Source organism: Roseateles sp. FW301-B2 (genome assembly GCF_058788955.1).
Window position 1 is genome coordinate 1 of sequence record NZ_JBYTBE010000025.1, and the last position, 83,482, is coordinate 83,482.

General features: G+C 68.8%; 80 protein-coding genes, 1 pseudogene and 1 riboswitch. Of the genes and pseudogenes, 24 read left to right on the forward strand and 57 right to left on the reverse strand.

Annotated features, from left to right (window positions below; genetic code table 11):
• Nucleotides 1-317: 317 nt before the first annotated feature.
• A complete protein-coding gene (gene glmS, locus AC3WQY_RS16800; protein ID WP_492709713.1) occupies nt 318-2,189 on the reverse strand; it encodes a glutamine--fructose-6-phosphate transaminase (isomerizing) in 1,872 nt (623 codons plus the stop codon).
• 155 nt (nt 2,190-2,344) lie between these two features.
• On the opposite strand from glmS, the gene AC3WQY_RS16805 reads away from it, so the two are divergent.
• Nucleotides 2,345-2,833, forward strand: a complete 489-nt coding sequence (locus AC3WQY_RS16805) for an Lrp/AsnC family transcriptional regulator (protein WP_492709714.1) — start codon at nt 2,345-2,347, stop codon at nt 2,831-2,833.
• Between the two features lie 5 nt (nt 2,834-2,838).
• On the opposite strand, the gene AC3WQY_RS16810 is transcribed toward AC3WQY_RS16805, so the two are convergent.
• The 7 genes from AC3WQY_RS16810 to AC3WQY_RS16840 form a co-directional block, all read right to left on the reverse strand.
• Nucleotides 2,839-4,020: a class I SAM-dependent rRNA methyltransferase gene (locus tag AC3WQY_RS16810; protein ID WP_492709715.1), complete on the reverse strand. Its 1,182-nt coding sequence runs from the start codon at nt 4,018-4,020 to the stop codon at nt 2,839-2,841.
• Nucleotides 4,017-5,426, reverse strand: a complete 1,410-nt coding sequence (locus AC3WQY_RS16815; RefSeq protein ID WP_492709716.1) for a hypothetical protein — start codon at nt 5,424-5,426, stop codon at nt 4,017-4,019. Before AC3WQY_RS16815 ends, AC3WQY_RS16810 begins: the two co-directional genes overlap by 4 nt.
• Nucleotides 5,427-5,580: 154 nt before the next feature.
• Nucleotides 5,581-6,519: a tyrosine recombinase XerC gene (locus AC3WQY_RS16820; RefSeq protein WP_492709717.1), complete on the reverse strand. Its 939-nt coding sequence runs from the start codon at nt 6,517-6,519 to the stop codon at nt 5,581-5,583.
• Nucleotides 6,488-7,204, reverse strand: coding sequence for a DUF484 family protein (locus tag AC3WQY_RS16825; RefSeq protein WP_492709718.1), 717 nt, complete (start codon nt 7,202-7,204; stop codon nt 6,488-6,490). Before AC3WQY_RS16825 ends, AC3WQY_RS16820 begins: the two co-directional genes overlap by 32 nt.
• On the reverse strand, nt 7,201-8,067 hold the full coding sequence (gene dapF, locus AC3WQY_RS16830; RefSeq protein ID WP_492709719.1) for a diaminopimelate epimerase: 867 nt from the start codon (nt 8,065-8,067) through the stop codon (nt 7,201-7,203). The genes AC3WQY_RS16825 and dapF overlap by 4 nt, the downstream gene beginning before the upstream one ends.
• A gap of 22 nt (nt 8,068-8,089) precedes the next feature.
• Nucleotides 8,090-8,980, reverse strand: coding sequence for an LpxL/LpxP family acyltransferase (locus tag AC3WQY_RS16835; protein WP_492709720.1), 891 nt, complete (start codon nt 8,978-8,980; stop codon nt 8,090-8,092).
• Nucleotides 8,977-9,846 (reverse strand): lysophospholipid acyltransferase family protein, encoded by an 870-nt coding sequence (locus AC3WQY_RS16840; RefSeq protein WP_492709721.1) that lies wholly within the window; start codon nt 9,844-9,846, stop codon nt 8,977-8,979. The genes AC3WQY_RS16835 and AC3WQY_RS16840 overlap by 4 nt, the downstream gene beginning before the upstream one ends.
• Nucleotides 9,847-10,019: 173 nt before the next feature.
• On the opposite strand from AC3WQY_RS16840, the gene metK reads away from it, so the two are divergent.
• On the forward strand, nt 10,020-11,204 hold the full coding sequence (metK, locus tag AC3WQY_RS16845) for a methionine adenosyltransferase (RefSeq protein ID WP_285235219.1): 1,185 nt from the start codon (nt 10,020-10,022) through the stop codon (nt 11,202-11,204).
• Between the two features lie 30 nt (nt 11,205-11,234).
• Here the strand turns inward: metK and AC3WQY_RS16850 are convergent, their stop codons facing one another.
• Both AC3WQY_RS16850 and AC3WQY_RS16855 read right to left on the reverse strand, forming a co-directional pair.
• On the reverse strand, nt 11,235-11,606 hold the full coding sequence (locus AC3WQY_RS16850) for a response regulator (RefSeq protein WP_285235218.1): 372 nt from the start codon (nt 11,604-11,606) through the stop codon (nt 11,235-11,237).
• A gap of 13 nt (nt 11,607-11,619) precedes the next feature.
• Nucleotides 11,620-12,582 carry a chemotaxis protein CheX gene (locus AC3WQY_RS16855; protein WP_285235217.1) on the reverse strand — a complete coding sequence of 321 codons (963 nt, stop codon included), beginning with the start codon at nt 12,580-12,582 and terminating at the stop codon, nt 11,620-11,622.
• Nucleotides 12,583-12,685: 103 nt separating this feature from the next.
• On the opposite strand from AC3WQY_RS16855, the gene AC3WQY_RS16860 reads away from it, so the two are divergent.
• Together AC3WQY_RS16860 and AC3WQY_RS16865 are read left to right on the forward strand one after the other, a co-directional pair.
• Nucleotides 12,686-13,702 carry a GGDEF domain-containing response regulator gene (locus AC3WQY_RS16860; protein WP_492709722.1) on the forward strand — a complete coding sequence of 339 codons (1,017 nt, stop codon included), beginning with the start codon at nt 12,686-12,688 and terminating at the stop codon, nt 13,700-13,702.
• 26 nt (nt 13,703-13,728) lie between these two features.
• On the forward strand, nt 13,729-14,853 hold the full coding sequence (locus AC3WQY_RS16865; RefSeq protein WP_492709723.1) for a DNA glycosylase AlkZ-like family protein: 1,125 nt from the start codon (nt 13,729-13,731) through the stop codon (nt 14,851-14,853).
• Between the two features lies 1 nt (nt 14,854).
• On the opposite strand, the gene AC3WQY_RS16870 is transcribed toward AC3WQY_RS16865, so the two are convergent.
• Nucleotides 14,855-15,862, reverse strand: coding sequence for an aldo/keto reductase (locus tag AC3WQY_RS16870; RefSeq protein WP_285235214.1), 1,008 nt, complete (start codon nt 15,860-15,862; stop codon nt 14,855-14,857).
• Nucleotides 15,863-16,013: 151 nt separating this feature from the next.
• Between AC3WQY_RS16870 and AC3WQY_RS16875 the strand changes: the two genes are divergently transcribed.
• Entirely contained in the window at nt 16,014-16,955 is a 942-nt protein-coding gene (locus AC3WQY_RS16875) for an AraC family transcriptional regulator (RefSeq protein ID WP_492709724.1), read from the forward strand.
• On the opposite strand, the gene AC3WQY_RS16880 is transcribed toward AC3WQY_RS16875, so the two are convergent.
• Nucleotides 16,952-17,746: an HAD-IIB family hydrolase gene (locus tag AC3WQY_RS16880; protein WP_492709725.1), complete on the reverse strand. Its 795-nt coding sequence runs from the start codon at nt 17,744-17,746 to the stop codon at nt 16,952-16,954. The genes AC3WQY_RS16875 and AC3WQY_RS16880 overlap by 4 nt on opposite strands.
• A gap of 70 nt (nt 17,747-17,816) precedes the next feature.
• A riboswitch (S-adenosyl-L-homocysteine riboswitch) is annotated at nt 17,817-17,891 on the forward strand.
• A gap of 88 nt (nt 17,892-17,979) precedes the next feature.
• Here AC3WQY_RS16880 and ahcY point away from each other — a divergent pair.
• The 5 genes from ahcY to AC3WQY_RS16905 all read left to right on the forward strand — a co-directional run bounded on the left by ahcY (nt 17,980) and on the right by AC3WQY_RS16905 (nt 22,574).
• The gene (ahcY, locus tag AC3WQY_RS16885) at nt 17,980-19,404 is read left to right on the forward strand and encodes an adenosylhomocysteinase (protein WP_285235211.1); all 1,425 of its coding nucleotides are present in this window, start codon (nt 17,980-17,982) and stop codon (nt 19,402-19,404) included.
• A gap of 10 nt (nt 19,405-19,414) precedes the next feature.
• Complete coding sequence (locus AC3WQY_RS16890; RefSeq protein WP_492709726.1) at nt 19,415-20,209, forward strand: TlyA family RNA methyltransferase; 795 nt, start codon at nt 19,415-19,417, stop codon at nt 20,207-20,209.
• Nucleotides 20,206-21,033 carry a methylenetetrahydrofolate reductase [NAD(P)H] gene (gene metF / locus AC3WQY_RS16895; RefSeq protein WP_285235209.1) on the forward strand — a complete coding sequence of 276 codons (828 nt, stop codon included), beginning with the start codon at nt 20,206-20,208 and terminating at the stop codon, nt 21,031-21,033. The genes AC3WQY_RS16890 and metF overlap by 4 nt, the downstream gene beginning before the upstream one ends.
• A gap of 139 nt (nt 21,034-21,172) precedes the next feature.
• Nucleotides 21,173-21,787, forward strand: a complete 615-nt coding sequence (locus AC3WQY_RS16900; protein WP_285235208.1) for an OmpW/AlkL family protein — start codon at nt 21,173-21,175, stop codon at nt 21,785-21,787.
• Between the two features lie 202 nt (nt 21,788-21,989).
• Nucleotides 21,990-22,574 carry a peroxidase-related enzyme gene (locus AC3WQY_RS16905; RefSeq protein ID WP_492709727.1) on the forward strand — a complete coding sequence of 195 codons (585 nt, stop codon included), beginning with the start codon at nt 21,990-21,992 and terminating at the stop codon, nt 22,572-22,574.
• Nucleotides 22,575-22,577: 3 nt separating this feature from the next.
• Here the strand turns inward: AC3WQY_RS16905 and pepQ are convergent, their stop codons facing one another.
• Nucleotides 22,578-23,912 carry a Xaa-Pro dipeptidase gene (pepQ, locus tag AC3WQY_RS16910; RefSeq protein ID WP_492709728.1) on the reverse strand — a complete coding sequence of 445 codons (1,335 nt, stop codon included), beginning with the start codon at nt 23,910-23,912 and terminating at the stop codon, nt 22,578-22,580.
• A gap of 34 nt (nt 23,913-23,946) precedes the next feature.
• The gene (locus AC3WQY_RS16915) at nt 23,947-24,519 is read right to left on the reverse strand and encodes a 5-formyltetrahydrofolate cyclo-ligase (RefSeq protein WP_492709729.1); all 573 of its coding nucleotides are present in this window, start codon (nt 24,517-24,519) and stop codon (nt 23,947-23,949) included.
• Nucleotides 24,520-24,613: 94 nt separating this feature from the next.
• Here AC3WQY_RS16915 and AC3WQY_RS16920 point away from each other — a divergent pair, with 94 nt between their 5' ends.
• A complete protein-coding gene (locus AC3WQY_RS16920) occupies nt 24,614-24,979 on the forward strand; it encodes a TfoX/Sxy family protein (RefSeq protein WP_285235204.1) in 366 nt (121 codons plus the stop codon).
• Here AC3WQY_RS16920 and AC3WQY_RS16925 read toward each other — a convergent pair.
• Nucleotides 24,976-25,443 carry a cupin domain-containing protein gene (locus AC3WQY_RS16925; protein WP_492709730.1) on the reverse strand — a complete coding sequence of 156 codons (468 nt, stop codon included), beginning with the start codon at nt 25,441-25,443 and terminating at the stop codon, nt 24,976-24,978. The genes AC3WQY_RS16920 and AC3WQY_RS16925 overlap by 4 nt on opposite strands.
• A 3-nt stretch (nt 25,444-25,446) precedes the next feature.
• Nucleotides 25,447-25,809 (reverse strand): DUF2917 domain-containing protein, encoded by a 363-nt coding sequence (locus AC3WQY_RS16930; protein ID WP_285235202.1) that lies wholly within the window; start codon nt 25,807-25,809, stop codon nt 25,447-25,449.
• Between the two features lie 108 nt (nt 25,810-25,917).
• Here AC3WQY_RS16930 and AC3WQY_RS16935 point away from each other — a divergent pair, with 108 nt between their 5' ends.
• Complete coding sequence (locus AC3WQY_RS16935; RefSeq protein WP_285235201.1) at nt 25,918-26,913, forward strand: LysR family transcriptional regulator; 996 nt, start codon at nt 25,918-25,920, stop codon at nt 26,911-26,913.
• On the opposite strand, the gene AC3WQY_RS16940 is transcribed toward AC3WQY_RS16935, so the two are convergent.
• Entirely contained in the window at nt 26,910-27,485 is a 576-nt protein-coding gene (locus tag AC3WQY_RS16940) for a 5-formyltetrahydrofolate cyclo-ligase (RefSeq protein ID WP_492709731.1), read from the reverse strand. The genes AC3WQY_RS16935 and AC3WQY_RS16940 overlap by 4 nt on opposite strands.
• 42 nt (nt 27,486-27,527) lie before the next feature.
• Here AC3WQY_RS16940 and AC3WQY_RS16945 point away from each other — a divergent pair, with 42 nt between their 5' ends.
• The 5 genes from AC3WQY_RS16945 (at nt 27,528) to AC3WQY_RS16965 (ending at nt 33,480) form a co-directional block, all read left to right on the forward strand.
• A complete protein-coding gene (locus AC3WQY_RS16945) occupies nt 27,528-29,570 on the forward strand; it encodes a lytic transglycosylase domain-containing protein (protein WP_492709732.1) in 2,043 nt (680 codons plus the stop codon).
• On the forward strand, nt 29,567-30,523 hold the full coding sequence (locus AC3WQY_RS16950) for a complex I NDUFA9 subunit family protein (protein ID WP_492709733.1): 957 nt from the start codon (nt 29,567-29,569) through the stop codon (nt 30,521-30,523). Before AC3WQY_RS16945 ends, AC3WQY_RS16950 begins: the two co-directional genes overlap by 4 nt.
• A 29-nt stretch (nt 30,524-30,552) precedes the next feature.
• Nucleotides 30,553-31,254 carry a glutathione S-transferase family protein gene (locus AC3WQY_RS16955; protein ID WP_492709734.1) on the forward strand — a complete coding sequence of 234 codons (702 nt, stop codon included), beginning with the start codon at nt 30,553-30,555 and terminating at the stop codon, nt 31,252-31,254.
• 17 nt (nt 31,255-31,271) lie between these two features.
• Nucleotides 31,272-32,498 carry a multifunctional CCA addition/repair protein gene (locus tag AC3WQY_RS16960; RefSeq protein ID WP_492709771.1) on the forward strand — a complete coding sequence of 409 codons (1,227 nt, stop codon included), beginning with the start codon at nt 31,272-31,274 and terminating at the stop codon, nt 32,496-32,498.
• 157 nt (nt 32,499-32,655) lie between these two features.
• A complete protein-coding gene (locus tag AC3WQY_RS16965; protein WP_492709735.1) occupies nt 32,656-33,480 on the forward strand; it encodes a PEP-CTERM sorting domain-containing protein in 825 nt (274 codons plus the stop codon).
• Here the strand turns inward: AC3WQY_RS16965 and AC3WQY_RS16970 are convergent.
• Genes AC3WQY_RS16970 through tsaB form a run of 5 tightly spaced genes read right to left on the reverse strand, consistent with a single transcriptional unit; the run spans nt 33,477 to nt 38,964 of the window.
• Nucleotides 33,477-34,568 carry a class I SAM-dependent methyltransferase gene (locus AC3WQY_RS16970; RefSeq protein ID WP_492709736.1) on the reverse strand — a complete coding sequence of 364 codons (1,092 nt, stop codon included), beginning with the start codon at nt 34,566-34,568 and terminating at the stop codon, nt 33,477-33,479. The two genes, AC3WQY_RS16965 and AC3WQY_RS16970, sit on opposite strands and share 4 nt — an antisense overlap.
• On the reverse strand, nt 34,565-36,916 hold the full coding sequence (locus tag AC3WQY_RS16975) for a putative bifunctional diguanylate cyclase/phosphodiesterase (RefSeq protein WP_492709737.1): 2,352 nt from the start codon (nt 36,914-36,916) through the stop codon (nt 34,565-34,567). The genes AC3WQY_RS16970 and AC3WQY_RS16975 overlap by 4 nt, the downstream gene beginning before the upstream one ends.
• 25 nt (nt 36,917-36,941) lie before the next feature.
• Nucleotides 36,942-37,739, reverse strand: a complete 798-nt coding sequence (locus AC3WQY_RS16980; RefSeq protein WP_492709738.1) for a uracil-DNA glycosylase — start codon at nt 37,737-37,739, stop codon at nt 36,942-36,944.
• A complete protein-coding gene (rimI, locus tag AC3WQY_RS16985; protein WP_492709739.1) occupies nt 37,736-38,239 on the reverse strand; it encodes a ribosomal protein S18-alanine N-acetyltransferase in 504 nt (167 codons plus the stop codon). Before rimI ends, AC3WQY_RS16980 begins: the two co-directional genes overlap by 4 nt.
• Complete coding sequence (tsaB, locus tag AC3WQY_RS16990) at nt 38,236-38,964, reverse strand: tRNA (adenosine(37)-N6)-threonylcarbamoyltransferase complex dimerization subunit type 1 TsaB (RefSeq protein ID WP_492709740.1); 729 nt, start codon at nt 38,962-38,964, stop codon at nt 38,236-38,238. Before tsaB ends, rimI begins: the two co-directional genes overlap by 4 nt.
• Before the next feature lie 33 nt (nt 38,965-38,997).
• Between tsaB and dacB the strand changes: the two genes are divergently transcribed.
• On the forward strand, nt 38,998-40,479 hold the full coding sequence (dacB, locus tag AC3WQY_RS16995) for a D-alanyl-D-alanine carboxypeptidase/D-alanyl-D-alanine endopeptidase (protein ID WP_492709741.1): 1,482 nt from the start codon (nt 38,998-39,000) through the stop codon (nt 40,477-40,479).
• A 7-nt stretch (nt 40,480-40,486) separates the two neighbouring features.
• Here the strand turns inward: dacB and AC3WQY_RS17000 are convergent, their stop codons facing one another.
• The 6 genes from AC3WQY_RS17000 to purE all read right to left on the reverse strand — a co-directional run bounded on the left by AC3WQY_RS17000 (nt 40,487) and on the right by purE (nt 46,369).
• The gene (locus AC3WQY_RS17000; RefSeq protein WP_492709742.1) at nt 40,487-41,161 is read right to left on the reverse strand and encodes an OmpW/AlkL family protein; all 675 of its coding nucleotides are present in this window, start codon (nt 41,159-41,161) and stop codon (nt 40,487-40,489) included.
• Nucleotides 41,162-41,186: 25 nt separating this feature from the next.
• Nucleotides 41,187-42,554: an alpha/beta hydrolase family protein gene (locus tag AC3WQY_RS17005; protein WP_492709743.1), complete on the reverse strand. Its 1,368-nt coding sequence runs from the start codon at nt 42,552-42,554 to the stop codon at nt 41,187-41,189.
• A gap of 158 nt (nt 42,555-42,712) precedes the next feature.
• A complete protein-coding gene (locus tag AC3WQY_RS17010; protein WP_492709744.1) occupies nt 42,713-43,663 on the reverse strand; it encodes an SGNH/GDSL hydrolase family protein in 951 nt (316 codons plus the stop codon).
• A 32-nt stretch (nt 43,664-43,695) separates the two neighbouring features.
• A complete protein-coding gene (locus AC3WQY_RS17015) occupies nt 43,696-44,697 on the reverse strand; it encodes an L-threonylcarbamoyladenylate synthase (protein WP_492709745.1) in 1,002 nt (333 codons plus the stop codon).
• 2 nt (nt 44,698-44,699) lie between these two features.
• Complete coding sequence (locus AC3WQY_RS17020) at nt 44,700-45,872, reverse strand: 5-(carboxyamino)imidazole ribonucleotide synthase (RefSeq protein WP_492709746.1); 1,173 nt, start codon at nt 45,870-45,872, stop codon at nt 44,700-44,702.
• Complete coding sequence (purE, locus tag AC3WQY_RS17025; protein WP_492709772.1) at nt 45,872-46,369, reverse strand: 5-(carboxyamino)imidazole ribonucleotide mutase; 498 nt, start codon at nt 46,367-46,369, stop codon at nt 45,872-45,874. Before purE ends, AC3WQY_RS17020 begins: the two co-directional genes overlap by 1 nt.
• A 93-nt stretch (nt 46,370-46,462) precedes the next feature.
• Here purE and AC3WQY_RS17030 point away from each other — a divergent pair, with 93 nt between their 5' ends.
• Nucleotides 46,463-47,422 carry a tetratricopeptide repeat protein gene (locus AC3WQY_RS17030; protein WP_492709747.1) on the forward strand — a complete coding sequence of 320 codons (960 nt, stop codon included), beginning with the start codon at nt 46,463-46,465 and terminating at the stop codon, nt 47,420-47,422.
• On the opposite strand, the gene AC3WQY_RS17035 is transcribed toward AC3WQY_RS17030, so the two are convergent.
• The 3 genes from AC3WQY_RS17035 to fba all read right to left on the reverse strand — a co-directional run bounded on the left by AC3WQY_RS17035 (nt 47,419) and on the right by fba (nt 50,643).
• Nucleotides 47,419-48,522, reverse strand: coding sequence for a hypothetical protein (locus AC3WQY_RS17035; protein ID WP_492709748.1), 1,104 nt, complete (start codon nt 48,520-48,522; stop codon nt 47,419-47,421). The genes AC3WQY_RS17030 and AC3WQY_RS17035 overlap by 4 nt on opposite strands.
• Before the next feature lie 20 nt (nt 48,523-48,542).
• Nucleotides 48,543-49,439: a phosphoribosylaminoimidazolesuccinocarboxamide synthase gene (locus AC3WQY_RS17040; RefSeq protein WP_492709749.1), complete on the reverse strand. Its 897-nt coding sequence runs from the start codon at nt 49,437-49,439 to the stop codon at nt 48,543-48,545.
• Between the two features lie 139 nt (nt 49,440-49,578).
• Entirely contained in the window at nt 49,579-50,643 is a 1,065-nt protein-coding gene (gene fba / locus AC3WQY_RS17045) for a class II fructose-bisphosphate aldolase (protein ID WP_285235180.1), read from the reverse strand.
• Between the two features lie 234 nt (nt 50,644-50,877).
• Here fba and AC3WQY_RS17050 point away from each other — a divergent pair, with 234 nt between their 5' ends.
• Both AC3WQY_RS17050 and AC3WQY_RS17055 read left to right on the forward strand, forming a co-directional pair.
• A complete protein-coding gene (locus AC3WQY_RS17050; protein WP_492709750.1) occupies nt 50,878-51,897 on the forward strand; it encodes an ATP-binding protein in 1,020 nt (339 codons plus the stop codon).
• A gap of 199 nt (nt 51,898-52,096) precedes the next feature.
• Nucleotides 52,097-52,750 (forward strand): PEP-CTERM sorting domain-containing protein, encoded by a 654-nt coding sequence (locus AC3WQY_RS17055; RefSeq protein WP_492709751.1) that lies wholly within the window; start codon nt 52,097-52,099, stop codon nt 52,748-52,750.
• Nucleotides 52,751-52,787: 37 nt separating this feature from the next.
• Here the strand turns inward: AC3WQY_RS17055 and AC3WQY_RS17060 are convergent, their stop codons facing one another.
• The 25 genes from AC3WQY_RS17060 to def form a co-directional block, all read right to left on the reverse strand.
• Nucleotides 52,788-53,510: a substrate-binding periplasmic protein gene (locus AC3WQY_RS17060; protein ID WP_492709752.1), complete on the reverse strand. Its 723-nt coding sequence runs from the start codon at nt 53,508-53,510 to the stop codon at nt 52,788-52,790.
• 10 nt (nt 53,511-53,520) lie between these two features.
• Nucleotides 53,521-54,951 carry a pyruvate kinase gene (pyk, locus tag AC3WQY_RS17065; protein ID WP_285235177.1) on the reverse strand — a complete coding sequence of 477 codons (1,431 nt, stop codon included), beginning with the start codon at nt 54,949-54,951 and terminating at the stop codon, nt 53,521-53,523.
• 85 nt (nt 54,952-55,036) lie between these two features.
• The gene (locus tag AC3WQY_RS17070) at nt 55,037-57,349 is read right to left on the reverse strand and encodes an NADP-dependent malic enzyme (protein WP_492709753.1); all 2,313 of its coding nucleotides are present in this window, start codon (nt 57,347-57,349) and stop codon (nt 55,037-55,039) included.
• 110 nt (nt 57,350-57,459) lie between these two features.
• Nucleotides 57,460-58,635 (reverse strand): tetratricopeptide repeat protein, encoded by a 1,176-nt coding sequence (locus tag AC3WQY_RS17075; protein ID WP_492709754.1) that lies wholly within the window; start codon nt 58,633-58,635, stop codon nt 57,460-57,462.
• Nucleotides 58,632-59,093, reverse strand: coding sequence for a cytochrome c-type biogenesis protein (locus AC3WQY_RS17080; protein WP_342399179.1), 462 nt, complete (start codon nt 59,091-59,093; stop codon nt 58,632-58,634). The genes AC3WQY_RS17075 and AC3WQY_RS17080 overlap by 4 nt, the downstream gene beginning before the upstream one ends.
• A complete protein-coding gene (locus AC3WQY_RS17085) occupies nt 59,080-59,610 on the reverse strand; it encodes a DsbE family thiol:disulfide interchange protein (protein ID WP_285235174.1) in 531 nt (176 codons plus the stop codon). Before AC3WQY_RS17085 ends, AC3WQY_RS17080 begins: the two co-directional genes overlap by 14 nt.
• Nucleotides 59,607-61,595, reverse strand: a complete 1,989-nt coding sequence (locus AC3WQY_RS17090; RefSeq protein ID WP_492709755.1) for a heme lyase CcmF/NrfE family subunit — start codon at nt 61,593-61,595, stop codon at nt 59,607-59,609. The genes AC3WQY_RS17085 and AC3WQY_RS17090 overlap by 4 nt, the downstream gene beginning before the upstream one ends.
• Entirely contained in the window at nt 61,592-62,080 is a 489-nt protein-coding gene (gene ccmE / locus AC3WQY_RS17095) for a cytochrome c maturation protein CcmE (protein WP_492709756.1), read from the reverse strand. The genes AC3WQY_RS17090 and ccmE overlap by 4 nt, the downstream gene beginning before the upstream one ends.
• Nucleotides 62,077-62,259 (reverse strand): heme exporter protein CcmD, encoded by a 183-nt coding sequence (ccmD, locus tag AC3WQY_RS17100; RefSeq protein ID WP_285235171.1) that lies wholly within the window; start codon nt 62,257-62,259, stop codon nt 62,077-62,079. Before ccmD ends, ccmE begins: the two co-directional genes overlap by 4 nt.
• Nucleotides 62,256-63,002 carry a heme ABC transporter permease CcmC gene (gene ccmC / locus AC3WQY_RS17105; protein WP_285235170.1) on the reverse strand — a complete coding sequence of 249 codons (747 nt, stop codon included), beginning with the start codon at nt 63,000-63,002 and terminating at the stop codon, nt 62,256-62,258. The genes ccmD and ccmC overlap by 4 nt, the downstream gene beginning before the upstream one ends.
• 22 nt (nt 63,003-63,024) lie before the next feature.
• Nucleotides 63,025-63,693 (reverse strand): heme exporter protein CcmB, encoded by a 669-nt coding sequence (gene ccmB / locus AC3WQY_RS17110; RefSeq protein ID WP_285235169.1) that lies wholly within the window; start codon nt 63,691-63,693, stop codon nt 63,025-63,027.
• Nucleotides 63,690-64,331 carry a heme ABC exporter ATP-binding protein CcmA gene (gene ccmA, locus AC3WQY_RS17115; protein ID WP_492709757.1) on the reverse strand — a complete coding sequence of 214 codons (642 nt, stop codon included), beginning with the start codon at nt 64,329-64,331 and terminating at the stop codon, nt 63,690-63,692. Before ccmA ends, ccmB begins: the two co-directional genes overlap by 4 nt.
• A gap of 82 nt (nt 64,332-64,413) precedes the next feature.
• Complete coding sequence (locus AC3WQY_RS17120) at nt 64,414-66,585, reverse strand: MtrB/PioB family decaheme-associated outer membrane protein (protein WP_492709758.1); 2,172 nt, start codon at nt 66,583-66,585, stop codon at nt 64,414-64,416.
• A 19-nt stretch (nt 66,586-66,604) separates the two neighbouring features.
• Nucleotides 66,605-67,573, reverse strand: a complete 969-nt coding sequence (locus tag AC3WQY_RS17125; RefSeq protein WP_492709759.1) for a DmsE family decaheme c-type cytochrome — start codon at nt 67,571-67,573, stop codon at nt 66,605-66,607.
• A gap of 71 nt (nt 67,574-67,644) precedes the next feature.
• Complete coding sequence (locus AC3WQY_RS17130) at nt 67,645-70,122, reverse strand: OmcA/MtrC family decaheme c-type cytochrome (protein ID WP_492709760.1); 2,478 nt, start codon at nt 70,120-70,122, stop codon at nt 67,645-67,647.
• A gap of 118 nt (nt 70,123-70,240) precedes the next feature.
• Entirely contained in the window at nt 70,241-72,175 is a 1,935-nt protein-coding gene (locus tag AC3WQY_RS17135; protein ID WP_492709761.1) for a cytochrome C, read from the reverse strand.
• 131 nt (nt 72,176-72,306) lie between these two features.
• Nucleotides 72,307-72,657, reverse strand: a complete 351-nt coding sequence (locus tag AC3WQY_RS17140; RefSeq protein WP_492709762.1) for a c-type cytochrome — start codon at nt 72,655-72,657, stop codon at nt 72,307-72,309.
• Nucleotides 72,658-72,829: 172 nt separating this feature from the next.
• The gene (locus tag AC3WQY_RS17145; RefSeq protein ID WP_492709763.1) at nt 72,830-74,023 is read right to left on the reverse strand and encodes a phosphoglycerate kinase; all 1,194 of its coding nucleotides are present in this window, start codon (nt 74,021-74,023) and stop codon (nt 72,830-72,832) included.
• Nucleotides 74,024-74,082: 59 nt separating this feature from the next.
• Nucleotides 74,083-74,412, reverse strand: coding sequence for an AzlD domain-containing protein (locus tag AC3WQY_RS17150; RefSeq protein WP_492709764.1), 330 nt, complete (start codon nt 74,410-74,412; stop codon nt 74,083-74,085).
• The gene (locus tag AC3WQY_RS17155; RefSeq protein WP_492709765.1) at nt 74,409-75,143 is read right to left on the reverse strand and encodes an AzlC family ABC transporter permease; all 735 of its coding nucleotides are present in this window, start codon (nt 75,141-75,143) and stop codon (nt 74,409-74,411) included. Before AC3WQY_RS17155 ends, AC3WQY_RS17150 begins: the two co-directional genes overlap by 4 nt.
• Nucleotides 75,144-75,208: 65 nt before the next feature.
• Nucleotides 75,209-75,973 (reverse strand): head GIN domain-containing protein, encoded by a 765-nt coding sequence (locus AC3WQY_RS17160; protein ID WP_492709766.1) that lies wholly within the window; start codon nt 75,971-75,973, stop codon nt 75,209-75,211.
• A gap of 146 nt (nt 75,974-76,119) precedes the next feature.
• Nucleotides 76,120-76,521 (reverse strand): hypothetical protein, encoded by a 402-nt coding sequence (locus AC3WQY_RS17165; RefSeq protein WP_492709767.1) that lies wholly within the window; start codon nt 76,519-76,521, stop codon nt 76,120-76,122.
• 43 nt (nt 76,522-76,564) lie between these two features.
• Nucleotides 76,565-77,410 (reverse strand): zinc metalloprotease HtpX, encoded by an 846-nt coding sequence (gene htpX / locus AC3WQY_RS17170; protein ID WP_492709768.1) that lies wholly within the window; start codon nt 77,408-77,410, stop codon nt 76,565-76,567.
• A 43-nt stretch (nt 77,411-77,453) separates the two neighbouring features.
• Entirely contained in the window at nt 77,454-78,410 is a 957-nt protein-coding gene (gene fmt, locus AC3WQY_RS17175; RefSeq protein WP_492709769.1) for a methionyl-tRNA formyltransferase, read from the reverse strand.
• Nucleotides 78,411-78,415: 5 nt separating this feature from the next.
• Nucleotides 78,416-78,934, reverse strand: a complete 519-nt coding sequence (gene def / locus AC3WQY_RS17180; protein ID WP_285235150.1) for a peptide deformylase — start codon at nt 78,932-78,934, stop codon at nt 78,416-78,418.
• 185 nt (nt 78,935-79,119) lie between these two features.
• Here def and AC3WQY_RS17185 point away from each other — a divergent pair, with 185 nt between their 5' ends.
• From AC3WQY_RS17185 to AC3WQY_RS17195, 3 genes are all read left to right on the forward strand, one after another.
• Nucleotides 79,120-80,304, forward strand: a complete 1,185-nt coding sequence (locus AC3WQY_RS17185; protein WP_492709770.1) for a LysM peptidoglycan-binding domain-containing protein — start codon at nt 79,120-79,122, stop codon at nt 80,302-80,304.
• 28 nt (nt 80,305-80,332) lie between these two features.
• Nucleotides 80,333-81,439, forward strand: a complete 1,107-nt coding sequence (dprA, locus tag AC3WQY_RS17190) for a DNA-processing protein DprA (protein WP_492709773.1) — start codon at nt 80,333-80,335, stop codon at nt 81,437-81,439.
• 109 nt (nt 81,440-81,548) lie between these two features.
• Complete coding sequence (locus AC3WQY_RS17195) at nt 81,549-82,001, forward strand: Smg family protein (RefSeq protein ID WP_285235147.1); 453 nt, start codon at nt 81,549-81,551, stop codon at nt 81,999-82,001.
• Between the two features lie 12 nt (nt 82,002-82,013).
• Here AC3WQY_RS17195 and AC3WQY_RS17200 read toward each other — a convergent pair.
• Nucleotides 82,014-83,482: pseudogene (locus AC3WQY_RS17200) on the reverse strand (DUF1631 family protein); the annotation flags it as partial.

Below are 83,482 nucleotides of genomic sequence, written 5' to 3' on the forward strand. Positions count from 1 at the left end.
GCGGTCGCTGCCTCATGTCCAACACTCCTTCGGCCTGATCGGCCCCTAGTGTGTTGCGTCGACCGATTGAATCCGCCGCCTGAAGCGGTTGCTCGCCTGGCAACCCAGCCAATCGCTGCGGCCCTATGCCCCCGCAGGCCCACCTGATCGAGACATCGTCAGCAAAGCCGCACCAATGCTCAGTCGTTGTTTACGACATTGCGACCTGACCGACGGCGCTGCGCCAAGCCGCGCCATTTCTCACTCGTCGTTTACGACTTTATTTACCTGTTTACGACTTTAATTGTCGAGAACAATGAAGGCACCAACCTAACCCGTTATTCAACCGTCACACTTTTCGCCAAGTTTCTCGGCTTGTCCACATCCGTTCCGCGCGCGCAGGCGGTGTGGTAGGCCAGCAGCTGCAGCGGGATCACGTGCAGGATCGGGCTGAGCGCGCCGTAATGCTCGGGCATGCGAATCACGTGCAGACCGGGCTCGCTCTCGATCTGGGTGTCGCCGTCGGCGAACACATAGAGCTGGCCGCCGCGGGCGCGCACTTCCTGCATATTGCTCTTGAGCTTCTCGAGCAGGGCGTCGTTGGGCGCCACCGTCACCACGGGCATCTCGGCGGTGACCAGCGCGAGCGGGCCATGCTTGAGTTCGCCGGCCGGGTAGGCCTCGGCGTGGATGTAGCTGATCTCTTTCAGCTTGAGCGCGCCTTCCAGCGCGATCGGGTAGTGCAGCCCGCGGCCCAGGAAGAGCGCGTTTTCCTTGCGCGCGAACTCCTCGCTCCAGGCGATCACCTGCGGCTCCAGGGCCAGCACGGCCTGCACCGCCACCGGCAGGTGGCGCAGCGCCTTGAGGTGCTCGGCTTCCTGCTCGTCGCTGAGGTGGCCGCGCGTCTGCGCCAGTGCCAGCGTCAGCATGAACAGGCCCACCAGCTGGGTGGTGAAGGCCTTGGTGGAGGCCACGCCGATCTCGGCGCCGGCGCGCGTGATGTAGGCCAGCTCGCATTCGCGCACCATCGCGCTGGTGGCCACGTTGCAAACCGTCAGCGTGTGCTTCATGCCCAGTGCGCGGGCATGCTTGAGGGCGGCCAGGGTGTCGGCGGTCTCGCCGCTCTGGCTGATGGTCACCACCAGGGTGCGCGGATTCGGCACGCTGTCGCGGTAGCGGTATTCGCTGGCGATCTCGACGCTGGTGGGGATCTTGGCGATGCTCTCCAGCCAGTACTTGGCGGTGGAGCCCGAGTAGTAGCTGGTGCCGCAGGCCAGGATCAGCACCGAGTCGATCTCCTTGAAGATGCGGTAGGCGCCGTCGCCGAACAGCTCGGGCGTGATGCCGGCCACGGCGTCCAGGGTGTTGGCAATCGCCACCGGCTGCTCGAAGATTTCCTTCTGCATGTAGTGGCGGTAAGGGCCCAGCTCGGCCGCGCCGCTGTGCGCATGCACGGTGCGCACCTCGCGCGTCACCGACTCGAAGCGGCCGGTCTCGGCGTTGCGATGGCTGAGCCAGTAACGGCCCAGCTGCAGGTCCACCACATCGCCCTCTTCCAGGTAGACGATCTGGTCGGTCACGCCGGCCAGCGCCATCGCATCCGAGGCGACGAAGTTCTCGCCCTGCCCTGCCTCGGTACCAACCCCCAGCACCAGGGGCGAGCCCTCGCGGGCGGCGATCACGCGGTGCGGCTCGTCGCGGCAGAACACGGCGATGGCATAGGCGCCCTTGAGGCGCGGCAGGGCGGCCTGCACGGCCTCCAGCAGGTCGCCATGGTAGAGATGGTCCACCAGGTGGGCGATTACCTCGGTATCGGTCTGGCTGCTGAACTGGTAGCCCTTGGCCTTCAGCTCATGGCGCAGCTCGTCGTGGTTCTCGATGATGCCGTTGTGCACCAGGGCAATGCGGCCGACGCTGTCGGCGGCGGCATTCGGGCCATGCGAGAAATGCGGGTGGGCGTTGTGCACCGCCGGCACGCCATGGGTGGCCCAGCGCGTGTGGGCGATGCCGGTGCCGGAGGCGATGCCGTCTTCGGCGGTCTGGCTGTGCAGCTCGGCCACGCGCGAGGTACTGCGCGCACGCTTGAGCTCGCCGCCCTGGTGCACGGCCACGCCGCAGGAGTCGTAGCCGCGGTACTCCAGGCGCTTCAGGCCCTCGATCAGGATGGGAACGATGTTGCGCTGACTGACCGCGCCGACGATGCCGCACATAAGCTGTTGTCTCCGTGAAGGAAGGATGAGGCTGGAGGGAATGCTGCGCATCGTAGGCAGATGGCGAAGATGGTTGCTTTCAAAATTCGTCGTCATTTGCAACAATCATCCACATTCATAAATCGGCGCCTCAATATTTCACGAAAGCGGATGAAATGACGGAATCAGCCACAACCCTGGGGCTAGACAGCACCGACTACCGCTTGCTGGATCTGCTGCAGCAGGACGCGGCGGTGTCCAACCAGGAGCTGGCGCAGCGCGCCCATGTCTCGCCGGCCACCTGCCTGCGGCGCGTCAAGCGCCTGGTGGAACTGGGCGTGATCGAAAAGCGCGTGGCCCTGCTCTCGCCCGAGAAGCTGGGCGCAGGCCTGTCGGCCATCGTCGAGATCACGCTGGATCGCCAGGGCGCCGAGCATCTGGCGGCCTTTGAGCAGCGCGCCGTGGCCGCGCCCGAGGTGCAGCAATGCTGGCGCGTCTCACCCGGGCCGGACTTCGTGCTGGTGCTGCAGGTGGCCGATATGGCGGCCTATCACGCGCTGGTGCAGCGCCTCTTCACCCAGGACGCCAATGTGCGCAATGTGAAGAGCTTCTTCAGCGTGCACCGCGCCAAGTTCGCACCGCAGCTGGTCCTGCCGCGCGGCTAGGCGGTTCAGCGCTTCAGGATCAGCAGGCCCTTGAGGTACTCGCCCTCGGGGAAGTAGATGGTCTGCGGATGGTCGGGCGCCGCGCCCACGCGCTCGAGGATGTAGCCATCGCATTGCGCGTCCAGGCCCGCCCCCGCCACGATCTTGTGGAACAGATCGGGCGGGATGCCGCCCGAGCAGGAGAAGGTGAACAGGATGCCACCCGGCTTGAGCAGCTTGAGCCCGAGGCGGTTGATGTCCTTGTAGGCGCGCGCGGCGCGCTCGGCATGGGCCGCCGTGGGCGCGAACTTGGGCGGGTCCAGCACGATGGCATCGAACTGCCGCCCCTCGGCCAGATAGGCGCGCAGTGTGTGGTTCACATCCGCATCCAGGGCCTGGTGGCGTGCGGCATCGAAGCCGTTCAACGCCACATGCTGGTTGGCGCGCGCCAGCGCCGGACCCGAGGAGTCCACGCTGATCACGCTCGAAGCGCCGCCGGCCAGCGCCGCCACCGAGAAGCCACCGGTATAGCTGAAGCAGTTCAGCACCTCGCGGCAACCGTACTGGCGCACCGTATCGGCAAAGCGCTTGCGGTTGTCGCGCTGGTCCAGGTAGTAGCCGGTCTTGTGGCCCTCGGCCACGTCCAGGCTCAGCTGCCACGCGTGTTCGCGGATCACCAGCTCGGTGTCGCCCGCGCCGCGCAGCCAGCCGGTCTGGGCCTCCAGGCCCTCGAGCTGGCGCACGCTGGCGTCGGAGCGCTCGTACAAGCGCGTGAGGCCGGTGGCGGCGAGCAGCTGATCGGCAAGCTGCTGTTTCCAGCGCTCGGTGCCGGCGGTGCCGAACTGCGCCACCAGGGTGTCGCCATAGCGGTCCACCACCAGGCCCGGCAGGCCGTCGGCCTCGCCGTGCAGCAGGCGCACCGCGTCGGAGGCGATGGGCAGGCGCTGGCGCACCGCGATGGCGGCGGCAATGCGGCGCTGGAAGAAGGCGGCGTCGATGCGCTCGGCCTCGTCGAAGCTCCAGGCGCGCAAGCGGATCTGCGAGTCGGGGCTGTAGGCGGCCCAGCAGAGGAACTGGCCCTCGGCGGATTCGACGCGCACGGTTTCGCCGGCGTCGGCGCGGCCGCGCTCCACCGAGCCCTGGAACACCCAGGGATGGCGGCGCTGCAGCGAGCGTTCCTTGCCGGCACGTATGCGTATCGATTTCATGGCGCCATGGTACCGAAGGCATAGCCCACGGCCAGGCTGAAGACCGGCGAGGACTGCGTGCCCGCCTTCATGGTGCGCCACTGGCCCAAGCCGGCGCGCAGGCGCAGGCGATCCCAGTCGCCCCTTCCTTCCCACTGGCCCCAGGCCTCGGCCTGCATCACCGCGCCGCCACCCACGGCGACGCCACCACCACCGGCGGCGCCCACCAGCAGTTCGGCGCCGGCGCGCCATTGCTGCGCCCACAGCGGCGTCTGCAGGCCCAGGCCGAACAGACCATAGGAATAGGCGCCCGCCTTGCCGAAGGCCGCACTGCCCGCCTGGGCGGCGCCATACAGCCAGGGATTGAGCTCGCGCGTCATCAAGAGGCCGATCTGGCCGATCGAGGCGCTGCTGCCGTTCTTGTAGCTCATGCTGGGCAGCTGCTGCACGGCGGCATAGAAGCTCTGGGTGCGCACCACGCCATCCTCCAGCTGCCAGAAGGAATCGGCGCGCGAGCGCCGCTCCAGCGGCAGCGCCAGCGAGAGCCGGCCATAGGGCGCACTGAAGCCGCCCGAGGCACTGCGCAGCCAGCCGCCCTCCAGCCTGACGCTGCCACCCCAGGGCGTCAGCCAGCGCAGGCTGGGGCCGGCGCGCAGCAGCCAGCCATTGCCGGTGGCCACATTGCCGCCACCGCCCAGGCCGGCCGCCACATGCAGGCCGGCACGCAGATTGGGCGTACCGAGCGCCCAATCCTGCCCGGCGGTGCCGAGGATTTCCATATAGCCGTCGGCGCCGCCCTTGGCCGCGCCCGAGGCCTCCAGGCCCCACCAGGATCCAGGGGCCAGGTATTGCCTCAGATCGGCGCCGGCGGTGTACATGCGCCTGGCGCTCGGCTGGTCCGAGCGCGTCTTGGCGCCCTTGCGCGGCAGGTAGACGCCGGCACTCAGCGCAATCTCGTCAAAGCCCATGCCGCTGCGCCCCGACGAGCGGCCCAGGCGGCCGGCGTCGCTGGGGGCGAAGCTGGCGAAGCTGTCGGAGCGGCCCAGCACCAGGGCGATCGAGCTGCTCTTCACATTGCCGCTGGGAAAGCGCACATGGCTCAGCGCCAGGCCGCTGTACCAATTGCCCACCTGGGTGCGCAGCGACAGTTCGGGGCGCAACATCAGGCCGCCGCCATAGCGGATCTGCTCGGAACTCAAGCCGCCGCCCGCGCCCGCATACAGGCCCAGCGCCAGATGGCTGTCGCCGCTCAGGCGCCAACGGCGCTGCGCCGTCAAACCGGCGGCAAACACGCCGCCGTAATTGCCGCGCGCGGCGCCATAGACGCTGGGGCCGAAGCCCCAATCCTCGTTCACCGCCACCAGATAGCTGCCGCCGAACAGCGCACTGCGGTCGCCATTGGGCAGGCGCAGCGGGGTCCAGCTCATTTCAAAGGCAGCGGGGCGGGTTTCGGCCGAGGTCACGAAAGAAGCCGGCGCATCCGCCGCATATGCGGCGGAGACGGCCAGCAAGAGCGGCAACAAGCGGGCGGGACGGTGGTGAGAAGGCATGGGCGCGCACGATACCAGCATCGGCATGGGCTCAGCGCTTCTTGGCACGCGGATGGGCCGCGTCGTAGACCTTGGCCAAATGCTGGAAGTCGAGCTTCGTATACACCTGGGTGGTGCTGATGTTGGCATGCCCCAGCAGCTCCTGCACGCCGCGCAGATCGCCGCTGGACTGCAGCAGGTGCGAGGCAAAGGAATGGCGCAGCATATGGGGATGCACATGGGTGGGCAGGCCGGCCTGCAGGGCGCGCGCCTTCAGCAGCACGCGCACCTGGGCGGCGCCGAGGCGGGCCCCGCGCTGGCCGACGAACAGCGCCTGCTCCTGCGGCCTGGCCAGCTCGCCGCGCAGGTCCAGCCAGGTGAGCAGGGCCCGCAAGGCCGCCGCACCCAGCGGCACCGAACGGCGCTTGCTGCCCTTGCCCAGCACCTGGGCCTCGGCGCTGGCCAGGTCCACCCAGGCCTGGGCATCGCGATGGGCTTGCAGATCCAGCCCCACCAGTTCGGCCACGCGCAGGCCGCAGCCATAGAGCAGCTCGACGATGCAGGCATCGCGCGCCTCCAGCCGCCGATCGGCATGCCCACCCTGAAAGTCCGCCAGTTGCACCGCGTCATCCACGGCCAAGGCCTTGGGCAGGGGCTTGGCGGCCTTGGGCGGGCGCAGGCCGTCGATCGGGTTGAGGCTCACCAGTTGCTCGCGCCCCAGCCAGCGGTAATAGCCGCGCCAGGCCGAGAGCAGCAGGGCCAGGCTGCGCGGGGCCAGGTCTTGCTGGCCGTGCAACTGCGCCAGCCAGCGGCGCGCCTGGTGGGGCTGGAGCTTCAGCAGCTCGACGCCATCGCGCTGCGCCAGCGCGGCCAGCCGGCCCAGCGCATCGCGGTAGAGCGCCAGCGTGCGCGGCGCCAGGCGCCGCTGCACCCGCAGATGCTCCAGATAGGCCTGGGCCTCAGGCGCCAGGATGGTCGCTGCGTCGGGCATCGGGCAGCAGGCGCACCAGCGCGGCGCTGGCGATCTCGCCGATGCGCGCCAGGAATTCGGTGCCCATCTCGGCCGTGTAGCGCGTCGGGTCGGGCGATGCCAGCACCAGCATGCCGAAGGCCTTGGCCGGGCTGCCGTAGCTGAGCGGGATCAGCGCCAGCGAGCTCACCGCGGCATCCTCGCCCAGCCAGCGCGCCGCCTCGAAACCCGAATTCACGCCGCAATAGGGCTGGGTCAGGCTGCCGGCGAAGCTCTTCACATCCGGGCCCACGGCAGCGGCGAAGTCGGCCTGCGCATGGGCCTCGTCCACCACCCACAGGCGCAAGCCGGCGAGCGGGATCAGGAAGTGATGGCGCAGCTCGCGCAGCAGCACCTCGGGGATGGCGCCGGCCTCGGCGGTAAGCATCAGCGCGGTGGTCCAGCGGTGCAAGCGGTCGGCGATGGCGACGTTCTCCTGGCCATTGCGGATCATCTCGACGATCTTGTGCTCCAGGCCCTTGATCTTCTCGCGCAGCATCTCGGCCTGGCGCTCCTGCAGCGAAACCGCGCGCTGGCCATGCGGATGGCTCAGCTGCACCGCCGCCAGCAACTCGGCGTGGCGCTCGAAGAAGCTCGGGTTGTTGGCCAGGTAGTTGGCAATGTCCTGCTCGGTGATGCCTGTCACACCTTGTTCGCTTGTCGTCACAGCTCGATCTCTCCTTCAAACACGGTTTGCGCCGGGCCCGTCATGCGCACCGGTGCGTCCAGGCCCGCCGAACGGCCGGCCCATTCAATCTTCAAATCGCCGCCGCGCGCATGCACCTCGACGGCCTCGTCCAGCAGCCCCAGGCGTATGCCCGCCACCACCGCGGCGCAGGCGCCGGTGCCGCAGGCCAGGGTCTCGCCGGCGCTGCGCTCGTAGACGCGCAGCTTGATCTCGCTGCGGCTGATGACCTGCACGAAACCGGCATTCACACGGCGCGGGAAATGCGCATCGTGCTCGACCTCGGGCCCGACGCGCAGCACCGGGGCCGCATCGACATCGGCCACGAACTGCACCGCATGCGGGTTGCCCATCGACAGCACCGCCACCTCGCAGGGGCCGGAGGGCAGCGCCAGCGGCCAGAGCTCGAAGCCCTGCTGCAGGCGCGGCTGCAAACCCGCGGCCACGAAGGGCAGGTCAGCCAGCGTGAAGATGGGCGCGCCCATGTCCACGGTGACGCGGCCGTCGTCCTGCAGATGCAGCTCGAGCAGCTTGTTGACGGTCTGCACGCGGATGCTGCGCTTGGCTGTGAGGCCCTTGTCGACCACATAGCGCACGAAGCAGCGCGCGCCATTGCCGCAATGCTCCACCTCTTCGCCGCTGCTGCCGTTGAAGATGCGGTAGCGGAAGTCGACGCCCGCGACCGGGCTGGCCTCGATCACCAGGATCTGGTCACAGCCGACGCCGAAGCGGCGATCGCCCAGGCGTTGCAGCTGGGCGGTGTTGAGGGCCAGCGGGGCGCGGGTGGCATCGATGACGGCGAAGTCGTTGCCGGCACCCTGCATCTTGGTGAAATGCACATTCATGCCGCGATTATCCGCGCGCGCTTCAGGCATAGAGGGAGGGCGCGCCCGCCGGCCGGGTCTTGAAGCGCTTGTGCACCCACAGGTACTGCGCCGGCTGCTCGCGGATGCGCGCCTCCAGCCAGGCATGCAGGGTACGGGCGTCGGCCTCGGGGTCGTCGCTCGGATAGCCGGGCAGCGGCTCGCAGGCCTCGACCTCGTAGCCCTCGCTGCCGGGCAGCATGCGCACCACGATGGGCTGCACCGCCATGCCCATGCTGCGCGCAATGCGCGAGGGCGCCAGCAGGGTGCAGGCGGGCACGCCGAAGAAGGGGATGAAGGCCGAGTCCTTGGCGCCGAAGTCCATGTCGGGGGCATTCAGGAAGGCATAGCCCTGCTTGATCAGGCGCAGCACCGGGCGTATGCCCTCGTGCCGGTCCACGAAGGCGGTAGTGCCGAAGCGCGCGCGCCCGGCCAGCATGCGGGCGTCGAACACCGCATTGCTCTGGCGCTGGTAGACGTCCACGCCCGGGCAGCGCTGCTTGAGCATGAGCGCCGGCGCGCTCCATTCCAGGCCGACGAAATGCGGCAGCAGCCACATCACCGGGCGCTCGCCGCGCTCGGCCAGCTGAATGTCGCCCTTCACGCGCATCAGGCTCAGCAGCCGCTCGGGCGGGGCAAACCAGAGCAGGCCGCGCTCCAGGATGCTGCGGCCGATCAGCGCGAAATGCTCGCGCACCAGGGCGCGGCGCTCGGCCTCGCTCAGCGCGGGAAAGCACAGCTCGACATTGCGCAGGGCAATGCGCCGCCGCGAGCGCGCCAGCCCATGCAGCAGGCCGCCGAGGCCGCGCCCCAGCGCCGCCAGCAGCCCGAAGGGCAGCCAGTGCAGCAACCACACCAGGCCAATCAGCAGATGGGCACCCACCCGTCCGATCACGAGCCATCCCCCAGGGCGGCCACGTCCACGCGGCGCGGCGCCTTGTAGCGGTTGTAGCTCCAGAGGTATTGCCCGGGCAGCTGGCGGATGATGGATTCCATGGACTGATTGACGGCGGTGGCCGCGCATTCTGGCGTGTCTTCGCGCGCGATCACCGGGCCGGGTCGCACCCGCACCACAAAGCCACGCCCCCAGGGCAGGCGCTCACCCCAGATCAGCACCGGCACGGCACCGGTCTGCTGGGCCAGGCGGCCGGCCAGGGTCATGGTGTAGGCCGGCTTGCCGAAGAACGGCGCCCACACGCCCAGGCCGTCGGGTGGCACCTGGTCGGGCAGCAGCCCCACCGCCTGCCCCTGGCGCAGCGCGCGCAGCATCTGGCGCACACCCGCCAGGCTGGCGGGCGCCGGCAGCAGGCCCGGGCGCTCGCGCGAGGCATCCACCAGCTCGCGCATCCAGGCCTTGCGCGCCGGGCGGAACAGCACCGTCAGCGGCCCGTACTTGGCACTGAAATGTTCCACATAGGCCTGCGCCGTGACCTCGAAGCAGCCCAGGTGCGGCGTCAGCAGGATCAGCCCGCGGCCCTGGTCCAGCGCCGCCGTGATCAGCTCAGCGCCATCCCATTGCACGCGCGCGCCCAGCGGCTCACCGAAGGGGCGCAACCACATCCAGGGCAACTCGCCCATCATGCGGCCGATGTGGCCGATGGCCGCACCGGCCTCGGCCATGCCCAGGCCGGCCTGCGCCACATTGGCCTTGAAACGCTGGCGATAGACCGGCGCCAGCCACCAGGTCAGGCGGCCCAGCAGGGCACCTAATCCTTGCTGAAACCACAGGGGGGAGCGTGAAAGCAGACGCAGAAACCACATATTTCTATAATGAGTGCATCGCCGAGTTACTGAACAACTTGCGGGGCGATGCAGGGTTTGATCCGCGGATTGAAACACTGCCGGGCTGCGATGCTCAACAAATGCCGCTAAAGCGTTCGCCGCGACTCCCGCAGCACGGCAACGCCGATGGACTGACAACAAGGAGTGTAAAAGTGGCGAACGACTTTCTGTTTACTTCCGAATCCGTTTCCGAGGGCCACCCCGACAAGGTAGCCGATCAGATCTCGGACGCGATTCTGGATGCAATCTTCACCCAGGACCCGCGTTCGCGCGTGGCCGCGGAAACCCTCACCAACACCGGCCTGGTGGTGCTGGCGGGCGAGATCACGACCAACGCCCATGTGGACTACATCCAGGTGGCGCGCGACACCATCAAGCGCATCGGCTACGACAACACCGAGTACGGCATCGACTACAAGGGCTGTGCGGTGCTGGTGGCCTATGACAAGCAGAGCAACGACATCGCCCAGGGCGTGGACCACGCCAGCGACGACCACCTCAACACCGGCGCCGGCGACCAGGGCCTGATGTTCGGCTATGCCTGCGACGAGACGCCCGAGCTGATGCCCGCGCCGATCTACTACGCCCACCGTCTGGTGGAGCGCCAGGCCCAGCTGCGCAAGGACGGCCGCCTGCCCTTCCTACGCCCCGATGCGAAGAGCCAGGTGACGATGCGCTATGTGGACGGCAAGCCACACTCGATCGACACCGTGGTGCTGTCCAGCCAGCACGCACCCGAGATGAGCCTGGGCGACAAGATGAAGCCCGAGTTCTACGAGGCCGTGATCGAGGAGATCATCAAGCCGGTGCTGCCCAAGGAATGGCTCAAGGAGACCAAGTACCTGGTCAACCCGACCGGCCGCTTCGTCATCGGCGGGCCGCAGGGCGACTGCGGCCTCACCGGCCGCAAGATCATCGTCGACACCTATGGCGGCGCCTGCCCGCACGGCGGCGGCGCGTTCTCGGGCAAGGATCCGACCAAGGTGGACCGCTCGGCCGCCTATGCCGCCCGCTATGTGGCCAAGAACATCGTGGCCGCCGGCCTGGCGCGCCAGTGCCAGATCCAGGTGGCCTACGCGATCGGCGTGGCCAAGCCCATGAACGTGACCGTCTACACCGAGGGCACGGGCGTGATCTCGGACGACAAGATCGCCGCCATCGTCAACGAGGTGTTCGACCTGCGTCCCAAGGGCATCATCCAGATGCTGGACCTGCTGCGCCCGATCTACGGCAAGACCGCGGCCTACGGCCACTTCGGCCGCGAGGAGCCCGAGTTCAGCTGGGAAGCGCGCGACAAGGTGAACGTGCTGCGCGACCTGGCCGGCCTGAAGGGCTGAGCGAGCGCACTGCGCTTGGGGTGACGAGCGTCACTCCAGCCCGCACATCTTCCTGAACGGCCCCAGCACCGCCTCGCCGCGGAAGGGCTTGACGATCCAGCCGGTGACGCCGATCGCCTTGCCACGCTCGCGCACCTGCAGATTGTCTTCGGTGGTCAGCATCACGATGTGCACCGCGCGGTTGCCCAGCTCCACGCGGATCTTCTCGGCCATGGTGAGGCCGTCCATATTGGGCATGTTGATGTCGCTGAGTACCAGCTTGATGCCGGGGTCCCGGCGCAGCTGCAGCAGGCCGTCGACCCCGTCCACCGCCACCACCACCTCGAAGCCGTTGTTGCTCAGGAAAGTCGTCACGATGCCGCGCATGGTGCTGGAATCGTCGACCACCAGAATCTGAGCCATGCAGGGGTTCCCTTCAGAATAGATCGAGCTCGCCGGTCGCGGCGGGGGGCGGGGCCGCCGCGAATTCCGCAAAGCCTTCGGGCGACCAGTAGAGATTGAAGATGAAACGCTGCACGATCATCAAGGGTGGCAACCCTGGGCGGCGCGGATCGGAGAGCTGGTAGCGTATGCACAGCTGCGGGTCCTGCGAGCCGAAGGACATGTATTTGTGCTCGTGGTTGATCACCAGCGGCACCTGGATCTGCTGGGTGGTGAAGGCCTGCGGCGGGATGTAGCGGTTCTTGAACGCGCCCCAGATCAGGTTGGTGGTTTCGCCCAGCAGGTTGTTGAGCTCGCGGAAATTGAAATCGCCGCCCAGGCCCTCGTAGCTGAAGCCCTGGATCAGGCCCTGGCGCAGCGCGCCCTCCTCGGTCTGCAGCATCATGTAGCCGCGGCACCAGGTGCTCTCGATCGGGATCAGGGTCGAGACCTCGCCGAAGATGATGCGGTCGTGCACCACATAGGGCGACTCGGCCTGCACCTTGGCGTAGGGAAACATCGAGCTCAGCGAGGCGCAGGTCAGCTCGACGATGCCGTCCACCAGCTTCCTGGGGTAGCGCAGGCTGAAGATGGCGCGCTGCACGGCGGCGCGCAGGTCCTCGATGCCGCCCAGCTGCCAGGCATGGCGCAGCGCCGCCTGCTCCTCGGGCAGCAGCTCGCGCGTGCTGCTGCGGCGCAGAAAGGTGGGCAGCTCGGGCCGCAGCTTGTGGATGGCCTGCGCCAGGCTCAGGGCATCGGGCTCCACGCCGGGCAGATCCTCCGCCAGCAGCACGCCCGCCAGATCCTTGTGCTGGGCCAGCGTGCTGAGCGCATCGCGCGCGCTGCGCGGCAAGGCCAGCAGGCCCACCTCGGCGCAGAAATCCGCCAGCAGCTGGTATTGCGCCGGGTCGTGCTCGAGCAGCAAGACCTTGGCCTCGAGATGGGTGGTGTCTGTCATGGCCCGGTTTTCCCAACAGGCGAACGGCAAGCCGCCTTATCCCATCACATATCGTCAGCTTCGCGGCCATACTTGAGGCCTCCGCAGTAGCACCCGGCGCCCCATGCTCCCCAGCAGCCCCTCCCCGCTCACCATCCTGGTGATCGACGATCAGAGCGCCTCGCGCGTGGCGGTGGTGGCCGAGCTGGACCGCGCCGGGCATCGCGCCCTCGAGGCCGACAGCGCCGACTGGGGGCTGGAGCTGTTCAAGCGCTACCGACCCGACCTGGTGCTGCTGGACGTGGAGATGCCCGCACACGACGGCTACTGGACGGCGCAGCAGATCCGCGCCGCCGAGCCGGGCGGCTGGACCCCCATCATCTTTCTCTCGCAACGCGACCAGGACCAGGACGTCTGGCGCGGCATCGAGGCCGGCGGCGACGATTACCTCGTGAAGCCGGTCTCGCCGATGATTCTGCACGCCAAGCTGCGCGCCATGCAGCGCCTGCTGGGCATGCGCCAGCGCCTGGTGCAGCTCTCCGACGAATTGCGCAGCGCCAACGCGCAGCTGCACGAGCTCTCCAACGCCGATGCCCTCACCGGCCTGATGAACCGGCGCGCCCTCGACGAGCGCCTGCACCAATGCATCGCCCAGGCGCGCCGCGATGGCCTGCCGCTCACCCTGGTGCTGTGCGATGTCGACTATTTCAAGCGCTACAACGACAGCCTGGGCCATGTGGAGGGCGATGCCTGCCTGAAGCGCGTGGCCGCGCTCTTGCGCGAGGCCTGCCGCCGCCCCAGCGACTGCGTGGGCCGCTACGGCGGCGAGGAGTTCGCGCTGATCCTGCCCAACACGCCGCGTTCCGGCGCGATGACCTATGCGCGCGCCCTGATACGCACCATGGCGCTGGCCGGCATCCCGCACCCGGACTCCGACATCGCCCCGCACATTACCGTCTCGGGCGGCATCACCACCTGCGTGGCCGATGCCAGCACCACCGCCGAGGGCCTGCTGCTGCGCGCCGACGATGCGCTCTACAACGCCAAGGCGCATGGCCGCAACCGCTTCTTCAGCTACGAGATGCAGATGGACACGCTGGAGCAGCGCCAACCGGCGTCCGCCAGACCGCTGGACAAATAAACAGTTGTTTGCGATGCTCGCGGCCGATGAGTACGCCCGCAGCCCCCCCCGCCCCCAGCCTTGAGGAACTGCGCCGCTACGCGATCGCGCGCAGCCTCTTCAAGCCGACCACCTTGCCCACCGCAATCCGCAAGCTCGGCTTCGTGCAGGCCGACCCGATGCGCGCACCGGCGCGCGCCCAGGACCTGATCCTGCGCCATCGCGTCAAGGACTACCGCGCCGGCGATCTGGAGCGCCGCTACACCCGGCTGGCAGTCGAGGAAGACTGCTTCGTCAACTACGGCTTCCTGCCCAGGCAACACCTGGCCCTGCTGCATCCGCGCGAGCCCAGGCGCAGCTGGGACGCCAAGACCCGCGCCCAGGCCGAGCAGCTGCTGGCGGTGGTGCGCGAGCGCGGCCCCACCCATCCCAAGCAGCTGCTGGAGGAATTCAGCCACCATGGCCGCATGCCCGGCTACTGGGGCGGCGAGCTGAACGTCAGCACCCAGCTGCTCGACGGCCTGCATTACCGCAGCCAGCTGCGCGTCAAGCGGCGCGACGCCGGCACGCGCGTCTACGAGGCGGTGCAGCACCCCGAAGCCGAACAGAGCCCGGCCGCGCGCCAGGCCCGCGCCGAGGCGCTGCTGGACATGGTGGTGGCGCTGTATGCGCCGCTGCCCGCGCCCAGCCTTGGCTACCTGACCTCGCTGCTGGGCTATGGCGCGCCGCAGCTGCGCGCCGAGACCCGCCAGGCCTGCCAGCGCGCCAAGGCGCGCTATGCCCATGCGCAGATCGACGGCCGCACCTGGTTCTGGCCCGCTGACGAGAACCCGCGCTCCAAGCGCCACCGGCTCGACACCCAGCTGCGCATGCTGGCGCCCTTCGACCCGGTGGTGTGGGATCGCCGCCGCTTCCAGCTGCTGTGGGGCTGGGAATACAAGTTCGAGGCCTACACGCCCGCGCCCAAGCGCAAGATGGGCCATTACGCCCTGCCCCTGCTATGGGGCGACGCGATGCTGGGCTGGGCCAATCTGCGGCTTGAAAAAGACGGCCGGCTCCAGCATGAGCTGGGCTTCGTGCATGGCCGGCCCAAGGGCGCGGCCTTCAAGCTGGCGTTGGAGGAGGAGCTGCAGCGCGTCAGCGAATTCCTGGGCCTGGACTCACCAGCCTAACTCAGGCATTCAGCGCCGCCATCGCCGCCTCCGGATAGCGGCTGCCGGCCACCGGATGCGCGGCCAGCAGGCCCGCCAGCTGCTCGCGCAGCGCGGCGCCGATGTGCACCTGGGCCGCGGCGGCGTTCTCGGCCAGGCGGCTGACGCTGCGCGTGCCGGGGATGGGTACGATGTCGGGCCCCTGGTCCAGCAGCCAGGCCAGCGCCAGCTGCGCCGGGCTCAGCCCCTCGCCCTGCGCCAGCGCACCGAGGGCATCCGCCAGCGCCAGATTGGCGGCCAGCTGCTCGGCCTGGAAGCGCGGATTGGCACGCCGCCAGTCGCCCGCCGGCAACTGCTCGGCGCTGCGGATCGCGCCGGTGAGGAAGCCGCGCCCCAGCGGGCTGTAGGGCACCAGGGCAATGCCCAGCTCGCGGCAGGTGGGCAGGATCTCGGCCTCGACGTCGCGCGTCCAGAGCGAGTACTCGGTCTGCAGCGCGGCGATCGGGTGTACCGCATGGGCGCGCCTGAGCGTGGCCGCCGAGGCCTCGGACAGGCCCAGATGCCGCACCTTGCCGGCGCGCACCAGCTCGGCCATCGCGCCCACCGTCTCCTCGATCGGCACGCTGCGATCCACCCGATGCTGGTAGTAGAGATCGATCTGCTCCACGCCCAGGCGCTGCAGGCTGGCGTCGCAGGCCTCGTGCACATAGGCCGGGCTGCCGTCGATGCGCAGCAGCCGGCCATCGGCGGCGCGCACATTGCCGAACTTGGTGGCCAGCACCACCTCCTCGCGGCGCTCGGCCAGCAGGCGCGCCAGCAGGCGCTCGTTGGCGCCCACGCCATACATATCGGCGGTGTCGAGGAAGTTCAGCCCGATGTCCAGCGCCCGATGCAACACCGCGAGCGACTGCTGCTCGTCCGCCGGGCCGTAGAAGTCCGACATGCCCATGCAGCCCAGCCCCAGGGCCGAAACCTCGGGGCCCTGGGCGCCCAGCCGGCGGCGTGGCATCGTCAATTCTTGCTTGCTCATGCTGTTCTCTTTCCTTGGTTTGTTGACCCCTCGCAGCATAGGAACGAGGGCACGCCGAGCCCAGCGCAAAGCTCGCCCATGCTTGCCCAAAACTCCGAATCCGCCGCGCCGGCCGCCTCACCCCTGGCAGCAGGCTTGCACAATCCGCCCCATGGCCGAAGCCCCACACCCCCAAGACACCGCCGAGCTGGAGCGCCTGCGCCAACGCGCGCTGGCCCTGGCCCTGCGCCACGCCCCCGCCGATGGCCTGCACGACACCGCCCTGCCCGGCCTAGCCCTGATACGCGCCAGTGCCACCGCCCAGGCCCTGCCGGCCGTCTATGCGCCCGGCCTGGTGCTGGTGCTGCAGGGCCGCAAGCAGGCCCAGCTGGGCGCGCAGACATTGCGTTATGACCCGCTGCACTGCCTGCTGGTCTCGATGACCATGCTGCCGCTCGGCCAGATCACCGAGGCCAGCCCCGCCCAGCCCTATCTGTGCCTGCGCCTGAGCAGCAGCACGCAGATGCTGGCCGATCTGCTGCTGCAGTGCGGCCCGGCCGCCCCAGCCCCCTCGCCCGCGCGCGCCGCCGCGCCGGTGGGGCTGAACCTGAGCCCCGTCACCACGCCGCTGCTGGACGCCGCGCTACGCCTGCTGCAGCTGCTGGACACGCCGCAGGACCAGGCCATGCTGGGGCCGATGCTGCAGCGCGAGATCTTCTACCGCGTGCTCACCGGCCCGCTGGGCGCTCAGCTGCGCGCGCTGGCCAGCGGCGACAGCAGCACCCAGCGCGTCGCGCGCGCCGTCGACGCGCTCACGCAGCGCTATGCCGAGCCGCTGCGCATCGAGGAGCTGGCCACGCTGGCGCATATGAGCCCTTCCAGCCTGCACCAGCATTTCAAGCAGCTCACCAGCCTCTCGCCCCTGCAATACCAGAAGCAGCTGCGCCTGCAGCAGGCGCGCCGCCTGATGCTGGCCGAGGGTCTGGACGCCGCCGCGGCCGCGCACCAGGTGGGCTATGAAAGCCCCTCGCAGTTCAGCCGTGAATACCGGCGCCTGTTCGGCACGCCGCCGCGCAGCGATATGGCGCAGTGGCGCGGAGCGGCTGCCGCCTAAGCCCCTGCGGCGCGCGCCGCCAGCAGCGCCGCCGCCGCCTCGGCGAAGCCCGTGCCGCGCTCGGCGGCCGTCACATAGGCCGGCAGGCTGCGCAGCTGCGGCACAAAGCGCGCGATGTTCGCCACCCCCACGCTGAGCGGGATGGACGCAAACATCTGCTCATCATTGCTGGAGTCGCCCACATACAACCAGTCGGCCGGCACGAAGGCCTCGCCCAGCAGGCCCTGCACCGCCCAGTCGGCCGCCGTGCGCTTGCTGTGCGCACCGATCCAGCCATTGATGTGGATGGAGCTGACGGTGGCCTGCAGGCCATGCGCGCGCATCACCGCGCAGACGGCATCGATCTGCGCCGCGTCCAGCTGCGCGAACTCGCTGTGGTCCACCGCGATGTCGGTGAGGCGGCCGGCGCTGTCCTCGGCCAGCGTGGCGCCCGGCACGCGCGCCAGCACGTCGGCGGCGCAGCGCTGCAGGCGCGCGAAGTTTTCACGGCGGGTCGCCTCGTCCTGGCAATAAAAACTGCGGCGCAACCGGCCGCCCTGGTTCTGCAGCATCACCGCACCGTTCTCGGCCACGATGGCGCGCACCGGCCAGGCCAGCGCGAAGGGCTCGCTCCAGCCGGCCGGGCGCCCGGTGATCGCGATCACCGGCAGCCCGGCGGCGGCCAGATCGTGCAAGGCTTGCAAGGCGGCCGGCGCGATGGCGCCCTCGGCGGTGAGGGTGTCGTCGATATCGGTGAGCACACCGCGCAGGCGGCCGAGAGCCGCGGGCGGGCAGGAGGCAAGAGGCAGCATGGGCGCCGATTGTGCCCATTCCCCATGCCTGTTCGAGCGAACGAGCTGCGCGATGCGTTTAGAATCCGTGGCTTCCGAGGAGCGTTGCAACCTCTTGCTTAGAGGCCAGGCTCGGAGACTTTCTTTGCAACCGCGCTCACCCGCTGACGTCCTGCGTGGGTGATCGTTGTCTTTTCAGACCCTCCCTCATGGCGCCAGCGGCTTCGACGTTTTGTCATTGAAGGAGCCCGCTGATGAATGCCGCTGCCACCACCACCGAATACAAGATTGCCGACCTGTCGCTGGCCGACTGGGGTCGCAAGGAACTGAACATCGCCGAGAGCGAGATGCCCGCGCTGATGGCGATCCGCCGCGAGTACGCCACCAGCCAGCCCCTCAAGGGCGCGCGCATCACCGGCTCGCTGCACATGACGATCCAGACCGGCGTGCTGGTCGAGACCCTGCAGGCCCTGGGTGCCGAAGTGCGCTGGGCCTCGTGCAATATCTTCTCCACGCAAGACCATGCCGCCGCCGCCCTGGTGGCCCGCGGCACGCCGGTGTTCGCCTACAAGGGCGAGACCCTGGAAGACTACTGGGACTACACGCACCGCATCTTTGAATTCGGTGCGGCCGGCACGCCGGGCGAGGGCCCCAACATGATCCTGGACGACGGCGGCGATGCCACGCTGCTGATGCACCTGGGCCAGAAGGCCGAGAAGGATCTCTCCGTGCTGGCCAACCCGGGCAGCGAGGAAGAACGCATCCTGTTCGCCGCCATCAAGGCCAAGATCGCCCAGGACCCGAGCTGGTACACCCGCAAGAGCGCCGAGATCATCGGCGTGACCGAGGAGACCACCACCGGCGTGCACCGCCTGAAGGAAATGTCGGCCAAGGGCTCGCTGCTGTTCCGCGCCATCAACGTCAACGACTCGGTCACCAAGAGCAAGTTCGACAATCTCTACGGCTGCCGCGAATCGCTGGTGGACGGCATCAAGCGCGCCACCGACGTGATGATCGCCGGCAAGATCGCCGTGATCGCCGGCTATGGCGATGTGGGCAAGGGCTCGGCCCAGGCGATGCGCGCGCTGTCGGCGCAGGTCTGGGTCACCGAGATCGACCCGATCTGCGCGCTGCAGGCGGCGATGGAAGGCTTCCGCGTCGTGACGATGGAATACGCCGCCGACAAGGCCGACATCTTCGTCACCACCACCGGCAACAAGGGCGTGATCCGCCATGAGCACATGGCCGCGATGAAGCACAACGCCATCGTCTGCAATATCGGCCACTTCGACAACGAGATCGACATCGCCTCGATCGAGAAGTACGAGTGGGAAGAGATCAAGCCGCAGGTCGATCATGTGATCTTCCCGGACGGCAAGCGCATCATCCTCTTGGCCAAGGGCCGCCTGGTGAACCTGGGCTGCGGCACCGGCCACCCGAGCTATGTGATGTCGTCCTCGTTCGCCAACCAGACGATCGCGCAGATCGAGCTGTTCGCGCACAAGGACGCCTACGACATCGGCAAGGTCTATGTGCTGCCCAAGCACCTGGACGAGAAGGTGGCGCGCCTGCAGCTGACCACGCTGAACGCCCAGCTGAGCGAGCTCAGCGATGAGCAGGCGGCCTATATCGGCGTTCCCAAGCAGGGCCCGTACAAGCCCGACACCTACCGCTACTGAGCGGCGAGCGATGCGCGCAGACCAGTTGTTGGTCGCCAAGGGCCTGGCGCCCACGCGTTCGGCCGCGCAGCGGCTGATCAGCGCGGCCGCGGCCGAGTGGCGCTCGGCCAAGGGCTGGTCGGCCATTCGCAAGGCGGGCGAGGAGCTGCCGGAGTTCGCCGAGCTCCGCATCAGCGATGACGCGGAGCTGCGCTATGTCTCGCGCGGCGGGCTCAAGCTCGAGGGCGCGCTGGCGCACACAGGCCTGACGGTCGCCGGGCTGACGGTGCTGGACATGGGCCAGAGCACCGGCGGCTTCAGCGATTGCCTGCTGAAGGCGGGTGCCGCGCGTGTGGTGGGCGTGGACGTGGGCCATGGCCAGCTGCATGCCGCGCTGGCGGCCAACCCGCGTATCTGCGCGCTGGAAGGCCTGCATGTGCGCGAGCTGGCGGGCTCGGCGCTGCGCGAGCAGGCCCCGCCCGAGGGCTTTGCGCTCATCGTCGGCGACCTGAGCTTCATCTCCATGCTCGGCGCCCTGCCCCAGCTGGCGCCCTGGCTGGCGCCCGGGGGTCAGGTCTTGCTGCTGATCAAGCCGCAGTTCGAGCTGGGCCCCAAGGCCCTGGCGCGCGGCGGCCTGGTGAAGGACGCCAAGCAGTACCCGCTGCTGGAGGCGCGCGCCCGCGAGGCCGCCGCCGCCCTGGACTGGCAGGTACGCGACTACTTTGAAAGCCCCATCACCGGTGGTGATGGCAACAAGGAATTCTTCCTGTGGGCCGAAGGTCCGCAGGCAGCGAAGACGAACGCAGCAAAGGAACACACACCATGACAGCGGTGAGTTTCGAATTCTTCCCGCCCAACACCCCCGTGGGGGCGGAGAAGCTCAAGACCGTGGTGCAGGAGCTGAGCGTGCTGAAGCCGCAGTACTTCAGCGTCACCTACGGCGCCGGCGGCTCCACGCGCGAGAAGACCCTGGCCACCGTGAGCGAGATCGCGGCGATGGGCTATGAGGCCGCGCCGCATCTCTCCTGCGTGGGTTCCACGCGCGAGAACATCGCCGAGATTTTGGCCACCTACCGCGCGCAGAACATCCGCCGCGTGGTGGCGCTGCGCGGCGACCTGCCCAGCGGCACCGCCACCGCGGGCGAGTTCCGCTATGCGGCCGAGCTGGTGCGCTTCATCCGCGAAACGCAGGGGGCGGACTGGAAGATCGAGGTGGCTGCCTATCCCGAGTACCACCCGCAGCAGCGCTATGCCGCCCGCGACCTGCAGCACTTCGCCGACAAGATGCGTGCCGGCGCCGACGAGGCCATCACCCAGTTCTTCTTCAACCCCGACGCCTACTTCAACTTCGTGGACGAGGTGCGCAAGCTGGGCGTGGATGCCCCCATCGTGCCGGGCATCATGCCCTTCCACAACTACGCGCGCATCGCCCAGTTCGCGGCGCGCGACGGCATCGAGATCCCGCGCTGGGTGGCGCTGAAGATGGAGGGCTATATGGACGACGCCGCCTCCATCCGCGCCTTTGGGCTGGACGTGATGACGCGCGTGTGTGAACGCCTGATCGCCGATGGCGTGCCGGGCATCCACTTCTATACGCTCAACCAGTCGGCGCTGACGCTGGAGTTGTGCAAACGCCTCGGTCTCGGCTGAGTTTCTTGAGGCAACGCAAAACCACCAAGCCCTCATGACGAGGGCTTTTTTGCACTTGCGTCAGATCAAGGGTTAACCCGATCGATCTGCGTCCAATGGCTTCATCGGGATTGGTCCCGGCAAACAAGGAGTTATTGGAATGATGGGAAAGATTGCAAGCACCTTCGCCGCTGTTGCCCTCGCCGCCGCCAGCTTTGCTGCTCAGGCGCAGGCTGAAGGCCCCTGGCTGGTGCGCGCCCGCGTCGTCAACATCGACTCGGCCAACAAGGACACGACCGGCCTGGGTCTGACGATCAACAACAAGGCCATCCCCGAGGTGGACATCAGCTACTTCTTCTCGCCCAATATCGCGGCCGAGCTGATCCTGACCTATCCGCAAAAGCACACCCTGAAGGCCGGCGGCGCCGAAATCGGTTCGCTCAAGCACCTGCCGCCCACGCTGAGCCTGCAGTACCACTTCGCCCCCGCTGCCAGCTTCCGTCCCTATGTGGGCGTGGGCCTGAACTACACCAACTTCTCGTCGGTGAAATTCGCCCCCGCGGTCGAGACCGCCCTGCATCCCAGCATCAAGCACAACAGCTTCGGCCTCTCGGCCCAGATCGGTGCCGACATCGAGCTGTCCAAGAACCTGTACCTGAACGTGGACGTGAAGAAGGTGCAGATCGGCACCAAGGTCTACTCCAGCGGCACCGAAGTCGGCAAGTTCAAGGTCGACCCGCTGCTGGTGGGCGTGGGCCTGGGCATGCGCTTCTGATCAAGCGCGTCGCCTGACGACAAGGCCGCCGGCCCGCAAGGGCCTGGCGGCTTTTTTCATGTCGGCTCCAGGCCGGGTGGGGGCTGGCGATGCTGCGTGGCGTCGCCTTGGTGTAGCGTCACGGTACTTCGTACATCGCCATGCCTTGCTTGTCACAACGCAGCCGGTGAGTTCCTCTCCCCGCCCTCGCCCAGGAGCCTCCATGTCCACCGCTACGCCATTCAAGATCAGCCGTTTCCCAGTCCCTGAGATCAAGGATCTGCCCGAAGACATTCGCACGCGCATCCTCGCCGTCCAGGAGAAGTCCGGCTTCGTGCCGAACGTTTTCCTCGTTCTCGCGCACCGGCCGGATGAGTTCCGCGCGTTCTTTGCCTATCACGACGCCTTGATGGAGAAGAAGGGCAACTTGACCAAGGCCGAGCGCGAAATGATCGTGGTGGCCACGAGCAACGCGAACCAGTGCCAATACTGCGTGGTCGCACACGGTGCCATCCTGCGCATCCGGGCCAAGAATCCGCTGGTCGCTGACCAAGTCGCCATCAACTACCGCAAGGCCGACATCACGCCGCGCCAGAAGGTCATGCTGGACTTCGCGATGAAGGTGTCTGCCGAAGCGTACGCCGTGGGCGACGACGACTTCGAGACACTGCAGCGCCATGGTTTCGACATGGCTGACGCGTGGGACATCGCCGGCATTGCCGCCTTTTTCGGCATGTCCAACCGCATGGCCAACGTCACGAGCATGCGCCCCAATGACGAGTTCTATTCCCTGGGGCGCGGCGCTTGATGCTCAGCCCAGCGCCGCGAACGCATCCCTTGTCAGGTTCTCCGGCGGCGCACCCGCGGCGCGGCACACCACATCGTCCTCGATGCGCACGCCGCCATACCGGCTCAGGTGCTCCACCAGGCCCCAGTTCACCGCGCCCGCGTGCGGGCCGGCGCGCAGGGCCTTGAGCAGGGTGGGTATGAAGTAGAGCCCGGGCTCGATCGTCACCGCCATGCCGGGCTGCAGCGTGCGCGTCAGGCGCAGATAGGGGTGGCCCTCGGGTTTGGGCGCCAGCGCGCCGGTGGCGTCGGCCATGAAGCCGCCCACATCGTGCACCTGCAGGCCCAGCAGATGGCCGATGCCATGCGGCATGAAGGTGGAGGTGATGCGCTCGGCCAGCATGGCCTCCTCGCTCATCGCCTTCACGATGCCCAGGGTCTTCAGGATGCTGGCGATGCGCGCATGAGTGCTGAGGTGGATGTCGCGATAGTCCACGCCAGCGCGCACCTCGCCCACCAGGGCCAGCTGGGCGGACTCCATCGCCGCCAGCAAGGCATCGAAATCTGCATCACCGGCACTCCAGCTGCGCGTGATGTCGGCCGCGTAGCCGGCCACCTGGGCGCCGGCGTCGATCAGCAGCGAGCGCGACTGCGTCGGCGGGGTCAGGTCTTGATACTGATAGTGCAGCACCGCGCCATGCTCGTTGAGCGCGACGATATTGCCGTAGGGCAGGTCGCGATCGGTATGGCCGCAGGCCGCCAGGTAGGAGGCATGGATCTGCGCTTCGGAAGCGCCGGCCAGAAAGGCCTGGCGCGCCGCCACATGGGCGCGCACCGCCCGCGTCGAGGCCGCCCGCATCTGCGTCAGTTCGTACTCGGTCTTGCAGCCGCGCGCGTAGTGCAGCAGGTTCAGCAGGGCGGCCGGGTTGTTGGGCACCAGGCCCTCCAGCGCGGCATCCGCCTCGCCGATGATGGCCAGGCGGCCGGCGGCCGCCAGCTGCAGGGGCAGGTGCTGGCGCGCCTCGTCCGGCGTGCTGATGATGCGGATCTCGAAATGCTCGACCCAGAAGCCGCTGGGCGCCGACGGCGGTACATGCCAGTAGTCGTCGGGCTGGTAGTAGACCAGCAAGGGCTTCTGCTGCCCCGGGCGTATCAGCAGCCAGCTGTTGGGGTGCTGGGTCAGCGGCAGCCAATGCTTGAAATGCGGATTGGGCGCAAACAGATAGGGCCGGTCGTCCAGGAAGGCGTATTTCTCAATGCCGGAGGCGATCAGCAGGGCATCGAAACCGCAGCGCGCCAGCGCGTCTTCGGCGCGCTGCTGCAGGCTGGCGAGGTGGTGGGCGTAGGCGGCACTGTTCATCACCGCATTCTCTCAGCCCGGCCGCCCGCCGGCCTCAACCGTCCTTGTCCCACACCACCCCCTCCTCGGTGAGCATGGCGTCCAGCGGCATGTCGTGCGGCTCGGCCTTCAGCAGGGGCAGAAAACCATGCGCATAGCCCACGCCGGCGGTGGCGGGGCGCGGCTGCAGGCTGGCGAGGGTGCGGTCCATGAAGCCACCGCCATAGCCCAGGCGCAGGCCGCAGGGCCCGTAGCCCACGCAGGGCACCACCAGCAGCTGCGGCTCGAACACCTCGGTGTCCTTGGGCTTGGGAATGCCGTAGGCGTCTTCCTCCATCGGGCAGCCCGGGTACCAGACATGGAAGCGCAGCGTGCCATGCTCCTTGTCCACCACCGGCAGGCCGATGCGCCGCACCGGGTTGGCCTCGGCCCAGCGGTACAACGCCGGCAACGGGTCGAACTCGCCCTTGATGGGCCAGTAAGCGCCGATGGTCAGCTCGCGCCGCCGCACCAGCCAGACGCGCAGCACGCGCTGCAGCTCCTCGGCCAGCTCCAGCCGCCCCGGCAGGGCCAAGCGGTCGGCAATCAGTTTGTGGCGCAGGGCGGCACGGTCATTGGCTACATCCACGCGAGAGTCTCCCAAGGCTGGCTGCCATGATTGTGCGCGAGGGTCAGGTCTTGTGACTTGCGGGTTTGCCTAAGCCACCACCTATAGTTGCGCCATGTCCAAGGAACTGCTGGCCCACAGCCTGGAATTGCTGGCGCCCCTGGGTGCGCTGCGCAGCCGCCGCATGTTCGGCGGCTATGGCATTTATGCGGACGAGATCTTCATCGCCATCATTGCCTTCGAGCAGCTCTGGCTGAAGGCCGATGCCGAGACCATCCCGGCCTTCCAGCAGGCCGGCTGCGCGCCCTTCCGCTACGACAAGCAGGGCCAGGTCATGACGATGGCCTATTACGCGGCGCCGGAAGAGGCGATGGAATCGCCCGCGCTGATGCAGCCCTGGGCACGCCTGGCCTTGGCGGCGGCGCTGCGCGCCCGCGCGGCGAAGGGCAGCAAACCGGCGCCGCGCCGCGGCAAGGCTTAGGGCCGCTCGACGCGCAGCTGATCGAAGTCCACCAGCGCCTCTTCGGCGCCATTCATGTAGAGCCGCTTGCGCTGGCGCGGGTAGTCGCAGACATCCTGCTCCAGGTTCGTTCTGGCGGCGATGAACACCAGCGGCTCCGCCCCCGTGTTCACCAGGGTATGAGCCGCGCCGTTCTTCGCGAAGCCGAGAAAGTCCCCCGCCTCGACGGCATGGGCCTGCTCGTCGATGATGGCCGTGCCCCGCCCCGACAGGATGTAGAAGCACTGCTCCTCATAGAGATGGCGGTGGTACTCGGCAGCCTCGCGGCCGGGCGCCAGCGTCATCACATGAAAACCCAGCGCCGTCATGCCGGTGGCGCCGCCCAGCGACTTGGCGACGCGCACCGCGTTGGCGTTCAGCAGATGGGTCTTGGCTTGACCCGCCATGGCGGCAATGTCCGCCGCCTTCAACAGCGGGCCGGCCATGGTTCAGGCCGCCGCCAGGGCCGAGCTGGCCGGGCGCGCCGCGCGCTTGGCCTTCAGCTGGCTCCAGGCTTCCGGGCAGGCCAGCGGCGGCACCAGCAGCTGGAAGCGCGCGCTGGGCCAGGATTCCAGCACCACCTGCTCGCCGGAGCCGAGGATGATGGCCTCGCCGGCGGCCAGCCAGACGTCCTGGGCCGGCCGGTCGGCACGGCCGCTGCGGGTCAGCCAGACGCGACCCTCCAGCACGCGCAACTCGCGTGCGCCCGGCCCGATCGGCAGGCTCAGGGCCTGGCCCTGGCCCAGCTCCCAGGCGGTGCCGGCATAGGCGGGGTGGAATGCATCGATTGATGAGCGTTGAGCCAAAGACATGGTGTCCTCCTGATCCGCCCGCCGCACTCGGCGGGCATGGGGCAATACTAGGGACTACCCGGAATCCGGTCCAATGAGTTGCACGCCCCGGATTGATACCATTCGCGCATGAATAACGCGCCGCGCCATCGCCCCCTCGCCATCGGCCCCCTGCGCGCCTTCGAGGCGGTGGCCAGGCTGCTCAGCTTCCGCGCGGCGGCAGAGGAGCTGCATCTCACGCAATCGGCCATCAGCCGCCAGATCCGCAGCCTGGAGGACGAGATCGGCTGCACCCTGTTCCTGCGCGGCACCCGCCATGTCGAGCTGAGCACCGACGGCGCGCTGCTGCGCACCCAGGTGGTGAGCATGATCGAGCGCCTGGACGCCACGGTGCGGCAGATCCGCCAGTCGCGCGGGCGCCGCGTCGTCAACGTCACCACCTTCGCCTCCTTCGCCTCGCTGTGGCTGCTGCCGCGCCTGGAGGCCTTCCAGCGCGCGCATGCCGACATCGACATCCGCGTCTCGGCACTGGACCAGATCGTCGACATCGACGACAGCGAGATCGACCTCGCGCTGCGCTATTGCGCGCCCGGCCAGGTGCCGCCCGGTGCGGTGCGGCTGTTTGGCGAAACCCTGGTGCCGGTGGCCAGCCCCTGGCTGGTGGAGCAGGCGGCCCGCGGCCTGGCGCCGCCGCTGCGCCAGCCCAGCGACCTGGCCCAGCACAGCCTGGCCGAGGAAGACGACCAGCGCCCCACCGCCCAATACCTGAGCTGGCGGCGCTGGCTGGCCGAGCATGGCGCGCCAGAGTTGCAGCCGCGGCGCTGGATGTACCTGAACTTCACCTACCAGCAGATCCAGGCCGCGCTCTCGGGCCAGGCGGTGGCACTGGCGCGGCTGGCCCTGGTGTACGAGTCGCTGCAGCGCGGCGAGCTGGTCGAGCCCTTCGGCCCGGCCGGGCGCATGAGCAGCCCCTCGGCCTACTGGTTGCTGCTGTCACGCCAGGGCCGCAGCCGGCCCGAGGTGGTGCAGTTCGCGCATTGGGTCGAGGCCCAGGCCGCGCAATCGCGCCGCGACATCGGCGAAACGCAGCACGGCGACGAGGGCGGGCTGGGCGAGCACGACTAGGGCGTCACGAGCTCGCGCTCGGTCAGGATCACGGTCAGGGGCTGGTCATGCGCCTCGATCGCGAAGGCAATTTCGCCGCCGCTCCAGCCCAGGCCGATGGTGGTGACGCCCGGATGCCTGGCCAGCCAGCGGTCGAAATAGCCGCCGCCATAGCCCAGCCGGTAGCCCTCGCGGGTGAAGCCCACGCAGGGCACCAGCAGCACGTCGGGCACCACCACCGCGCCATCGCTGCTGGGAATGCCGCACTCATCCTTCAGCGCGGGCGCCTCGCCCTGCCAGCGCCGGAAGTCCATCTGTCGGCCCTCCTTGCGGGCGAATGGCAGGGCCAGACCGCATTGCTTGACCAGGCCTTGCGACTGCACAAACTCGGCTGCGTTAAATTCCCCTTCGAAGGGCCAGTAGAGACCCAGGCATTGGGGCTCTAATTGAGCCAGCAGTTCACGCAGCGCAGCGGCCTGCGCGGCCTGCGCCTTTTGCGCCTCCGCGCTCGCCCACCATTGCGCGCGTGCGGCCAGCAAATGACGGCGCAGCGCGGCGCGCTCGTGCGGCAGGGTGGCGTGGTCTGACGGCATCAGCGGTTTATCCAGCAAAGAGAAAGCAGAGAGAGAACAATCTTGTCGGCAGTATATGGAGCACGGAATCTGACGCGCATCGCGGCGCTCGCGCTGGCCTGCGGGCTGAGTTTTCTTTCATGCTGCGCCCGCGCGCAAGACATTGCGCCGCCCAAGCCCGAGCTGATCGGCGAGGCGCGCGAGGCCCTGCGCCTGAAGGACAAGAAGCGCCTGGCGGCGGTGAACGCCGTCGCGCAGGCGCAGCAGTACCCGCTCGCGTCCTGGATCGACTACTGGGACCTGGGCCTGCGCCTCACCGAGCTGAGCCAGGGCGATCTGGAGGGTTTCTATGCGCGCTGGCCCGGCAGCTATGTGGAAGACCGCTTGCGTAACGACTGGCTGCTGGAGCTGGGCCGGCGCCGCGACTGGGGCAATTTCGCACGCGAGCTGCCGCGCTTCAAGATGGCCGACGACCGCGAGGTGGCCTGCTACGGCCTGCTCACCGAGCACCTGGCCGGCCGCGATGTGCGCGCCGCGGCACGCGCGGCCTGGCTGGCCCAGAAGGATGGCGACGACGGCTGCCAGTTGCTCGCCAGCACCCTGCTGGAGGCCGGGCGGCTCAAGCCCGAGGATGTCTGGCTCAAGCTGCGCCTGAGCTTCGAGCTGAACCGCCCGCGCGCCATCAAGCAGGCCAGTGCCCTCTTGCCCAAGGGCCTGGCCCTGCATGTCACCGAGCTGCAGGACAGCGCGGCGCGCTACCTGGCGCGCAAGGCCTCGACCCAGGGCCGCACCCATGCCGAGATCACCACCCTGGCGCTGCTGCGCATCAGCGCCAGCGACACCGCCCAGGCCGCCGAGCTGGTGGACCGCTGGGAGGCAAGGCTGCCGCAGGACCTGGCCGCCTGGGCCTGGGCCCAGCTGGCGCGCCAGGCGGCGCTCAAGCTGCAGCCGGAAGGCGCCGACTACTACGCGCGCGCCTTCCGGCTGCTCGACAAACATAACAGCGCCGCGGAGTGGAGCGACGACACGCTGGGCTGGGCGGTGCGCGCCGCGCTGCGGGCCGACAACGGCGCCGGCCGCCCGGCGCTGGCACTGCAGGCCCTGGGCCTGATGAGCACGAAGGAGCAGCAGGAGCCGGCCTGGCAGTACTGGCGTGCGCGCGCCCTGCAGGCCAGCGCGGCCGAGGGCGCCGGCAGCGCCAAGAGCGAGGCCCAGCGCGCCCAGGCGCACCAGCTGCTGCAGGGCCTGGCCTCGCCGCTGAGCTTCTACGGCAAGCTGGCGGCCGACGAGCTGGAGCAGCGCCTGCCCCTGCCGGCCGCACCGGCGCCGCTGAGCCCGCAGGAGAAGGGCCAGGCCTATCAGCACCCCGGCCTGAACCGCAGCCTGCTGCTGATCGCCGCCGGCCTGCGCAACGAGGGCGTGCGCGAGTGGAATTTCTCGCTGCGCGGCATGAGCGACCGCGAGCTGCTGGCCGCCGCCGGCCTGGCCTGCGAGCGCGAGGTCTGGGACCGCTGCATCAACACCAGCGAACGCACCAGGGCCGAGGTCGACCTGAACCAGCGCTATCCCCTGCCCTTCCGCAACGAGGTGCTGGCCAAGGCGCGCGAGATCGGCCTCGACCCCGCCTATGTCTACGGCCTGATCCGCCAGGAGTCGCGCTTCATCATGGACGCGCGCTCGCATGTCGGCGCCTCCGGCCTGATGCAGGTGATGCCCGCCACCGCGCGCTGGACCGCCAAGAAGGCCGGCCTCGACTACAAGCCCGAATACCTCACCGACCGCGACTTCAATCTGCGCATCGGCACCAACTACCTGAAGCTGGTGCTGGACGATTTCGGCGGCTCGATGGCGATGGCCGCGGCGGCCTACAACGCCGGCCCCGGCCGGCCGCGCCGCTGGCGCGAGGGGCCGGTGATCGACGCCGCCCTGTGGGCCGAAAGCATCCCCTTCAACGAGACGCGCGACTATGTGAAGAAGGTGCTGTCCAACGCCACCGTCTACGCACGCCTGCTCGGTTCCGAGCCCAGCGCCTTGCGCGAGCGCCTGGGCAAGCTCATCGGCCCACGCGAGGCCAGCGCGCCCTCCTCCAACCAGGACCTACCGTGACCCCCAACAAGATCTTGATCCTAGGCGGCAGCGGCTTTGTCGGCCGTGCCTTGTGCGAGCAATTGGTGCGTCAGCATGGCGGCGCCGCGGCCATCACGGTGCCGAGCCGGCGCCCGGCCGCGCACCGCGGCCTGCAGGTGCTGCCCGGCCTCGACATGATCGAGGCCGATGTGCACGACGCGGCGCAGCTCACGCAGCTGCTGCGAGGTCAGGATCTGGTGGTCAATCTGGTGGCCATCCTGCAGGGCGACGAGGCCGCCTTCGAGCGCGCCCATGTGCAGCTGCCGCGCACCCTGGCGGCGGCCTGCCGCGAAGCCGGCGTGCGCCGCCTCATCCATGTCAGCGCGCTGGGCGTCGGGCCGGCCGCGCCCTCGCGCTATCTGCGCTCCAAGACGCGCGGCGAGGCGGTGCTGCAGGAAGCAGCGGCCGAGCTCGATCTCACGCTGCTGCGGCCCTCGGTGATCTTTGGCGCCGACGACCAGTTCCTCAATCTGTTCGCGGCACTGCAGGCCTGGTTCCCGCTGATGCCGCTGGCGGGCGCGGACGCGCAGTTCCAGCCGGTCTGGGTGGAGGACGTGGCGGCCGCCATCCTGCGCTGCATGCAGGACGGCAGCACCATCGGCAAGACCTACGAACTGGCCGGCCCGCAGGTGCTGCGCCTGGGCGAGCTGGTGAAGCTGGCCGGCCGCCTGAGCGGCCACGAACGCCGCGTGCTGCCCCTGCCCGCCGTGCTGGCCAAGGCGCAGGCCCTGCTGATGGAAAGCCTGCCGGGCGAGCCCATGATGTCGCGCGACAACCTGGCCTCGATGGAGGTGCCCAATATCGCCAGCGGCACCCTGCCCGGCCTGGCCGAGCTGGGCATCCAGGCCCATGCCGTGGAGCCCATCGCCGCGGCCTATCTGCGCCACGGCGTCAGCAAGATGGACGTGCTGCGCCGCGGCGCGCATCGCTGAACCACTCACAACAAGGAGCGACATCCCCCATGCAACTCGTGATCGGCAACAAGAACTACTCGTCCTGGTCGATGCGCCCCTGGGTGCTGCTGAAGGCCTTCGACATCCCCTTCAGCGAGCGCAAGCTGCGCTTCGATTTCACGCCCGGCTCCAGCTTCTACCAGGCTATGGCCGAGGTCACGCCGGCCGCCAAGGTGCCGGTGCTGCTGGACGACGACGGCTTCGCCGTCTGGGACACCCTGGCCATCACCGAGACGATTGCCGATCGCCACCCTGAGCTGGCGATCTGGCCGCGCGATGCCCGCCAGCGCGCGCGCGCACGCAGCCTGTGCGCCGAGATGCATGCCGGCTTCGGCAGCCTGCGCGGCCTCTGCCCGATGAATATCGAGGCCGACCTGAGCGCGGTGGGCCAGCGCCTGCTCGCCAGCGAGCCCAAGCTGCGGGCCGACCTGGCGCGCATGCAGGCCGCCTGGGAAGAGGCGCTGGCGGCCAGCGGCGGGCCCTTCCTGTTCGGCGCGTTCAGTGCCGCCGACGCCTATTTCGCGCCGGTGGTGATGCGCATCACGCGCTATGGCCTGCCCATATCCGAGCCCTGCCAGCGCTACCTGGCCGCCATGCAGGCCCATCCCGCCGTGGCCGCCTGGGTGGCCGACGCTCTGGCCGAGCATGACTTCATCGCCGACGACGAGCCCTACCGCGTCTCCGGCGGGCCGCAGGGGCAGTTGCGCTGAGCCCGGCGCCGACCATGATGCAGATCTACAAGGTCGGCGGCGCGGTGCGCGACGCCCTGCTGGGCCGCCCGGTGGCCGACATCGACTGGGTCATCGTCGGCGCCCGGCCCGAGCAACTGCTGGCCCTGGGCTACCAGCCGGTGGGCAAGGACTTCCCGGTGTTTCTGCACCCGGAATCCAAGCAGGAATACGCGCTCGCCCGCACCGAGCGCAAGACCGCGCCGGGCTACCATGGCTTTGCCTTCCACGCCGCCCCCGAGGTCACGCTGGAGCAGGACCTGGCGCGCCGCGACTTAACTATCAACGCGATGGCCGAGGACGCGGCCGGCCAACTCATCGACCCCTATGGCGGCCAGCGGGACCTCAAGGACAAGGTCTTGCGCCATGTCTCGCCGGCCTTTGCCGAGGACCCGGTGCGCATCCTGCGGCTGGCGCGCTTTGCGGCGCGCTACCGGGACTTCACGGTGGCGCCCGAGACGCTTGCGCTGATGCGCGAGATGGTGGCCGCCGGCGAGGTCGATGCGCTGGTGGCCGAACGCATCTGGCAGGAGTTCGCGCGCGGCCTGATGGAAGCTGAGCCCTCGCGCATGCTGGAGGTGCTGCGCGCCTGCGGCGCGCTGGCACGCCTGCTGCCCGAGCTGGACCGCCTCTTCGGCGTGCCGCAGCCCGCGCAGCACCACCCCGAGATCGACACCGGAACGCACATGCTGATGGTGCTGGACCGCTGCGCCGCGCTGGCCGCGCCGCTGACGGTGCGCTATGCCTGCCTGTGCCACGATCTCGGCAAGGGCCTCACGCCCGACGAGGCGCTGCCACGTCATATCGCCCACGAGAGCCGTGGCCTGCCGCTAACGCGGCGCGTCAGCGAACGCTGGCGCGTGCCGAGCGACTGCCGCGAACTGGCCGAGCTGATGACGCGCGAGCACACCCATGTGCACCAGAGCCTGTCCTTCACGCCGCAGGCGCGGCTGAACCTGCTGGAGCGCTGCGATGCGCTGCGCCGCCCCGAGCGCTTTGCCGAGCTGCTCCTGGCCTGCGAATGCGATGCGCGCGGCCGCCTGGGGCTGCAAGACCGGCCCTATCCGCAGCGCCCCAAGCTGCTCGCCGACCTGCGCTGCCTGCAGGGCCTCAACCAGGCCGAACTCAGCGCGGCGGCGCTGGCGCAGGGCCTCAAGGGGCCGCAGATCGGCGCGGCAATTGCCAGGGCGCGGCTGGCGGCGCTGGCCGCCATGGCCCAGACATGAGCGCAAGGTCGGCGTCGGGAATATTTACAGCGTCACGCCGCTTGTTGCATCGCCCCTGACAACTCGTCATCAAATCAAACACTTGTCATGCTGGCGCGCTTTATGCGTGCCCCTGCACAGGCATGGTCGCTTATCTCAACAGCGTCTGGAGTTCGTCATGATGAATGCTGCATACCGTCGTCTCAGCGCCCTGGCCGGCGTCGCGCTTGGTTTGGGCCTCAGCTCGGCGGCCATCGCCGGACCCTGCCTCACCAACCCCGCTGACGCCGTGGGTGCGCCGGTGTTCGGCGCCACCGTGAGCACCTTCATCAGCCTGGGCATCAACCCCAACGTCACTTGCATCGAGAACGGCGGCTGGAGCGACCCCAGCGGCTTCAACCTCGGCAGCTATGTCAAGGGCGCGGACGGTTTTGGCACCGGCACCGACCCCACCACGCTGGGGGCCTACAACGGTGCGGGTTCGGCGGCGGCGAATGCCAACGCGCGCGACTTCGCCTGGGTACAAGACGCTGGCAACGGCGGCAATGTGGGCGGGGCATCGGGCGGACGGCCCTCGCAGGGCCTGATCTGGGATCTGGGCGGGCAGGCCAATCAACTGGCCGTGTTCGTCTTTGTGGACCATGGCCCCGTGCCCGGCGAGGTGCTGGAGAACACCGCCTGGTTGTCGAATGACCCCGATGCCCTCGATGCAGACTGGGTGCAGGCCCAGCTCGTGCACGTCTACGGTGATGGCTGGTCGCCGGGTGCGAATGTGGCCGACGGTTTCGTGGCGGTCTACCAATTGCCGACTGCCGCCACCTTCCGATATGCGTCAGTCACCTGGGGTGGGCCGGGCGCCGTGGTGCGCGATGGCGACAATGAGATCGACGCCGTGGGCGGGCTGACCTTTGGCGGTGGCGGACTGCAGGTACCCGAGCCCGCCTCGCTGGCCCTGGCCGGGATGGCCTTGCTGGCGGCCGGTCTGGCGCGACGCAGGCGTTAGAGCGTGTGGCTGCGATCGCCCTGCGCAAAGCCCAGGGCATCGAAGGGCTCGCCCGCGGCGAAGCCGATCACCTTGAAGAGCTCGCCCATCTCATGCTCGGCGATCAGCTTGTGCGCCATCACGCGCTGCGGCAGCTCGGCCGCGGCCATCAGCTCGACCAGGCCGCAGTTGATGAGGAAATGCGCCTGACTGGTGTAGCCCAGCACGCTGAGCCCGGCCTCCTGGCCGGCCAACGCCACGCCCGTGAAGTTGACATGGGCGGTGATGTCCTTGAGCCCCACCAGGGCCAGCGGGTCGCCATCGGCGCGGTGCTCGTGGTGGCACATCAGGGTGCCGCCCAGGCGTTGCGGGTGGTAGTACTCGCGCTCGGGGAAGCCGTAGTCGATCAGGAAGATCGCGCCGCGGTCGAGCCGCTCGGCCAGGGTGCGCACAAAGGCCTCGGCCTGCGGGTGGATCTCGGTGACGGTGCCGGGCAGCATGTGCTCGTGCAGCGGCGGGCGCAGCGCGCTGGGCCGGTCGGCAAAGGCAAGACCTGACCCTTCGGCCACGACACCGCGCTCGCACCAGGTGTGGCCATCCCAGCTCAGCAGCTGCACCGGCATCGCGTCCAGCACCTCGTTGCCGAGCACCACGCCCTGCATGCGCGCCGGCAGCTGGTCCAGCCACTCGAGCTTGTGCGCCCAGGGCTGCAGGCGCTCGGCCTGGCGCGCGCGCAGCGTGCCGGACAGGTCGACGATGCGGTAGCGCCGCACGCGCTCGCCCAGCGCCTCCAGCAATTGCGCCGCCAGCGCGCCGGTGCCGGCGCCGAACTCCCAGACCTCGTCGCTGCCGCTCGCCTCCAGCGCCTGCGCCACCTGCGCGGCCAGGGCGCGCCCGAACAGCGGCGAGAGCTCGGGGGCGGTGACGAAGTCAGAACCGCTGTCGGGCATCAGGCCGAACTTCTGGCGCTGGTTGGCGTAATAACCGAGGCCCGGCGCGTAGAGCGCCAGGGCCATGAAGCGATCGAAGGGCAGATAACCCCCGGCTTGTTCGATCTCGCGCTGGATCAGGGCGGCTAGCTCGGGCGAGGTCTGGACTTCTTTGCTCATGCCCCGATTGTAGAAACGCGGCCGCGCAGCCAGGCCTCGAAGGCCGCCGCCGACATCGGCGCGCCGATCGCCTCGCCCTGCACCTCGTCGCAACCCCACAGCGCCAGCGCTTCCCATTGCGCGCTGCTGCGCACGCCCTCGGCGCTGACGCGCAGGCCCAGGCCCTTGGCCATCTGCAGCATCGCGCGGGTGATGGCCACCGAGCCCTCGTCGTCGGGCAGGCCGGCGACGAAGCTCTGGTCGATCTTGAGCTTGTCCAGCGGCAGCAGGGTCAGGTGCGAGAGCGAGGTGTAGCCGGTGCCGAAATCGTCCACCGAGATGTGCAGGCCCAGGGCGCGCAGGCTGGCGAGCGTCTCGGGCACGCCGCTCAAGTCTTCGGTGAGCATGCGCTCGGTGAGCTCCAGCTCCAGCCAGGTGCCCGGCACGCCGGCCTGCTCCAGCACCGTGGCCACCGAGCGCGCAAAGCTGGCGAGGCGGAACTGCATGCTGGAGAGGTTCACCGCGATCGGCACCTCGGCCACGCCCGTCTCGTGCCAGATGCGCGCCTGGCGCGCCGCCTCGCGCATCACCCATTCGCCCAGCGGCAGCATCAGGCGATGCCGCTCGGCCACCATGATGAAGGCCTCAGGGCTCAAGAGGCCGCGCTGCGGATGCTGCCAGCGCAGCAGGGCCTCGGCGCCGGTGAGCGCGCCGGTGCGCGCATCCACCTGGGGTTGGTAGTAGAGCGCGAACTCGTCGCGCGCAATCGCATGCGCGAGCTCGCTCTCCAGCACCAGGTCGGCATAGGCGTTGGCCGCCATCGAGGGCTCGAAGAATTCATAGGTGGCGCGGCCGCTGGACTTGGCCAGGTACATGGCGGTGTCGGCGTGCTGCAGCAATTCCTCGGGGCTGTCGCCATGCTCGGGGAACATCGCCACGCCGATCGAGGGCGTGACCGAGAGGTCGCGGCCATCGGCGCGCACCGGCACCTCCACCACGCTCAGCAGCGCGATCAGCACCACATGCACGTCCTCGCGGCCCGACACCTCGTCGAGCAGCACCACGAACTCGTCGCCGCCGAAGCGCCCCACCGTGTCGGTGGCGCGCAGGCAGGCGCCGATGCGGTCGGCCACGGTGCGCAGCACCTGGTCGCCCTCCAGATGGCCCAGCGAATCGTTGACGCGCTTGAAGTTGTCGAGGTCGATGAACAGCAGGGCGAGCTTCTGCGCGTCGCGGCGCGCCGTCAGCAGGCGCTCGCGCAGCCGGTCGAGGAAGGCGCCGCGATTCAGCAGGCCGGTGAGCGCATCGTGATGCGCCAGGTGGTGCATGCGCTGCTGCGCCGCCAGCCGCTCGCGGATGTCGCGCACGATGGTCATGCGCAGCTTCTCGCCGCCGCGCCAGAGCGTGCGCACGATGAATTCCACGTCGATGCGGCTGCCATCCTTGTGCTGCACCGCCGTCTCGTAGCGCGTCTCCTCGCTCTTGCCCATCACCTGGCTGACCTTGTGCAGCTGGTCGGGCGCCACCAGGGCCAGCGCCGAGCGGCCCAGCAGCTCGGCCAGGGTGTAGCCCACCAGCTGGCACAGCGGCGCGTTGGCATCGGTGATGACGCCGTCGCGGTGGAACACGATGCCCTCCACCGAGGCGTGCATGAACTTGGCCATGCGCTCCTCGGACTCGCGCACCGCGATCTCGGCGACGCGGTGCCGCGTGATGTCGGCGATCAGCACGAAGCTGGCGCGCGACTCGCCCTTGCCGTCCAGATGCGGGATCAGGTTCACCTCGATCCAGCGCGGCGCGGCGTTCGGGCTCTCGATCTTGCGCTCGTACACCACCGCCACCTGCTCCTGCAGCACGCGGTCCACATGGGGCTGGATCTCCTTGGCAGCGGCCTCGCCGATCACCTCGGCAAACGTGCGGCCGAGGATGCTCTGCTCGTCCAGGCCGAACATGCGCGCATAGCCGCGGTTGGCGAACAGGCATTGGTCGGTCTTGGCGTCGTAGAGCGCGATCAGCACCGGCACGTTGTCGGCCATCAGGCGCAGCTGCGCGGCCTGGTCCTGCGCACGCAGCTGGGCGCGCTTGCTGGCCGAGATATCGGTCCAGAGGCAGACATGGCTGGCGCCCTCGCCATCCCAGCGCGAGCGGCAGCTCAGCCAGGTCGGCGCGCTGGCGCAGGTCTGCAGTTCGAGCTCGAAGTCCTGCGGCTGCGGCCATTGCGCGCGCAGCTGCGCCTCGGCCTCGGGGCGCAGCCAGCTCCAGCCGGTCTGCCCCTGGCTGAGCTGGAGGAACTGCGCATTGCGTTCGAGGATGGCGCCGCTCGCATCCACGCGGGTCGCGGCACTTGGCAGCAGTTCCCAGCCCTTCATGTGCCCTCGCCTCCTCAGCTCGGTGTCAGGTCTTGCCTTGCTGCAGGGTGTCCATGGCCAGGCACAAGTCCTCCCAGGCACGCGCCTTGTCCACCAGATTGCGCAGCAGATAGGCCGGATGGTAGGTCACGATCAGGGGCACGCCCTGGTATTCATGCACCCGCCCGCGCAATTTGCCGATCGGCTCATTGCTGCGCAGCAGCGACTGCACCGCAAAACGCCCCATCGCCAGGATGATGCGCGGCTGCACCAGGGCGATCTGGCGGTTCAGATAGGGCTCGCACTGGGCCAGCTCGGCGGGCTCGGGATTGCGGTTGCGCGGCGGCCGGCATTTCAGGGTATTGGCGATGAAGACCTGTCGCTCCGGCGGGCCCTCGGCGCGGCTCAGGCCCAACGCGCGCAGCATGCTGTCGAGCAGCTTGCCGGCCTGGCCGACAAAGGGCTCGCCCTGCAGATCTTCCTGCTCGCCGGGCGCCTCGCCCACCACCATCCAGTGCGCATGCTCATGGCCCACGCCGAACACGGTCTGCTTGCGCGCCTCGCTCAGGCCGCAGGCCCGGCAGCCGGCCACGCTCTCGCGCAGCGCCGGCCAGTCCATCGCGGCAATCGCCTGCTCGCGCGCACCGGCAGGTATGGGCGGCGTAACTGGCGCTACCGGCATGGGCGGCAACACGGCAGCGACCGGCACCGGCGCCTCGGCAACGGGTGACGGAGGGGCCGCGCTTGCGGCAGCGGGTGCGGTAGGTGCGGCAGCGGGAGGGGCCGTCCAGACCTTGATGCCCATGGCCTCGAGCATGGCCTGCTGGCGTTCCGAATAGCTCATTGGGGCACCGCCAGGTTCATCACGATGGCGTCTTCGCGCTGCCCGCCTGCGGCCGGGTAATAGGCACGCCGCAGGCCCACTTCGGCAAAACCGTAGCGGGCATAGACCTGGCGCGCGCGCGCATTGCTCTGGCGCACCTCCAGCCAGATCTGCGGCGCCCCCTGGGCGCGTGCCCAATGGCTGAGCCCGTCCAGCATCAGGCGCGCCAGGCCACGCCCCTGGTACTCGGGGCGCACGGTGATGTTGAGCAGGTGCAGCTCGTCCACGCCCTTCATGGCGAGAAAATAGCCCTGCAGCTGGCCCAGGCTGTCGTGCCAGACGAAGGCGCCATAGCCGGCCGCCAGCGAATCGATGAAGTTGCCGCGCGACCAGGGAAAGGGATAGGCGCGCAGCTCGATCGCCAGCACGGCGTCGAGGTCCTGCACCGTCATGGCGCGCAGCCCGAACTGGGCCAGCGGGCCCGGCACGGGCGTCCAGGCGGCGGCGAGCTGAGCGCTCATGATGCGGCGCGTGCGGCCAGGCGCTCGGCGGTGGTGAAGGCCACCTTGTCGCGCACATAGACGGGCATGGCCTCGGCAGCATCGCGCAGCGTGCCGGCGTCCCAGGCCTGCTGGCTCAGCTCGGCCAGCGCTGCGGCGCGCGAGCGCGACTCGGGCCAGCGACTGGCGGCCCCCGTCTGCAGCGCGGCGCCGAACACCGCCAGCGCCGAGCCGGCCACCGCGGTGGGCGGCAGCGAACTCGCGTCGGCCCAGCGGGCGTTCAGGCTCTCGGCGCTGTAGAGCGCGGGCGCTGCCAGCGCCTGCCAGCGCCCGTCCTGCCAGCCATAGGCGGCGGCGTAGATCTCGTTCATGCGCGCGTCCATCGCCACCCAGACCCGCTCGCCCAGCGCGGTGCCGGCGGCCGCGGCCTGCTGGCGCGCATCCTCGGCCACCTGCATCAGGCTGTCGATCGCCAGCACCGGTTTGCCGGCACCCAGGGCCAGGCCCTGGGCCACCGCGCAGGCGGTGCGCAGGCCGGTGAAGGCGCCGGGGCCCTGGCCGTAGGCGATCGCGTCCACGTCGGCGAGGCCGAGCCCGGCGCGCGCCAGCAGGGCCAGCGCGGCCGGCACCATCTGGGCCGAGGCCTTGGCGCCGCCCTCGCCCTCATGCAGCAGGCGCTCGGCCGGGGTGATCAGGGCCAGCGCCATGCTTTCGGTGGAACTATCGAGGGCCAGCAGCACGGTCATGGAGGCAAGTGTAGCCGTGCGATCATCGTCGCCATGCCCTTGACAAGCTTGCTTCATCCCCTCCGAACAGGTCTCGCGGCATGGCTGCTGGCCGGCGCCGCTGCCAGCGCCCCCGCGGCCACCGCCGCGCCCTGGCCGGCCGAGCTGGAGCCGGTGCAGCAGGCCCTCGCGCAGGCGAAACTGCCGCCCGAAAGCCTGGGCATCTGGATCCATGCGATCCGGCCGACGGGCGCGCAGTTCGAGTGGCAGGCCAGGCAGGCCATGAACCCGGCCTCGCTGGCCAAGCTGGCCACCACCTGGGCCGCGCTCGAACAGCTGGGGCCGGCCTGGACCTGGCGCACGCCGGTCTGGCTGAACGGCAGACTGCAGCCCGACAGCGGCGTGCTGGAGGGCGATCTGGTGATCAAGGGTACGGGCGATCCCAAGCTGGTGCTGGAGCGCCTCTGGTTGCTGCTGCGCCAGGTGCAGGCCCTGGGTGTGCGCGAGATCCGCGGCCATATCGTGCTGGACCGCAGCGCCTTCGCGCCTTATGCGGGCAGCCCGGCGGACTTTGACGGCGAGCCCTGGCGCCCCGGTAATGTGCAGCCCGACGCCCTGCTGCTCAACTACAAGGCCCTGACCTACAGCTTCCGGCCCGACCCGGAGCGGCGCGTCGCCTGGGTCAGCACCGATGTGCCGCCGCTGGACGGCGGCGCGGCGCTGAGCCAGCTGCCGCTCAGCGGCGGCGCCTGCGATGACTGGCGCGGCGCCCTGAAGGCGCAGTGGAGCGACAGCAAGCGGCCACGCTTTGCCGGCAGCTACCCGGCCGCCTGCGGCGAGCTGCGCTGGCCGGTGGCCGACCCCGATCCACGCACCTTCAACGCCCGCCTGCTGGCGGCGATGTGGCGCGAGCTCGGCGGCAAGCTGGGCGGCGAGGTGCTGGAGGGCAAGGCACCGGCCACGCCCCCGAGCTTCGAGTTCGCCTCGCCGCCGCTGGCCGAGGTGGTGCGCGACATCAACAAGTTCAGCGCCAATCTGATGGCCGAGCAATTGCTGCTGAGCCTGGCCAGGCCGATGGACGGCGCGCCGGTGACGCTGGAGCTGGCACGCCAGCAATTGCGCGACTGGGTGGCCCAGCGCCTGGGCGACGGCGATTTCCTGCTCAGCAATGGCTCGGGCCTGTCGCGCGATTCGCGCCTCAGCGCCGCACAGCTGGGCGGCCTGCTGCTGCAGATCTGGGCCAGCCCCAGCATGCCGGAGATGCTGGCCTCGCTGCCGCTGGCGGGCCAGGACGGCACGCTGGCGCGCGGCGATGCCAAGCGCTTTGGCGCCGCCCAGGGCCGCGCGCACCTGAAGACCGGCTCGCTGCGCGACGTGACCGCGCTGGCCGGCTATGTGCTCTCGGTCTCGGGCCAGCGCTACGCCTTCGTGGCCATCGTCAACCATGGCCGGGCGCTGGCGGCACGGCCGGCCCTGGACGCCCTGCTGCGCTGGACCGCGCAGGACATGCCGGGGGCGGCGCGCACAGCGCCGTGAGGAACCCTTAGAAGCTGTAGCCCAGCGACAGGGTGGTAACGATGGGACGGAAGTCCACGGTGGTGTTGCGCGTCACCACACCCTCGCGCGTCTGGCTCACCGCCGTCACCTCGCTCTTCACCTTGGCCATCGCCACCGTGCTGACCAGCGACCAGTTCTTGTCGAACTGCACCGTCAGGCCGACGTGGCCGGCCGCGCCCCAGGAGTCCGCCAGCTTGATGTTGGTGGCGCCGCCCGAGGCCAGATCGCCCGCGACGGTGCTGCGCGTCTTGGGGAAGCGCGTGTAGTTGATGCCCAGGCCCACGAAGGGATGCAGCTTGGGCAACAGCTCGCCGAAGTGGTAGTTCAGGAACACCGTGGGGGGCAACTGCTGCACCGCCGAGATCTGGCCGAAGGGCTTCAGCGAGCCCTCGCCATAGACCTTGTGGGTGGGCGGCAGGCCCAGCGCCAGCTCGGCGCTCCAGCTGGGCGCAAAGCGGTAGGTGTAGCCGAAGCCCAGCGTGTCCTGGTCGCCCACGCTCAGGCGCGCATCCGGCAGGGAGGCATGGGTCAGCGGCGTCGAGACGGCGCGCACATCGATATGGGCACCGCCCAGATAGACGGTGTGGGTCTGGGCCGCACAGGTGCCGGCCAGGCCCATCAGGAGGGCGCCCAGCAGGCCGGAAGAAGTCTTGTGGTTCATGTCTGTATCTCCGTGCTGCTGCGACTCACAGGCCGCTGGCCAGCACTTGTTGGAAGAAGCCGCGCGCCAGGGCGGTGCAGAACGGCGGCACCAGGCCACCGTGGTACTGGCCCTGGGCGGAGGCACCGGCCGCGGCCTTGGCCTGCTGGAAGCCGAAGTAGACCGTCTGGCCGGCCACGCCCGCGGGCAGGCTGGAGAGGTTCTCGAGGTCGTACGCGCCCATCAGCGGCGCACCGCGCGACTTCAGGTCGGCGGCGGAGACGCTGGTGTTGATGTCGAAGAACACCGTCGGATCCTGCTTGCCGCCGCACAGGGCGATCGGGCGCTTGGGCGTCCAGCCCAGCAGGGTGTTGGTCTGCAGCGCCTTGCGGAAGCCGCCCGTCGCGTAGCCGGCGCGGAAGCTGTCCTTCAACAGGCCGCCGGTGCCGAACAGCTTGGTGAAGGTCGGGTCCGCCGGCAGCTTGCCGGCGGCGATCAGCTCGCTGACCGACTTGTCGCTCGGAAACAGGCTCTCGGCGCTGGCGTCGAACGGCGCCTGGTAGGCCTCCGAGGGCGTGCTGTAGATGTTGCCGTAGGACTTTTGATAACTCGTCAGCTGCATGGGCGCGAAGATGGTCGCGCCGGCATTCGGCTGCACATTCACCACCACATCGCCGAAGCCGACGATGTTGTAGGGGCCGGACATCGGCGCCGAGGCCGTCACGGTGAACTCGGCGGCGTAGTCGCGCTCGATGATCTTGTGCACCGCCATCGCCACATGGCCGCCCTGCGAATAGCCGCTCACCAGCAGCTTGGCGGAGGGCTTGACGGCGCTTTCGGCGGCCAGGTGGGCCTTGGCGGCGCGCAGGCCATCCACCATGTCGACGCCCGAGGACTCGGCATTCAGGTAGGGGTGCCAGTTCAGGCTGGACTTGTCGTAGCCCAGGTAGTTGGGCGCCACCACGATGAAGCCCTGGGCCGCGAACATGGCCATGGCCAGCGCGGCCTCGCTGTTGTTCTTCACGTCGGCCATATTGGTGGCGTGGGCGGTGCTGGTGCCATGCGCATACAGCAGCACCGGGCGCTCGCCGCTGCAGGCCGGGTCGCTGCCGCTGGGCACCAGCACGCCCTCGGTGGCGGTGGCGGCCTGGCCGAGCGGGTCGCGCGTGAAGTAGACGATGTAGCGGATGTCGACATCGCACTTGGCCTTGCCGGACAGGGGCTGCAGGCCCTTGGCCGCGGTGCCGGCGTCGATGTCGGCGATGGTGGCCTTGCCGGCCAGCACGGCGGTGGCGATATTGCCGCGCGCCGGCGGCGGGTCGTCGCGGTTGTCGGCGGCGCCGGTGCCACCACCGCAGGCGCTCAGGGCGGCGGCGGCCAGCGCCGCCAGGCTCAATGTCTTGATGCTGCTCATTCCTACCTCGTTGCGAGTTTTATCTTTGGCCTAAAAAAGAACGGTCGTTCTTTTTTGGAGCGATGACTATATTTCTCCGCAAATAGGTCGCCACCAAGTAAAAACCCCGACACCGCGGAGCGGTGTCGGGGTTGCGCAGCGGTCCTGCGAGGCGGGTATCAGAAGGGGTTGTTGCGTGCCCGCGTCTGGGCCAGCAGGCCCAGGCGGTTCTGGCCGCCATTGCCCAGCCAGTAATCGTCGGCCCACAGCCAGGTGTCGGCGGAGGCGGTGTCCAGCAGCGTCTTGGTGGTGCAGTCGGGCAGCGCCACCTTGCAGGCACCCACGGTGATGTTGGCGTAGCCAAAGCCCTCGGGGTACTTGGCAATCGCCTGCGACATCTCGTCGCCCAGCACCAGGCCGATCATGCGGCCGTCGTTGATGACGTTGAGGCGCATCTGCGAATTGAAGGCCTGGGTCAGCGCGCTCAGCAGGGCCGCGCGGTCGGTGTCGGTCTTGGTGGCCTTTTCCTTGGCGGCATAGGGCGTCAGGCCCAGGTCCGGCAGGGTCACGACCAGCACGCGCCCGCCGGCGTTGGCGACGCGGTTGACCTGGTCGGCCAGCGCGCGGCCGCGCTCGCCGGCGCTGGCCAGCAGGGTGTCGCGGTTCTGCGCCGGGAACTGGCGGTACAGATCGATCAGATCGTTGCTGCCCACCAGGATCGCCACCAGATCCTTGCTGGTGAAGCCACCGGCCGAGAACTGCTGGTCGATCTGCGCCTTCACGCCATCGACCTTGGCGCCCGGACGCGCATACATGATGCCCTTGGGCGTGGCCACGTTGTCGGGGTTGCACTGCGGGAACACCAGGCCGAACTGGGTGGCCAGGGCCTGCACCCAGATCGGGTTGTTCTGGCACTTCAGCGCCAGGGTGGTGTCGTCCACGGCGTTCACCGCGTACTTCTTGCCTTCGGTGGTCAGGTAGCTGGCCTCGTCACCCATGGCCATGATGCGCGTGGGCGCAAAGGGCTCGATCTGGCTGCTGCCGCCACCGCAGCCCGCCAACATGGCCGCCGCAGCCGCCAGCAGCACCAGACCGGCCTGCCCCCACCCTTGCTTGAAACTCTTCTTCATGAACGCTCCGAGAGAAAACTTGACCGCCTGCCTCAGGAGGCTGAATCAGAAAAAGCGGCTGCGGCGCGGGACAAGCGGTCCCTCACGCCATCCCAGGCCGCATCGGCCGGGGGGGTTTCGATCCAAATTTCGCGTGCGCCCTGCGCGTCCAACGCGCGCAAGACTGCAAACAACTCCTGGGCCGCCGCCCTCGCATGCCTGGGCATGACGCGCTGCAGCAGGCCTTGCGGCACGGCGACCGTGCGCGAATATACCGCCAGGGCATGAGGGGTTTCTTTAGACAGGGCCGCCTGCAACTCGGCGGGCGCCAGCAGCCGCACCACCGCGCTGGGTGCGTAATGGGCCGCCAGCGTGCCGGAGGCGCGCGGTGCCGCGGCATCGCGCGGCGCCAGCGGCTCGCCCGCCACCGCGGCGATTTCGGCCTCGGTCAGCACGCCGGGGCGCAGCAGCACCGGATGGCCACGGCTGCAGTCGACGATGCTGGACTCGATGCCCACCTCGCAATCGCCACCGTCCAGCACCAGCAGGCCGGGCTCGAATTCGCTCAGCACATGCTGGGCCGAGGTGGGGCTGACGCGGCCGAAGCGGTTCGCGCTGGGCGCGGCCACGCCCAGCACGCCCAGCTTGCGCGCCTCGGCCAGCAGGGCGCGCGCCACCGGGTGGGCCGGGCAACGCAGGCCGATGCTGCCCTGCCCGCCCGCGGCGGCGGCGGCCATGCCGGCGGCGCGCGGCACGATCACCGTCAGCGGGCCGGGCCAGAAGGCCTGCATCAGGCGCCGCGCCACCGGGGGCAGGTCTTGCGCAAAGCGTTCGGCATCGGCGACGTCCAGCACGTGCACGATCAGCGGATGGTCGGCCGGCCGGCCCTTGGCCGCGAAGATCTGCGCCACCGCGGCATCGCTGTCGGCGCGCGCGCCCAGGCCGTAGACGGTCTCGGTGGGCAGTGCCACCAAGGCACCATCGGCCAGCGCCTGGGCGGCGCGGGCAATGGCGGCGGGGTCCTGGCCGTTCAGCAGCATGGCGTTTTCACCCATTCTTACCAGTCGGCCGGCAGGCCCAGCAGGGCCGCCGCCTGGCGCGCCACCGCCTCGGCCTCGGCGGCCGTGGCCGCGGTGATGTTGAGATGGCCCATCTTGCGGCCACGCCGCGCGCTGGTCTTGCCGTAGAGGTGCAGATGCGTGCCCGGCAGGGCCAGCACGGCGGCCCAGTCGGGGCTGCGCTCGGCAGCGCTGCCGGGCTCGAACCAGAGGTCGCCCAGCAGGTTCAGCATCACGGTGGGCGAATGCAGGCGTGGCGTCGGCAGCGGCAGGCCGGCGAGTGCGCGCACCTGCATCTCGAACTGCGAGACGTCGCAGGCATTCATCGTGTAATGGCCCGAGTTGTGCGGGCGCGGCGCCATCTCGTTGACCACCAGGGCGCCATCCTGCAGCACGAAGAACTCGATGCACAGCACGCCCACATAGTGCAGGCTGGCGGCAATGCGGGCCGCAGATTCGCGCGCCTGCTGTTGCAGGGCGGCGCTGGCGGCCGGCGCCGGCACCTGGGTCACCGCCAGGATGCCGTCGCGGTGCAGGTTCTGCTGCACCGGGAAGCTCACCACCTGGCCGGCGGCATTGCGCACCACCAGCACGCTGAGCTCGAGCGCCAGCGGCAGCATCTGCTCCAGCACGCAGGGCACGCGCTTCAGTTCGTCCCAGGCCTGGGCCAGCTCGGCCGCGCTGCGCACGCGCAGCTGGCCCTTGCCGTCATAGCCCATGCGGGCGGTCTTGAGGATGCCGGGCAGCAGGCTGGCCGGCACGGCCGCCAGGTCGGCGTCGCTGCGCAGCAGCGCATAGGGCGCGCAGGCCACGCCGCTGGCCTGGAAATGCGCCTTCTCGTCGGCGCGGTCCTGGCACACCGCCACGGCGGCACCGGCGGGCGCCACGAAGCGCTGCTGCGCCAGGCGCTCCAGCGCCGCGGCCGGCACGTTCTCGAATTCGGTGGTGATGGCGTCGCAATGCGCGGCCAGCCGCGCCAGGCCCGCCTCGTCGAGGTAATCGGCCTGGATATGCTCGTGCGCGACGGCGCCGGCGGGGCTCACCGCGTCCGGGTCCAGCACCACGGTGCGGTAGCCCAGGCTTTGCGCCGCCTGCACAAACATGCGACCCAGCTGGCCGCCACCCATCACGCCCAGGGTGGCCGTGCCCGGCAGCAAAGGCTTGCCGCTCATCAGATCAGGTCCTTGCTCATGGCACGCGCCACCTCGGTCTGGCGCACGCGGTAGGCGGCCAGCTTGTCGCGCAGCTGGGCATCGTCCTGGGCCAGCATGGCCAGCGCGAACAGCGCCGCATTGCCGGCGCCGGCGGTGCCGATGGCAAAGGTGGCGACCGGGATGCCCTTGGGCATCTGCACGATGGAATGCAGCGAGTCCACGCCCTGCAGATGGCGGCTGGCCACCGGCACGCCCAGCACCGGCACCAGCGTCTTGGCGGCCAGCATGCCCGGCAGATGGGCGGCGCCACCGGCGCCCGCAATGATGGCGCGCAGGCCACGGCCCTCGGCGGCTTCCGCGTAGGTAAACATGTCGTCGGGCATGCGATGCGCCGAGACCACCCGCGCCTCGAAAGCGACACCGAACTCGGAGAGAATGTCGGCGGCGTGCTTCATGGTCTCCCAGTCACTGCTGGAACCCATCACCACGCCAACCAGGGGAGAGGCGTTCTGCATAGTCTGCACGGCGCTGTCCATAGGCTGGAAAACCTTGAATTGTAGGCGGCAGCCTCCAACTGCCTCCGATTCCCTCGCAGGCCCCGAGACGACATGATCGACATCACCCTCCAGAACTTCGAACAAGACCTCTTGCAAGCCTCTGTGCAGCAGCCCGTGCTGCTGGACATCTGGGCGCCCTGGTGCGGCCCCTGCAAGAGCCTGGGCCCGGTGCTGGAAAAGCTCGAGACGGCCTATGCCGGCCGCTTCCAGTTGGCCAAGCTCAACAGCGACGAGCAGCCCGAGATCGCCAGCCAGCTGAGCCAGGCCTTCGGCGTGCGCAGCATCCCCTTCTGCGTGATGTTCGTGGGCGGCCAGCCGGTGGACGGTTTCGTGGGCGCGATCCCCGAGGCGCAGATCCGCGAGTTCCTCGACAAGCATGTGCCCAGCCCCGACGAGCTGGCGGCCGAGGAGGACGTGGCCGAGGCCGAGGCCCTGCTGGCCGAGGGCGATACCGCCTCGGCACTCGACAAGCTGGCGGCGGCGGTGGCGGCCGATCCGGCCAACGAGCAGGCCCGCTTCGATCTGGTGAAGGCCCTGCTGGAGGCCGGCCAGGTGGCGGCCGCGCGCAGCGCCTTCGAGCCGGTGGCCGCGCGCGCCGCCGACACCATCACCCCGCATGCCCGCTTCGCTGCACTGGCGATCTGGCTGACCGCCGCCGAGCGCGCGCCCGGCCTCGACGCCGGCGCGCTGCAGGCCGCGATCGCCGCCAACAAGCGCGACTTCGAGTCCCGCTACGCCCTCGCCCAGCTGCAGCTGGCGGCGCTGCGCCATACCGAGGCGATGGACGAGCTGCTCGAGATCATCATGCGCGACAAGAGCTGGAACCAGGAGGCGGCGCGCAAGGCCTATGTGGCGATCCTGGAACTGCTGACCAAGCCTGCCCCCAAGGCAGCGGCGACGGCCGGCGAACCCAAGGGCGGCGCCCTGCAGCTGGCCGGTCAGACCACCGTGGCGCCCAGCGACCCGCTGATCGACCAGTACCGCCGCAAGCTCAGCATGGCGCTGTTCTAAGACGGCGTCAGCGCGGCGGCGGCCAGCTGCTCGCGCCAGCTCTGCTGCTGGCGCGTGAAATCGGCCCACTCGCGCTCGGCGGCCGCGGCGTGGCGCTGGGCGTTGGCCTGATCGTCCAGCGCCGCATAGACCTGGGCCAGGCGGCTGTGGGTGGCGGCCCGGTCGTCCACATCGCAGCGCGGATCGAGTTCGATCTCCGCCTCGCGGGCCTGATGCAGCGCATGTTCGCGCTGGCCGCAGTTGACGCGGCACCAGGCCAGATCGGCCAGCAAGCTGCTGCCCAGGCGCTCCAGCCCGCGCGACATCGCCAGCGGCAGATGCTCCTCATAGAGCTGGCGCGCCTGCTCGTAGTCACCCTGGATGGCCAGTATCTGGGCGCGCAACACCGGCGTCAGGCCAGCCATCGCCGCCGCGCCCACGGCGGCATCGTAGTGGCGCACCGAGTCGACCCCCAGCAGCAGCTCCGGCCGCGCCTGCGCCGGGGCCGCCAACGCCAGGCGCCGCGCCTCGGCGGTGCGCATCTCGGCCATGTTGTACATCAGCGCCGACAGGGTGGCATCGTCGCCCTCGGCGGCGGCATGCGCGCGCGCCTTGGCATACCAGGGCTGGGCCAGCTCCTGCGCGCCGGCATAGTGCCAGGCCAGGCCCATGCACATGCAGGCACGGCTGCGCGCCACGCGATGCTCGGGCGCGGCCGTCTGCAGGCAGGTGCGCACATGCGCCAGCATCGCCGGCAGGTCGTGGCGCACATAGGCCAGTTGGGCCAGCCAGGCGCAGGCCAGCGCCTCGATCTCGCCGATGCCCACCGACTTGGCGATCGCATAGGCGCGCTGCACCTTGTCTTGGGTGCTGGCGCTGAAATCGGTGTAATAGCTCATCAGGCCCTCGGCCATGTGCAGCCAGGCGCCGATCTCGGGATGGGGGTGCTGGAAGGCGAGCTGATGCAGGCCGGTGAGTTCCTCGCGCGCCTCCACCAGCGCACCATGGCGCGCCAGCAGCATCGCGCGCTTGGCCTTGAAGCAGGCCGCCTGCACCGGCGAGGGCGCGGCGGCGATCTGCTGATCCAGCTGCTTGAGCAGGCGTGACTTGATCTCTTGCATGGCCTGCTCCCTGCTGGGCCTCAGCGCGTCAGGCGTTCCAGCGCTTCGCGGTACTTGGCCGCCGTCTGTTCGATCACCGCGGCGGGCAGGGCCGGCGCCGGCGCCACCTTGCCCCAGGGCTTGCCGTCCACCTGGGCCTGCTCCAGCCAGTCGCGCAGGAACTGCTTGTCGTAGCTGGGCGGGTTGCTGCCCACCGCATAGCTCTCGGCCGGCCAGTAGCGCGAGGAATCGGGCGTCAGCACCTCGTCCATCAGGGTCAGCGTGCCGTCGGCATCGAGGCCGAACTCGAACTTGGTGTCGGCAATGATGATGCCCTTGCCGAGCGCATAGTCGGCGGCGCGCTGGTAGAGCTGGATCGAGATGTCGCGCACGCGCTCGGCCAGGTCCTGGCCGATGATCTCGACGCAGCGCGCGAAATTGATGTTCTCGTCGTGGTCGCCCATCTCGGCCTTGGTGGCCGGCGTGAAGATGGGCGCGGGCAGCTTGCTGGCGTTCTGCAGGCCGGCCGGCAGCTTGACGCCGCAGACCTCACCGCTTTGCTTGTACTCGGCCCAGCCGCTGCCGGCCAGATAGCCGCGCACCACCGCCTCGATGGGCAGGGGCTTGAGGCGCTTGACCAGCATGGAGCGCTCGCGCACCTGCGCCTTGTCGGCCTCGCTCACCACCGAGAGCGGGTCCTCGCCGGTGAGGTGGTTGGGCACGATGCCCTCGAGCTGCTTGAACCAGAACAACGCCATCTGCGTCAGCAGCGCGCCCTTGCCCGGGATGGGCTCGCCCATGATGACGTCGTAGGCCGAGATGCGGTCGCTCGCCACCATCAGGATGCGGTCGCTGCCCACCGCATAGTTTTCGCGCACCTTGCCACGGGCGATGAGGGGAAGCGAGGTCAGCGAGGAGTTCAGCAAAGCAGCGGTCATGGCGGGGGTTCCAACGAAGAGGCCTGGATTTTAGGCGCGCGGCCGGCCGAGTGCCCGCCATCGAGCGGTCAAAAAAAGGGCCCGGGGGCTCGCACCCTCGGGCCACAAACGCGAATCGTCCTTCTTCTTGTGGAGTCTGTTACTGCACGACTTGAGCCAACTCGCCGCGCGCATAGGCCGCCGCGACGTCGACCAGGCTGCGTGCCTTGATCTTGCCCGCCTGGCCCTCGCAATTGAACTCCATATAGCGCTGCTTGCATACGGCCTTGGCGGCCTCGCGCGCCGGCTTGAGCCACTCGCGTGCGTCAAACTTCTCGGGATTCTCGGCCAGGAACTTGCGCACCGCGCCGGTCATCGCCAGGCGGATGTCGGTGTCGATATTGATCTTGCGCACGCCGAACTTGATCGCTTCCTGGATTTCCTCGACGGGCACGCCGTAGGTTTCCTTCATCTTGCCGCCGTACTGGTTGATGATGGCCAGCAGCTCCTGCGGCACGCTGGAGCTGCCATGCATGACCAGATGGGTGTTGGGAATGCGGGCGTGGATTTCCTTCACGCGGCTGATCGCCAGGATGTCGCCGGTGGGCTTGCGGCTGAACTTGTAGGCGCCATGGCTGGTGCCGATGGCGATGGCCAGCGCATCCAGGCCGGTTTCCTTGACGAAGAGAGCAGCCTCCTCGGGATCGGTGAGCAGGGCCGAGTGGTCCAGCACGCCCTCGGCGCCGATGCCGTCTTCCTCGCCGGCCTGGCCGGTTTCCAGCGAGCCCAGGCAGCCCAGCTCGCCCTCCACCGTGACGCCCACCTTGTGCGCCAGCGCCACCACCTGGCGGGTCACGTCGACGTTGTAGGCAAAGTCGGCCGGGGTCTTGCCGTCGGCGCGCAACGAGCCGTCCATCATCACCGAGCTGAAGCCCAGGTCGATGGCGCCCTGGCAGATCGCCGGGGTCTGGCCATGGTCCTGGTGCATCACCACCGGGATATGCGGATAGGACTCGACGGCGGCGATCACCAGATGCTTGATGAAGCTCTCGCCCGCGTACTTGCGCGCGCCGGCCGAGGCCTGCAGGATCACCGGGGCGCCCGCCTCATCGGCGGCGGCCATCACGGCCTGCACCTGCTCCAGGTTGTTGACGTTGAAGGCCGGGATGCCGTAGCCGTGTTCGGCGGCATGGTCCAGCAGCTGGCGCATGGAAACGAGAGCCATGGAAGTTCTCCGAGGAAGTGATAAATCCTGCTGGCGCAGACATGGGGCAGCGTGGCCTCGCCATGTAACCGCACCGTAACTGCTGGCGATTCTAGCGGTGCGGCCCTGCGCGGGCATGCCTGTTGCGCGGCGTCGCCCCAGTGTCCCCTCAGCCGCGGGGGCGTGCAAGCTCGCTTGCGGCGCCCACTGCCTGCCATTAGGCTGCAACTTGGCCTGTTGCCGACGCCCTTGCCTATGACCCGACTTGCCCTTGATCACCTGACGCTCTGGATCACGGCGGCCGCGCGCGAGCATGCGCTGGACCTGGCCGCCCATGTGGAAGAGCGCACCGGCGCCAGCCACCGCGCCAGCCTGGCCGCGCTGCGTCGCCTGGTCGATGCGCAATGGCTGACGCGCAGCGGCAGCAGCCGGCGCCCCGTCTACGGCCCCGGCCTGCTGCGCCAGGTGGTGCGCAGCTACACCCTGCATGGCCTGCAGGAGGATCTGCCCTGGCAGCGCGACTTTGCGCCCAACTTCGAGCTCCCCCGGCATGTGGCCCGCATGGTCCAGCATGGCTTCACCGAGCTGGTGAACAACGCCGCCGACCACAGCGGCGGCACCAGCGTCACCGTCTCGCTGCGCCAGACCCCCAGCCACGCGCAGCTGCTGGTGTCGGACGACGGTTGCGGCGTGTTCAGCAAGATCTGCGAGGCCTTCGACATCGCCGACGCCCAGCATGCCATGCTGGAGCTGAGCAAGGGCCGCCTCACCAGCCAGCCCGCCCAGCACACCGGCCGCGGCCTGTTCTTCAGCTCGCAGCTGGCCGATGTGTTCGACATCCATGCCAATGGCACGGCCTTCCAGCGCCGCGCCTGGGAGAGCACTGGCTGGCAGCCGGGCCGGCCGCTGCCGCGCCAGGGCAGCTCGATCTATATGTCGGTGGCGCTGGACACCACGCGCACGCTGGACCAGGTGATGGAGGCCTGGAGCATGGACGGCACCGGCATCGCGTTCGACCGCACCACCATCAATCTGCGCCTACTGGCCGGCCCCGGCCAGGCGCTGGACAGCCGCGCCCAGGCGCGGCGCGTGGCGGCGCGGCTGCCGCAGTTCCGCCGCGCCGAGATCAGCTTCGCCGGGGTGGAGGACGTGGGCCACGGCTTCACCGACGAGCTGTTCCGCGTCTTCGCGCGCGCCCACCAGGAGGTGGAGCTGCTGCCCACCCACATGACGCCGCGCATCGCGGCGCTGGTGAAGAGCGCGCAGAACAGCTGATTCAAAACTCGTGCGTGCCCGCGCGAGCCAACGGGCCGGCGGCAGCCTGCAGGGGAATGCCCGGCCGCGCATTCAGGGGGGAATGCCGCGGGAGCTGCGCGCAGCTTGATTCAAAATCCGCACGCGCTCGCACCACCGCTCGCGCCACAAGCAATAGCGACAAGACGGCCTCGCCGCCGCACGCCTCAGGAGGGTTCCCTTGTCAAACACACGTCGTATCGCCCGCGCCGCAGCGGCGCTCGCCCTCGCCTGCTCGCTCGGCACGGCGCATGCGGTCCTCATCGTGGACACCGGTGAACCCTATATGCCGGGAATCGGCAACGCCTTGTCAGGCTCCGGAGATGGTCGCTTCCACCAGTTTGTCGCCGGCATGTTCACGCTCAGCGATAGCTACGCCATCAGCTCGGTGGCGACCCATCTGCAGTACTACGCACCCACTTGGGCGTCCGCCGGCACGTTCAACTTCAAGCTCTACGACAACAGCTCGGGCCTGCCGGGCAACCTTCTCTATGCAAGCAGCATGCTGACGCTTGCCGCCGATGCAGCCGGGGCCTGGCATACCGCAGAGGGGCTGAACTGGGTGGTCGGCCCGGGCACCTACTGGCTTTCAATCGAAGCCGCGCAGAGCTCCATCGGAGTCATCGCCTCCGCCGCCGGCAAATCGCTGGGGAAGTTCGCCTTTGATGCCGGTTTCGATGCGCCGGGCAGCTGGGAATCGATTCCCGGCGCGACCCCATCGATACGCATCGATGCCATCGCGGCAGTGCCCGAACCGGCTACCTTCGGCATGCTGGCACTGGGTCTCGCTGCCCTGGGGCTGCGGCGTTCGCAGCATCGCCGGCAGAAGGCCTGACGCGACCGCGGGTGCCGCGCCGCCCGAGCCGGCGCGCCTAGAGCGCGCTGTCCACCAGCTCGCGTATCTGCTCGCGCGCCTTCGCCAGGGCCGCGTCGATGCGCGGCAGGTAGGCCGCCCATTCGCTGCCCTTGGCGGCGGCGATGTGGACCGGGTCGGTGACCAGTGCCTGCGGGCCCACCATCAGGGCGGCCGAATAGCCGCCGGCCTGGCGCAGGCGGCGCTCCAGCAGCCAGGCGTCGGCGCTGCGATGCGTGGTGAGCAGCACGTCACAGCGCCCTGCCATCAGCATGCGCAGGCGCGCGGCCGGATCTCCGTCCGAGTACTCGACCTGGAAGTGCCTGCCCTTGGCCGCATCCAGCGCCGCCCCATAGCTGACCGTGCGACCCATGCAGACCTTGAGTCCGCGCAAGTCCTCGGGGCCACGCAGGTTCAGGCCCAGATCGCGCCGGCTGACCGGCCAGACCCGGCTGACGAACAAGGCCTTGCTGAATTCCAGGATCTCCTCGCGCGCCGGCGTGCGCCCCAGGCCAAAGCCCAGGGCCTGGCCACGCTCGGCCATGGCGACAACGCGCCCGAAGGGCAGCGGCAGCAATCGCCAGCGCAAACCCGCGCCCTGCGCGAGCAGCTCCAGCAGCGGACCGACGAAGGCCATGTTGGCAAACTGGCCCAGCGCCAGCGGCACCTCCGGCAGCACCTGCGCGCGCACCGCGCCCGGCCATGCCAGGCCGGTGAGCAGGCAGCCGCGCCGGCTCAGCAAAGGGGCCTGGTCAGCCGACGCGGCAGACCTTGAGCATATTGGTACCGCCTGGGTAACCCATCGGTTCGCCACAGGTGATGGCATAGGTGTCTCCAGGCATCAGGACTCCCTTGTCCACCAGGATCTTCTCGGCCGCGGCCAGCGCGGTGTCGCGGTCCTCGTACTTGGGCATCAAGAGCGGGCGCACATTGCGGTAGAGCGTCATCTTGGTCTGGCTGATCGCTTGCGTGGTGAGCGCATAGATCGGCACCTGGATGCGGTGGCGGCTCATCCACAGCGCGGTGGAGCCCGACTCGGTGAGCGCCAGGATGGCCTTGCAGCCGAGGTGGTAGGCGGTGAAGAGCGCGCCCATCGCGATGCTCTGGTCGATGCGGCCGAACTGGCGGCCGGCGAAATCGGTGTCCAGGCTGACGAACTCGGCCCGCTCGGCCTCAAGCGCGATCGCGGCCATCTGCTCGATGGTCTCGACCGGGAACTTGCCGGCCGCGGTCTCGGCGCTGAGCATCACCGCATCGGTGCCGTCCAGCACCGCATTCGCCACGTCGCTGACCTCGGCGCGCGTCGGCACCGGGTTGACGATCATCGACTCCATCATCTGGGTGGCGGTGATGGCCACCTTGTCGAGTTCGCGCGCCAGCTTGATCATGCGTTTCTGCAGCGCCGGCACGGCCGCATTGCCCACCTCCACCGCCAGGTCGCCGCGCGCCACCATGATGCCGTCGCTGGCCTTGAGGATGGCTTCCAGATGCGGGATGGCCTCGCTGCGCTCGATCTTGGCGATCAGGCCGGGCTTGTGGCGATAGGGCTCGCCGGCCACATTGCAGAGCTGGCGCGCCATCTCCATGTCGGTGGCGTTCTTGGGGAAGCTCACCGCCACGTACTCGGCCTGGAAGCTCATCGCGGTCTTGATGTCTTCCATGTCCTTGGCGGTCAGCGCTGGCGCGGTGAGGCCGCCGCCCTGCTTGTTGATGCCCTTGTTGTTGGACAGCTCGCCGCCCAGCTTGACGGTGGTGTGCACCGCCGCGCCGCGCACCGCGTCCACCGTCAGCACCAGCAGGCCGTCGTTCAGCAGCAGGGTGTCGCCGGGCTTCACATCGCGCGGCAGCTCCTTGTAGTCCAGGCCCACGGCCTCGTCATTGCCGAGCTCGCTGCGGTCGGCATCGAGGACGAACTTGTTGCCGTTGATGAGCTCGATCTTGCCGTGCTCGAACTTGCCGACGCGGATCTTGGGGCCCTGCAGGTCGGCCATGATGGCCACCTGCTTGCCGGCCGCCGCCGCGGCCTCACGCACCAGGCGGGCGCGGTCGATATGGTCCTGCGCCTTGCCGTGCGAGAAGTTCAGCCGCACCACGTCGACGCCGGCCCGGATCATGCGCTCCAGCACCTCGGGGGTCGAGGAAGCGGGGCCGAGGGTGGCGACGATCTTGGTGGCTCGGGACATGGGGCACTCGCAGTAATTCAGTTACAGGCGAACGATTATGAGCCCGGATTAGAGGGCTCTATCGGTTACGCAGAGTTACGGCGACTCAGGATTTCCCGGCCAGCACATCGGCCACCGCCAGCGCCGTCATGTTGACGATGCGGCGCACCGTGGCCGAGGGCGTGAGGATGTGCACCGGCGCGGCCGCACCCAACAGCACCGGGCCCACCGTGACGCCCTGGCCGCTGGTGATCTTCAGCACATTGAAGAGGATGTTGGCGGCATCCAGCGTCGGCAGCACCAGCAGATTGGCCGAGCCGGTGAGCGTGCTGTCGGGCAGGAAGGCATGGCGCACGCTTTCCGACAGCGCGGCATCGCCGTGCATCTCGCCATCGCTTTCGATCTCCGGATGGGCGGCGGCGAACAGCTCGTGCGCGCGCCGCATCTTGAGGGCCGAGGGGCGCTTGCTGGAGCCGAACATCGAGTGCGAGACGAAGGCCAGCTTGGGCGGCAGGCCGAAGCGCTGCACCTCCTCGGCCGCCATCGCGGCGATCTCGGCGAGCTGCTCGGCGCTGGGTGCGTCGTTGACGAAGGTGTCGGTGATGAAGAGCGTGTGCTTGTCCAGCATCAGCGCATTCATGGTGGCGAAGGTCTGGGCGCCGGGCTTCAGGCCGATCAGGTCGGCCACATGCTCCAGGTGCGAATCAAAGCGGCCCACCATGCCGCAGATCATCGCGTCGGCATCGCCCAGCTTGATGGCCAGCGCACCGATGGTGGTGGCCGAGCGCCGCACCGCCGCCTTGGCCATCTCGGGCGTGAAGCCGCGCCGGCCCATCGCCTTGTGGTAGGTCTCCCAGTACTGGCGGAAGCGCGCGTCGTTGTCGGGGTCGATGACCTGCACGTCCTCGCCCAGCTTGAGGCGCAGGCCGGCGCGCTGGATGCGCATCGCGATCACCTCGGGGCGGCCGATCAGGGTGGGCTTGGCGAGGCCCTCGTCCAGCACCACCTGCACCGCGCGCAGCACGCGCTCATCCTCACCCTCGGCGTAGATCACGCGTGCCGGGTTGGCCTTGGCGGCGGAGAACACCGGGCGCATGAACATGCCGGTCTGGTAGACAAAGCGCTCCAGCGACTGGCGATAGGCGGCCAGGTCCTTGATCGGACGCTCGGCCACACCCGACTCCTCGGCGGCCCTGGCCACCGCCGGTGCGATGCGCAGGATCAGGCGCGCATCGAAGGGCTTGGGGATCAGGTAGTCGGGGCCGAAGCTGAGCTCCTGGCCCACATAGGCGGCGGCCACCTCGTCGCTGGTTTCGGCCTTGGCCAGGGCGGCGATCTCGCGCACGCAGGCCAGCTTCATGGCCTCGGTGATCTTGGTGGCGCCGCAGTCCAGCGCGCCACGGAAGATATAGGGGAAGCAGAGCACGTTGTTGACCTGGTTCGGATAGTCCGAACGGCCGGTGGCGATGATGCAATCGGGCCGCACTTCCTTGGCCAGCTCGGGGCGGATCTCGGGCTCGGGATTGGCCAGCGCCAGGATGATGGGCTGAGCGGCCATGGTCTTGACCATCGCCTGCGTCAGCACGCCGGCGGCCGAGCAACCCAGGAAGACATCGGCGCCCTCCACCACATCGCCCAGCGTGCGCGCGCCCGTGACCTGGCAATAACGCTGCTTGGACTCGTCCAGCTTGCCGGCCTTGGCGTCCTCGCGCTCGCTCTGGATCACGCCCTTGGAGTCGCACACGAACACATTGGCGCGCTGCACGCCCAGGCCCACCATCACGTCCAGGCAGGCGATCGCCGCTGCGCCCGCGCCCGACACCGCCACCTTGACCTTGGCGATGTCCTTGCCCACCAGTTCCAGGCCGTTCAGCAGCGCGGCGCTGGAGATGATGGCGGTGCCATGCTGATCGTCGTGGAAGACCGGGATGTTCATGCGCTCGCGCAGCTTCTTCTCGATGTAGAAGCACTCGGGCGCCTTGATGTCCTCGAGGTTGATGCCGCCCAGGGTGGGCTCCATCGCCGCGATCATGTCCACCAGCTTGTCGGGGTCGCGCTCGGCCAGTTCGATGTCGAACACATCGATGCCGGCGAACTTCTTGAACAGGCAGCCCTTGCCCTCCATCACCGGCTTGCCGGCCAGCGGGCCGATGTCGCCCAGGCCCAGCACCGCCGTGCCGTTGGTGATCACGCCCACCAGGTTGGCGCGCGAGGTGTACTCGGCCGCCAGCGACGGATCTTCCTCGATCGCCAGGCAGGCATAGGCCACGCCGGGCGAGTAGGCCAGCGAGAGGTCGCGCTGGTTGGAGAGCGCCTTGGTCGGCGTGACGGCGATCTTGCCGCGTGTGGGGCTGCGGTGGTACTCGAGTGCAGCTTCACGCAGCGCGCTTTCGGCCGGCGACAAAGGCTTGTTGCTCATCCAGGTCTCCTGATCGTCGTTCTAGGGCAGGTGAGCTTACTCCCGCGATTGCTGCATGGCGATGCCGACTCCTTTGCCTGGCATGCAAAGATGGCAAGCCAGGGTTCGGACTAGGGCAACACTTGCTTGATCTGCAATTCCACCGCCGCACCGCCCACCTTCAGCGCCGGCGACAGCGCCTGCATGTCCCCCGGCTGCGGCATCGCATTGCCGCTCTTGCTGATGCGCGCACCCACCACCACCTGCTCGACGCTGGAAAGCTTGAGCGCGGGATTCATCGCCATCGAGTCGTCCAGCGTGAGCTCGAGCGGCAGGTCCTTGACCTGGCGGCGCTGGATCGCCAGCGGCGCCTTGGGCCCTTGCGAGGCGCGCGCGAACACGAACAAGGTGTCGTCGGGCGCGGCCTTGGCGGCGAGCTCGGGCGCCAGGCTCACGCGCACGCGCAGGGCGGCGCCCACCGCGGCCGGTTGCGCCGGCACCGCCGCCTCGGCGCGCGCCTGGGCGGGGGCCTCGGGCAGCTTGGCCGGCAGGCCGGCGCGCTGGCGCGCATCGGCCAGCGCGCCCTGCAGCTGCTGCGCCAGCTCGCTGCCGGGCTCGATGCGCTGGAGCGCGCGCTCCCAATGGCGCGCCGCGGTGGCCGCGTCGCCGCGGTCAAAGGCCAGCGTGCCGGCCAGCGAGAGGGCCTTGGCATTGTCGGGATCCAGCTCCAGCGCACGCTTGAGCAGGCGCTCGGGTTCGCCATCGAGCTTGCGGCCATTCGCCATCGCCAGCGCGTCGGCGTAGTCGGCATGCACCTGGGCATCGTCGGGGCGCAGCTTGACGACGCGCTGATAGGCCGTCACCGCCTTGTCGAACTGGCCCAGCACCGCATAGGAGCGGCTCAGCATGGTCCAGCCCTCGGCATCGTCGGGCCGGCTCTTGAGGCGCTCGGCCAGGCGTTCCGCCATGGCCTCGAACTGCTTGGCCTCCATCGCGTGGGCGGCGCCATCGGCGGGCGCTTCCGCCTGCACCGGCCGGGCACCCGGCGTCTGCGACCAGCCGGCCGGATTGCCCAGCCAGGCATAGCCCGCAACGGTGAGGGCGAGGGCGAACAGGCCCAGGCCCGCCAGCAGGCGCGGCGAGGGTCGCGTCGGCCCACCCGCGGCGGCCGGCGCCTGCTGGGCGGCACGCAGCTGCGCCTCCAGCTGGCTGCGCGCCTGGCGCGCCTCCTTGCCCTTGAGCACGCCGCCGGCAATCAACGCATCCAGCTGGGTCAGCCGGGTCTTGAGTTCGTCATGAGAGGTCATCGGGCGGCGTCTTCGTCAGGGGTGTCGGGATCGAAGGCCTCGGGGGCCATGGCCTGGCGGCGCCGCAGCACCCGCCACAGCGTGCCCAGGGCGAGCAGCAGCAGCAGGCCCGGGCCCACCCACAGCAGCAGCGTGCTGGCCTTGAACGGCGGGCGGTAGAGCACGAAATCGCCGTAGCGCTCGGTCATGTAATCGAGGATCTGGCGCTCGCTCATGCCCTTGGCCAACATCTCGCGGATCTGCTGGCGCAGGTCCTCGGCCAGGCCGGCATGCGAATCGGCGATGGTCTGGTTCTGGCACACCAGGCAGCGCAGCTCGGCGGCCAGCACCATCATGCGCGCCTCGATCTCGGGGTTGGCGGCCACCACCGGGGCCTCGGTGGCCCGGGCGGCGGCCAGGCTCAGGCCCAGCAGCAAGGCCAGCAGGGCATGCAGGATTCCGCGCTCAAGCATTGGCATCGAGTTTCCTCAGCAACGGTTCGATCTTGTCGCGCAGCACCTCGGGCGTGACCGGCCCGATGTGCTTGTAGCGGATCAGCCCGGCCTTATCGATCACAAAGGTCTCGGGCACGCCGTAGACGCCGTAGTCGATGCCGATGCGGCCCTCGGGGTCGAACAGCGTGTCGGTATAGGGGTTGCCGAAGCGGCCCAGCCAGCCGAGGCCGTCCTCGCGCTTGTCCTTGTAGTTGAGGCCGTAGATGGGCGCCACGCCGCGGCGCGAGAAGTCCACCAGCAGCGCATGCTCGTCGCGGCAGGCCGCGCACCAGGAGGCCCAGACATTCAGCACCCAGACCTTGCCCAGCAGGTCCTCGCGCTTGATGGTCGCCTCGGGCCGCGCCAGCGTGCTGGCCTGGAAGGCCGGCGCCGGCTTGTCGATCAGGGGCGACGGCACCTCGCGCGGATTGAGGCGCAGGCCCAGGGCCAGGAACAGGGCCAGCAGCAGAAAGGCACCCAGCGGCAGCAGGAAGCGGTTCATCGCGTGCCCTCCCCCGCCATGCCCGCGGGCAACTCCGCACTGCGCGTCTGGCGGCTGCGGTAGCGCCGGTCGCTGGTGGCCAGCAGGCCGCCACCCATCATCACCAGGCAGCCCAGCCAGATCCAGTTGATGAAGGGCTTGTGCTGCACGCGCACGATCCAGTCGCCGTTGTCGAGGCGCTCGCCCATCGAGATGTAGAGGTCACGCAGCAGATTGCTGTCCACCGCCGCCTCGGTCATGGGGTTGCTCTGCACCTTGTAGATGCGTTTCTCGGGGCGCAGGGTGGCGAGCAGTTGGCCGTCGCGGCTGACCTCGATGAGCGCCTGCGCCGCCACATAGTTGGGGCCCTGCACATCGCTCACCGACACCATGCGGAAGCGGTAGCCCGCCACCTCGGTGCTGGCGTCGGCCGTCATCTTCACGTCGCGCTCGGTCTCGTAGGTCTTGACCATGGCCACGCCGAAGGCGAACAGCGCCACGCCCAGGTGCGCGATCCACATGCCCACCATGGCGCGTGGCAGCAGGCGCATGCGCCCGACCACGCCGCCGCTCATGCCACCGCGTGGGCGCAGGCGTTCCAGCAGATCCACCCCCATCGAGGCGATGATCCAGTAGGCCAGCGCCAGCGCGCCGGTGGTGGCGGGCGCGATGCGGCCGGCCGCCCAGCTCGTCAGCAACGCCGCGCCAATCGCGAGCACCAGGGCCCAGCGCAGCCGCCGCGCCAGCCCGGACAGATCGTCTTCCTTCCAGCGCATCAGCGGCCCGATGCCCATCAGCATCAGCAGGGGCGCCATGATGAGGGTGAACACGGTGTCGAAGTACGGCGGCCCCACCGAGATCTTGCCCATGCCCATGGCATCAAGGAAGAGCGGATAGAGCGTGCCCAGCAGCACCGCGCCGCAGGCCACCGCCAGCAGCATGTTGTTGACCAGCAGCGAGGTCTCCTTGGAGAGCAGGCCGAAGCGCTGGCCCAGGCCCACGCTGGGCGCGCGCCAGGAGAACAGCAGCAGCGAGGCGCCGATCACCAGCACCAGGAAGATCAGGATGAAGAGGCCGCGGCGGGGGTCGGTGGCAAAGGCATGCACCGAGGACAGCACGCCCGAGCGCACCAGGAAGGTCCCCAGCAGCGAGAGCGAGAAGGCCATGATGGCCAGCAGCACGGTCCAGACCTTGAAGCTGCCGCGCTTCTCGGTGACGGCGAGCGAATGGATCAGCGCCGTGCCCACCAGCCAGGGCATGAAGGAGGCGTTCTCGACCGGGTCCCAGAACCACCAGCCGCCCCAGCCCAGCTCGTTGTAGGCCCACCAGCTGCCCAGGCCGATGCCGAAGGTCAGGAAGATCCAGGCCGCGGTGGTCCAGGGCCGCGTCCAGCGCGCCCAGGTGGCGTCGAGGTTGCCGCCGATCAGCGCCGCGATGGCAAAGGCATAGGCCACCGAGAAACCGACATAACCCATGTAAAGCATGGGCGGATGCGCCACCATGCCGGGGTCCTGCAGCAGCGGATTCAGGTCGCGCCCGTCGGCAGCGGCGGGCAGCAGGCGATCGAAGGGGTTCGAGGTCACCAGCATGAAGAGCAGAAAGCCCGCGGCCACCAGGCCCAGCACCGCCAGGATGCGCGCCACGAAGACATTCGGCAGGCTGCGGCTGAAACGCGCCACCGCCACGGTCCAGACGTTCAGCATCAGCACCCACAGCAGCAGCGAGCCCTCATGGCCGCCCCACACCGCGGCGATGCGGTAGGGCAGCGGCAGCAGCGAGTTGGAGTTGGAGGCGACGTAGAGCACCGAGAAGTCGTGGCGCACAAAGGCCGAGGTCAGGCAGGCGAAGGCGGCCAGCACCAGCAGGCATTGCAGATAGGCGCTGGGGCGCGCTAGCGCCATCCAGTCGGCGCGGCCGCGCTGGGCGCCGGCCAGCGGCAGCACACCCTGGATCAGGGCCACGGCCAGCGCCAGCAGCAACAAAACTTGTCCGAGTTCGGGGATCATTTCTGGACTCCGTTGGCAGGCGCGGGGGTGGGCGCGGGGCTGAGCGTGCCCTGCATCTTGGCGCGCATCTTGTCGGCGCGCTGCAGGGCGTCGGCGGCTTCCGGCGGCATGTAGTTCTCGTCATGCTTGGCCAGCACCTCGCGCGCGGCGAAATGGCCATCGGCGCCCAGCTGGCCCTGGGCCACCACGCCCTTGCCCTCCTTGAACAGATCGGGCAGCACGCCCTCGTAGCTGACCGGCACGCTCTTCACCGTGTCGGTGACGACGAAGCGCACCGTCACGCCCTCGCGCACCACGCTGCCCGGCTGCACCAGGCCGCCGACGCGGAAGGTGCGCCCCACCGGGGCTTCCTTGGCCTCGATCTGGGTGGGCGTGTAGAAGAACACCAGATTGCTGTTGAAGGCATTCAGCACCAGGGCGGCGGCGAGGCCGACGATGGACAGCACGCCCAGGACCAGGGCGGCGCGTTTGTGACGGGGCTTCATCGGTAGGTCTCCGGATCTTCAGCAGCGAGCTGCCGCGCGGCAGCAAAGGCCTGGCGCTGGCGGCGCCGCACGGCCAGGGCCTCGACCAGCATCACCGCCAGCGTGAGGCCGTAGGAACCCCACACATAGAGGCCATAGCCCCCCATGTGCAGGAAATTGTCGAGCGACTGCCAGTTCATGCCTGCTCCCGCGAATGTGTCAGGGCGCGCACCCATTCGGTCTCGCCCTCCTGCTCCAGCACGATGGCGCGCGCCCGCGTGAACACCACCGCGAAGCTGTAGGCCCAGAAGCTCAGCGTCATCAGCAGCATGGCGGTCAGCATGGTGCTCACCATCTTGGGCGCGGCCGTCATGCTGATGGTGGAGCCCTGGTGCAAGGTATTCCACCAGCGCACCGAGAAATAGATGATGGGGATGTTGACCGCGCCGACCAGGGCCAGCAGCGCACCCGCATTGGCGGCGCGGCGCGGATCGTCGATCGCCTCGGTGAGGGCGATATAGCCCAGGTACATCAGCAGCAGGATGAACTCCGAGGTCAGGCGCGCATCCCACACCCACCAGGTGCCCCAGGTGGGCTTGCCCCACAGCGCGCCGGTCCACAGCGCGATGAAGGTGAACAGCGCGCCGGTGGGCGCCAGCGCACGCGCATACATCGAGGCCATGCGGGCATTGAGCATCCAGCCCCAGGCGGCCCAGAAGGCCATCACCATGTAGATCAGCATGGACATCCAGGCCGCGGGCACGTGGATGAAGATGATGCGATAGGCCTCGCCCTGCTGGAAATCGGTGGGCGCCATCGCAAAGCCGACATACAGGCCGGCCAGGCCGAACAGCAGGGCCGAGGCCCAGAACCAGGGCAGCAGGCCGCCGGCCAGGCCGTAGAAGCGCGAGGGGGCGGCAAAGGTGTTGAAGCGCAAGATCATGGCGTGAATGATGACACCGGTGTCAATCGAGCGAGATGCGCAGCGCCGCGGCCGCGGCCAGCGGTGCGCCCAGCAGGGTCAGCAGCAGCAGCGCACCCTGCAGCGAGAGATGCGCTTGCGGCGAGAGGCCGGCGTCCACCGCCCCCACCGCGCCGGTGCCGAAGATCAGCGTCGGCACGGTCAGCGGCAGCACCAGCAGAAACACCAGCGAGGCGCCGCTGCGCAGGCCCAGGGTGAGCGCCGCGCCCACCGCGCCCAGCAGGCTCAGCACCGGCGTGCCCAGCAAGAGGCTCAGGGCCAGCGTGGCGATCGCCTGCGCCTGCATGTCGAACAGCACGCCGATCAGCGGCGAGGCCAGCACCAGGGGCACGCCCGAGCTGAGCCAATGCGCCAGCACCTTGCCGAGCACCAGCCACTCCAGGCGCTCGGCGGCCAGCAGCATCTGCTCCAGCGAGCCGTCGTGGTGGTCGCTGGCGAACATCTGCGTCACCGACAGCATCGCCGCCAGCAGCGCGCAGACCCAGGCAACACCTGGCCCTATCAGTTTCAAGGTGTTGGGCTCCGGCCCGATGGCGATCGGGAACAGCCCCGCCGCCACCACGAAGAAGCCCAGCGGCAGCAAGGCCTCGACGCGCCGGCGCCGCGCCAGCAGCAGATCGCGTTTGGTGACGGCCCACAGCAGCCCTCTCATGCGCAGCGCCAGGGTTCGAGATCGAACTCGGCGGCCCCGGCCAGGTCCACGCTCTGGTGGCTGGTCAGCAGCACCATGCCACCGCGCGCGGCATGCGCCTCGATCAGGCGCGAGAGGGTGGCCATGCTGTCGCGGTCCAGGGCGTCATAGGGTTCGTCCAGTATCCAGGGGCGCGGCAGCTCGTCGTCCAGCGCCAGGCGTGCCAGCGCGCCGCGGCGGCGCTGGCCCTGCGAGAGCGTGCGCACCGGCTGCTCGCAGCGCGAGGCCAGGCCCAGCAGGCCCAGGGCCCGGTGCGCGCGCGCATCGGCATCGTCCAGGCCCTGCAGGCGGGCCAGGAAGGCGAGCGCCTCGGCCAGGGTCAGGTCATCCTTGAGCGCATTGCTGTGGCCGATATAGATCAGCTGCCCGCCCGCGCCGTCGCACCATTGCAGCACGCCCTCGGTGGCCGCCGACAGGCCGGCCAGGATGCGCATCAGGCTGGTCTTGCCGCTGCCGTTGGTGCCGCGCAACCAGGTGATGCTGCCGGGCCGCAGCTGCATGTCCAGGCCACGGAACAGGGTGCGGCGGCCACGGCGGCATGCCAGGCCGCGCGCGTTCAGCACTGGGGGTGGGTTCGACTCGGGAACGGGCGCATGCATGGACCCTATCGTAAAGGCCACGCCTACCCCGCTCTTGACATATCGCAAGACGGCAAGGGGCGGTGCCCTGGCACGGGCCCGCTCAGCGCCACTTGTAGCTGTAGGTGATGGCGATCAGCGTGGCCCGCTGATTGGGCTGCTGCCACACGGTGCTGCCGTCCGAGTAGGCGAAGGGCAGACCCTGGTAGCCCCAGCTCCAGTCGCTCAGGCGCGAACGCTCGTGCACCAGGTCCAGCCGCAACGCGGACTTGGCGTCGATCTCGTAGCGGCCGAACAGGCGCAGCGAGGTCTGGCGATAGACCACATCGGGCAGGCCACCGGTGGCCGCCAGCAGGGCCGCGCTGTCGGCGCCGGCCATGGCGTCGAGCGCCTGGGTGTAGACATTGACATCGTCCACATAGCCGAGGTTGCCGCCCACGCTGAACTTGGCCGACAGCTTGCCGCTGAAGCCGGCGCCCACGCCGATGTTCTTGTTGCGGAACGAGAGCAGGTAGCCGGCGGGCCGCGCCTGGTGCAGGGTCTGGATGCCCTGCGACAGATAGGCGTTGAGGTGCCAGTTGTCGGACAGCGCGTAGTCGGCGTCCAACGCCACCATGTCCATCTCGGTGCGCTGCAGGCCATAGCTGCTGGGCGAGGTGTAGCGGTCGCGCCCGCCCTCGGCGCTGAACTGCAGGGTCAGGGCCTCGCTGGGCTGCAGCTCGGCGCGCAGCTTGAGCTTGTCGCGCTGGCGATCGGCCAGCGTCGGCATGAAGATCGCCGTGGTGAAGCCGTTGGCCGGGTTGGCGGGGTCGCTGACCTCGCTGACGCCCAGACCGCTGTTGTCCTTCAGCCAGTTGCTGCCGTCGCGCTGGCTGCGCTCGAAGCCCAGGCTGCCGCTGAAGAACTCGGACACGCTGTGGCGCAACTCGGCCTTGTAGACCGTTTCGTCGGTGCGCTGGCGCAGCGCGCTCACGCCCGAGATCGCACTGCTGGCGGTGAAGACGCCGCGGTCGATGGCCTCGAACTGCCCCACCAGGGTGCCGCGCAGATTGTTGCTGAAGCGGTAGCTCAGCTGCAGCTTGCCGCGCGACTTGGTGCTGGGCAGGCCGCGGTTGGTATAGAAGGACTTGTCCTCCACGTTGTAGAGCTGGATCGGCGTCTTGTCGTCGCGATCCTCGTAGCGCCATTCCGCCTGCAGCGCCAGCTTCGGTGTCGGCCGCAGGCTGAAGCCCAGCTGCGCCTGCGTGCTGTCGAGCCGCCCACCCAGGTCGGCCACGCCGGCCGGCGCGCCACTGAGGCCCGAGGCCGCGAAGTTCTGGTGCTGCAGCGCCTGGCCCATGCCCAGCTTGAAGTTCAGCAGCGCGATCGGCGTGAGCGTGTAGACGCCGGTGATGTCCAGCTGGTGCGCCTGGTTGTCGGGCGCCAGCGCGATCGGCTGGCTCAGCGCCGTCAGCAGGCCCGGGCTGAGCGGCAGCAGGCTGCCGACCGGGTTGTTGAGGCTGCCAGGGATTTGCGGCGTCAGGGCGTCGTAGCGGTTGTTGAAGAAGGACCCGTAGTAGCCGGCGCTGACGCGCAGCTGCTCGCCCGCATAACTGAGCCGGGCCTCGACCTGGCTGTGATTCGCATGGATGGGCTCGGGCAGCATCACCAGCGCCGAGCCGGTGCTGATGCCGGTGGCACCGCGGCAGGTCGGCAGCAGCAGGCTGGGGCAGTTCATGCCCACGCCGAACAGGCGGGTGCCGACCTTGTCCTCGGTCTTCAGATCCAGCTCCAGCGACAGGGCCGGGCCGAGCGCCTTCCACAGGCCGATGCCGAAGCCGCTGCGCTGCTGCTTCAGGTGCAGCTCGCTGCCGCCGCCGGCGGCGCCGGCCACCACTTGCGGGCTGGTCGAGCCGGCGCCCGTGAGCAGCGTGTTGACGCTGTTGGGGTCGTGGCGCACGGTCTCGCCGTAGCGGGCGCGCAGCTTCCAGTCGCCCTGCTTGTTCCAGCCCAGCGCCAGTTCGCGCGTCTCGCCCAGCAGATCGCTGCCGCGCAACCACATCGAGGTGCCGGCCTCGTCGTCGCGGCGCTGGTAGTCCAGGCTCAGCAGGCCCACCGGGCGATCGCCCAGGCGCACGCCGCTGTACTGGCCGAAGCGCGTGTTGTCGGCGCGCCCGCTGCCCAGCATGCCCAACCCGAAATGGATGGTGGACTCAACCTCGCTGCCTTCGGCATGCACCGCGCCCAGCGCGGTGAGCAGCGCCAGGGTCAGTGCGGTCTGCCTTGCGTGAGTCATGATGGATGCTCTCCGAGTCTCAGCGCAGCATCAGGTGCGGCGTTGGATTGCTGACCGAGGGGTTGTTGGAACCATGCACCTGGGTATGGCAGTTCATGCAACTGCGCCCCTGCCAGAGGTTCACCACGTTCTTGCCGCTGCTGGTGCCGCCGATGAGCGCCGGCTGGCCGGGCTGCAGCGGCGTGAAGACGCCGGGCTGCCCGCCCACCGCGCCCACGCCGCCGGCCACATGGGGCGTGTGGCATTGCTGGCACAGCATCGGCGGGCGCGACTTCAGCATCGCCTGCACGGTGCTGCCATGCGGGTTGTGGCAGCTCGCGCAATCCTCGCTGACCGGCTCATGCTGGTGCACGAAGGGGCCGCGCTTCTCGGCGTGGCAGCTGTAGCAGGTGGCATTGGTGCTGTCGCGCTTGGCCAGCTTGGGGCCCATCGAGCCATGCACATTGTGGCAATCGGAGCAGCTCATCTTGCCCTCCGGCACCGGGTGGTGCGAAGGCTTGTTGAGCTGCGCGCGCTGCTCCTTGTGGCAGGCGTAGCAGAGCTCGGTCTGGCTGGCCTTGGCGAGCGCGCGGTCGTTGTTGGTGTGGATCTTGTGGCAGCTGTTGCAGGCCACATCGGCGCTGTGGTGCTGGCTGCCGTTCCAGAGCGCGCGCTTGGCGTCCTTCTCGTGGCAGGTCTGGCACACCGCGCTGCTTTCATGGGCAGGCATGGCCAGGGCCTTGCTGAACATGCGGTCGGGCTTGGGCTGGGCCTTGGCGCCCTTGGGCTTGTGCGCATGCGCCTCGCTGGGCCCGTGGCAGCTGATGCAATCGGGCACGCGCGCATCCTTGCTGGCGGCATGGGCCGAGCGGCTCATGTCGGGCAGGTCGTCGCTGTCATGACAGGTGACGCAGAAGGCGGCACCGGTCGGCTCGGCCTCGGCACGGGCCCAGCCCGTGCAAGCCAGCAAGCTCACCGCAAGGGCTGCCATCCAAGCTGTGATACGCATTCGAACTCCCTGCGGGTCTGGCGAGCCGAGCCCGGCCGACGGCGCAAGCCGCCGGCCGCCCGGACACATCACTACTTCTGACCGTGGACGATGTCCACGCCCTTGAAGCCGCCACTGGCGTGGCAGTCATCGCAGGTCTCACGCGCACCGGCCAGGAACTGCGCCTGAGTCTTGTCGCCGAAGGCGGCACCACCGAAGGAGGTGACGTGGGCGATGGCCTTGCTCGAATCGTGGCAGGCGGTGCAGCTTGCCGCCTTGGGTGTGATCACCCTCCAAAGGCCGGGGTCGGTCACCCCCGTGTCCTTCTTCACCACCGACGCCAGCGGACTCAGATCCTGCTTGTACGAGTTGTTGACGTGGCAGACGTTGCAATTCACGCCCACACCCGGCCAGGCGACCTCGGCGGCATAGTTCTCCACATTCGCGGCCAGCGGTGCACCGCCGGTGGCCGAACTGCCGTCCTTGTTGAACACGCCCACCACGGTATTGCCGTGCGTGAACGGATAGGTCCGCTTCGAGTTGCCGTGGATGCCGTGGATCATGCGCTTGAACTGGTAGGACTCGTTCAGCACCAGACCATTGGTCATCACCGTCGACGACACCTTGTTGGCATCGTGGCAGACCACGCAGGCTTCCACCGTGTCACGTGCACCGCCGTGGAAGGCCTCGGCCAGGGTGTTGGAACCCGAGGTCGTGCCCAGGGCGCCGTGGCAGACATTGCACTTCTCGCTCGCCACGATGACGCGGCGCGGTTGCAGCGTGCCGCTCAGCGCAAGCTCCTTGAAGGTGTTCTTCACCACGGTGTTGACGAGCACCTTGGGCGTCACTTCAGGGCGCGGGTCGGTGGCCCACTTGACCTGCAGCTTGGGCTCCTTGATCTGGCCGATGCTCACCACGCGGGCGGTACCGAAGGCGACCGAGGTGGCCGTGTCGGGCGGCACCACGATGTCCACCGTGTAGTGGTTGCTGCCATCGTTCGTGCCCTTGTAGGCATAGACGTTGGCGGCGCTGCCACCGGTGTTGTTGGCGCTGAACTCGGTCACGCCCGCGGGCTGGCCGATCTGGTTCTGGTAACCCAGATAGAAGCGCAGATTGCCGAACTTGGTGGTGTTGGCGCAGGCCAGGCTCGCGCCCGTGCCGGTGCACTCCGAGGTCACCAGGTTGTAGGCGGCGTTGTTGTTGGTGGGATCGGAGAGGAAGTACTTGACGGTCACCTTGCGCGTGGCAGCGTCGTAGCTGGTGCTCTCGATGTTCATCTTGTACTTGGCACCGTTCTCCTCGTTCTGGTTCCAGTGCACGCGGTCCGAGCCGATATTGGTGCCGGCCTTGTGGCACTCGACGCATTGCGCATTACTCAGATCCTTGGCGGCCGCACCGGCCTTCACCAGCGTGCCGGCGTAGACCTTGTGGCTGGTCTCCCAGTCCGAGCCCGTGCCATTGGCGTGGCAGGTCAGGCAGGCTTCCTTGCTGGGCTTGTCCTTCCAGTTGTCACCCTGCGGGGTGGACGCGTTGGCACCCGAGTGGCAGACCGTGCAATTGCGCAGATCCTGCGGGAAGCCGACCTCGGCGAAGCCCACCTTGGTGTTCTGGTAGCCCCAGATGGTGTAGTCCTCGCCGCCCTTGCCGGCGTCCAGCTTGGCCTTGAGCAGCTTGCCGGCGTGGATCTTGTGCGCCATCGTCGCCAGGTTGAGGTTGTTGCCGCTGTTGGCATCCACCGTACCGGGGTTGTGGCACATCACGCAGTACTGCGTGTCGACGCGACCCCCGCCGTGCAGGGCGAGCTTCTCGTGGCAGCCGTTGCAGCTGGCCACATCGGTCATCTTGCGCGTCTTGCTCGGGTCGGTCACGGGCACCGACTTGCCGTTCGCATCGATGGTGAAGTCGAAGTAGGGATTCACCCGCACCGTCTCACCGGCCGCATTCTGGTAGCTCAGCTGGATCGCGACGCGGTGCGTCTTGGTGGCATCGAAGACCACGCCATTGGTCTGGGCGGGGTCCTTGATGTCGGTCTTGAAGGTGTAGGTGTAGTAGCCGTCCGGGCTGGCCACCAGCTGCGCGGCGAGCAGCGCCGCATCGGTCTGCTTGCCGTCGGTGGTGGCCTGCATGGCCGTGGCCAGCACCGGCTTGTTGTTGGGGCCCACATTCGCCGCCGCGGTTTCCTTGCGGTAGATGTAGTTCACCCATTGGTCGGGCTCGCCATTGCTGCCCGGCACCAGCTTGGCGATCGCGAAGCTGACGTTGGTGATGGCCAGGCCGGTCTTGAGCTGGCCATCCGAGTAGATGGCGAAGTTCACCTTGGGCGGGCTGGCGATGGTGACGGCGGCCACGCCGGCATCCTGCACCGTCAGGAAGGGCGCCGAGGTGTTGGTGGCGGTGTCATTGCTGGCCACCGCGGCCGCTTTGCTGAGCAGTTCCTTGACCGTCGGAGCCGGCGTGGGGGTGGGCGTGGGTGTCGGTGCAGGAGCCGGATCGGACCCGCCGCCGCCGCACGCTGCAAGGGCGATCGCCGTCATCACGGCCATGCCCCATCGAGTCAGCTGCTGCTTCATAGCTTTCTCCTTGTTCCAGGAACTGTTGCCATCGGTTCGGCCCGACGGCGATTCGAAATTCACATCACGCTTGTATCGACATGTTTGTGCGGGTCAGTTGTTCTCGATCAAGTCCGCATCAAGTGCCGGAAAAGAAGCCGATCGCCACCCCGGCCAGCAGGGTCAGACCCACCGCAATGAGGGTGAAACCCAACACCTTGGAGGCCAGCGTCATGGGCGCCGCCGGTGCGTCGACCACGTACTTCTGGAGTTCGCCGGACTTCAGCAGGCGCTCGTACTCCACCGCATGCTCGCGCCGGTAATGCTCCAGGCTCATCGTGCCGGTGAACATCACCACCTCGAGCGGGAACTTGTCGGGCCTGAAGTGGTTGTTGAAGAAGTGCACGGTGAACAGGAACACCACCGCCAGGAAGGCTTCCTCGCCATGGAAGATGGCCGCCACATTGAAGACCCAGCCGGGCAGCCAGGCGCCGGTGATATTGGGCAGCCACATCATCAAGCCGCTCACGCCGATGATGGTGACGCCCCAGAACGGCGCCCAGTAGTCGAACTTCTCCCAGTAGGTCCAATGCTCGAACACCGGGCGCGGGCCCTTGCCGAAGAACCACTTGAACATGGCGAGCATGTCCTTGCCGTCCTGCAGATTGGGCACCAGCGAATCCGGGCCGAAGATGCGGAAGGTCTTGCGCTTCTTCCAGATGCGCAGCGCGATATAGAACAGGTGCCAGAAGAACACGCCGGCAAAGATCACCGCATTGACGCGGTGGATCAGGCCCGCGACCTTGGGCCCGCCCAGCGCCTGCATCACCCAGGGCGCCCAGGCGGCATCCGGATAGAACAGCGGCATGCCGGTGAGCGTGAGGATCATCAGGCTGAGCGCAAAGCTGATGTGGGCCAGGCGCCAGATCGCACCGAAGCGCTTGAAATGCTTGCCCTGCAACTCGGGCGGCAGCGCATCCAGCTTGACATGAGGGCGCAGCTTGGCCTGCTGCCTGTCCTTGTACTCGCGGTAGAACCACAGCAAGGTGTGCAGCCAGAAGAAGCCGAAAGTGCCGACCAGCAGCTGCACCATGATCTGGTAGCCGATCCACATCTGCGGATAGCGCTCGAAGTCGTGCGGATGGCCGTGCGGCTGGAAGCTGGCGAAGCCCTTGGGCGCCTCGGCCAGCTCCTTCTTGCCGTTGTGGCAGGTCCGGCAGGTGTCCATGCGGTTGTCCGGATGGACCTTGGAATCGGGGTCCTTGGCCTCCAGGATGCCGTGGCTGCCGTGGCAGTCAAAGCACTTGGCGGTGTAGGCATAGCCCAGGGTGCTGATCTGGCCGTGGTAGGTGGCCTTGTAGGACTGGTAGTTTTCGGCGTGGCAGCTGCCGCAACTGGCGGTGATGGCCAGCTTCACCGCGCTGGCCGAGGTGTTGCCGATGGCGTGCGAGGTATGGCAGTCGGAGCACACCGCGGCCTTGCTGTCATGCTTCTCGAGCGCCGCCTTGCCGTGCACCGACTCCGCGTACTCGTCGAGTTCGTCGCTATGGCACTTCTCGCCGCACATGGCGGCGCTGTTGCTGCGCCAACGCGCGTGCTCGGTGCTGCCCTTGGTGGGAATGGCGAAGCTGTGCGTGTCGTGGCAGTTGTCGCAGCTGGCGTTGACCTTGCTCGCGTCCTTCTTGCTCACGCGGGCATGGAAGGACTGCTTGTAGGCGGCCACGTTCTCGGCCACCAGGCCCAGGCGCGGCTTGGCGGCGGCGCTGCCGTCCTGCTTGGCCTGGTCCCACAGCTGCTGGTGGCAATCGGCGCAGCTGGCCGACTTGGGCAGGGCCGCGCCATCCTTCTGGTGGCCATTGCCCGGCGCGGGTTGGTCCTTGATGGCGATGTGGCAGGCCACGCATTCCAGCTTGGCGTGCACGCTCTTGCCATAGGCCTTCGCCGACATGGTCGCCAAAGTGCGCGGCTTGCCCTGCGCGTCCGGCACTTCAAGCTTGTGCGTGCCCGTGGCATGACAGCTCAGGCAGCCCTCGTTGTCGGCCACCGCACCCAGGCCCAACAAGGCCAGACCCAAACCGAGACCCAGTCGACGGGCCCATCGCCCAAAAGGAGTGCCGCGCATAGTTCTTCTTCTTTGGAGTTGTGCCGAGGCCCTTGGCAGGCCTGGAGGGGCCCGCCTGAGCGGGCCCAGCGGATGCTATGCCGCTAGTTGGACAGAATCCACTGCGCGAGGTTCTTGATCGCGTCGGCGTCCTTCGTATTGATGATCTTGTGCTCTTCCTCGGTGCCGTCGTCGAGCTTGACCTTGGGGCCGGTGGTCATGTTCTTGATGGCCTTTTCCTCGCCGTCGGCCTTGCCCTTGTACTTGGCGGCAATCTTCTGGAAGGACGGGCCCTTCTTGTCCTTGTCGACCGCGTGGCACTTGAAGCAGTCGTTCTTCTTGGCCAGCGCCTTGGCGGCATCGGCATCGGCGGCCTGCGCCCCATGCGGGACGGCGAAGGCGGCTGCGACCAGGGCACACAGGGCCCAGCGCGGTGAGAGGCTCTTGGATCTCATCTTCAACCTTTCAGTGCTTTGGACAAGCGCCGGATGGAGCACCGCGCGGCTCGGGCCACGCGCACTCCTATCGACAGGTCTAGCCTAACGGGGTGACGGCAAGTACGCACTTGATCTAGCGCAAGTGCTGATGGGGTGGGGCTGCAGAGCAACACCCACCCTGGGATAACCCTTAGGATCCGGCGCGTTTCGCCAGGATTTCGAAGGCCGGCAGAGTCTTGCCTTCCAGCACCTCCAGGAAGGCGCCACCGCCGGTGGAGATGTAGCCCACCTCCTTTTCGATGCCGTACTTGGCAATCGCCGCCAGGGTGTCACCACCGCCGGCGATCGAGAAGGCGCTGGACGCCGCAATGGCGCGTGCGATGGTCTCGGTGCCATGGGCAAAGGCGTCGAACTCGAACACGCCCACCGGGCCGTTCCAGACGATGGTGCCGGCCGCCTTGAGCTGCTCGGCCAAATGCGCGGCCGTCTGCGGGCCGATGTCCAGGATCAGGTCATCCTCGGCCACCTCGGCCACCGGCTTCACGATGGCCTCGGCGTCGGCAGCAAAGCGCTTGGCCACCACCACGTCCACCGGGATGGGCACGGCCGCGCCACGCGCCTTCATGCCCTCGATCACCGCCTTGGCCTCGCCCACCAGGTCGGGTTCGGCCAGCGACTTGCCGATCGGCAGGCCGGCGGCGAGCAAAAAGGTATTGGCAATGCCGCCGCCCACGATCAGGCCGTCGACCTTCTCCGACAGGGCCTTCAGGATGGTCAGCTTGGTCGAGACCTTGGAGCCGGCCACGATCGCCACCAGGGGCCGCTTGGGCGCGGCCAGCGCCTTGCCGATGGCATCGATCTCGGCCGCCAGCAGCGGGCCGGCGCAGGCGATCTTGGCAAACTGGGCGATGCCATAGGTCGTGCCCTCGGCGCGGTGCGCGGTGCCGAAGGCATCGTTCACATAGATGTCGCACAGCGCCGCCAGCTTCCTGGCCAGCTCTTCGCTGTTCTTCTTCTCGCCCTTGTTGACGCGGCAGTTCTCCAGCAGCACCAGCTGGCCGGGCGCCACGCTCACGCCGTCCACCCAGTTGGCCAGCACCGGCACCTCGCGCCCCATCAGCTCGCCCATGCGCTTGGCGATCGGGGCGAGCGAATCCTCGGGTTTGAACTCGCCCTCGGTGGGGCGGCCCAGGTGCGAGGTCACCATCACCGCGGCGCCGGCCTTGAGGGCCTGCTCGATGCAGGGGATGGAGGCGCGGATGCGCGTGTCTTCGGTGATGTTGCCGGCATCGTCCTGCGGCACATTCAGGTCGGCACGGATGAAGACGCGCTGCCCGGCCACTTGGCCGGCAGCAACCAGATCGGAGAAACGCAGGACGTTCATGATGGGCTTGCTTGGTTGGTAATCAGGGCGGCGCGCCAGCGGCGCCGCAAACCGCTAGCTTACCAACCCAGGCCCAGGCGCAAGGCCAGCATCACCGCCGTGCCGCTGACGATGGTGCCGAGAATGCCCCGCTTCCAGAAGAAATAGGCCGTGCCCACGGCCACGGCGAACAGGCGCGGATCCTGCCAGGTCGACACCAGCTGGCCCTTGGTCAGCACGATCTCGGGCACGATGACGGCCGCCAGCGCCGCCAGCGGCGCGTAGCGCAAGCCCTGCTTGGCCCAGTCGGGCATGGGCAGCTCGCGCCTGGGCAGCAGGAAGAAGCCCCGTGTCAGCAGCGTGATCAGGGCCAGACCGAGGATGCCCAGCGTCGCCTCCCAATTGCTCATGCGCGCAGCTCCGGCTTGGCGGCGTCGGGCTTCCAATGGTCGAGCAGCAGGCCGATGGCCACGGCCGCGGCGATCGCCACGACGATGTTGAGCCGCAGCGGCAGCGCGTAGGCGGCCACCGCCGCGCAGCCCGCCACGCCCGCCGAGATCCAGGACTTGCCCGAGGACAGCAGCGAGTAGGTCAGGCCCAGCAGCGCCAGCACGCCGGCAAAGCCCAGGCCCCATTCGGTGGGCACGCGGTCGGCGAGCAGGATGCCGGCGATCGAGGGCAACTGCCAGGCACACCAGTTCAACGCCACGCCTCCCCAGTAATAGGGCTGCTGCGCCTCGGGCTCGGCCAGAGGGTCAGGAAAGCGCCGCATGAAGGCGACGTAATTGAGGTCGGCCGCGAAATAGCTCAGGGTCAGGCGTTGCCAACGCGGCAAATGCCCGAAGTAGAGGCGCCATTGGGCACTGAAGATCACGAAGCGCAGGTTGACGCAGAAGGCCGTGGCCCACAGCACCCACAGCGGTGCGCCGCCGGCGATCAGCGGCAGGGCCGCCAGCTGCGAACTGCCGGCGAACACGATCAGGCTCATCAGCAGGGCCAGCCACAGCGACAGCCCGCTCTTCACCATCGCCACGCCGGTCACCAGCCCCCAGGCCGAGATGCCCAGGGTGATGCCCAGCATCTCGCGCGCGCCGCGCCGGAATTCAGGATGACGCCATTGCGCCCAAGGAGAAAAGCCCATACGGCGATTGTCGTATGGGCTCCGGGCCGGTGCCGCCGCCAGGGCTTGCGGCGTGCGGCCTGCGCTCAGTTGTTGAGCTTGCGCACCGTGCCGCTGCCGGCCGTGTGCATGCTGATCTCGGGGTTGCCCAGATAGCTGACACCGCCCGAACCGGCGATCGAGATGTCCAGCTTCTTGTTGGCCTGCACGATCACGTCGCCGCTGCCGGCAATGCGCACCTTGGCGTCCTCGGCCACCAGCGCGCGCGCCTTCACGTCACCGCTGCCCGAGACCGAGACATTCAGGTTGGCGGCGCGGCCGCTGGCCACGATATCGCCGCTGCCGGCAATCTTCAGCGCCAGGCGTTCGGCATTGAGCTCGTCGAAGCGGATGTCGCCGGAGCCGGCGATCGAGGCGTCCAGCTCGCCGGTCTTCATCGCCTCCACGCGCACATCGCCGGAGCCCGCGATGGCGACGGCGCGCAGCTGCGCCATGTCGATGCTGATCATGGGCGTGTTGCTGGCATTCAGCGAATAGCCGCGCTTGGGTCCGATCTCGAGCGTGCGGCCCTTGCTGCCGTCCACCACCTTGGTTTCAAGATAGGGCAGGAGGTTCTTGTCGGTCTTGACCTCGACCTTGTGACTGCTGCTCTGGCGCACCTGCACCTTGAAGCCGCCGGTGACCGAGATGGCATCGAAGCTGCCGACGTCGCGCGTCTCGGTGCTCATTTCGCCCGAGCCGTTCACGCGCTCGGAGCCGATGCTCCAGCTCCAGGCCTGGGCCGAGCCCATGGCGGCCAGGCCGGCGGCGGTGATCAGGGTCAGGGCGGCAAAACGACGGGTGGTGTTCATGAGTGGCTCCGTTGGGATCTGGTGCTGCGCATCATGCGACCCCGGGGCCGGGGCGGGCCAGCATGAATCGACCAACTGCCAGGTGGCGGGCGCCAAATGCAAAAAGCCGCTGCAAAACTGCAGCGGCCCGGGCCTGCGCTCCTGCGTCAGTGCGCGGCTTTCGCCTTGCCGTCCTTGGCATCCTTGGCGCCCTTGCCCTCCTTGGCGGCGCTGGCCTTGTCATCGGCCTTCTCGGCCTTCTCAGGCTCGCCCTCGCCCGGCTTGACGCTGCCCGGCCGTGGCACCACCGGCGCCACGCCCTCGAGCTTGTTCTCGCGCATGTACTCGTCCATCTCCTTCCAGCCGGCGAACACCGCCGCCTTCTGGGCCTTGGGGTTGAGGGTGTAGCAGTCCTCGATGGCGCGCAGGGCGTGGCGGCAGGCGCTGCCCACGGCCTTGCCCTCGGCCTCCTTGGCGGTGGCCAGCTTGGCCGGATCTTCGATGCCCAGTTGGTCGCAGGCCGCCAGGCTGGCGAGCAGGGGCAGCAGCAGGAGAAGAAGTCGCTTCATCCCGGAGCTATCGGCCATTGCGGCGCCGGTCTTAAATGTGGATTCAGCGGGGCGCCATCGCCAGCAGGCGCGCCACGCGCTCCTCGGTGGCCGGATGGGTGCTGAACAAGCCCTTGATGCCGTCGGCCGAGAGCGGGTTCATGATCATCATCTGGGCCGTTTCCGGGTGCGCCTCGGCCGGGCCCAGCGGAATGCCCTGGGCATAGCGGTGGATCTTGTCGAGCGCCGAGGCCAGCGCCCGCGGGTCGCCCGAGATCTCGGCGCCACCGCGGTCGGCCTCGAACTCGCGCGCGCGGCTGATCGCCATCTGGATCAGGCTGGCGGCGATGGGCGCCAGAATCATCACCAGCATGGCGACGATGGGGTTGGTCTGCCGCCCCTCGGAATCGCGCCCGCTGAAGAACATCGCGAAATTGGCCAGCATCGAGATCGCGCCGGCCATGGTGGCGCTGACGGTGGAGATCAGGATGTCGCGGTGCTTCACATGCGCCAGCTCGTGCGCCATCACGCCGCGTAGCTCGCGCTCAGAGAGCACGCGCATGATGCCGGTGGTGGCGGCCACGGCCGCATGCTCGGGATTGCGCCCGGTGGCAAAGGCGTTCGGGGCCTCTTCGTTGATCACATAGACGCGCGGCATCGGCAGTTCGGCCTTGGCGGCCAGCTCGCGCACCATCGCGTAGAACTGCGGTGCCGAGGTTTCGTCCACCTCTTGCGCGTTGTACATCTTCAGCACCATCTGGTCGGAGAACCAGTAGCTGAAGAAGTTCATCCCCAGCGCCACCACCAGGGCCAGCATCATGCCGCTACGCCCGCCCAGCAGCGCACCGATCGCCATGAACAGGGCGGTGATGGCGGCCATCAGGATGGCGGTCTTCATGATGTTGAACATCGGGGTCTCTCCGTCGGAGTGGCTGGAGCCGCTTAGATGATGCTCAGGCGGCGGATTTCAAGCGCTCGCCCTTGAGGACCGGGCGCGCCTGCAGAAAAGCCGCTGCCGGCAGGCGCTTGCCGCCGGCGCGTTGCAACTCGGTGAGGCGCAACGCCTGCTCGCCACAGGCCACCACCAGGCCGGTGGCGTCGGCGGCCAGCACCTCGCCGGGCTCGCCGCGGCCCTCGCAGACCTTGGCGCGCCAGATCTTCAGCGCCTCGTCGCCCAGCTGGGCCAGCCCGCCCGGGAATGGGTCGAAGGCGCGCAGGCGGCGCTCGATCCGGGCGGCGGGCTGGCGCCAGTCGATCTGGCTTTCGCTCTTCTCGATCTTGTGGGCGTACGTCACCCCTGCCTCCGGCTGGGGCTGCGGATGGAAGCCCCCGCAGGCCGCCAGCTCCAAGGCCTCGACGATGAGGCGCGCGCCCAGCGCCGCCAGCTTGTCGTGCAGGCTGGCGGTGGTGTCGGTGGCGCCGATGGGCAGACGCTCGGTCATGAGCATGGCGCCGGTATCCAGGCCCGCATCCATCTGCATGATGGTGATGCCGGTCTCGGCATCACCGGCCTCGATGGCGCGGTGGATGGGCGCGGCACCCCGCCAGCGTGGCAGCAGCGAGCCATGGATGTTCAGGCAGCCCAGGCGCGGCAGGTCCAGCACCCATTGCGGCAGGATCAGCCCATAGGCCGCCACCACCATCACATCCGGGCGCGCGTCCAGCAAGGCCTGGCGTGCGGCCGCGGCCTCATCGGGGTATTTGCCGTCCAGCCTCAGGCTGATCGGCTGCGCCACCTTGATCCCATGCTGCAGCGCCAGCTGCTTCACCGGCGAGGCCTGCAGTTTCATGCCGCGGCCGGCCGGGCGGTCCGGCTGGGTCAGCACCAGTGGCAGCTCAAAACCGGCCGCCAGCAGCGCCGCCAGCGCGCGGGCGGCGAATTCCGGGGTCCCGGCGAAGACGACGCGCATGCCCATCAGCGGCCGCGGCCCTGCTCTTCGCGGGTCTTCTTGATCATCTTGGTCTTGATGCGCTCGCGCTTGAGCGGGCTCAGGTATTCGACGAACACCTTGCCCATCAGGTGGTCCATCTCATGCTGCACGCACACCGCCAGCAAGCCCTCGGCGTCGAACTCGTGCGGCTGGCCGTCGCGGCCCAGGGCACGCACCGTGACGCGGCTGTGGCGCGGCACCTTGTCATAGATGGCGGGCACCGACAGGCAGCCCTCTTCGCCCTCGGTGAACTCGGCACTGGTGGCGATCAGCTCGGGGTTGATCAGCACGCGCGGCTTGTTGCGGTCCTCCGAGGTGTCGATCACGACCACGCGCTCATGCACGTCCACCTGGGTGGCGGCCAGGCCCACGCCCTCGGCCGCATACATGGTTTCCAGCATGTCGTCGACGAGCTGACGGATGCGCTCGTCCACCTCGGCCACGGGCTTGGCCACGGTGTGCAGGCGGGGGTCGGGATAACGGAGGATGTTCAGTTTGGCCATCGGGGCTTCCATGCGCGCCTTGTGGACGCCGCACAACGTCTGTTTGTAAGTGCTTGCAAGAGCGCCGGGGCGCCCACCGCTTTCATTGCGACCACCCCGGAATGGGGGCAGAATCGCCGCGAGCTGAGGCGGCATTTTCGCCGATCCGCGCGTGCGCCGCCTGCACCAGCAAAAAACGCCCTGCAATGACGATAGAAAGGCAGCCCTTGAGCTCCCACGCAAGACTCACTGCCGGCCTCCTTGGCCTGAGCATCTGCATCGCCAGCGGCCCTGGCCACGCGACCAACTATCCCATCACCCCCGAGCAACGCGAGACCGCGCAACGCGTGGCCGATGCCGGTGTGCCGATTTCCGAGCTGGCGCCCGGCGCGCCGGACTCGCACACCGTCAAGCCCGGCGACACGCTGTGGGACATCTCCAAGCTCTTCCTCAGCAGCCCCTGGCGCTGGCCCGAGCTCTGGGGCATGAACCGCGACCAGGTCTCCAACCCGCACCTGATCTACCCGGGTCAGGTCTTGCTGCTGGTGAAGAGCAACGGCCGCGCCCGGCTGGAGCTGGCGCGCTCGATGAACGACGCATCGGCGCAGGCGGCCGGCACCACCAAGCTGTCGCCACGGGTGCGCAGCAGCCGCCTGGAAGACAACCCCATCACCGCGATCCCCCAGCATCTGATCGAGCCCTTCCTGACCGATGCAGTGGTGTTCGATACCGATGAGCTGGCGCTGGCGCCGCGCATCGTCGCCACGCCCGAAGGCCGTGTGCTGCTGACGCGCGGCGACCTGGCCTATGCCCGCGGCGAACTGATCCAGGGCGGCGAATACCGCGTGTTCCGCAACACCACGCCGCTGCGCGATCCGGTCAGCAAGGAAATCCTCGGCTACGAAGCCCCCTATCTGGGCACGGCCGACATGCTGCGCCCCGGCCGCGAGGGCCCGGACGCCAACGGCAAGGCGGAGATCGTGCCGGCGACCCTGAGCATCCGCACCGCGCGCCAGGAAATGGGCGAGGGCGACCGCCTCTCGCTGGTGCCGCCACGCAATTTCGAGCGTTATGTGCCGCACTCGCCGACCCAGCCGGTATCGGGCCAGGTCATCTCCATCTACGGGGAGGCGCTCACCGCCGGCCAGAACCAGATCGTCGCCATCAACCGCGGCAAGCAGGACGGCATGGAGCGTGGCCATGTGCTGGCGCTCTGGCAGGCCGGCCGCATCGCACGCGACAAGACCGGCGACAAGCCGCAGGAAATCCGCCTGCCCGACGAGCGCCATGGCCTGCTGTTCGTGTTCCAGGTCTACCAGCGCGTGTCCTATGCGCTGATCGTCTCGGTCAAGGACCCGGTCGCGCCCGGCGACCGCTTCACCCAGCCCTGAGCGCTTGCGCGCACATCGCGTCGCCACCATGGACCGCGATGAGCTGAGCGCCTGGCTGCAGTTGCTGGAAACCCCCGGCCTGGGCCTGGCAGGCGTGCGTCGCCTGCTCGCCGGCCTGGGCAGCCCCCAGGCGGTGCTGGCGGCCGGGCCGCCGGCCTGGGGCGCATTAATCCGTCCCGAGCTGGTGCGGACGCTGCAACAGCCGCCGCCGCAGCTGCCTGAGTTGCTGGCGCGGACGCTGGCCTGGCTGGCCGCCGACGGGCGCCGCAGCCTGCTCTGCCTGGGCGACGCCGACTATCCCCTGCCCCTGCTGAACAGCCCCGATCCGCCGTTGCTGCTCTATCTGCAGGGTCGGCGCGCGCTGCTGGGCAGCGACGCGGTGGCCGTGGTCGGCAGCCGCCACCCCTCGCACCAGGGCCGCGACAACGCCCTGCATTTCGCCGCTGCGCTGAGCGAGGCGGGTTACTGCATCGTCTCGGGCCTCGCCCTGGGCATCGACGGCGCCGCCCATGAGGGCGGGCTGAAGGGGCCGGGCAGCAGCATCGCGGTGCTGGGCACCGGACTGCACGAGATCTACCCGCGCCGGCACGAGGCCCTGGCCGAACGGCTCAGCGAGCAGGGCCTGCTGGTGAGCGAATACGCCCTGGGCATGCCGGCCCTGGCCGCCAACTTCCCACGCCGCAACCGCATCATTGCCGGGCTCGCGCGCGGCTGCCTGGTGGTGGAGGCCGCGCTGCAATCGGGCTCGCTGATCACGGCACGCCTGGCCAGCGAGGCCGGCCGCGAGGTCTTTGCCATCCCCGGCTCGATCCACTCGCCGCTCAGCCAGGGCTGCCATGCGCTGTTGCGCCAGGGCGCAGCGCTGGTGGAGAACGCGCAGGAGGTGCTGGACGCGTTGGAGCCCAGCACCCGCCACCGCGCGGCGGCGGCACCCCTGCCGGCGCCGCGCGCCGCCTTGGACGAGCCCGGCCTGGTGCTGGAGGCGATGGGCTATGACCCGGTGTCGCTGGATGCGCTGATGGCGCGCGGCGGCTGGAGCGCCGCCCAGTTGAGCGCCCTGCTGCTGGACCTCGAGCTCGCCGGCGCGGTGGCACGCCTGCCGGGCGCCTTGTTCCAGCGCCGCGCGCAGGCCTGAAAGCGGGCCTGAAATCTGACCGGATGGCGCGCCGGAACGCCCAATTCAAGCCCGTTTTCAGCCCCCTTTGCGCGCCGGGGGCTTGGGAGCCCTGGGTTATAGTGCGCCCATGTTTGACGTCCTCGTCTACCTCTACGAAACCTATTGGCGCCCGGACGCTTGCCCGGACCACGCCCAGCTGACGCGCAAGTTGTCGGCCGTAGGCTTCGAGACCGACGAGATCCAGGAGGCGCTGTCCTGGCTGGATGGGCTGGCCCATGCGGCCGAGTCCTACCAGGGCGAACAGGGCGTCACGAGCATGCGTGTCTACTCGGTCGACGAGCTGGACCATCTGGGCGAGGCCTCGGTGGGCTTCATCAGCTTCCTGGCTTCGGCCGGTGTGCTGCCGCCGCCGATGCGCGAGATGGTGATCGACCGCGCGATGGCCATCCCCGGTGCGCCGATGGACCTGGAGGACCTGAAGATCATCGTGCTGATGGTGTTCTGGAGCCTGGGCGAGGAGCCCGATGCGCTGATCCTGGACGAACTCTTCGTCGCCCCCGAAGACCGCCTCATTCACTAGCCCGCCGGGCGATCAATTCACCAGGCGGCTCGGATCCACGTCCAGCTTGGCGAGCGCATTGCGCGTGGCGCGCACCGTCAGGGCCTCGTCCTGGGCCGGCAGCAGCAGACCGGCCTGCAGGAAGGCCGCCAGGCGATTCAGCTGGAACAGCACACCGCGCCCCTTGGGTGAGACGAACAGCGTGAGGCCGTGGCGCACGCCGCGCCAGGCCAGCTGCACCGCATCGTTGCGGCCTCGGTAGTCCAGCATGTACCAGCCGCCCACCTGCAACTCATGGGCCCAGGCCAGCATCGCCGGCGTGGGCATGGAACCGCCCTCGGCCACCACTTCCAGGTCTTCGGTCTCATGGCTGGAGAGATCGCGCACCAGCGACTCGTTGAGCTCGCCCTCGCCCTCGGGCAGCATGGCCTCCAGTGCCTCCAGCTGACCCATCAGATCGTCCAGACGCTCGCGCGGTATCGCCGCGGTCTTGGCGGTGAAGGCGGCGGCCAGGGCATTGTTGAGGGCGCGGATGTGCTGATCCTGCTTGTCGCTGCCGAGGCCCGCATGGCTCATGCCATCGCGCAGGGTCTTGAGCAGGGGCGGCAGGCGGCGTATCACCTCGGCCCGCTCCTCGCGCGACACCTTGGCGCTGGCCGACCAGATCAGGTCCGCGGCCGCGCGCTTCATCAGCTTGGTGTTCTCGGACTGCGGCCCGTTGCGCACCCCGCTGACGGCCAGCACATCGGCCCAGACCTGGAACAGGAATTCGCGCACGCCATCCTGCACCGGCACCTCGTTGAGCATCTTGCGCAGCTCGATGGTGTACTGGATCGCCATGGTCTCGCGTTGCTCGACCTGCTGCGCCAGCGAGACACCCTTCACCGAGGCCTGGTTCTCCTGCTCGAAGTAATGCGCGAGGAATTTCTCGAACTCGGTCAGCACGGTCTGGAACACGCGCCGGCCGGTGTCGGGGTAGGCCTCGACCACCTGCACCACGCGCTTGATCTCGCGCTCCAGCGCATCGCCCACATCGCCCTGCGCGGCATTGAAGCCCATCACGCAGGCGCCCATGCGGTCGATCAGGCGGCGCGCCGGATGGTCGGTGGTGGCGAAGAAATCGGGTTCGGAAACGGCCACGCGCAGCACCGGCATCTGCAGGCGCGCAAACCAGACGCGCACCGAGGCCGGAATACGCTCCTCGGTGAGGATGCTCTGGAACAGCAGGGCCACCACCTCGATGGTGGCGCGCTCGGCCGGCGTGTCGGCCGCCTGTTTGAGCACCTGCTTGAAGGCCTGGTTGCGCGCCTTCAGGTCGTCCAGCACCTGCGGTGCGGTGGCCTTGGCGCTCTCGGCCGGCATGGGGCGGCGTTGCAGCGCGTCCTGCGCATGGTTGATGGCGGCGCTGAGGCGGGCCGACACCGTCACCATTGCCGGCGCCGGCATCGGCGCACTGGCGCTGCGGGGCGCACCCGCGCTCGCGGCGCTCACCGCGGCGGCGG

What these genes read in the sequence shown, in the direction of transcription:
- AC3WQY_RS16930 (WP_285235202.1), bottom strand. Translation starts at nt 25,809, where the DNA reads ATGTCTTTGGCTCAACGCTCATCAATCGATGCATTCCACCCCGCCTAT.
- AC3WQY_RS17195 (WP_285235147.1), top strand. Translation starts at nt 81,549, where the DNA reads ATGTTTGACGTCCTCGTCTACCTCTACGAAACCTATTGGCGCCCGGAC.
- AC3WQY_RS17165 (WP_492709767.1), bottom strand. Translation starts at nt 76,521, where the DNA reads ATGAAGCGACTTCTTCTCCTGCTGCTGCCCCTGCTCGCCAGCCTGGCG.
- ccmD (WP_285235171.1), bottom strand. Translation starts at nt 62,259, where the DNA reads ATGAACTGGCAGTCGCTCGACAATTTCCTGCACATGGGGGGCTATGGC.
- AC3WQY_RS17015 (WP_492709745.1), bottom strand. Translation starts at nt 44,697, where the DNA reads ATGGGTGAAAACGCCATGCTGCTGAACGGCCAGGACCCCGCCGCCATT.
- AC3WQY_RS16920 (WP_285235204.1), top strand. Translation starts at nt 24,614, where the DNA reads ATGTCCAAGGAACTGCTGGCCCACAGCCTGGAATTGCTGGCGCCCCTG.
- AC3WQY_RS16850 (WP_285235218.1), bottom strand. Translation starts at nt 11,606, where the DNA reads ATGGCTCAGATTCTGGTGGTCGACGATTCCAGCACCATGCGCGGCATC.
- AC3WQY_RS17030 (WP_492709747.1), top strand. Translation starts at nt 46,463, where the DNA reads ATGATCGACATCACCCTCCAGAACTTCGAACAAGACCTCTTGCAAGCC.
- AC3WQY_RS17070 (WP_492709753.1), bottom strand. Translation starts at nt 57,349, where the DNA reads ATGAGCAACAAGCCTTTGTCGCCGGCCGAAAGCGCGCTGCGTGAAGCT.
- glmS (WP_492709713.1), bottom strand. Translation starts at nt 2,189, where the DNA reads ATGTGCGGCATCGTCGGCGCGGTCAGTCAGCGCAACATCGTTCCCATC.
- fmt (WP_492709769.1), bottom strand. Translation starts at nt 78,410, where the DNA reads ATGCGCGTCGTCTTCGCCGGGACCCCGGAATTCGCCGCCCGCGCGCTG.
- pepQ (WP_492709728.1), bottom strand. Translation starts at nt 23,912, where the DNA reads ATGAACAGTGCCGCCTACGCCCACCACCTCGCCAGCCTGCAGCAGCGC.
- AC3WQY_RS17020 (WP_492709746.1), bottom strand. Translation starts at nt 45,872, where the DNA reads ATGAGCGGCAAGCCTTTGCTGCCGGGCACGGCCACCCTGGGCGTGATG.
- AC3WQY_RS16925 (WP_492709730.1), bottom strand. Translation starts at nt 25,443, where the DNA reads ATGGCCGGCCCGCTGTTGAAGGCGGCGGACATTGCCGCCATGGCGGGT.
- AC3WQY_RS16870 (WP_285235214.1), bottom strand. Translation starts at nt 15,862, where the DNA reads ATGAGCAAGCAAGAATTGACGATGCCACGCCGCCGGCTGGGCGCCCAG.
- ahcY (WP_285235211.1), top strand. Translation starts at nt 17,980, where the DNA reads ATGAATGCCGCTGCCACCACCACCGAATACAAGATTGCCGACCTGTCG.
- AC3WQY_RS16865 (WP_492709723.1), top strand. Translation starts at nt 13,729, where the DNA reads ATGAGTACGCCCGCAGCCCCCCCCGCCCCCAGCCTTGAGGAACTGCGC.
- AC3WQY_RS16815 (WP_492709716.1), bottom strand. Translation starts at nt 5,426, where the DNA reads ATGAGCTGGACCCCGCTGCGCCTGCCCAATGGCGACCGCAGTGCGCTG.
- AC3WQY_RS17010 (WP_492709744.1), bottom strand. Translation starts at nt 43,663, where the DNA reads ATGAAGAAGAGTTTCAAGCAAGGGTGGGGGCAGGCCGGTCTGGTGCTG.
- AC3WQY_RS16875 (WP_492709724.1), top strand. Translation starts at nt 16,014, where the DNA reads ATGGCCGAAGCCCCACACCCCCAAGACACCGCCGAGCTGGAGCGCCTG.
- AC3WQY_RS16855 (WP_285235217.1), bottom strand. Translation starts at nt 12,582, where the DNA reads ATGACAGACACCACCCATCTCGAGGCCAAGGTCTTGCTGCTCGAGCAC.
- AC3WQY_RS17185 (WP_492709770.1), top strand. Translation starts at nt 79,120, where the DNA reads ATGACGATAGAAAGGCAGCCCTTGAGCTCCCACGCAAGACTCACTGCC.
- AC3WQY_RS17120 (WP_492709758.1), bottom strand. Translation starts at nt 66,585, where the DNA reads ATGACTCACGCAAGGCAGACCGCACTGACCCTGGCGCTGCTCACCGCG.
- AC3WQY_RS17090 (WP_492709755.1), bottom strand. Translation starts at nt 61,595, where the DNA reads ATGATCCCCGAACTCGGACAAGTTTTGTTGCTGCTGGCGCTGGCCGTG.
- AC3WQY_RS17155 (WP_492709765.1), bottom strand. Translation starts at nt 75,143, where the DNA reads ATGGGCTTTTCTCCTTGGGCGCAATGGCGTCATCCTGAATTCCGGCGC.
- AC3WQY_RS17085 (WP_285235174.1), bottom strand. Translation starts at nt 59,610, where the DNA reads ATGAACCGCTTCCTGCTGCCGCTGGGTGCCTTTCTGCTGCTGGCCCTG.
- AC3WQY_RS17040 (WP_492709749.1), bottom strand. Translation starts at nt 49,439, where the DNA reads ATGACCGCTGCTTTGCTGAACTCCTCGCTGACCTCGCTTCCCCTCATC.
- AC3WQY_RS17140 (WP_492709762.1), bottom strand. Translation starts at nt 72,657, where the DNA reads ATGAGATCCAAGAGCCTCTCACCGCGCTGGGCCCTGTGTGCCCTGGTC.
- AC3WQY_RS17000 (WP_492709742.1), bottom strand. Translation starts at nt 41,161, where the DNA reads ATGAACCACAAGACTTCTTCCGGCCTGCTGGGCGCCCTCCTGATGGGC.
- ccmC (WP_285235170.1), bottom strand. Translation starts at nt 63,002, where the DNA reads ATGATCTTGCGCTTCAACACCTTTGCCGCCCCCTCGCGCTTCTACGGC.
- AC3WQY_RS17160 (WP_492709766.1), bottom strand. Translation starts at nt 75,973, where the DNA reads ATGAACACCACCCGTCGTTTTGCCGCCCTGACCCTGATCACCGCCGCC.
- dprA (WP_492709773.1), top strand. Translation starts at nt 80,333, where the DNA reads ATGGACCGCGATGAGCTGAGCGCCTGGCTGCAGTTGCTGGAAACCCCC.
- AC3WQY_RS17035 (WP_492709748.1), bottom strand. Translation starts at nt 48,522, where the DNA reads ATGCAAGAGATCAAGTCACGCCTGCTCAAGCAGCTGGATCAGCAGATC.
- AC3WQY_RS17005 (WP_492709743.1), bottom strand. Translation starts at nt 42,554, where the DNA reads ATGAGCAGCATCAAGACATTGAGCCTGGCGGCGCTGGCCGCCGCCGCC.
- purE (WP_492709772.1), bottom strand. Translation starts at nt 46,369, where the DNA reads ATGCAGAACGCCTCTCCCCTGGTTGGCGTGGTGATGGGTTCCAGCAGT.
- AC3WQY_RS17130 (WP_492709760.1), bottom strand. Translation starts at nt 70,122, where the DNA reads ATGAAGCAGCAGCTGACTCGATGGGGCATGGCCGTGATGACGGCGATC.
- rimI (WP_492709739.1), bottom strand. Translation starts at nt 38,239, where the DNA reads ATGAGCGCTCAGCTCGCCGCCGCCTGGACGCCCGTGCCGGGCCCGCTG.
- AC3WQY_RS17080 (WP_342399179.1), bottom strand. Translation starts at nt 59,093, where the DNA reads ATGCCAATGCTTGAGCGCGGAATCCTGCATGCCCTGCTGGCCTTGCTG.
- AC3WQY_RS17050 (WP_492709750.1), top strand. Translation starts at nt 50,878, where the DNA reads ATGACCCGACTTGCCCTTGATCACCTGACGCTCTGGATCACGGCGGCC.
- AC3WQY_RS16940 (WP_492709731.1), bottom strand. Translation starts at nt 27,485, where the DNA reads ATGCCGTCAGACCACGCCACCCTGCCGCACGAGCGCGCCGCGCTGCGC.
- ccmB (WP_285235169.1), bottom strand. Translation starts at nt 63,693, where the DNA reads ATGAGAGGGCTGCTGTGGGCCGTCACCAAACGCGATCTGCTGCTGGCG.
- fba (WP_285235180.1), bottom strand. Translation starts at nt 50,643, where the DNA reads ATGGCTCTCGTTTCCATGCGCCAGCTGCTGGACCATGCCGCCGAACAC.
- AC3WQY_RS16900 (WP_285235208.1), top strand. Translation starts at nt 21,173, where the DNA reads ATGATGGGAAAGATTGCAAGCACCTTCGCCGCTGTTGCCCTCGCCGCC.
- AC3WQY_RS16880 (WP_492709725.1), bottom strand. Translation starts at nt 17,746, where the DNA reads ATGCTGCCTCTTGCCTCCTGCCCGCCCGCGGCTCTCGGCCGCCTGCGC.
- pyk (WP_285235177.1), bottom strand. Translation starts at nt 54,951, where the DNA reads ATGTCCCGAGCCACCAAGATCGTCGCCACCCTCGGCCCCGCTTCCTCG.
- AC3WQY_RS16970 (WP_492709736.1), bottom strand. Translation starts at nt 34,568, where the DNA reads ATGAGCAAAGAAGTCCAGACCTCGCCCGAGCTAGCCGCCCTGATCCAG.
- AC3WQY_RS17125 (WP_492709759.1), bottom strand. Translation starts at nt 67,573, where the DNA reads ATGCGTATCACAGCTTGGATGGCAGCCCTTGCGGTGAGCTTGCTGGCT.
- AC3WQY_RS16965 (WP_492709735.1), top strand. Translation starts at nt 32,656, where the DNA reads ATGATGAATGCTGCATACCGTCGTCTCAGCGCCCTGGCCGGCGTCGCG.
- AC3WQY_RS16960 (WP_492709771.1), top strand. Translation starts at nt 31,272, where the DNA reads ATGCAGATCTACAAGGTCGGCGGCGCGGTGCGCGACGCCCTGCTGGGC.
- AC3WQY_RS16980 (WP_492709738.1), bottom strand. Translation starts at nt 37,739, where the DNA reads ATGAGCTATTCGGAACGCCAGCAGGCCATGCTCGAGGCCATGGGCATC.
- ccmA (WP_492709757.1), bottom strand. Translation starts at nt 64,331, where the DNA reads ATGCATGCGCCCGTTCCCGAGTCGAACCCACCCCCAGTGCTGAACGCG.
- AC3WQY_RS17150 (WP_492709764.1), bottom strand. Translation starts at nt 74,412, where the DNA reads ATGAGCAATTGGGAGGCGACGCTGGGCATCCTCGGTCTGGCCCTGATC.
- tsaB (WP_492709740.1), bottom strand. Translation starts at nt 38,964, where the DNA reads ATGACCGTGCTGCTGGCCCTCGATAGTTCCACCGAAAGCATGGCGCTG.
- def (WP_285235150.1), bottom strand. Translation starts at nt 78,934, where the DNA reads ATGGCCAAACTGAACATCCTCCGTTATCCCGACCCCCGCCTGCACACC.
- AC3WQY_RS16935 (WP_285235201.1), top strand. Translation starts at nt 25,918, where the DNA reads ATGAATAACGCGCCGCGCCATCGCCCCCTCGCCATCGGCCCCCTGCGC.
- htpX (WP_492709768.1), bottom strand. Translation starts at nt 77,410, where the DNA reads ATGTTCAACATCATGAAGACCGCCATCCTGATGGCCGCCATCACCGCC.
- AC3WQY_RS17075 (WP_492709754.1), bottom strand. Translation starts at nt 58,635, where the DNA reads ATGACCTCTCATGACGAACTCAAGACCCGGCTGACCCAGCTGGATGCG.
- AC3WQY_RS16805 (WP_492709714.1), top strand. Translation starts at nt 2,345, where the DNA reads ATGACGGAATCAGCCACAACCCTGGGGCTAGACAGCACCGACTACCGC.
- AC3WQY_RS16955 (WP_492709734.1), top strand. Translation starts at nt 30,553, where the DNA reads ATGCAACTCGTGATCGGCAACAAGAACTACTCGTCCTGGTCGATGCGC.
- dapF (WP_492709719.1), bottom strand. Translation starts at nt 8,067, where the DNA reads ATGAATGTGCATTTCACCAAGATGCAGGGTGCCGGCAACGACTTCGCC.
- AC3WQY_RS16975 (WP_492709737.1), bottom strand. Translation starts at nt 36,916, where the DNA reads ATGAAGGGCTGGGAACTGCTGCCAAGTGCCGCGACCCGCGTGGATGCG.
- AC3WQY_RS16820 (WP_492709717.1), bottom strand. Translation starts at nt 6,519, where the DNA reads ATGCCCGACGCAGCGACCATCCTGGCGCCTGAGGCCCAGGCCTATCTG.
- AC3WQY_RS16840 (WP_492709721.1), bottom strand. Translation starts at nt 9,846, where the DNA reads ATGTGGTTTCTGCGTCTGCTTTCACGCTCCCCCCTGTGGTTTCAGCAA.
- AC3WQY_RS16810 (WP_492709715.1), bottom strand. Translation starts at nt 4,020, where the DNA reads ATGAAATCGATACGCATACGTGCCGGCAAGGAACGCTCGCTGCAGCGC.
- metF (WP_285235209.1), top strand. Translation starts at nt 20,206, where the DNA reads ATGACAGCGGTGAGTTTCGAATTCTTCCCGCCCAACACCCCCGTGGGG.
- AC3WQY_RS16860 (WP_492709722.1), top strand. Translation starts at nt 12,686, where the DNA reads ATGCTCCCCAGCAGCCCCTCCCCGCTCACCATCCTGGTGATCGACGAT.
- AC3WQY_RS17145 (WP_492709763.1), bottom strand. Translation starts at nt 74,023, where the DNA reads ATGAACGTCCTGCGTTTCTCCGATCTGGTTGCTGCCGGCCAAGTGGCC.
- ccmE (WP_492709756.1), bottom strand. Translation starts at nt 62,080, where the DNA reads ATGAAGCCCCGTCACAAACGCGCCGCCCTGGTCCTGGGCGTGCTGTCC.
- dacB (WP_492709741.1), top strand. Translation starts at nt 38,998, where the DNA reads ATGCCCTTGACAAGCTTGCTTCATCCCCTCCGAACAGGTCTCGCGGCA.
- AC3WQY_RS16905 (WP_492709727.1), top strand. Translation starts at nt 21,990, where the DNA reads ATGTCCACCGCTACGCCATTCAAGATCAGCCGTTTCCCAGTCCCTGAG.
- AC3WQY_RS16890 (WP_492709726.1), top strand. Translation starts at nt 19,415, where the DNA reads ATGCGCGCAGACCAGTTGTTGGTCGCCAAGGGCCTGGCGCCCACGCGT.